This is a genomic window from Massilia oculi, assembly GCF_003143515.1.
In the GTDB taxonomy this organism is placed as follows: Bacteria; Pseudomonadota; Gammaproteobacteria; order Burkholderiales; family Burkholderiaceae_D; genus Telluria; species Telluria oculi.
This window is the reverse complement of sequence record NZ_CP029343.1, coordinates 4,154,920-4,269,067: the sequence shown is the minus strand read 5'-3', so window position 1 is coordinate 4,269,067 and position 114,148 is coordinate 4,154,920. Positions and strand designations below refer to the sequence as shown.

The following is a 114,148-nucleotide window of genomic DNA, read 5'->3' as shown; positions in this document are numbered from 1 at the left end:
TTTTGCGGCGTTATTCTCGGCGTTCTTCAACAGGCTCATTTGCGTGTCGAACGACCTTGCCAGGGAGATCATATCGACCATGCAATCGACCGGATTGACGTTGCTGCCCTCGAGCGCGCCGCCCGCCACCCGCACATTGGGGTCGGGCTGGGCGTTGCCGCCATCCTTCAGGCGGAACAATCCGTCGTCGCCGCGCACCAGGTCGCCTTCAGGAGGATTGACCAGCTTCAGGCGGCCCAGCACGGCCGGCGCGGCCGGCGAATCGACGTTGGAGATGGTCGAGATCGTGCCGTCGCCGCCGACCGTCACGGTGGCGTCGGGCGGGATGGTGATCGGACCGCCCTCGCCGGCGACCGTCTGGCCGGACGCGGTGGTCAGCACGCCGTTCGGGCTCATCTGCAGCGAACCGTTGCGGGTATACGCCTCGGTGCCGTCCGGCATCTGCACTGCCAGCCAGCCCTGCCCCTTCACCGCCACGTCCAGGTCGCGGCCCGTGACCTGCAGCGCGCCCGACGAGAAATCGTTGCCGGCGGTCGAGTCGACCACGAAGGCGCGCGTCGGCAGGCCCGGGCCCTGCACCGGCGCGGCGCGGAACACGTCCATCTGGGCCCGGAAGCCGGTGGTGCTGACGTTGGCCAGGTTGTTCGAGGTCGTGGCCTGCTGCTCGAGGATGTGCTTGGCGCCGGAGGCGGCGGTGTAGATCAGGCGGTCCATGGTGTGGTCCTTAAGTAGTGCGGAAATGCGGCGGCGCGTTCAAGCACCGCCAGCATGATCATCAACGCAGGTTCACCAGCGTCTGCAGCACCGAGTCCTGCGTCTTGATGGTCTGCGCATTCGCCTGGTAGACGCGCTGCGCGGTGATCATGTTGACCAGCTCGGCGGTCAGGTCGACGCTCGACGCTTCGACCGAGCCCGCCTGCAGCACGCCCATGCCGCCGGTGCCGGCGGTGCCGATCAGCGGGGTGCCCGACTGGGCCGATTCGGCCCAGGCGTTGTTACCCAGCGGCTCGAGCCCGTTCGGGTTGGTGAAATTGGCCAGGATCACCTGGCCCAGCGGCTTGGTCTGGCCATTGCTGTACTGGCCCAGGATGATGCCGTCGGCGCCGGTGGTGAAGCGCTGCAGGGCGCCCGGCTTGTAGCCGTCCTGGTCCAGTCGCTTCTCGCTGGTGGCGTTGCCATACTGGGTGCTCTTGGCGAAGTCGAAGGTCACCGGGATCTGCAGCTCGGCGCCGGTGGACGGCACGACCGGCAGCGAGGCCGAGAACTTGCCGTTGAAGCCGGGGCCGGTGCCGCTGGTGGCCATGTTCAGCGCGCCATTGGTGTCGAAATGCAGGGTGCCGAGCGGTTTCGGCGCCACGGCCAGCACTTTCATGATCGCGGCGTTGACCTGCTCCGGCGTGGCGCCGGGAATGGCGGCGGCGGCGGTGGCGGTGGCGGCGATCTTGGCCTGGTCGTCCGCGCTCATGGCCGGATCGGCGGCGACGGCGGCGGTGCGCACGGCATTCGCAGCCGAGGTGGCGTAGGCGGTGATGGCGCCCGCCTTGCCCGCCGCGTCGGCGTTGTCCCAGGTGGTGCGGGCGCCCAGCACGCCGGCGTCGGTCAGGGTAACGCCGGCGGCTTTCGCCGACTCCATCTCGGTGCCGTCCATGCTGGTGTAGACATCCCACTCGCCGGCTTCGGTCTTCACGTAGTACAGCGACAGGGTGTGCGGGTTGCCCAGCGTGTCGTAGGTGCTCAGCGGGCTCTGCTTGTTATAGGTGGTCGGATCGTTCGGGTTGAACGGCTTGTTGGCCGGCGGCTGCGAGCGCGAATCGAGCTGGATCTCGGCGAAGATGTTCGAGGTGACCTTCGGCGGCTGGTCCGAGGTGTCGATCTGGATCGGCACCGGGGCGCCGGCGGCCAGCTGGCCGTTCGCGCCGAGGCCGTAGCCGGTCAGCTTGGCGCCCTGGGCGTTGACGATGTAGCCGTTCTTGTCGAGCGAGAACTGGCCATTGCGCGAATACTGGACCACGCCGGCCTGCTCGATGCGGAAGAAGCCGGCGCCGTTGATGGCGATGTCGAGCGGATTGCCCGAGGTTTCGATATTGCCCTGGTTGAATTGCTGGGCGATGGCCGCGACCTTCACGCCGATGCCGGCCTGGGTGCCGCCGGCGCCGTTGAGCGCGTTCGCGTAGACGTCGGCGAACTGGGTGGTCGAGCCCTTGAAACCGACCGTGCTGGCGTTGGCGATATTGTTGCCGATGACGTCAAGCGATTTGGCGGCGCCGTTCAAGCCGCTCAAGCCTTGTTGGAAAGACATGGTAATGCTCCTGAATGAGGTAAAAGGTAAGCGGCTTGCTTACATGACTTGCTTGATGTCGGCCAGGGTCACGGAACCCTTGCCCGGCAGATTGAGCTTGACGCCATCCTTGCCGCCGGTGGTGACGCTGGCGACGCTGTCGAAGGCCAGCGCCTTGGCGTCCTTGAGCGTTTCGCCGCCGCGGCTGGCCACCACGCGGAAGGAATACGCGCCGTCCGCCAGCACCACCGGCTTGCCGTCGGCGTCGAGCTTGTTCGGGTCTGGCACGCCGTCCCAGGCGATCGGGATGATGCCCGCTTCCTGTGCGCCCATTTCCAGCGAGGCGACGTCCTTGCCGCTGGAATCGCTGATGACGACCTGCACCTTGTCGGCCGGGGTTTCCAGCTCCACGCCCAGGATCGCCTGGCTCTTGTGCAGCAGGATGCCGTCGCCCTCGACCAGCACACCGGAGCCGATCAGCTGGGTCGCCTGCAGCGATTCGGTCGACTGGTAGCTCGACTTGAGCGATTCCAGGGTCGTGTTCAGCTTGTTCACGCCGGTCACGGTCTGCAGCTGGGCCAGCTGGCTGGTCATCTGCGCGTTGTCCATCGGGTTCAAGGGATCCTGGTTCTGCAGCTGGGTGACGAGCAGGGTCATGAACTTGTCGGTATCGGCCTGGACGCTGTCGGTCTCGGCCTTCGGCTTGGCGTTCATCGCCGACTGCAGGTCGGAAATATTCGAGGTGGCGCTCTGGGTGCTGATCGGGCTGGTCATGATGAGTAGAAGGTTATTGTCCGATGGTCAGGGTCTTGAGCAGCATGGTCTTGGCTGCGTTCATGGTTTCGACGTTGGTCTGGTAGGAGCGCGAGGCCGACAGCATGTTCACCATCTCGTCGACCACGTTCACGTTGGGCATCGACACATAGCCCTTGTCGTCGGCCATCGGATGCTTGGGGTCGTAGACCTGCTTGAGCGGCGACGGGTCTTCGACCACTTCGCGCACGCGCACGCCGGTGGCGCCCGAGGCGGTCGGCACCGACTCGAACACGACCGCCTTGGCGCGGTAGGCTTCGCCGGTGGGCGAAGTGGCGCTGTCGGCATTGGCCAGGTTGCTGGCGGTGGTGTTCAGGCGCTGGGCCTGGGCGCTCATCGCCGAGCCCGACACATTGAAGATATTAAATAGCGACATGGTCAACCCGCTCCTTATTGGCTCTGCAGCGCCGTCATCAGGCCCTTGAGCTGGCTGTTGATCATCATGATCCCGGCCTCGTAGCGCAGCGCGTTGTCGGCGAACTGGTTGCGCTCGACGTCCATGTCGACGGTATTGCCGTCGACGCTGCCCTGCACCACGCCGCGGTACAGCACCGGCGTGCCATTGGCCAGGGTGTCGCCGGTGGCGGCGCCGCGCGGCATATGGCTGTTATTGGTGGTGTTCATCGCGCCGGCGTTCTTGCCGCCCGTCATCGCGTTCTGCAGGGCGCTGGCGAAGTCGATGTCGCGCGCCTTGTAGTTGGGCGTGTCGGCGTTGGCGATGTTCGACGCCAGCAGTTCCTGGCGCTGGGAGCGCAGGGACAGTGCGGTTTCATTGAAACGCAGGTAGTTGTCGAGATTGCCGATCATGCTGCCTCCGGTGGTGGCTTGTTGGGACAGAAGCGATGATACGGACCCGGCTTGCCGGGCAATCGACGGATAAGGAGGTGGAAATCCCCCGCTATTCAATGTTTCGCTACGGAATCATTAGACCTAAGATTGCAGCATTCCCGATCTCCCTTCAACTGGAATCACTATGAAACAGCAATTTGTCGCTTTTTCGCTGCTGGCTCTGCTGGTCGGCGGCGCCCAGGCGCAACAGACGCCCGCCGCCGCCCGCCAGAAACCGGAAGCGGTGCGCGCGGTCGCCGAGCAATTCCTGAAGACCCAGAGCGCCGGCCTGCCGGGCCAGGTGACGGTGAAGTTGGGCGACGTCGATCCACGCCTCTCGCTGCCGGCCTGCCCAGCGCCCGAAGCCTTCCTGCAACCGGGCGCCCGCCCCTGGGGCAAGACCACGGTGGGCGTGCGCTGCAGCGCCCCGGCCTGGTCGCTGTACCTGCAGGCGCAGGTGAGCGTGGTGGCCGACTACGTCGCCGCCGCCGTGCCGCTGGCCCAGGGCCAGCCGCTCGACGGGAGCCAGCTGGTGCTGGTGAAGGCCGACATCGCCGCCATGCCGAACGGCATCATCACCGACATGGCGCAGGCGATCGGCCGCACCCCGACCATCTCGCTGCCGGCCGGCACCGCGCTACGCACGGACACCTTGCGCGCGCAACAGGTGATCAAGCAGGGCCAGGCGGTACGACTGGTTTCGCGCGGTTCGAACTTCTCGGTTTCGAGCGAAGCGAAGGCGATCAACAACGCCAGCGACGGCCAGGTGGTGCAGGTGCGCACCCAGTCCGGCACCGTCGTCAGCGGCCTGGCGCGCAACGGCGGGATGGTGGAAATAGTTCTCTAAAGTAATTGTAGATTTTGACGCATCGATTTCGTGATTGATCGCTAAAGTTTGTAAAGGCGCAGCCGTTACATCAAGCAGATCCCGGAGCTTGTAGCTTCGAACCGAGAAGGATGATGCTGTGAAAATCAACGATACGCTCAAGGGCAACCCCGGCCTCCAGCCGGCGGCCACGCAGACGAATACCGCGCGTGGCGCCGACAAGGCCGCAACGACGGCGCCGACGCCCCAGGCGCAGACCGACAGCGTCCGGCTGTCCTCGCAAGGCCAGGCCATGGCCAATGCGGTGGGCGGCGGCGCGCAGGTGTTCGACGCGAAAAAGGTCGAACGCATCAAGATGGCCATCGCCGATGGCCAGTTCCAAGTCAACTCCGAGAAAGTGGCGGACGGCTTGCTAGAAACCGTACGCGACTTGCTCCATTCAAGACAACGCTAAACCATGACGCCGAGCCCGATCCAGACTATTGCCGCAGAACACCAGCACCTCGATGCCCTCGTGGCATTGATGAAACAGGAACAGCAATCCCTGGTCGCGCTCGACGCCGACGAGCTGTCCAGCCTGACCACGCAAAAGAACGCGCTGCTGGCGAGCCTGTCGGGCCTGTCGCAACAGCGCCACGCGGCGCTGCGGGCAGCCGGCTGCGAAGGATCGGAAGCGGGCATGGAGCCCTGGCTGGCCGCCATCGACGATGGCGCAGGGCGGGAACAATGGCAGCGCATGCTGCACGTGGCCCGCGAAGCAAAAGAACTCAACCGCGTCAACGGCATGCTGATCAGCAAGCAGCTGGCGCACAACCAGGGCGTGCTCAACGCCCTGCGCACCCCGACCAATGCGCCGACCGGCGCGATCTATGGCGCCAGCGGCCAGACCGTCGGGCTGGGAGTGTCGAAGCGGTATGTAGTCGGGTAATCCGCCCGCTGTCGCAGGGTCGGCGACTACCCCGCCAACCCCAACATTCCGGATGGCAAGATTACGGGGCAGATTACGGGGCATAATACCGCCGATCGCCCCTTTCACCGCGCCACGGCGCACAGGCCTGTCCACATGCTCGCCACCCAGCAGATCTTCCTGATCGCCGCCCTGCTCTGCTTTCTCGTCTTCCTGGCCCTGCTGGCGGCCGGATCGGAGAACGTGCGGGGCATGCGCGCGATGCTGGCGTCCACCGTCCTGGGACTGGTGGGCAATCTGCTGTACGCCTTCGGCCGTGAACTGCCGCCGCTGCTGGCCTATGAGGTGGCCAATATGGCCTATGCCGGCGCCGGCGCCGCGCTGGCGGCCGGCTACCGCCAGCTGGCCGGCCTGCCGGCCAGCATCAAGCCGCTGTCCCTGCTGGTCGGCGCCGTCGGCCTGCTGATCGCGCTCTTCCATTACCACGTCGATTCCTTTGCCGCGCGCAGCGCCGTGGCCTCGCTGTTTCAGGCTGCCGTCTGCGCCGACATCGCGCGCAGCGTGCTGGTGCGCCGCGGCGCCGGCCCGGCCCGGCCCATGACCGGACTACCCCCGCAGCAGGCGCCAGCCACCCTGAACAAGGTGCAGCGCTTCGTGCTGCTCATGTGCGCCCTGGTCGTGGTGGGCCACGCGGTGCGCATGGCCTGGCTGCTGCTGGCGGCAGAACCACCCGGCTCGCTGCTGCAGCCGGGCACCGCCAGCCTGGCGATCCTGACCGCCGCCGCGCTGGCGCTGCCCGCACTGACCCTGGGCGGCCTGCTGACCATGCACCGCCACATCCTGCACCAGGCCGAGTACATCGCCAACCACGACCACCTGACCGGCGCCTGGTCGCGCAAGGCCTTCTTCGACATCGCCGAGCGCGAGCTGGCGCGCAGCCGGCGCAACGGCCAGCCGCTGGCCCTGATGCTGATCGACCTCGACCATTTCAAGGCCATCAACGACAGCGGCGGCCACGAAGCCGGCGACGTCGCCCTGCAACTGGTGGCCGAACGCGCCCGCGCCTCGCTGCGCGCGGCCGACTGCATGGCACGCCTGGGCGGCGACGAGTTCGCGGTGCTGCTGCCGGAAACCACGCTGGCTGCGGCCTGCACGGTCGGCGAAAAGCTGCAGGACGAGCTGCGCCAGCTGGCCGCCACGCTGCAGCGCCATGCCGGACAATTCCCGCTGACGCTGAGCATCGGCGTGACGGCGACCCAGACCGACGAGCCGTTCAAGGCAACCCTGGCGCGCGCCGACGCCGCCCTGTACGCAGCCAAGTCGGCCGGCCGCGACAAGGTGATCGCGCTGGCGCCGCAGCTGCAGCCGGTGCGGTCACGCCAGGCACGCTAGGCGCGCCCGTCGGGCGCGATCAGGCAGCGTGAACGGAAAATCCTACGCGCAGGCGCTCTCCCCTCCTATTGGGAACGACGGCAGGCAGACCCAGATGGTCATTTTGTCAGCTGTGCCAAGGAGAGCATCATGGAAGATAAACAACCGAAGGACCTCCAGCAGGACAATCCAGGCCAGGGCCTGCGCCAGGGCCGCGCCGATTCCTATGCGGGCTTCGTGACCGACGACATGAGCGGTACGTCGAGCATCGGCGCGGGCAGCCAGCAGTCCGGCATCCATAGCAACTTCGCCAAGGCTTCGCCTGAAAGCAACGTCGGCCCGGCCGGCGCGGCGCAGAGCAGCCATGGCAATGCCTCCGGGCCGATCGCCGGCGGCGTGCTGGGCAAGTCGGAAGAAGGACAAAGCAGCCAGTCGGAGATCGGCGGCGCGGCGACCGGCGGCTCGGCAGGCACCCACCTCGACCGTGCGGCGCAGGATGATGTGGGGCGCGCCAGCGATGACAAGATCAGCGAGCGGCTGGCCGAGGGCGCCGAGAGCTCGGGGACGCCGGGAGATGGGCCGCGCTAGCTCCCCTGATGCCACCCTGGCAGGGTGGATGGCTCTGCCATCCACGCGTTCCACATCGCCCGCTCTGCCGCCAGGCATGCGTGATCCGGACGCGTGGGGTAATTCGTGCCAGTGGCACGAATTACGAACGTGCCGGTGGCACGAATTACGCGCCGCCCACCTTGCCGGCTGTTTTACGCCGCGTGGCATCGCTGATTCTGGTATAAACAACACAATCGACGAGTTCTGCTGCACACCAGCAGCAATACATTCGTACAAATGTTTATAATGATGGCTTCCACTATTTATCGGCCATCATGCCGCCCGAACCCTCTTCGCACGATGTGCGCTCCGCCTTCCGGCGTGAATTCGTTTCTCCTCATCTCTGGCGCACCCGGATCGTCGTGGTCAGCATGGCCGCCATCGCCGGTCTGGTCGTGGTCGCCTTCACCTGGCTCGCCGAATCCGCCTTTGGCCGATTCCAGCAACTGAGTGACCACGCATGGTGGGCGCCGCTGATCTGGACGCCGCTGTGCTGCGCCGCCATCGTCTGGGTGACGCGCCGTTATGTGCGCGGCGCCGGCGGCTCGGGCATCCCGCAGGTGATGGCGGCGCTCGATCCCGTGCTGTCGGGCGGGCGCCGTCCCCTCCTCGTGTCGCTCAAGCTGAGCCTTGCCAAGATCGGCCTGACCTCGGCCGGCCTGCTGGGCGGCTTGTCGCTGGGGCGCGAAGGCCCGTCGGTGCAGATCGCGGCCGGCGTGATGCTGTCGGCCCGGCGCTGGCTGCCGCGGCGCAGCGGCATCAGCGCGCACTCCCTGCTGGTGGCGGGCGGCGCGGCCGGCATCGCCGCCGCCTTCAATACCCCGCTGGCGGGCATCATGTTCGCGATCGAAGAGTTGTCGCGCACACCCGAGCAACGCAATAGCGGCCTGATCGTGGCGGGCATCGTGCTGGCCGGCCTGATCGCCGTCTCCGTTCACGGCAACGGCCCCCACTTCGGCGTGATCCATCCCGGCCCGATCGGCCTGTCGCTGTTGTGGCCGGGGCTGCTGGCGGCCATCGTGTGCGGCGCGGCCGGCGGCCTGTTCGCGCGGTTGCTGCTGGCCAGCCTGCGCGGCACCTCGCCCGACCTGCCCAGCCGCTGGCGCGCCCGTTACCCGGTGCGTTTCGCCTTCGGCTGCGGTCTCGTGGTCGCCATCATCGGCATCGTCAGCGGCGGCGCTACCTATGGCAGCGGCAACGAGGCGACCCGCGGCCTGCTCGAGAACGAGGCCGGCTTGCCGGTGGCATTTGCCTTGTTCAAGTTCGCTGCCACCTGGCTGACCGCCTGGTCGGGCGTCCCGGCCGGGATTTTCGCGCCATCGCTGTCGATCGGCGCCGCCCTGGGTCATGACATTGCCGTGCTGACCGGGTATCCGCATGCGCCGGCGCTGATCGCGCTGGGGATGGTCGGCTTTCTGGCTGCGGCGACCCAGGCGCCGCTGACGGCCTTCATCATCGTCATGGAGATGGTGGATGGACACGGGATGGTGCTGAGCCTGATGGCTTGTGCGGTCGTGGCGAGTACGGTGTCGCGGGTGCTCAGTCCGCCGTTGTATGGGGCGTTGGCGGCGATTCAGTTGCCGCCGCGGTCGGTGCGTGAAGGGAATGACGAACGCGGCTGACAGGTCCGGACACAAGGTTCCGGAGCGGTGCGTCAGTCGAACAGTTCGGCCGCTGCAAATGGCAGGCCCTGGCGATCCTTGGCCGACACGACCGGCGCGGACGTGCGCGGCCACCCGATTGCCAGGTGGCGATCGTCCCAGGCGATGCAGCGCTCGTGCTCCGGCGCATAATAGTCGGTCGCCTTGTAGACCGTCTCGGCGCTGGCGGACAGCACGATGAAACCGTGAGCGAAACCTTCGGGCACCCACATCTGCGCCCGGTTTTCGGCGCTGAGCACCTCGCCCACCCAATGGCCGAAGGTTGGCGACGAGCGGCGCAGATCGACCGCCACGTCGAACACGCTTCCGCTCACGACGCGCACCAGCTTGCCTTGCGCCTGCCGGACCTGGTAATGCAGGCCGCGCAGCACATTGCAGGCCGAACCGGAATGGTTATCCTGGACAAACGCTACTCTGCGGCCCACCGCCGCATCGAAGAGATCCTGGCGAAAGCTCTCGTAGAAGAAGCCGCGCTCGTCGCCGAATGAACGGGGAACGATGCGCAAGACGTCGGGGATCGCCAGCCGCGTAATCTCCATCAGAGTCCTTCTTTTGCCGTGCGCAACAGATACTGTCCATAGCTGTTGCCCTTCATCGACGACGCCAGTGTCTCGAGCTGCCGCGCATCGATCCACCCTTTGCGAAAGGCAATCTCTTCGGGGCACGACACTTTCAGGCCCTGGCGCCGCTCGATCGTGGCGATGAACTGGCTGGCGTCGAGGAGCGATTCGTGCGTACCGGTATCGAGCCAGGCATAGCCACGCCCCATGACTTCCACGTTCAGCTTGCCCATCTTTAGATACGCGCGATTCAGGTCGGTGATCTCGAGTTCGCCCCTGGAAGACGGCTTCAGGTCGCGCGCCATCGCCACGACGTCGCGGTCGTAGAAGTACAAGCCCGTGACGGCATAGTTCGAACGCGGCACGGCCGGCTTTTCCTCGAGGGTGACCGCCTTGCCTTCGCTGTCGAACTCGACCACGCCATAGCGCTCGGGATCCTGGACATGGTAGGCGAATATGCTCGCGAGGTCGTGACGCGCGTTGGCCCGCTCGAGCATCGGATGAAGATTGTGACCGTAAAACAGGTTGTCGCCCAATACCAGCGCCGAAGGCGCGTCGCCGAGGAAGTGTTCGCCGATGAGGAAAGCCTGCGCCAGGCCATCGGGCGATGCCTGCACCGCGTACGAGAGATTCAGTCCCCAGCGCGCACCGTCACCCAGCAATTGCTGGAAACGCGGCGTATCCTGCGGCGTTGAGATGATCAGGATGTCGCGAATCCCGCCCAGCATCAGCGTGCTCAGCGGGTAATAAATCATCGGCTTGTCGAACACCGGCAATAACTGCTTGGAGATCGCCAGCGTGGCCGGATGCAGGCGGGTGCCGCTGCCGCCAGCCAGGATGATGCCCTTGCGTTTCTTGGGTTCGCTCATAGGTTTCCTTGCGCCGCCAGCTCGGCGATCATGCGGTTCACGTGATAGCGCCAGTCGGGCAGCACCAGGCCGAAACCCGCGCAGAACTTGCTGCAATCCAGGCGTGAATTCGCCGGTCGCACGGCCGGCGCCGGAAAGGCGCTGGCAGCGATCGGCTGCACGCGATCCGGCCCGGCCTTCAACACCGCGCCGTGCGCCTGCGCCTGCGCCAGCACATGCCTGGCATACGCGTGCCAGGTGGCGCTGCCGCTTGCGGCGAGGTGGTAGGTACCGGACAGCCGCAACGCCGCATCCCCCAGGGCCGCGATACGATGCAGCGCCAGCGCCGTGGCATCGGCCAGCAGCTCGGCGCCGGTCGGGGCGCCGTGCTGGTCGGCCACCACGCTCAGGGTCTCGCGCTCCTTCGCCAGGCGCAGTATGGTCCTGGCAAAATTGCCGCCGCGCGCAGCGAATACCCAGCTGGTGCGCAGGATCAGGTGCCTGGCGCCGCTGGCGCGGATCCGCTCCTCGCCCTCGGCCTTGGTGCGGCCATACACCGACAACGGATTGGCAACGTCGGTCTCGACCCACGCGCCCACCTTCGAGCCGTCGAACACGTAGTCGGTCGAATAATGCACCAGCCAGGCGCCTTGCGCGGCCGCCTCTTCGGCCAGGACGCCGGGCGCGACCGCATTGCAAGCGTGCGCGGCGTGCCGGTCGCTCTCGGCCTCGTCCACCGCCGTGTAGCCCGCGGCATTGACGATGACGTCGGGAGCGACAGCGCGCACCAGCGCGCGCAGCGCCCCGGGGTCGGCAAAATCGCCTTCGCCACGGCCACACGCACGCAGTTCGCCCAGCGGCGCCAGTGCACGCTGCAGTTCCCAGCCAACCTGGCCGTCCTTGCCGAGCAACAAGATCTTCATGCGGCCGGCCGCCCATCGGCATATTGCCGGTCGATCCACTCGCGGTAGCCGCCGCTGGTGACGTTGCGCACCCATTCGCCATTGGCCAGATACCACCCGACCGTCTTGCGGATGCCGGTCTCGAAGGTTTCGGCCGGTCGCCAGCCCAGCTCGCGTTCCAGCTTGCCGGCGTCGATCGCGTAGCGGCGGTCGTGTCCGGGACGGTCCTTCACGAAGGTCATCTGGGTCGCGTAAGACGCGCCATCGGCGCGCGGACGCAGCTCGTCCAGGATCGCGCACAAGGTGCGCACCACGTCGATATTCGCCTTCTCGTTGCAGCCGCCAACGTTGTAGGTCTCGCCCAGCCGGCCTGCGGCCAGCACGCGGCGGATGGCGCTGCAGTGGTCGAGCACGTACAGCCAGTCGCGGATCTGCCGGCCGTCGCCATAGATCGGCAGCGGCTTGCCGGCCAGCGCATTGTGGATCACCAACGGGATCAGTTTTTCCGGGAAGTGGAACGGGCCGTAATTGTTCGAGCAATTGGTGGTCAGCACCGGCAAGCCATAGGTATGGTGGTAGGCGCGCACCAGGTGGTCCGACGCCGCCTTGCTGGCCGAGTATGGGCTGTTCGGTTCGTAGCGGTTCTGCTCGTTGAACGCCGGCGCATCGCCCGACAGCGAGCCGTACACTTCATCGGTGGAGACGTGCAGGAAGCGAAATGCCGACTGCGCGGCCGGCTCCAGGCCGTTCCAGTAGGCGCGCACCGCTTCGAGCAGCTGGAAGGTGCCGACGATATTGGTCTGGATAAAGGCGCCCGGGCCCTCGATCGAGCGGTCGACATGGCTTTCGGCCGCGAAATTGAGCACCGCGCGAACCCGGTGTTCGGCCAGCAGGCGGCCTACCATGGCGCCATCGCCGATGTCGCCGCGCACGAAGTGGTGGCGCGGGTCGCCTTCGAGGCTGGCGAGGTTCTGGAGATTGCCTGCGTAGGTCAGCTTGTCGAGGTTGACGACTGGCTCGTCATGCCGCGCCAGCCAGTCGATGACGAAGTTCGAGCCGATGAAGCCCGCTCCGCCCGTCACGAGGATGGTCATTCCTGCGGTTCCTGGTAAAGGTGTACATGGTCAGATGGCGCCAGGGCGCCTGCCTGACCCCTGAATCATCGCACCATTTTCGGGGCGATATAGCTCAATTGTCAATCCAGCTGCCGCTTGGCCGCGGGCGACGCCCACTTTGCGTGGCGGGCGGACCTTCCGGTCTACGCCGCCTCCGCCGCCTTCAACAACGCCTCGATCCCCTGCGGCTCCACCGGCCTGCTGAAACAATACCCCTGCATCTGATCGCACCCATGCGCGTGCAGGAAGGCGAGCTGCTCCGACGTTTCCACCCCTTCCGCGATCACGTTCAGCTTCATCGAATGCGCCAGCGCGATCACCGCATTGACGATCGCGGCGTCGTCCGCGTCCTGGGTCAGGTCGCTGACAAAACTGCGGTCGATCTTCAGGCTGTGGATCGGAAAGCGCTTCAGACTCGCCAGGCTCGAATACCCGGTCCCGAAATCGTCGATCGCCAGCTGCACGCCCATGTTCGCCAGCCTGGCCATGGTCTCGGCGGCGGCGGCCGGGTTCTGCATCAAGACGCTTTCAGTGATCTCCAGCGTCAGCCAGCGCGGATCGCAGCCGGTTTTCGCCAGCAGCGCGGCCACGCGCTGGGCCACGTCCTGGCCCAGGAACTGGCGCGCCGACAGGTTCACGCTCACGCGCACCGGCGGCAGGCCGCGGCGCAGCCAGGCCACCTGCTGCGCCATCGCGGTCTCCAGCACCCATTCGCCGATCGGGACGATCAGGCCGGTCTCTTCGGCCAGCGGAATGAAGTCCGACGGCGCCACCATCGGCTGGCCGTGCGGTTTCCAGCGCAGCAGCGCTTCCACCCCGCTCACGTTGCCGGTCACGATGTCCACCACCGGCTGGTAGTGCAGCAGGAATTCCTGGCGCTGCAGCGCGCGTTGCAGCGCGCCTTCCATGCGCAGGTGCTCCACCGACTGCGCGCCCATGTCGGCCATGTAGAAGCTGTAGTGGTTGCCGCCCGTGCCTTTTGACTGGTACATGGCGCTGTCGGCGCACTTGAGCAGGGTCGCGGCGTCCAGGCCGTCGCGCGGGTACATCGCGATGCCGATCGAACCGGTCGGGAAGACTTCCTGGCCGCACAGCAGCAGCGGCTGGAACAGGTTATCCAGCAGCTTCTGCGCCACCGTGGCGGCATCGGTTTCGCCCGCCAGTTCGGGCAGCACCACCACGAATTCGTCGCCGCCCTGGCGCGCCACCGTGTCGCTCTCGCGCAGGCTGCTCGCCAGGCGGCGCGCGATCTCGACGATCATCTTGTCGCCGGCGTCATGGCCCAGGCTGTCGTTGACGTGCTTGAAGCGGTCCAGGTCGATGAACATCACCGCCACCTGCGTGCCGGCGCGGTGCGCGTGGACGATCGCTTGCCCCAGGCGGTCCTGCAGCAGCACCCGGTTCGGCAAGCCGGTCAGCGCGTCGTGGTTGGCCATGCGCAGCAGCGCTTCCTCGGCGCTCTTGCGGCGCGAGATGTCCTCGACCACCGAGATGAAGCGCTGGTTGCCGTTGGCGTCGCGCATCGTCGAGACGCTGATGTTCACCCAGATCGGCGTGCCGTCGCGCCGCAGCAGGCGCCGCTCGCGCTGGTAGTCGCCGATCTCTCCGGCGCGCAGGCGCTTGATCAGCGCCAGCTCGTCGGGCAGGTCGTCTTCGTAAGTCAGTTGCTGGAAGAAGCGCTGCAGCAGCTCCACCTCGCTGAAGCCAAGGATCTGCGCCATCTTGCGGTTCACGCGCAGCAGGCGTCCGTCCGGGCCCAGCAGCACGATGCCCACCGCGGCCTGGCTGAAGGTGAGCCGGAAGAATTCCTCGCTCTCCTGCAGGCGCAGGCGCGCCTTGCGGCGGAAGGTGATGTCCTGGCCGATCAGCAGCAGCATGTGGCCGCCGGCCTGCCGGGTGCGCCGGATGGTGAACTCGACGTAGCGCACGCCGTCGGCACGGCCGTCCAGCGTCACCAGCACATTGTCTTGCGGCGCGCCGGTATGCAGCGCCTCGTCGACGCGCGCCGCCAGCCCGGCGTCGGGCAGCCATTCCTCGAGCGGGCGCCCGGCCGCGGCCGCCTCTTCGGGCGCGCCGATCAGGTCGGCCATCGTGCGGTTCATCGAGCGTACCTTGCGGTCGGCGTCCACCACCACCAGGCCGGCCGGCATGCCGTCGATGACTTGCTCCAGGTAGTCGCGGTTCTGGCGCACGTTGCGCTGGTCGGCGTGGGCATAGGTATCGAGCGCCAGCCCCATGTCGAAGCAGACCACCTTCAGCACCGCATCCCAGGCCTCGATGAAACGCACCGGGTCATGGTGCAGCTTCTGCCACAGCATGCTGGATAGCTCGGACAGGTATTTGCGGTAGGCGCCGATATACCATTTCGGGTCGAGCCCGATGCGCTGGTGGGCCGCGCCCACGCGCAGGCGCTCGTGGATGTAGGCCGCGCCGTAGTCGCCGGACGTCAGGCTGCTGAAATAGCCGGCCTGCGCGCGCCGCAGGCGCGCCGTGGTCTCGCCATCGGCCAGCAGCTCGCGCATGCGCGGGAAGGCCAGCAGGTGCGCGTAAAAACTGTCGGAGAAGGTGTCGCGCTCGTGGTCCAGCAGCTCGTGCACCTCGCGCAGGATGGCGGCGTCGCGCTCGTCGAATTGCAGGAAACTCCGGCGCGCCGCGATTTCCTCGTCGTCCAGGCCGATTTCTCGCGCCAGGGCGTCGATCATTTCCCGGGTTTCCCTCATGCCGTCCTCCGCGCCTGCAAGAACCGCACCGACCTGGTCGTACCACTGCTCGTCTGGGTAATCATGGGAAACGCCTCTGGCCAATCATCTTGACCAAGAATTAATAACCTGCTGGATATCTTAGTTGCATGATAGCAAATAGCTTCCTGGCGGTCCGTCATTGATTCATGATCTGTTGTTTATTTGTCTTAGTATCCGCCAGCCCATTGACCTCGTTTAAGAAGAGAAGCGATGGACGTTGCACCAGAACAAGATGCGGCGCATGGATGGGGTGACAGTGGGGAATCGCCATCATTTCTGGAGCCTGCCATGTCCCCCCACCCTATCCTTCCGTCGGCCGCCGTCGCGGCCCTGGTGCTGTCGCTTACCTGCGGCGGCGCAACCGCCGTCGAGGTCACCGTCACCCCGGTGAAGCCCACCGTCGAGCGTGGCGACGACGTGATGGTGCGCGTCACCCTCACCAACACGACCGGCGCCACAGCGCACCTGCTGCGCTGGCGCACGCCGCTGGATGGGGTGGAAGCGCCCTTGTTCGAGGTGCGGCGCGACGGCCAGCCCGTGCGCTACCTCGGCCGGCGCATCAAGCGCGCGGCGCCCGGCCCGTCGGACTACGTGCGCCTGGATCCCGGCGCCTCGCTCAGCAAGACGGTGGAGCTGTCGCGGCTGTACGAGATGAGCGTGACCGGCAACTACACGATCCGCTACCACAGCGCGGCCATGCCGGCGCCGGGCGCCGGTGTCCAGCCGGTGGTCGGCGAACTGGTGTCGAAGCCGGTCAGCATCTGGGTCGACGGCCGCCTGCCGCGCGGCGCCAAGCCGGCCGGCATGGCGCCGGAACCGGGCGGCGCCGGCCTGAGCTACGCCAACTGCTCGAACGCCCAGCAGGAGCAATTGGTGACAGCGATGGATGCGGGACGCGCGATGACGGTCGACAGCCATGCCTATCTCACCTCGGGCAAGCAGTATGGCGAGCGCTACTCGACCTGGTTCGGCGCACTGGACGCCGCGCGCGGCGCCAAGGTCACGAGCAATTTCACGGCCATCAAGGACGCGTTCGAGAACAAGCCGGTCAGGATCGATTGCGATTGCGACGAGCCGTATTTTGCGTACGTGTATCCGGCGCGGCCGTACACCGTGTGGGTGTGCAGGGCATTCTGGGCCGCGGCCGTGACCGGCACCGATTCGCGCGGCGGCACCCTGCTGCATGAGCTCAGCCATTTCGACGTGGTGGCGGCGACCGACGACCACGTGTACGGCCAGGCCGGCGCCGCCGAACTGGCGAGATCGGCGCCGGAGCGGGCGATCAACAACGCCGATTCACATGAGTATTTTGGGGAGAATACGCCGGTGCAGCAATGATGGCGGACACCGGATGTTCGATACCCGTAGGGTGGACGGCTGCGCCATCCACCCTACGTTTCAGAAAACGATGATCTAGCGCTGCGTAAACGAAAACTTCACCGGAATCGCCGGACTGCTCTTGATGCTGGCCGCATCGAGCTTGCCCAGGCTGGACAGCCACGGCCCCGCATAGCGGATTTCGTAGCTATGCTGCCCCGGCTTGAACGCATAGGCCTGGGTGATGTCGATCGTGTTCAGGTGGGTGGTCTGCGGCTTGACCTCGAGGTAGTCGGCCGGGCCCGGCGCGGCGCGCTTGACCATGCGGCCGGTATAGGCCAGTTCTTCCCCGGGTGTGCGCAGGTTGAAGCGCGGGGCGGTGAGGTCGTCGCCCAGGGCGATCTCGCGCGGGATCCATACCGACTGGTCGCCGCGGTTCTCGATCAGCACCCGCACCTTGACCGACTTGGCGCCGGTCTCCACCTCGAGCCGGTGATGCACGTTCACCTTGGCCTCCACGGCCTTGACCGCGCCGACCAGGCCGCCCAGCGCCAGCAACGTCGCCAGCACAGCTGCCGGCATGCTTCGTTTGACATGCATTTCGCCTCCTCCCGACACGGGGCCATCACGGTTTGACAAGCCGCCGCCGCGAATGCGGCAACGGCCTTCCGATTATGACATGAGATCTCGTTCTGGTTCAGGGCAGTATGTTACCGCCTGTTTCAGGCAGGGCCGCCAGGATGGTCACCGCCACCCGCCGGTTGCGGGTCTGCCCGGCGATGTCGGTATTCGGCGCGACCGGCCGCGTGTCGGCAAAGCCGATCGCCGACAGCCGCGCCGGCGGCAGGCCGTTGTCGATGAACAGCCGCACCACGCTCGATGCGCGCGCGGTCGACAGCTCCCAGTTCGACGGATACACCGGGCTGGCGATCGGCACGTCGTCGGTATGGCCCTCGACCTCGATGCGGTGGGTATCGTCCTTCAAGAGGCCCGCCACGGCGCCCAGCACTTCGCGCGCTTCCGGGTCGAGCAAGGCCTGGCCCTGCTCGAACAGCACGCTGGCATTGATCTCGACGCTGATGCCGCGCGCATTCTGGGTCACCCGCACCTGGCCCGATTTCACCAGCGGCAGCAGGGTCGCCGACAGCTCGCGCGCCATCACGCCCATGCGCTCCTGCTCGCGGCGGGCGGCCTCGTTGCGCTTGCGGTTGATGATGTGCGACAGCGGCAGCACCGGCTCGACGTTGGTATTCACCTGGGTCGCCGCGCCGCGTCCGCCGAAGGCGTCCCCCAGGGCGTCCGACAGCACCTGGTACTTGCCCTCGTTGACGATCGAGATCGCGTACATCACCACGAAGAAGGCGAACAGCAAGGTGATCAGGTCGGCGTAGGAGATCAGCCAGCGCTCGTGGTGTTCCTGCGGGACGTCGTCGTCGTAGCGCTTGCGGGCCATGACCTGGGTCCCCCGTCAGTGGCGCGCCAGCAGGCTGGCGACGCGTTCGTCGACCACGCGGCCGTGGTCGCCGCTGGCCAGGTCGGCGAAGACTTCGGCCAGGATCTCGTACTGCGAGACCCGGTCGTTGACGATCGCCTTGAGCTTGTTGCCGACCGGGTAGAAGAACAGGTTGGCCAGGCCGACGCCGTACACGGTCGACACGAAAGCGACCGCGATGCCGGAACCCAGGCGCGCCGGGTCGGACAGGTTTTCCATCACATGGATCAGGCCCAGCACGGCGCCCAGGATGCCGATCGTCGGCGCGTAGCCGGCCGCCGATTCCCAGATGCGCGCCGCCTGTCGCTGGGCGAATTCATAGCCGTTGATCTCGTGTTCCAGCAAACTGCGCAGCTTGTCCGGCGCGATGCCGTCCACCACCAGGCGCAGGCCCTTGGCCACGAACGGGTCGGCCTTGTTCATGTATTGTTCCAGCGACAGCAGGCCGTCGCGACGCGCCGTCTGGCTCCACAGAGTGATGTCGCGCGACAGCTTCTGGCGCCCGTTCTTGGGCGGCACGAAGACCCAGCGCAGCATGCCGAGGCCGCGCAGGAAGGTGCGCGGCTCGCTCTGCAGCAGCACGGCGCCGAAGGTGCCGACGACGACGATGGCGAAGGCGGCCGGCTGCATCAGCGATGCAAACCTGCCGCCGTCGAGCGTGTAGCCGAGGAAGATGCCGGCGATCGCCAGCACCAGGCCGCCTACGCTGGCCCAGTCCATATATGCTCTCGCAAGGTGGTGCGCAGGCGCGCGACGGCCTGGGTGTGCAGCTGCGACACCCGCGATTCACTGACGCCCATGACGGCGCCGATTTCCTTCAGGTTCAGCTCCTCTTCGTAATACAAGCCCATCAAGAGCTTCTCGCGCGGCGGCAGGTTGTCGATGGCCTCGATCACCGCGTGGCGGAAATCGGTTTCCATCAGGCCGCGCAAGGGGTCGCTGTCGTCCACCGCGTAGCGGTCGAGGAAGTTGCCGTCGCCGTCGTCGTCATGAAAATCTTCGTAATAGAGCAGCTGGTGGCCGCCCGAGTCGGCCAGCATGTCCTGGTAATCCTCGAGCGAGAGCTTGAGCGACTTGGCCACCTCGGATTCGCTCGGCGGCCGGCCCAGGCGCTGCTGCAGCTCGTGCATCGCGCTCTCGACCTTGCGCATGTTCTGGCGCGTACTGCGCGGCATCCAGTCGCTGCTGCGCAGCTCGTCGAGCATGGCGCCGCGGATGCGCAGCACCGCATAGGTCTCGAACTGGGCGCCGTGGTTGTCTTCGTAGCGGTTGATGGCATCCAGCAGGCCGATCATGCCGGCTTGTACCAGGTCATCCACTTCCACCGAAGGCGGCAGCTTGGCCTTCATGTGGTGGGCAAGGCGCTTTACCAACGGCATATGCTCCGTCAGCAAAGAATTCTTGTCCGCTTTCCCTTTGACCGTGTACATGCTGGTGTCAGTCTTCTCTCTACGTGTGTGCTATTGCCGATGTCGATTACGAACCAAAGTGGGCCGCGCTCCCCTGCCTGCCGAACTGCGGCATGGCGTGCAGCGCGAACTTGCCTGCCAGCTGGCGAAACGCCACCGACGCGCCGGCCAGCGGGAAGGCGTCGACCACGGCCCGGCCCAGGCGCGCGGCCCGGTGCAAGTACTCGTCGGCCGGTACCGAGCCCATGAAACTGAGCTTGACGGCAAGGTAACGTGTTGCTGCTGCTGACATATTATCGTATACCACCTTGGCCTCAGCCTCTGTCGCACCGGTAACAAGGATGCCGAACGGGCGCCGGCCCAGTTGCTGCGACAGCCGCTTGACCAGCGAGTAGGCATTCGTGATCGACGCCGCGCTGGTGGACACCTGGACCACGATCTCGGAATCGCTCATCGAAGCCAGCGGGAAATCGCCGTCCGGGCCGAGCTCGGCGTCGACGATCACGATGCCGGATTGCAGCGCCAGCACGTCGAAGGTATTGCCCAGGCGGCGCGCCTCGGCCGCCGTCGCGGGAGCGCCCATCGGCACCACCGAGAAGCCTTGCGGCGCCGGGCGGATCACCTGGTTCAATGCGCTTTCCTGGCGCGCCACCTGCAGCAGCGAGGCGCTGCGGTTCATGCCGAGCCGGCGCGCGACGCCGTATTCCACTTCGCAGGCATCGACGATCAGCACGTCGTTGCCGGTCTGGGCCAGCGAGGCGCCCAGGTTGACCAGCATGGCGCCCTTGTCGTCTTCAGGCGTGGCCGAGAGGAAGGTGACCACGCGCGGACGCGGGCCCTGCAGCATGCGACGCAGGCCTTCGGCCTGGTCGAAATCGAAACTAGCCAAGGTTCACCTCGCGCGCGCCAGCGGTTTGTGCAGCGGCCATCATCAGCGGCATGTCTGCGTCGGCAGTTGCATTGCCGCGGTTGCGGAAGGCGCGGTCGACCAGCAGGGCGCGGTCGGCCACGTGCAGGTCTTCCGGCACGCGCTGGCCGTTCGAGATGTAGTGCAGGTTCAGCTTCTGGCGGATCACGACGTCGAGCACGCCGCCGATCGATGCGGCTTCGTCCATCTTGGTCATGATGGCGCCGTGCAGGCCGCTGCCTTGGTAGGCGCGCACCACTTCGTTCAGCGTCTCGCCCGTCGAGGTCGAGTTCAGGCACAGCAGGCGCTTCACGTCGGCGCCCGAGCCGGACAGCATGGCGACCTGCTCGGCCACCATGTGGTCGCGCTGCGACATGCCGATGGTGTCGATCAGCACGGTGTGCTTGTTGCGCAGTTCCTTCAGGGCGATGCGCAGGTCGGCTTCGTCCTTCACCGAGTGCACCATCACGCCCAGGATCTTGCCGTAGATGCGCAATTGTTCGTGGCCGCCGATACGGTAGGCATCGGTGGTGATCAGGGCCAGCTTGTCCGGGCCGTGGCGCATCACGCAGCGCGCGGCCAGCTTGGCGGTGGTGGTGGTCTTGCCGACGCCGGTCGGGCCGACCAGGGCGTACACGCCGCCCTGCTCCAGCAGCGCGTCTTCGTTGCCGATGGTGGTCAGGTTACGGGCCAGCACGCTCTTGACCCAGCGCATCGCTTCCGCGGCATCCTTGGTTGCCGGCATTTTTTCAATCAGGAAGCGCGCCAGGGTGGCCGAGAAACCGGCGGCCAGCATCTCGCGCAGCACGGTCGCCTTGTGCGGCTCGCGCTGGGCGGTGGCGTTCCACGACAGTTCGGCCAACTGGGTTTCCATCAGGCCGCGCATGGCGCGGATCTCGCTCATCATGCCGTTCATTTCGGCGGCGGCCGATTCCTTGGCCTGGGCGATCGCGGCGCTCATCATCGAGGTCATGGCGCTCATGTCGATGGCCGGCTCCGCGGCCGGGGCGCGGCGTTCGGCGTAGGTCGGGGCTGGCTCGGCGTAGGCTGGCGCCATCGGCGCGCTTGGCGCGGCCGGGGCGCTGTCCTGCAGGCGGCGCGACAGGAAGGCCGGGGCGGCGGCGGGGGCCGGTGCGGGCGCGAGGTCTTCCAGATGCTGCAGCTGCAGGTTGGGCTTCGGCTGGGCCATTTCCGAGTCAACGGCCGGCGCGGCCAGCGAGGCCACGTCGTCGTTGTCCAGCGCGAGGATCTCGACCTGGCCGTCCACCGGACGGTTGGAGAGGATGACGGCATCCGGCCCCAGGGCTTCGCGCACTTTGCGCAATGCATCTCGGGAAGTTGCTGCCGTAAATTTCTTAACCTTCATCTGGTTCTCCGCGCTTCAATCTGGTTCTGCATGACGGGCACGATGCCTGTCGATAGGAAGCATTATTGACGATGCCCTCAGGAAACCATCAGGGGAAAAGGATGGGGAAAATGGTCTATTTCAGTTGAATCGGTAAAAACGATAGACGATGCCGGGGTGGCAGGCCAGGATTCGCGTCACAGTGGCGGCTGCTGAGCGATCTTTTCCCTCGCGGGAAGGTCCAAGCAGTTGGGCGGAGCGCCTGTCGATGGCGGGCGAAACCATCATGGTCAGACCGGTTCGACGGTTGCAATGCCGTCGACAAGGCCATGCGTCACGCCCCGGCGTCCGGGACTGGCGATTCACGCGCGCATGTCGCCGCCGCCGTCACGCCATCGGTTGACGCGCGTGTCCGGTGCTCCGCCCGCCGTTGCGGACCGCCATGCGGACAAGCCTCGCTTCAATGGTTGAATCGACATTGAACCGGCTTCCAATCGGACGATCTTGTCATTTTCCTGATTGGGAATACAGTCTGTGGCGGGTACCGGTAAGGATCAGCGCGGGTCACCATGATGCATCCGCCATTCCATCATGGTTCATTATCGGTTCAATTGACGACACGTATGTTGACCTTAGGAGAAACAAAATGGATGTCAGGAATTTTCTGAAGGCTGGTCTGGTGTGCGTTGCGCTGGCGGGGCTGGCCGGTTGCGGCAGCGACGATGACGACCCGCAACAAGTCATGGGCAATCTGGCTGAAGTGGCGAACGCGCGAGGATTCACCGCACTGTCGGCGGCCGTGGCCAAGGCGGGCATCGGCACCACGCTGACCGATCCGGGCGCGCAGTTGACCGTCTTCGCGCCAACCGACCAGGCATTCGCCGCCCTGGCCACCCGCCTCGGGTTCACGGACGCCACCGCCATGGTCAACGCACTGCCAGCGAGCGCATTGCGCAGCATCCTGACTTACCATGTCCTCGGAAGCAGGAAGACCGCCGCCGACCTCAGCGCCGGAGGCTCCTCCCAAGCGACGGCCTATGCGTACGCCAACGCACCCGCCACCCTGCGCCTGGACTTCACGGGCGGTGTCAAGATCACCGACGCGGTGCTGACGACCGCGAACGTGGTCACGCCGGACGTCCCGGCCAGCAACGGCGTCATCCATGCGGTCGACAAGGTGCTGGTGCCGCCCGGCGTGCTGAACGTGGTCCAGATGGCCCAGGCCAATCCACAGTTCGATTCGCTGGTACGCGCCGTGGTCGCCGCCGACCTGCAGGGCACGCTGGCGGGAGCCGGTCCGTTCACGGTCTTTGCGCCGACCAACGCCGCTTTTGCCGCGGCCCCGCAAAACCTGACGACGCCGCAGCTGCGGACGGTGCTGACCTACCATGTCATCGGCAGCCAGGTGCTCTCGACCCAGATCCCCTTCGGCGCCCCGGTTGCCACCGTCGCCGGCCAGTCCATCACGATCGCGTCGGGCACGCCCCCCACGATCCGCGACACGACGGCCAACCCCGCGAAGATCGTGGCGGTCGATGTCCGCGCCAGCAATGGCGTGATCCACGTGATCGACAAGGTGCTGATCCCGGCGCTGTGACGACCGTGCGACCCGGCGCGGCTGGCGTACGCCGGCCGCGCGCGGGGGCGGCCGGGGGCCTGGCTTACATCGGCACGCCCACCAGGCTGGTCACCCGAATCGTCTTGGTCTCCGGCACTTCCGCATGCGACAGCACCTTCAGTTGCGGCACGGCGCGGCGCAGGAAGCGCGACAGCAGCACGCGCAGCGGGGCCGGCACCAGCAGCACCGGCGTGTGGCCCATCTGCTCCTGCTGGTTGGCCGAGTTGGCCGCCTGCTGGGCAATGGTGTCGGCCAGGCCCGGCTCGATGCCGGTGCCGTCGCCGCCGGCGCCCATCGCCTGCATCAGCAGACGCTCGAGGCGGTTGTCCAGCGTCATCACCGACAACTCGTTTTCGCCGGGGAACAGCTGCTGGACGATGGCGCGGCCCAGGGCCACACGCACCACGGCGGTCAGTTCCGACGGGTCCTGCGTCATGTTCGCGTGCTCCGACAGCGCCTCGATGATCGAGCGCATATCGCGGATGTGCACACCCTCGACCAGCAGGTTCTGCAGCACTTTCTGCAGGGTCGACAGCGAGACGACTTTCGGCACCAGGTCTTCGACCAGCTTCGGCGTTTCCTTGCCCAGGTGGTCCAGCAGCGCCTGCACTTCCATGCGGCCCAGCAGTTCCGAGGCGTGCATCGTGATCAGGTGGTTCAGGTGGGTCGCCACGACGGTGCCGGCGTCGACCACGGTGTAGCCCATGCTCTGCGCTTCGTCGCGCAGGTTGGCTTCGATCCAGGTGGCCGGCAGGCCGAAGGCCGGATCGGTGGTCACCAGGCCCGGCAGGGTGCCGCTGGCCATGCCCGGATTGATCGCCAGGAACTGGCCGTTCAGCGCTTCGCCGCTGCCCACTTCCACGCCCTTCAGGGTGATGCGGTAGGCCGATGGCTTCAGTTCCAGGTTGTCGCGGATGTGCACCGGCGGCGCCAGGAAGCCCACTTCTTGCGCGAACTTCTTGCGGATGCCCTTGATGCGCTTGAGCAGCTCGCCGCCCTGGTTCTTGTCGACCAGCGGGATCAGCCGGTAGCCGACTTCCAGGCCCAGGGTGTCGACCGGCATGACGTCCTGCCAGGTCGCTTCTTCGCTCTCGGCCGGGGCCGACTTGGTGGCGGCGGCGTCGGCGGCGGCCGCGGCGGCCGCTTCTTCCCTGGCCGGCGCCGCCTTCTGCCGCTTCGAGATCAGGTAGCCGGCGCCGGCCAGCGAACCGCCCAGCAGCAGGAAGACCAGGTTCGGCATGCCCGGGATCAGGCCCAGGCCGCCGACGATGGCGGCGGTGATGTACATCGATTCGGGGCGCGCCATCAGCTGGTTGGTCAGCTGCGAGCTGACGTCTTCGTCGTTGGCGACGCGCGACACGACCATGCCGGCCGCGATCGAAATGATCAGCGAGGGAATCTGGGCCACCAGGCCGTCGCCGATGGCCAGCAGGGTGTACACCTTGGCCGCTTCGCCGACGGCCAGGTCGTGCATCACGACGCCGACGATCAGGCCCGCGACCACGTTGATCACGGTGATCATGATGCCGGCGACGGCGTCGCCCTTCACGTATTTCGAGGCGCCGTCCATGGCGCCGTAGAATTCGGCTTCCTGCGCGACTTCCTGGCGGCGCTTGCGGGCGTCCGCTTCGCCGATCAGGCCGGCGTTCAGGTCGGCGTCGATGGCCATCTGCTTGCCCGGCATCGCATCGAGCGCGAAGCGCGCGCCGACTTCGGCGATGCGGCCGGCGCCCTTGGTCACGACCGAGAAGTTGATGATGGTAAGGATGATGAAGACGACGATACCGACGGTGTAATTGCCGCCGATCAGGAAGTGGCCGAAGGCTTCGACCACCTTGCCGGCGGCGTCGCCGCCCGTGTGGCCTTCGGTCAAAACGATACGGGTGGAAGCGACGTTCAGCGCCAGGCGCAACATCGTGGAGACCAGCAGGATGGCCGGGAAGGCCAGGAAGTCGAGCGGCTTGACCGTATACAGTGCGGTCAGCAGCACGATGATCGACAGCGCGATATTGAAGCTGAAGAACACGTCGAGCACGAAGGCCGGCAACGGCAGGATCATCATCGCCAGCAGCATGATGATCAGGATCGGCGCGGCTGCCGCCTTGCCGCCTCGTGCACCGAGGCCGCTCATCCAGGCTGGCAGTTTCATGCTGTTGGTCATTCAGTTCACTCCGTGTTCAGTTCAATTCGGCCCCCCTGGCTTCGGCGGCGCTTGCGACGCCGGGTTCAGCGGGTCCATCTCGTCAGGCACTTTCAACTTCGTCGGGCGATCCGGGTAATCCCCTTCGCCCTTCCTGTACGCGCGCAGCTGGTAGACATAAGCCAGCACTTCCGCCACCGCCGAGTACAGCTTTTCCGGGATCTCGTCGTCGATATCGGTATGCTTATACAGGGCGCGGGCCAGGGCCGGAGCTTCCATCAGCGTGACCTTGTGTTCCTGGCCCAGCTCGCGGATCTTGGCGGCCACGTCGTCGATGCCCTTGGCCACGACCCGCGGCGCGCCCTTGCCGTCCGTATACTTCAGCGCCACTGCATAGTGGGTCGGGTTAGTGACGATCACATCTGCAGTAGGAACATTTTGCATCATCCGGCCGCGGGCCATTTCGCGCTGCAACTGGCGAATCTTCCCCTTAATCTGAGGATTGCCGTCCGACTCCTTGGATTCCTGGATCATTTCCTGGCGCGTCATTTTCAGTTTGTCTTTCCAGTGCCATAACTGGTAAGGACCGTCGATCAGCGCGATGAAGCCCAGCGCGCCGACGATGAACAGGAAGGATTTGCCGATCATGGCGCCCACGTGGGCGCTGCTTTCGTTGAGCGGTTCGACCGCCAGGCCCAGCATCGCTTCCTTCTGGCCGCTGACGACGATATAGGCCACCACGCCCACCACGATGGTCTTGGCGACCGCCTTGAACAGCTCGACCAGGGCGTTTTTCGAGAACATATTGCCAATACCCTTGATTGGGTTCAGCTTCATGAAGTTCGGCATGAACGCCTTGGACGAGAACAGCCAGCCGCCGATCAGCAGCGGCGAGACCAGGGCGATGACCATGATGGCGCCCGCGATCGGCAGGCAGGCCAGCAGCACGCCCACCAGGTCATTGAGGATGCGTTCGATCAGGATGGCGGGATTGAAGACCTGCTCGCGGTCGAGGGACAGGCCGGACTTGAGCGCCAGGCTCAGTTTACCGACGAGCATGCCGCCAAAGGCCCACAGGCACGCCCCGGCGGTCATCAGCACGGTGAAGGTGGCCAGCTCCCGCGACCGGGGAACGTCGCCTTCCTCGCGCGCCTTCTCGATCTTCCGGGGCGATGCGTCTTCTGTCTTTTCTGCGTCGCTATCTTCCGACATCCCTACTCCGCCAAACTATGTCACATACGCCTTTGTACCGCGCAAGTGAAATTATCGCCGGAATCGCCGTGCGGCCAGGAAGAAAACAGAAGGAGAAACCGCCCGCTGTTTGCGGCAGGCAGACATTGCATGCTACATGCGGCGGCGGACGAAGGCCGGGGCCGGCTGCTCGCGGCCGAGGTCGGACATGGGCGCCGCCTGGTTGGCCGCGCTCGGCTTGGCGACGCGGGCCGACACGATGACCGGGGAAATCACCGGAGAAATCACCGGTGCGGACATCGGAACGATCGGGGCGACCGCCGGCTTGACCACCTTGACGGTGGCCGTGCTGGCCGGCGCCCGCGGGACGGCGGCGATATGGGCCGGAACGCGGCGGCGGGCGCGCCAGGCGGCGACCACCAGGCCGTACACGACCAGGTACAGCGCGAAACTGGCGATCACACCCTGCATCAGCACGTCGGGTGTGCTGGCATGATTGACGGCCAGCGCGGCCGGCACCAGGGCGATGCTCCACGACACCGGCGACACGCAGGCATTGCGCAGCGGCGCCGGCAGCATGCGCAGGTAGCGCGCGGTGATCGCCGTCTTGACCAGGCTGTGCAGGTGCCAGCTGTCCGGATGGCCAGGATGGCGGCGGCACCACAGGCGGCGGCAGATGGTGAACAGGGTTTCGAAGACCGGATAGGCGCAGGCCAGCAGCGGGGCCCAGGCCGAGACCGACGGATTGCGGTAGACGAGCATCACCGACAGCCAGGCCAGCAGGAAGCCCAGCAGGTAGGCGCCACCGTCGCCGAGGAACAGTTTACCAAAAGGGAAATTGACGACGAAGAAGCCGGCCGTCACCGCGCAGATCACGAAACACAGCTGGGCCAGGTGGACGTCGCCGGCGCCCAGGGCGATCAGGCCCAGGGTAGCCAGGCCGATCACGACCGTGCCGCTGGCCAGGCCGTTGAAACCGTCGATGATGTTGACCGCATTGGCCACGCCGCCCACCGCGAAGGCGGTGAACAGCACCGAGAACGGCAGCCAGCCCAGCAGGCCGTCGAGCGGCGCCAGGCCGGTGTATTGCAGGGTGACGCCGGTCAGGAACCAGCAGACCGCGCCGCTGGCCATGGTCGCCAGCAGGCGTGCGCGCACCGACACGGTGCGGGTCAGGTCTTCGGCCAGGCCGAACACGAAGGCCGGCAAGGCGGCCATCAGCACCGGCAGCAGCAGTTCCTGCTGCGCCTGCGGCAGGACGCCCAGCGCCATCCACAGGCCGATCATGATGGCGGCGCCGCCGATGCGCGGGGTCGGGGTGATATGGAATTTCTGCACACCGCGCGTCGCGTCGAGCGAATAGCGCCCGTGCCAGCGTGTGGTGAACACGAGCAGGAGGGAGCAGATCAGCGATGTGGCAAAGCCGATTTCGAGGCCGGCCATGGGAAGGTTATTAATACTCATAGAACCACTTTGTTAACTCGTCAATTCTATCGCATTTCCTGTTGATTTTCCGGCAAACGTGCCCGGCTACGGATTCTATCCCAATGTCACAAATGCTCTGTTCCGTCACGCAAGCCCTTGATTGTGAAAGAACAATTCGACGATTCTAGGGAGATTGCGATCTGACAATCAATCACCCTGAAACTTCTCCTAATATTTCTCGACAAATTGTTACACTTTTTCTTCAGTGACATTTGGATAGATTTATTTCTCGTTCACAAATAAGGTGAACCATGGCCATACATAATCGAAAGCCGCAAACTTTCATTTTCTGCATTGTGTTATGCGTGAGCGTCCTCTACCCGGGGACGGCCCAGCCGCAGGGCGCCCCCTCCCCCGAATTGCTGGAAGCCCGGGCCCGCCTGCTGGAAGCGGAAACCCGCCAGGCGCTGGCCGAGGCCGAGCGCGCCGAACTGCTGGCGCGCCTGCCGCCGGCCCAGGCCAAGGCCTTGAGCGGCAACGTCGATGCAGGCAAGTTTGGCGCCGCCGGCCTGGCGCGCGCCTTCGACCTGGCGTTGGAACTCGCGCTGGAAGTCTGCGCCGGCCTGCCCCAGGATCGCCAGGTCACCCTGTACGACCCGGTCGTCAGCCAGGGCGTGGTGGCGGCCCGCACCGTCGACGGCGCCCTTGCACGCACGGCGCAGGAGTTGGCCGAGCGCAATCTCGAACTGCAACACTACCTTAACGCGCAGACTCCTGAATCGGCTGACCGCCGTGCGGCGATACCGCTGATCTGGCTCACGGCGCCCACGGTATTGCTGCGCGCCGGCGCCGACCTGGCCAGCCTGTTCAAGAGCGACGCCACCTTCACCGGGATTGCCTATGGCGACGGCGCGCGCGCCCTGTTCGCCAGCGCGCTCGCGCGCAGCTGCCCCACCCGCCTCGCCGGACTGGGCGGCTATATGGGCGAACTCGACATCGCGCGGCATGACCGCCTGCTCGAGCGGGTCAGGCTGGTGGGGACTGAACGGTCGGTGCTGGCCCGGCACGCGGCGCGGCTGGAAGTGCTGGCCGACGCCGCCAAGGGCGAGCTCAAGAAGGAACTGCAGGCCGTCGAGGCCGCCGCCAGGGCCCAGCTGAAGGCGGTCGACGCCTTCACCGAGGGCTTGAGGGCAGGCGAGGCCAGCGACAAAAGCCCCCTGTTCACTGCCGCGCGCTACCTCGGCCAGGCCGAACGCAGCGCCGGCGCCCTCGTGCTGGACGTCGACCTGCGGCTGGAAGGCCTGACCCAGGTGCGCGGCAACCTGTTCGGCGGCGAACGCCTGTCCCTGTCCGGCGTGGCCTTCCTGTGGTACCGGCTGCACGAGCCGGACGGCCGGCTGCTGCGCGCCGATGCGCTGCGCCGGATCAGCCGGCCGGTCGAAGTGGAATTACGCGGGAAGCAGGCGGACGACGCATTCTGGCACGCGCAACATTGAATCGTTCGCGGGTATCCGAATATTGCCTGTTTTCCAGGGCTGCCGACCTGCATGCAAACTTGCCCCCCGCCAAGGCGCCCGGCGAGGGCGGGGGCGACGTGCAGGTGTCTCAGGCTGGATCCGGGTGCTTGAGCATCTGCTCGATCGCCCCGAACAACGATTTCCCGTTCTCATCGAGCATCTCGATGCGCACCGTGTCGCCGAACCGCAGATACTGGGTGACGGCTTCGCCGCCATCGATGATTTCCTGCCAGCGCTGCATGGCGATGCTGGCGTAACCCGGCGTGTGGCGGCGCGTCGCGCGGTTCGCCACCACGCCGGCGCCGACGATCGTGCCCGCCGCGACCTTGCGGCTGCCGGCCAGCGCCGCCAGCAATTGCGGGAAATTGAAGGCCATGTCCTCGCCCGCCTCCAGCGTCCCGACCGGATTGCCGTTCCACACCACCCGCAGCGGCAGCGCGGCCTTGCCGCCGCGCCAGGCCTCGCCCAGCTCGTCCGGCGTCACCGCCACCGGCGCGAAAGCGGTTGCCGGCTTCGCATGCAGCGGGCCCAGGCCGGCGGCCCGCTCATCCGCCACCAGGTTCTGCAGGGTGACGTCATTGGCCAGCAGCAACAGGCGGATCTGGCCGTTCGCCTCGTCCGGCGTCGCGCCCTGCGCCACGTCGCCGCTCACCACCACCAGTTCGGCGCCGAAATCGATGCCCCACTCCTCGCGCGCCAGCACCAGCTCTTGCCGGGGGCCGAGGAAGCCGTCGCTTGCCGCCCAGGCCAGCTGCGGCATGTCGCGCCAGGCCGCCGGCAGTTCGGCGCCCGCGGCGCGGCGTTCCAGTTCATGGCGATGCAGGTAAGTCGCGGCAGACACGCGCCCGCTCGCGCGCGGCAGCGGGGCCATGCAGCGGGCCGGGTCGAAGTCGAAGGGACGGCGCGCCTTGCCCTCGTTGAGTTGGCGGTAGAGGGCGTCGAGCTGGGGCGCGATGAAGGCCCAGTCGTCGAGGGCGGCGCGCAGGCTGGGCGCGATGCCGTCGGCGACGTGGGCGGTCCTGAGGTCGCGCGACACCACGGCCAGCTGGCCGTCACGGGTGCCGTCGTCGAGCGTGGCGAGTTTCATGGGCGGGCTCCTGGAATCGAGCCAGCCATTCTACAGGTCAATATTTGACGATGACGCCGACGCCGACGCTGCGCTGGAAGTAGTTATAGTCGATCATGCTCTGGCCATAGCCGGCGAAAGCATTGATATAGCCCTTGACCGGACCGGCGAGCGGGAAGGCCCAGCCGACCTGCACCGCGCCTTTGTCGGTGCTGAAGTTGCGGCGCACCAGGGCCGACAGCTCATGCCCGCCGTTCAGGCGGTAGTTGCCTGCCAGTTCGAAACGACCCATGTAATCGATGATGTCCGGATTGTTGTCGTCGTCGGCCGATTCGTTGACCCGCTTCCAGGCCTTGAGGGTCATGTTCAATGGACCGCGCTCCAGGCCAAGCTGCGCATAGAAACGGTTCCAGCTACGCGACAGTGTCGACGACTGGCCATTCGACTGGTGCACGAAGCCCAGGTTCAGGAAGCGGACATTGATGCCCGCCAGCGCGTAGTCGAGCGGCGTGACGGCCATGACCTCGGGCTGGTAATTGGTTTCGCGGAACGGGCTCGACGCCTCATGGTTGGCCGCCTGCCAGAAGCTGTTCTGGGTATAGCCGAACCAGACGTCGACCGGCATCTCGAACAGCGTCTCGACCAGTTTCATCTTGAAGCTGAGCTGGAATTCGAGCTCGGCCTTCGACAAGCCTTCGGCATCCGGGTCAGCCTCCCAGAAATCGCGGTAAGGCTCTTCGTTCGGACGGTGGGTCCGGGTCGCGATCAGATAGCTCGGGTGGTGAGGACGGAACTTGAACACGCCGCGCTTGTCGCGCGGGTCAAGCTCCCAGTGGCTGCTCAGTGTGTACTGGGATGCGGCCTGTACCACCGGATCGACCGAGGCGGTGCGGTCCACCGCGCTGGTGCGCGGCGCATCGAAGGCGCCCTCGGCCACCGGCGGCGTGGTCGGCACCGGCGGCACGGCGGCCGTCGGGGCGGGCGTGGTCACGGCCGCGGTGACCGGACCGGTACTGGCCGCGGCCGCCGCCTGGCTGGCGGCGACGCCGTCGAAGCAGGCCAGGCGCTGGCTGCCGTCGGCGATGGCGGCGCATTCCGCCAGGGTTTGCGGTGCGGTCTGGGCCAATGCCGGCAAGGCCAGCAGGAGCGGAATCAGGGCGATGGACTGGGGAAGAATCGGGCGATAGGCGTGCATATTTATTGTTCTATATCAAAACGTTCGTGCAGCAACTGATGTTCAGTTGCCATCGCGCGTAAGTGTCGCGGATATTTCTTATCGATGTCGCACGTATTGCATCGAAGCATGCGACTACCGCCGTCCCCGCCCACGGATCGATCAGGCTGGCGCCAGCAGATCGAGCTGAGCTTGGTCGAGGAAGCACCATTCGCCTTCTTCGAGGCCGAGCGATTCCAGGGTCAGGCCGCCGATCTGCGAGCGGTGCAGCGCGCTGCAATGGTTGCCGGCGGCGGCCAGCATCCGCTTGACCTGGTGGTATTTGCCCTGTTCCAGGACGATTTCGAGGGTATGTTCGCCGCGCTGGACGCAGGACACCGCCTTGAGCGGCGCAGGCTCGTCGTTCAGCTGCACGCCGGCCAGCATGTGGGCGACCAGCTCGTCGGTCACCGGCTCGGCGGTCGTGGCCTGGTAGACCTTGGGCACGTGGCGTTTGGGCGAGGACTGGGCGTGGATGAAGGGGCCGTCGTCCGACATCAGCAGCATGCCCGTGGTGTCATGGTCGAGGCGGCCGACCGGCTGCACCTCGCGCCAGGTGAACTGTTCCGGCAGCAGCGTCAGCACGCCCGGATGGTGGCTCGGCTTGCGCGAGCATTCGAAGTTGGCCGGCTTGTGGAGCGCGATGTAGACGTGCTCGCGATAAGGCCATTCTTCGTCGAACACGGTCAGGACCAGGCCGTCGGTCTCGAAAGTGGCCTTGTAGCTGTCGACGGTCTCGCCATTGACGGCGACGTCGCCGTCCTCGATCAGCGCGCGGCAATATTTGCGGGTGCCGAATCCCTGCGATTGCAGGATACGGTCTAGGGACAATTTACTCATGGGCCGAGACTTTACCAGATGCGCAGCCCCCTTGGGAAAGCGTTGCCGGGCAAACCTGTTGGCGTCGTCGGGTACGGGTGTCAGCGAGATCGGACAAATTTGGTAGCGCTACCTCCGACCCAATTTGCATGCGTTCGTTCATTTGAGCAGCGTCAAGCCTTTCGAAATTCGCATTGATAGACTTCAACACGTTAGGAATCCGCCTAACGGCACCTAGGCATCCTCGTGATGGGGAGGCCATAGCCAGAAGATAGGAATGAACGTGAACGACGATCTCGACACAGCTAATGTAAAGCTTTCCGCTCAGGAGTCCCATTGTGCGCGGCAACGGCTCGCCAAGGATCACGCGGCGCTTTTCCCCACCCGACTCGCCATGGCGCGCTGGCGGGGCGGTGGCCTCCCCCACCTTCAAGGCGGCCATCCGCCGTTGCGCGCCGCCTGGTATGCGCGCGCCATGCGCGACCATCAGGCTTGGCTCGACCGTGGCGGCTTTGCCCAGCACGATGAGCTGATGCCCTTGCGAAAGCCGGTGATGTGGCATCCACCACAGATGAGCTTGCCCCAAGGTGGATTGCAGGTCTCACAACAAAACAACCAAACCCCTACGCAGCAGAATTCCCAGCCGCCTTGCCGTTCGGATCGCGATGGCGATTCCCGGCAGTGCGGCACGTGTACCTGAACCGGCACGCCTCCCGGCAGGACGCCGGAGGCACGCAGGTGAGACCGGAAAACAGGGTGACAAAAAAACTGGAAGAGAGCAGCCGTACCGATGAGGTACATCCCGCTGAAGTACATGCCGATGAGGTACATGCCGCTGAAGGACATCCCCGATGAAGTACAAATGGAAACGACGGCCGAGGCCGTCGTTTCCGTTCCTGCGGCAGGCAAGCCATGTGGCCAGCCTCACAGGGACTTACTACCGTGAGGAATTGAATTCTCTCGAAACCGCACCGCGTGCGGTGGATAGCGGGTCGCCGTCCGAGCCGATCGAAGCATTTGCCTCTTGACCCTTGCTGCTCGCGCTACCGTTCCACTATAGCCGCTGGCTGTCGGTATTCAAGTACAAAATATTCAACGCAATTTCGGCACGGCGCCGTGATACGCCGCCTTGACCGCGCTTTCGCCGACCGCGGCGCCAAATTTCTTGAGCACCCGTTCTGGCAAGCCTTCGTGCGCCGTGTAGTCGACGATGTCCTCGGCCTTGACGATGTCGCGCGCCACCGTATCGACCGTGCCGAAGGCGTCGGCCAGGCCCATGTCCACCGCCCTGGCGCCGGTCCAGTACAGGCCGGAGAAGGTTTCCGGAGTTTCCTTCAAACGCTTGCCGCGTCCGGCGCGCACCACCGCGATGAATTGCTGGTGGATCTCGTTGAGCATCTCCTGGGCGTGTTCGCGGTGCTTCGGGGACTGCGGGCTGAACGGATCGAGGAAACCTTTGTTCTCGCCGGCCGTCATCAGGCGCCGCTCGATGCCGAGCTTGTCCATGGTGCCGGTGAAACCGAAGCTGTCCATCAGCACGCCGACCGAACCGACGATCGAGGCCTTGTTGACGTAGATGCGGTCGGCCGCCGAGGCGATGTAGTAACCTCCCGAGGCGCAAATCTCGTCCACCACCACGTACAGGGGTTTGTCGGGATAGCCGCGCTTGAGACGCTGGATCTCGTCCACGATGATGCCGGCCTGCACCGGACTGCCGCCGGGGCTGTCGATGCGCAGCACCACCGCCGCCGAACCGGGATCGGAAAACGCCTTGTTCAGCGAGGGGATCACGGTATCGGCCGCGCCGCTGCCTTCGGCCTCGATTTCGCCGTTGATTTCGATCAGAGCCGTGTGGCGGCCCAGGTTTTCGACGTCGCCGCTGCCGAAATTGAAGTCGTAGTATGCCCACAGCGCCAGCAAGGCGACGGTGAGGAAGCTCAGTTTGAAGAAAATGCTCCAGCGCCGGGCACGGCGCCGCTCCTGGACGGTGGCGAACACCAGTTTCTCGAGCGTTTCGCGCTCCCAGTTGCCGATCGTCGGATTCGATGCGAGCCGGCTGTCGCCGGGGTGGTCATGGCTCGTTTGGTCACTCATAAAGTCGGATGGGTCGATGGGCGAGCTATTCCTGCGCAGGCGCGCGGAACCGCTCGTCGGGCAGCCAGTATATCTTGCCCGCGCCTTCATGTACGGCGATCGGATGCAGTCGCCCGCCGCGGCAGGGACCGCCGGTGCACTTACCGCTGCCGGGCTCGTAGAGCGCGCCATGGGTGGCGCACATCAGGTACTGGCCGCCGGACTCGAAAAACTCCCCTTCGCGCCAATCGAGCTCGATCGGAACGTGGGCGCAGCGGTTCAGGTAGCCATGGACCTGGCCGCCGTGGCGGATCACGAAACCGGTGGCCCGCTGCCCCCAGGCCAGCAGCGCGAAGCGCACGCCACGGCCGGCGTCGAGCAAATCATCGGCATCGCACACGAACAGGCGCTCATCTTCCGCCATCCGCGCATTCGCCGGTTCAGGCATGCTCGAGCAGCCAGGCATGCAGCTCGGGGATCGAGCGTGCCGAGAACAACGGCTGGCAGGCTTGCAGCTGGGCCACCGGGTGGGCGCCGAACTCGACGGCGATGCCGGACGCGCCGGCATTGTTCGCCATCATGAGGTCGTGGGTGGTGTCGCCGATCATCACGGTGCGGCGCAGGTCCTGGCCCAGTTCGCGGGTCAGTTCTTGCAGCATGGCGGGATGGGGCTTCGAGAATGTCTCATCCGCGCAACGGGTAGCGTCGAAGATCGACAGCAGGCCGGTCGCGTTCAGGGCCCGGTTGAGGCCTACCCGGCTCTTGCCGGTGGCCACGGCTAGAAAATAGCCCTCGTTGTTAAGATCGGCCAACATCTCCCGAACGCCCTTGAACAGCACCAGTTCGTGGTCCTTGGTGAGGAAGTGATAGCGGTAGCGTTCGACCATGCGCGGGTACATGGCCGGCTGGATGTCGGGCATCACCGCCTGCATCGCCTCGGCCAGGCCAAGGCCGATGACGTGGGCGGCCGAAGTATCGCTCGGGACCGGCAGGGCAAGGTCGCGCGCCGCCGCCTGGATGCACTTGACGATGGCCGCCGTGCTGTCCATCAGCGTGCCATCCCAGTCGAACACGATCAGGTCAAATTGTTTTCTTGCCATTAGTTAGCAGCGGCCCAGGGCGCCTGTCTCCGTAGTTTTTTGATTGTGCGCAAACTTGTATCACGCACTGTGTGCTCCCAAGCTTACCAAGAACCGCTCGCATTCTTCAGGCATCGGCGCGCGCAAGGTCATCCGCTCGCCGCTGTCCGGGTGCGTGAAGGTGATCTGGTGCGCGTGCAGGAACATGCGCTTGAGCGCCCCGCGCCCCTGGCCCGCCTTGTGCAACTGTTTATTGAATGCAAAGTCGCCATACTTCTCGTCGCCCAGGATCGGGAAACCGCTCGACGCCAGGTGGACCCGGATCTGGTGCGTGCGACCCGTCTTGAGCTCGGCTTCGAGCAAGGCGAAATCCTGCCATTTTTTCAAGAGATTGAAAATGGTATGCGCTTCCTGGCCGCCGGCCTGGACCACGACCCGCTTCTCGCCATCCGCCGTCGTGTACTTATGCAGCGGCAGTTTGACGTGCTGGCGCTTGTTGTGCCAGTCGCCCTTCACGGCCGCGAAATAACGCTTGTCGGTGGTCCCGTCGCGCATCTGGTCGTGCAGATTGGTCAGCGCGCTGCGCTTCTTGCCGATCAGGAGCAGGCCCGAGGTTTCGCGGTCGAGCCGGTGCACCAGTTCGAGGAACTTGGCTTGCGGCCGCGCCGCGCGCAATTGCTCGATCACGCCATAGGACACGCCGGAGCCGCCATGGACGGCCACGCCGGCCGGCTTGTTAATGACGAGCAAGTGCGCGTCTTCGAAGACAATGGGGAATTCGGTCCCCGGCACGGTGTCGTTGCGGGCCTTCTCGGCGATGCGGATCGGCGGGATGCGCACGGTATCGCCCTCGGCCAGGCGGTAGAGCTGGTCGATCCGGCCCTTGTTGACACGTACCTCACCTGAACGGAGGATGCGGTAGATATGACTCTTCGGTACGCCTTTGCAGACACGCAACAGGTAGTTATCGATACGCTGTCCGGCGTCTTCTTCGCCGATTGTGACAAATTGCGCCTGCAGAGCCTGTTGTGATGAAGGGGGAACAACATCGTTTTGGGTCGCCATTCGCTCTGTCTTCCCAGAAATTCTCTCTAAGTCCTTCATTTTGAATATATAATCGACAGGCGGCGGTCAAACCTCTGCTGGTGTAAGAATTAAAACGATATTTTACACAGGGGCGCGCTCCATCGGCCCCGCTCATTGCAAATTCGATGGAAAGTAACGTGTACGCACATCCTTGCGCCGATCAGGGTTGCACCTGCAGTTGTAATCGGGTTGCGCGCAAAGATGCAGGATTGGATTGTCAGGATTCTTAAGGATAAGTACCGGCAAGCAAATCTTGCTTGTCGGGTGATGGTGTCGATAACGCTTGTCGTTTTTCGCCGGGCTCGATGCAGAACCATCCTCATGACTTGAGCAAGGCTGTCTTTTCGCCTCCAGGTCCTGGACGGTTGCTGGCATCGATCCGGCTGGCTGTTAGCACGCCCCTTTCGCTCGCCGCTGTGCCAACCCCAACGTGGTGGCAATCGGACAGCTAGGGTCGCGGCGTGCGTAGACAATGACGTTCGGCCCCACAGCGCCCTGTTGCGGCAGCGGTTTTTCTCGCTGTATCGCACGCTACGGGCATTCCCCCTCCTGAGCTCCCATCCCCGCATACATCCCTGTAGCTGCGCCGCCCGCGAGGGCGGCCATCACACGGCCCACGGGTCGCGGAGTTTATAAAAATGAAACGTATGTTGTTTAACGCTACGCAGCAAGAGGAGCTGCGCGTAGCGATTGTCGACGGTCAAAAACTGATCGACATCGATATCGAGACCGCCGGTCGCGAGCAACGCAAGTCAAACATCTACAAGGGTGTCATCACCCGCATCGAACCCTCCCTCGAAGCCTGCTTCGTTTCCTACGGCGAAGACCGCCACGGATTCCTCCCCTTCAAAGAAGTCGCCCGCTCGTATTTCCGCGAGGGCGTCGACGTGCGCAACTGCACCATCAAGGAAGCGCTGAAAGAGGGCCAGGAAATCATGGTCCAGGTCGAGAAGGAAGAACGCGGTAACAAGGGCGCCGCCCTGACCTCGTTCATCTCGCTGGCCGGCCGCTACCTGGTCCTGATGCCGAACAACCCGCGCGGCGGCGGCGTGTCGCGCCGCGTCGAAGGCGAAGAGCGCCAGGAACTGCGCGAGACGATGGACAAGCTCGACCTGCCGCAAGGCATGTCGGTGATCGCCCGCACCGCCGGCATCGGCCGCAACGTCGAAGAGCTGCAGTGGGACCTGAACTACCTGATGCAGCTGTGGCGCGCGATCGAAGGCGCCGGCAAGTCGGCCGCCGGCGCTTTCCTGATCTATCAGGAATCGTCGCTGGTCATCCGCGCCATCCGCGATTACTTCCAGCCCGATATCGGCGAAGTCCTGATCGACACCGACGAGATCTACGAACAGGCCCAGCAGTTCATGAGCCACGTGATGCCCGACATGGCGCATCGTGTAAAACGTTATAGCGACGACGTGCCGCTGTTCTCGCGTTTCCAGATCGAACACCAGATCGAGACCGCCTACGCGCGCACCGTGCCGCTGCCATCGGGCGGCGCGATCGTGATCGACCACACCGAAGCCCTGGTCTCCATCGACGTCAACTCGGCGCGCGCCACCCGCGGCTCGGACATCGAGACCACCGCCTTCAACACCAACTGCGAAGCGGCCGACGAAGTCGCCCGCCAGCTGCGCCTGCGCGACCTGGGCGGCCTGATCGTGATCGACTTCATCGACATGGAAGTGGCCAAGAACCAGCGCGAAGTCGAGCAGCGCCTCAAGGACGCGCTGCACCACGACCGCGCCCGCGTCCAGATGGGCAAGATCTCGCGCTTCGGCCTGATGGAACTGTCGCGCCAGCGCCTGCGTCCTTCGCTGTCGGAAGGCTCGCACGTGACCTGCCCGCGCTGCTCGGGCACCGGCCACATCCGTGATACCGAATCGTCGGCCCTGCAAGTCCTGCGTATCATCCAGGAAGAGGCCATGAAAGAGAATTCGGCCGCGATTCACGTGCAGGTGCCGGTCGACGTCGCGGCGTTCCTGCTGAACGAAAAGCGCGGCGAAGTGCTCAAGATCGAGAACCGCCACCGCATCACCGTGATCCTGATCCCGAACAAGCATCTGGACACCCCGCACTACAAGCTCGAGCGCATCAAGCACGACGATCCACGCCTGGAAGACGCGCACGCCAGCTATGCGATGGCCGAGAGCGCCGACACCGACATGGCCTACGCCAAGCGCCAGAAAGAAGAAGCCAAGCCGCGCCAGGAAGCCGTGGTCAAGACCATCACCCCGGCCCAGCCGGCCCCGGTGGTCGACCGCAGCGAAGCGGCCAAGCCGGCGAAAGCCGCCGCCGCGCCGGCCGCCGCCCCTGTCCATGCCGCCCCTCCTGCCGAAAAAAGCTTCTTCGGCCGCCTGCGCGACTTCTTCTTCGGCAAGCCGGAAGAACCGGCTCCGGCGCCAGTCGTGGCCGAGAAGCCGGCCGCGCCTGCGCCGGCCGAGCGGGGCGAGCGCAACAACCGCAACAAGGGTGGCCGCAATGGCGGCCGCAATGGCGAACGCGGCGCCAAGCCGGGCCGTGAACGCGAAGAGCGCGACGCGGTTGCCAAGGGCACGCCAGGTGAAGAGCTGGCCAAGTCGCCACAGGGCGACGAGGCCCGCGAAGGCCGCCAGCCGCGCCAGCCGCGCGAGCGCAAGCCACGCGAGCCGCGTGAGCCGCGCGAACTGGCCGAAGGCGCAGCGCGCGCCGAGGGCGCCGAGCGTCCCGATCGTGCGGAACGCGGCGAGCGCAAGGAGCGCCAGCCACGCCAGCCGCGCGAGCGTACCGAGCGTACCGAACGCACTACCCAGGCCATCGAAGCCAAGCTCGACGAAGTGAGCGTAAGCCAGCTCGTCGCCACCGAAATCGTCTCGGTGAGCACCACCGGCCCGGACGGCAGCCAGGAAGTCGTGCAGCAGGTCGTGAAGTCGGTGACGACGATCGGCCCGGATGGCGAAGAAATCGAGGGCGAAGGCGACGAGCCACGCCGCCGCCGCCGCCGTGGTGGCCGCAACCGCAATCGCCGCGACCGTGACCAGGTCGAGGGCAGCGAAGCGCTGGAAGGTTCGGACGAAGCGCCGGCATTCACCCCGGTAGCCGATGAAGAGGCCGCCAAGGTCGCCGCTGCCGCCAGGGCCGCGAAGGCCAAGCCGGCGCGCGCCGCCACGCAAGATGCATGGCCGTTCCCGACCGCCGCATCGGTGGCCGCTGCGAAGGCCCAGGCCGACAAGGCTGCCGCACCTGCACCTGCACCTGCCACGCCTGCCGCTCCTGCCCCGGTCGCAGCGGCGCCCGTGGCTGCCGAACAGATCCCGTTCCCGACTGCGGCTTCGGTTGCTGCTCAGCAGAACATGTTCCCGACCGCGGCATCGGTGGCTGCGGCACGCGCCGAGGCCGAACAGGAAGCTGCGCCGGTCCCCGCACCTGCTCCGGCCTCGGTCGAGCAGGCGCCGGTGGCGCAGGCTGCTCCGGTGCCTGCCCCGGTCGTCGACACCGCGTCAGTGGCCGCACCGGTCGCCGCCTCGGCGGTCGAGACGGCTCCGGCAGCCGCACCGGCCATCACCGTCGCGCCGACGCCAGCCGCCGCGCCCGCCGCTAGCGCACCGGCGCCTGGCGCCGCGCTGGCTGCTGCTCCGGCAGCGCCAGTCGAGGCACCGGCCAAGCTGGACGACGTGCTGGCCCAGGCCGGCCTGCAACTGGCGGCGACCGACCCTGAAAAACTGCGCGCCGCCCAGGAAGCTGCCGTGGCGATCCCGGTTCGCCTGGGCCGCGCCCGCAAGCCGGTGGTCGCGCCGGTCGACGAGCCGCTGGTGCAGGTCGATACGCGTCAGTAAGCGCTGGTCGGCAACACCCATACGCCGTTCCCGCACAGACGGGAACGGCGTTTTTTATTGGACTGCTTTATTGGACTGCATTGAGCCGCAGCACCTCCATCCGGATCGGCACGGGCAGCTTCATCAGCACCGTGCTATCGTACTGAAATGGCTGAAAAAATCATTCTGATCAATGACCTGCGCTCTTCCGCGCTGCAGGTCCCGGCCGTGCCCGAAGCGCCGACTGGCCTGCTCAGCGACGCGCTCGGCCGGCCCCTGCACGACCTGCGCATCTCGGTCACCGACCGCTGCAACTTCCGTTGCGTGTACTGCATGCCGAAGGAAGTCTTCGACAAGGATTACGAGTACCTGCCGCACGGCGACCTGCTGTCGTTCGAGGAAATCACGCGCGTGGCGCGGCTGTTCGTCGCGCACGGCGTCGAGAAGCTGCGCCTGACCGGCGGCGAGCCGCTGCTGCGCAAGAACCTCGAGCGCCTGGTCGCGATGCTGCGCGCGCTGCCGACGCCGAGCGGACGTCCGCTCGACCTCACGCTCACCACCAATGGCTCGATCCTGGCGCGCAAGGCCCAGGCCCTGAAAGACGCCGGCCTGGACCGCGTCACGGTCTCGCTCGACGCGATGGACGACAAGGTGTTCCGCAGCATGAACGACGTCGACTTCGCCGTCTCCGACGTGCTGCACGGCATCGACGCCGCCCACGCGGCCGGCCTCGGGCCGGTCAAGGTCAATATGGTGGTCAAGGGCGGCACCAACGACGACCAGATCCTGCCCATGGCGCGCCACTTCAAGGGCTCGCCGACCATCCTGCGCTTCATCGAGTTCATGGACGTCGGCGCCTCGAACGGCTGGAATATGCGCGACGTCGTGCCGTCGCAGGAAGTGGTGCGGCGCATCTCGGCCGAGCTGCCTTTGGCACCGGTCGCGGCCAACTACAGCGGCGAGACCGCCTCGCGCTGGCGCTACGTGGACGGCGGCGGCGAGATCGGCGTGATCTCGAGCGTCACCCAGGCCTTCTGCGGCGACTGTTCGCGCCTGCGCCTGTCGACCGAGGGCAAGCTGTACACCTGCCTGTTCGCCACCCGTGGCCACGACCTGCGCGCGCTGCTGCGCGCCGGTCGCAGCGACCTCGAGCTCTCTGGCGCCATCGCCCAGCTGTGGCGCGGAAGGGCCGACCGCTATTCCGAGACGCGCACCGCGGAGACCGGCATCGGGCAGCGCGATGGGGCGCGCAAGGTTGAAATGTCCTATATAGGCGGATAATGGAACAAGCGATGATCAGCGGACTGGTATTGGCGGGCGGTCGCGGCTCGCGCATGGGCAATGTCGACAAGGGTTTGCAGCCCTTCCGGTCGAGCACCATGGTCGAGCACGTGCTGGCGCGCCTGCGGCCGCAGGTCGGGCCGGTGGCGGTCAGCGCCAACCGCAACCTCGACACCTATCGCGCGCTCGACGTGATGGTGTTGCCAGATGAAATCGCAGACGGGGTGGAACCTTATGCCGGGCCATTGGCCGGCCTGGAAACGGGGCTGCGCCATTGCGCCACGCCCTACCTGCTGGCCGTGCCCTGCGACTCGCCATTCCTGCCGGCCGACCTGGCGTCCCGCCTGTTCGCCGCGCTGGAGGAAGCCGATGCCGACGTCGCCTATGCCGCGACCCGGGAGCCGGGCATGCGCGCGCAGCCGCATCCCGTGTTCTGCCTGGTGCGCGCCGACCGCCTGCCGCAGCTGTCGGCCTACCTGGCCGAGGGTGGCCGCCGCGTCGACGGCTGGTATCGCGACCTGAAGGCGGTCGACGTGGTCTTCGACGACGCCGATGCCTTCCGCAACATCAATACCCTGGACGAGCTGCGCGGCCTCGACGACACCGCGCCGGCCTTCCCCGCCAGCCTGGCCCAGGTGGCGAGCTGCATCAACGGCTACGATCCGGACGCCCTGCGCGTGCAGGACGCGCAGCGCATCATCCGCGACTTCGTGCAGCCCGTGCGTGCGGTCGAGATGGTCGCACTGCGCGCTGCGCTCGGCCGCGTGCTGGCGCGCGACCTGGTCTCGCCGATCAACGTGCCGGCGCACGACAACTCGGCCATGGACGGCTACGCGCTGCGCGGCGGCGACCTGCCGGCCGACGGCACGGTCACGCTGAAGGTGGTCGGCATCGCCTACGCCGGCAAGCCGCTCGACATCGTTCCCGAACCTGGCGAATGCGTGCGCATCATGACCGGCGGCGTGATGCCGGCCGGCTGCGACAGCGTGCTGCCGCAGGAATTCGCCGAAAGCACGACCATTGATACCGTCACCCTGCGCGCGGGCGCGATCCGTCCAGGGGACAACCGCCGCCTGGCCGGCGAAGACCTGAAGACCGGCAGCCCGGCCCTGAAGGCCGGCCGCGTGATCCGTCCGGCCGACCTGGGCCTGTGCGCCTCGCTCGGCTTCGCCGAGATTCCCGTGCAGCGCCGCCTGCGGGTCGCCTTCTTCTCGACCGGCGACGAATTGCGCTCGATCGGCGAAACGCTCGACGAGGGCTGCGTCTACGACAGCAACCGCTACACGATCTACGGCATGCTGCAGCGCCTGGGCTGCGAGATCATCGACATGGGCGTGGTGCGCGACAGCCCGGAGGCTTTGGCGCAAGCGCTGCGCACCGCCTGCGAGAACGCCGACGCCATCATCACCTCGGGCGGCGTCTCGGTCGGCGCGGCGGACTACACCAGACAGGTAATGGCCGAGCTGGGCGACGTGACCTTCTGGAAGATCGGCATGCGTCCGGGCCGGCCACTGGCCTTTGGCCGGATATCGTCCAACGGCCGCAGCGCCTTTCTGTTCGGGCTGCCGGGCAATCCGGTGGCGGTGATGGTGTCGTTCTACTTCTTCGCGCGCGAGGCGCTGCTGCGCATGATGGGCGCCGGGGCGCCGCTACCGCTGCTGCGTGCGCGCTCGACCGAGGCGATCCGCAAGAAGCCGGGTCGGACCGAATACCAGCGCGGCATCGTCGCGCGCGGGGCGGATGGCGAGCCGGAGGTGCGCATCACCGGGTCGCAGGGCTCGGGCATCCTGCGCTCGATGTCGGAGGCGAATTGCATGGTGGTGCTGCATGATGGGCAAGGCAATGTCGCGGCGGGGGAGATGGTGGATATCTTGCCGTTCGAGGGCTTGTTCTAGCAACCTGGATAGGCATTGAGCCGTGGGTTGGACGCCAGCGCCGTCCACCCCACATGTTTCACCTCATTCGATCATCAGTCGTCCCGCTCCAGGCCATCGGGCCCGAGCATCAACTGCGCCGCCTCGCTCGGCAACGCCTCCACCGATTTCAATTTGCGCGCCATCTGACGGCTGCGCACCTCGGCGCTTTCGATGTTCTTGGCGGCCTTTTCCAGCGTCAGCTTGGTGGTCGCCAGCACGTCGCCGAACTTGGTGAACTCGGTCTTGACCGCCCCCAGCACCTGCCACACCTCGGACGAGCGCTTCTCGAGCGCCAAGGTGCGGAAGCCCATCTGCAGGCTGTTGAGCAGCGCGGCCAGCGTCGATGGCCCCGCGATCGTCACCCGCAAGGTGCGCTGCAGGTCGTCGGCCAGGCCGGGACGGCGCATCACCTCGGCGTACAGGCCCTCGGTCGGCAGGAACAGGATGGCGAAGTCGGTCGTCTGCGGCGGCGACACGTATTTGTCGCAAATCGTGCGCGCTTCATTGCGCACCGCCCGTTCCAGTTCGGCGCCGGCGCGCGCCACGCCCTCGGCATCGGCTTCGTCGCTGGCCAGCAGCAGGCGTTCGTACTGCTCCTTGGGGAACTTGGCGTCGATCGGCAGCCACAGCGGCGCGCCGCCGTCGACCACGCCGGGCAGCCTGATCGCGAACTCCACCCGCGCGTTGGAACCGGCCACCGTCTCGACGTTCTTCGCGTACTGGTCGACGGTGAGCACTTGCTCCAGCAGCATTTCCAATTGCACCTCGCCCCAGGTGCCGCGGGTCTTGACGTTGGTGAGCACGCGCTTCAGGTCGCCCACGCCGATCGCCAGCTGCTGCATCTCGCCCAGGCCCTGGTGCACTTTTTCCAGCCGCTCCGACACCTGGCGGAACGATTCGGACAGGCGCGTCTCCAGCGTCGCATGCAGTTTTTCGTCGACCGTCTGGCGCATCTCTTCGAGGCGCTTGGCGTTATCGCCTTGCAGGTCGCGGATCTTGGTTTCGAGCGTGTTGCGCACCTCGAGCATGCGCTGGGCGTTCGATTCGGTGAGATTGCCCAGCGTCTGCTGCAGCGTGTCGGCGAAGCGCTTCAGCGCGCGCGCCTGTTCTTCCCGCCCGCTACTGGAATGCAGCTGCATCTGCTGGCGCATGCTGTCCAGTTGCTGGACGGTGGCATTGTGATACTGCGCCAGATGAGAGGACAGCTCCTGGCGCGTCGCCTGGGCGCTCGACTGCAGCTCCTGGCGCAGCTCGCGCTCGAGGCGTTCGACGTGGGCGCCGTCGCCATTGCCGCGCATGCGCAGCAAAACAGCGACCAGCAGGCCGGCCACCAGAACGAGGCCGAGCAGGATGAGGATTTCGGCAACGGTCATGGATGACAATCAGTCAGGTTTATTGCGCATCCAGTCCGCGGTCTGGAAGAAGGAATTCATCATGCGCACGCGCAGCGTGTCGTCGTAGCCCATGTCTTCCATGGCCCAGGCCATGCAGCGCAGCCACTGGTCGCGTTCCGCGCTGCCGATCGCGAACGGCAGGTGGCGCGCGCGCAGGCGCGGGTGGCCGTAGCGCTCGATATACAGGTCGGGGCCGCCCATCCAGCCGGACAGGAACATGAAGGTCTTCTCGCGCGAGCTGTCGTTGGGCACCGGGTGCATGGCGTGGATGCCGGCGAAATCCGGCTCCAGCTGCATCAGGTCATAGAAGCGGTCGACCAGCGCCCGCAAGCGCTCGCCGCCGCCCATCATCTCGTACAGGGTCTGGGGTTCGGCCTGCACGTCGGTCTGTGTTTCGGTGTGGTGTTCGGACATCCCGCCATGATAGCGCAGGCACCGCGGACCGTGTCCGCAGCGCCTGCATTATCGCGCTTACGCCTCGCGCAGCGTCTGCAGCGGAGGCTGCCGCAACACCCCGCGCAGGCCCAGCCAGCCGCCCACGATCGCGCACAGCGCGCCGACGAACAGGCCCGCGATCCATACGCCCGGCTCGAACACCCACGGGAACTTGAACTGGTAGGTGGCCAGGGCCCAGCCCAGCGCCGCCGCGCCGCTCGCCGCCAGCAAGCCGGCCAGGCCGCCCACCAGCACGAACTCGATGCGCTGCGCCTGCGCCAGTTGCTGGCGCGTGGCGCCCAGCGCGCGCAGCAGGCCGGCCTCGCGCGTGCGCTCGGATTGCGATCCCATCAGCGCCGCATACAGCACCAGCACGCCCGATGCGAGCGTAAACAGGAACAGGAACTCGACCGCCGTCACCACCTGGTCCAGCACGTCCTGCAGCTGGCGGATGATGCCCGAGACGTCGATCACCGTCAGATTCGGATGGTTGCGCGTCAGCGCATTGCCCAGGTTCGCGCCCTCGGGCGGCACATGGAAGGCCGTCATATAGGTGGTCGGCGCGTCCGCCATCGCCGCCGGATTGATGATGACGAAGAAGTTGGCGCGCATCGAGCCCCACTCGAGCTTGCGCACGCTGGTGATCTTCGCCTCGACCAGCAGGCCCGCCATGTCGAAGCGCAGGCTGTCCCCCAGTTTCAAACCCAGGCGCTCCATGATGCTCTGCTCGACCGAGGCCTCGGCCACGCCCGGCGCGTCCCTGAACCACTCGCCCTGCACCACCTCGTTCGCCTGCGGCAGCACATCCGTGGTCGACAGGTTGAATTCGCGGTTGGCCAGGCGCCGCGCCTCGCCGTCCTGGAAGGTGTCGCGCGTGATCGCGTCGCCATTGATGGCCGTCAGGCGGCCACGGATCATCGGGTACAGCACCGGCTCCCTGACGCCGGCCGCCAGCAGCTGGCCTTCGACCGACTGCTTCTGCTCGGGCAGGATGTTGATCACGAAGCGGTTCGGCGCGTCGCTAGGGGTGGCCAGCTGCCAGGCCGCCATCAGGTCGCCGCGCACCACGGTGAGCAGGAGCAGCGCCATCAGGCCCAGCGCCAGCGACACCACCTGCACCACGGTGGCGCCGGGACGGCGCTGCAGCGAGGTGACGGCGAAGCGCCAGCCCTGGTTCTTGAACGCGCCGCGCATCCGGCGCAGCCCTTGCAGGCCGAGCCAGGCCACCAGCGCGAAGAAGGCGAAGCCGCCCAGGAAGCCGCCGGCGGTGATGAGCGCCAGGGTCGGATCGCCCGCCTGCCACAGGAGCAGCAGGAAGAACACGCCGATGCCCAGGCCATAGGTCGCCAGCGCGGCCGGCTGCGGCGCGCCCTGCTCGCGCCGGATCACCCGGTTGTGCGGCACGTTGCGCAACTGGAGAATCGGCGGCAGCGCGAAGCCGACCAGCAGCATCAGCCCCGTCGCCACGCCCTGCAGCGCGGGCAGCATCGACACCGGCGGCAGCTCGGTCTTGATCAGCGAGGCGATCATCTCGAGCAGCACGAAGTGGGCGCCGAAGCCGACCAGCACCCCGATCACGCTCCCGGCCAAGCCGATGAAGCCGAATTCGAGCAGGTACAGCACGGTGACCTGGTTCTGGGTCAGTCCCAGGCAGCGCAGCATGGCGCAGGCGTCCAGGTGGCGGCCCATGAAGCGGCGCGCGGCCATCGCCACGGCGACCGCCGCCAGCATCGCCGACAGCAAGCCCACCAGCGACAGGAACAGGCCGGCGCGATCGAGCGTCGCGCGCATCTCGGGACGGCCGTTCTCCAGCGTCTCGATGCGCACGCCCTTGATGTTGTTGTCGCGGATCTGGGCCCGTATCCACTGTTCGTAGTCGCGCACCGCGGCCATGTCGTTCGCGTCTTTCGATGCGACCATCAGGCGGAAGCTCACGCGCGCGAAGTCGTCGACCAGGCCGGTGGCTTGCAGGTCTTCCAGCGCCAGCATCACGCGCGGCGCGAAGTTGGCGAACGAGGCGCCCTTGTCGGGCTCGGTGGCGATCAGCTGGGCGATGCGGAACTGGCTGTTGCCCAGGGTGAGCGTGGCGCCGACCTCGGTGCGCAGCTGCGGCAGCAGGCCGGGATCGACCCAGACCGTGCCGCGCGCCGGCACCTCGCGCGTGGGCGTGCCTTGCGCGCCGGCGGCGGCGACCGGATCGGTCGTGATGCTCACCTGGCCGCGCAGCGGATAGCCTGTCGATACCGCCTTGATCGACGACAGCTGGGCCAGCGAGTCGTCGCCCTCGCCGGCTTGCGCCATGCTCGGGAAAGTGACGGTGTCGGCCAGCAGCAGGCCTCTTTTCGAGGCTTCGGCGCGCCATTCCTGGCGCACCGGGTCGTCGGTATTGACCAGCAGGTCGGCGCCGAGCAGCTGGTGGGCGTCGCGGTCCATGCCCGCCCGCATGCGGTCGATGAAGAAGCCGACCGAACTCAGGGCCGCGACCGCGACGATCAGCGCCACCAGCAGGAAGCGCAGCTCACCGGCGCGCCAGTCGCGCGCCGTCATGCGAAGAGCCTGGATGAACATGGATCCGCTCCTATCCGAACATCATGCGTTGGCGAAGAAGTCGTCGACTTCGGCCAGGAAGGCGCGCTTGCGCTCCGGGTCGACGAAGGCGGCCTGGAAACTGTTGCGCGCCAGCTGGCGCGCATGGTCTTCATCCAGCGGCAGCGCGTCGAAGGCGGCGAAATAATTCTCGTTGACGTAGCCGCCGAAATAGGCCGGATCGTCCGAGTTGACGGTCACCGCGAGATTCGCGTCGAGCAGGGTGCGCAGATTGTGCGAACCCATCACGTCGAACACGCGCAGCTTGATGTTCGACAGCGGGCACACGGTCAGGGCCATCTGCTCGCGCGCCAGGCGCTCGACCAGGGCCGGGCTTTCCAGGCTGCGCACGCCGTGGTCGATGCGCTCGACCTTGAGCACGTCGAGCGCGCTTTCGATATAGGCCGGCGGGCCCTCCTCGCCGGCATGCGCGACCAGGCGCAGGCCGAGCGCACGGGCGCGCTCGAACACGCGCGCGAATTTCTCGGGCGGGTGGCCGACCTCGGACGAATCGAGGCCGACGCCGATGAACTTGTCGCGATAAGGGATCGACTGCTCGAGCGTGGCGATGGCCTCGTCTTCGGACAGGTGGCGCAGGAAGCACATGATCAGGCTGGCGCTGAGGGGCGCGTCCTGGCAGGCGCGCCAGATGCCGTTGATGACGGTGTCGAACGGCACGCCGCGCGCGGTATGGGTTTGCGGATCGAAGAAGATCTCGGCGTGGCGGACATGGTCGGCGTGGGCGCGCGCCAGATAGGCCGCGGTCATGTCGTAGAAATCTTGTTCCTTCAGCAGCACGCTGGCGCCTGCGTAATAAATGTCGAGGAATGATTGGAGATCGGTGAAAGCGTAGGCCTCGCGCAACGCTTCGACCGAGCTGTAAGCGAGGTCAACGCCGTTTCTTTGCGCGAGCTCAAAAATCAGTTCCGGTTCGAGCGAGCCCTCGATGTGGATGTGCAGTTCTGCCTTGGGCATGTTCTGCAGCAGGTTGCGCAGGCGTTCGTCGAGCATGGTTTTCTCCAACAGGTACATCAGGAAATAGTCAATAGTGCGGGCCATTCCGGCCCGACCGATAAGTGTAACGCATGCAGGCTTTGCGCCCGCACCAGGGCGAAAATGGCTGCGTTCGGCTCTATGACATGCACGATTCGCGTGCGCCGCGTGTTGAGCAGTTCGTGCACTATCGGCGCACGACGGAAGAAAATGGAGGTGCCGCCGGCACGCCGATCTTTCGTTCAAACCGGCCTCGACGCCGTGTTCCGGCCCCACCTTCCCTGGGCCGCCGCGACGCCTGCAAAAACCGATTTTCGATAGCTGAATCAAGTACTTGGCACCGCTCCAACAACTTGCACGACACTGCTTTGACTTCGGAAACTAATAGGCACATAATAAATTTCATAAACGCAAAAAAGACGTTCTCCACTACGCATGGATTCGGCTATCCGCCGATTCGACAAGACGCAATCGCACGTGAATTCCTTTAACGGCGCCGGCCATCCTGGCGCGGCACGTGACGACCGAACAAGGAGACCGTGACAAAGACCGGGGCCCCGGGCAGCTTTGATAGTGGCTGCTGTGACAGTGATTCGTTGTTGGCACATTAAAGGAACTTCAATGAGCATCTTTGAAAACTACGCGGCCCGCTATGAGCGTACCCGGGAAGAGGAATACTCCCTGGCGGAATATCTCCAATTGTGCAAGAAAGACCCGCTGACCTATGCCAGCGCGCCGGAGCGCATGCTGGCGGCGATCGGCGAGCCGACCCTGGTCGATACCCGCCTCGATCCGCGCCTGTCGCGCATCTTCGCCAACAAGGTGATCAAGATCTATCCGGCCTTCCGCGAGTTCTACGGCATGGAAGAAGTGATCGAGCAGGTGGTGTCTTATTTCCGCCATGCGGCGCAAGGACTCGAAGAGCGCAAGCAGATCCTGTATTTGCTCGGCCCGGTCGGCGGCGGCAAATCGTCGATCGCCGAAAAACTCAAAAGCCTGATGGAGCTCGTGCCCTTTTATGCGATCAAGGGCTCGCCGGTGAATGAATCGCCACTGGGCCTGTTCAGCGAGGAAGAAGACGGCACCATCCTCGAAGAAGACTACGGCATTCCGCGCCGCTACCTGCGCGCCATTCCGAGTCCGTGGGCCGTCAAGCGCCTGCACGAATACGGCGGCGACATCAATAAGTTCCGCGTGGTGAAGCGCTATCCGTCGATCCTGAAACAGATCGCGATTTCCAAGACCGAACCGGGCGACGAAAACAACCAGGACATCTCTTCGCTGGTCGGCAAGGTCGATATCCGCAAGCTCGAGGATTTCCCGCAGGACGATCCGGACGCCTACAGCTATTCCGGCGGCTTGTGCCTGGCAAACCAGGGCCTGATGGAATTCGTCGAGATGTTCAAGGCGCCGATCAAGGTGCTGCACCCGCTGCTGACCGCCACGCAGGAGGGCAACTACAAGGGCACCGAAGGCTTCGGCGCGATTCCTTTCGACGGCATCGTGCTGGCGCACTCGAACGAATCCGAATGGAAGACCTTCCGCAACAACCGCAACAACGAGGCTTTCCTCGACCGTATCTATATCGTGAAGGTGCCGTATTGCCTGCGCGTGTCCGACGAAATACAAATCTACGACAAGCTGCTGCGTAATTCCTCGCTCGACAAGGCGCCGTGCGCGCCCGGCACCCTGCGCATGATGTCGCAGTTCGCCGTGCTCTCGCGCCTGAAGGATCCCGAAAATTCGAGCATCTTCTCCAAGATGCTGGTCTACGATGGCGAGAACCTGAAGGACACCGATCCCAAGGCCAAGTCGCTGCACGAATACGTCGACTATGCCGGTGTGGACGAAGGCATGAACGGCCTGTCGACCCGCTTCGCCTTCAAGATCCTGTCCAAGGTCTTCAACTTCGACAATACCGAAGTGGCGGCCAATCCGGTGCACCTGCTGTACGTCCTCGAACAGCAGATCGAGCGCGAGCAGTTCCCGCCCGAGACCGAGCAACGCTACCTCTCCTATATCAAGGAGCACCTGGCGCAGCGCTACGTCGATTTCATTGGCAAGGAGATCCAGACCGCCTACCTGGAAAGCTATTCCGAGTATGGCCAGAACATCTTCGACCGCTACGTGACCTTCGCCGACTTCTGGATCCAGGACCAGGAATTCCGCGATCCGGATACCGGCGAAAGCTTCGACCGCGAATCGCTGAACGCCGAGCTGGAAAAGATCGAAAAGCCGGCCGGGATTTCGAATCCGAAGGATTTCCGCAACGAGATCGTCAACTTCAGCCTCAGGGCGCGCGCCACCAATGCCGGCAAGAATCCGGCCTGGACCAGCTACGAGAAGTTCCGCAGCGTGATCGAGAAGAAGATGTTCTCGAATACCGAGGAACTTTTGCCGGTAATTTCCTTCAATGCAAAAGCGAGCGCAGAGGATGCGAACAAGCATGCCGACTTCGTCGCCCGCATGGTAGAGAAAGGCTATACGCCAAAGCAGGTGCGTTTGTTGTGCGAATGGTATTTGCGCGTGCGGAAGTCCTCGTGACGGGCGAGGAGCCCGTCCCGGAGGGTGGAAGGAATCTCATGGCGATGGATGGTGGGCGTGGGCAAGGCGCGAGGAGGCAGCATGGCGGCGCCATGCAACGACGAGCAACGCAGCACACGCCCGCCAGGCGCGCCAGGAGCGACTTCTACCCGCCGAGATAGGCTCCACAGCGTGTTGCCGGTTCGCTGCAGGCCGCCGCCGGCAAGACCTGACGCTGCGCGTGCGCCGCACGCTCGTTCGCGCAGCGTATTAAGATAGGGGTGCCGTCGCATGCGACGGCGCCAAAGCGCCAGCGACAAGCGCCACATGTCGCCAGTTCCGCGCTTATTAAGAGCAGGAGGCCTGTTTTGACTTACCTCATCGACCGTCGCTTGCAGGGCAAGAACAAGTCAGCGGTCAACCGCGAACGTTTCCTGCGCCGCTACAAGGCGCAGATCAAGGATGCTGTCGGCCGCGCCATCAAGGGCCGCTCGATCACCGACATCGAGAACGGTGAAAAAGTCACCATTCCCGTCAAGGACGTGAACGAACCGCATTTCGGTCACGCCCATGGCGGCGTGTACGAAACCGTCAACCCCGGCAATACCGAGTATCAAAAGGGCGACCAGTTCAACCGCCCCCGCGGCGGCGCTGGCGGCGCCGGGCGCGGGCGCGCCGGCAACAGCGAACAGACCGTCGAAGACGATTTCATCTTCGAGCTGTCGCGCGAAGAATTCATGAATTACTTCTTCGAGGATCTCGAGCTGCCGAACATGGTCAAGACGCAGCTGACCCAGACCGTCGAATACAAGAACCAGCGCGCCGGCTACAACGTGTCCGGCACGCCCTCGAACATCCACGTGCTGCGCTCGCTGCGTGGCGCGCTGGGCCGCCGCATCGCCGTAGGCGGTCCCGCCCGGCGCCAGCTGGCCGAGGCAGAAGAGGCGCTGCAGGCGCTGCTCGACCAGGGCGCGCCGTCCGACGACGAACAGGTGGTCGCGCTGAAGGACCGCATCCACCACCTGCACATCCGTCTGAATGCCATTCCCTTCATCGATCCGTTCGACCTGCGCTACTCCAACCGGATCAAGGTCCCCAAGCCCAGCACCCAGGCCGTGATGTTCTGCATCATGGACGTGTCCGGCTCGATGGACGAGACGCGCAAGGATACGGCCAAGCGCTTCTTCATCCTGCTGTATCTCTTCCTCAAGCGGGTCTACGAGAAGATCGACGTCGTCTTCATCCGCCACCACACGGCGGCGGCCGAGGTCGACGAGAACGAGTTCTTCCATTCGCGCGAGTCGGGCGGCACCGTCGTCTCCTCGGCCCTGCACCTGCTGCAGAAAGTGATCACCGAGCGCTACGGCAGCGCCGACTGGAACGCCTACGTGGCGCAAGCCTCGGACGGCGACAACTGGGATAACGACTCGGTGCTGTGCAAGCAGATCCTTACCAGCGCGATCATGCCGCGCGTGCAGTATTACACCTATGTCGAGATCACCGATGGCCCGCCGCAGAACCTGTGGGAACAATACTGCGACGTCGCCGCCCAGCACCGCAATTTTGCGATGCAAAAGATCGTGACCCCGGCCGACATCTACCCGGTATTCCGGGAACTGTTCAAGAAGCAGGCCAAATAGCCTGAAGAACAGATGCAGTCAACAGCGAGGCGTCCCATGCCAAGAGATCCAAGCAATCCGCGCGCCCTGCCCGAACAGTCGGAGTGGACCTTCGACCTGATCGAGCAGGCGCACGAAGAAATCAAGCGGGTGGCCAAGCGCTACGGCCTGGACACCTATCCGAACCAGCTCGAAATCATCACCGCCGAGCAAATGATGGATGCCTATACCTCGGTAGGCATGCCGGTGTCTTATAACCACTGGTCGTTCGGCAAGCACTTCCTGAGCACCGAAAAGAGCTACCGCCGCGGGCAGATGGGCCTGGCCTACGAGATCGTCATCAACTCGAATCCCTGCATCGCCTACCTGATGGAAGAAAACAGCCTGACGATGCAGGCGCTGGTGATCGCCCACGCCGCCTACGGCCACAATTCTTTCTTCAAAGGTAATTACCTGTTCCGCAGCTGGACCGATGCCGACGCCATCGTCGACTATATGGTGTTTGCCAAGAACTATATCGCCGAATGCGAGCAACGCTATGGCATCGATGCGGTCGAAGAGCTGCTCGATTCCTGCCATGCGCTGCAGAACTACGGCGTCGACCGCTATAAGCGACCGGCCAAGCTGTCGGTGGCGCAAGAGGCGGCGCGCACCAAGGAGCGCGAGGAATACGCCCAGTCCCAGGTCAATTCGATCTGGCGCACCCTGCCCCAGCGCGAGGAACAGGTGGCCGCGGACGCGCCGGCCCACCGCTTCCCGCCCGAGCCCGAGGAGAACCTGCTGTATTTCATCGAGAAATACGCGCCGCTGCTCGAGCCCTGGCAGCGTGAACTGGTGCGGATCACGCGCAAGATCTCGCAGTACTTCTATCCGCAGCGCCAGACCCAGGTGATGAACGAGGGCTGGGCCACCTTCTGGCACTACACGATCCTGCAGGATCTGTACAAAGAGGGAATCGTGGGCGACGGCTTCATGCTCGAGTTCCTGCAAAGCCATACGAACGTGGTCTACCAGCCACCGGCCAACAGCCCCTATTACAGCGGGATCAATCCCTATGCCCTCGGTTTCGCGATGATGACCGACATCCGGCGCATCTGCGAAAACCCGACCGACGAAGACAGGGCCTGGTTCCCCGACATCGCCGGCAGCGACTGGCTCAAGACGCTCGACTTCGCGATGCGCAACTTCAAGGACGAGAGCTTCATCGCCCAGTACCTGTCGCCCAAGCTGATCCGCGACTTCCATTTCTTCGCCGTGCTGGACGACGACCGCAGCGACAAGCTGACCATCTCGGCCATCCACGACGAGGCCGGCTACCGCTACGTGCGCCACAAGCTGGCCGAGCAGTACAACCTGGGCAGCCGCGAGCCGAACATCCAGGTCTGGCAAGTCAATACACGCGACGACCGTGCCCTGACGCTGCGCCACACGCAATACAACCGCCGCCCGCTCAACGCCCAGGCGCAAGAGGTGCTCAAGCACGTGGCCCGTCTGTGGGGTTTCGACGTGCGGCTGGAGACGACCGATCCGGCCGGGCACGTGGTCAGCTTCCTCGAGTGCCGGCGCGAGAAACGCGGGCGCTGAGCGGCCCGCGCCGGCGGCCACGCCGTCGCGAAGGTGATGTTGCCCAGCTCATTCTCACGTAGGGTGGGTGGATTTCCCATCCATGGGTTCACCAGGTGCGTGCGATGCGGTGTCGCCGCCTTGCACCGAACGCATGGGCGGTATAGCCATCCACCCTGCCTTGATCCCCCTTTGCCACGCCCAGGGCGGCGCCCACTCCTTTCTCCGATACAGCCCGGCACCGCCGATGCGAGGCGCGAGCAGCGCGCCCTGCCTATGCATGTTCGATTAAGCTCAACTGCTATCGCCAACATGCAGATTTCATGGTATGTTCCCGACATCACATGTTAGCGCTGTCACAACCAAGACATGGCAATTTGTCGGTGAAGGACCTAGCACTAACTAAGTAATATAGTTTGTCTCGCAGGGTGTGGGAGTGCGCAGCTTTCATTCCTGTCAATCCGAAGTCATCGAGTGACGTACGGTTGAGGCAGCTCAAACGCAATAACAGGTATCGCTTTTATCTATACCGTATGCACGCGCGGGGCGACTTCCACGGCGGTCCAGCGAAACCGGGTACTGATGAGAATAAGGCTATTGTTTGCAGAAATGCCATTATGTAGTCATATGAAATTCGCCATCTGGCTGATTTAGCGTCAGAAATTTGGTGAATAAGGCATCTGCACTGATCTTCCACGCGATGAGGAGAAACGATACATAAAACTACACATTTTCCGGCCTTCCGGACCCCTCAAAACGACCTCGCCGGGCTTGTATAGATGAGCTTGTTTGCCTGCATTTACAGGCAGTTAGCGCACCTTTCAGTGCTGTAAAAATGTATGTGCAAAAAAGAATTCGTAGGTATAATTCTTCGATGTCCCGGATGCGGCTCTAGGCTTTTGTCGTGTTTAGTGGGTTTGGTAGCAACAAAAAAGAGTTGGTATTGGAGAAATATGGCATGAATTTTTCGAATGAGAAGCAACCCGGGAAAAATTTCACAGGATTCATCGTAGTCGTCATCCTTCACATCATCGTGGGATGGGCACTCGTGGCTGGCCTGGGAACCCGGATCGTCAGCACGGTGACCGAAGCTGTGGAAACCAAGCTGATTGAAGAGACTGCGCCGCCGCCGCCGCCGGAAACTCCGCCGCCGCCGCCGCCGCCAGAAATGAAAGCGCCGCCGCCGCCGTTCATCCCGCCGGTCGAGGTGCAGGTGCAGCAGCCGCCGCCACCGCAAAACACGATCGCTACCGCGACCAACACGCCGCCGCCGACCACCCAGCTGGCTCCGCCGGCACCGCCAGCTCCTCCGGCTCCGCCGGCGCCGCCGGCACGTGGCCCGAGCCGCACCGAGGCAGTCGCTGACTTTAATACTTGCGCACGTCCGGAATATCCGCGTTCGTCGCAGCGCAATGAAGAAACCGGTACCACGACCCTGCAGTTCCTGATCGGTGTCGATGGTCGGGTGATGGAAGCCAAGCTGGCGAAGTCGAGTGGCTTCCGTGACTTGGACCGGGCCGCGCAATCGGCTCTGAGCAAATGCCGATTCAAGCCCGCCATGATCGATGGCAAGCCGGAACAGGCGTGGACAGCGGTGCAGTACGTCTGGACGCTGGAATAAAACCGAGGCAGAACACCGTCTCAAACTTTGATTGTCGTTGTCATTAGTTCAGCGAACTGTCTATTTAATATCTTTGGAGGAAGCATGTTTAAGAATACCCGTTTGTCCGCTTTCCTGGCGGCTGTCCTGTTGTCGGTAACCGCAGCATCGGCTCTGGTCTCGGCCCCTGCCTTCGCTCAAGAAACCCCGGCAACCGACGCAGCTGCGCCGGCGGCGACCGACGCTGCTGCACCAGCTGTTGACCCAGCTGCTGCTCCTGCAGACGCTGCTGCCGCTCCTGCAGACGCTGGCGCGCCAGCCGCTGCTCCAGGTGGCGAGCAAACCGAAGAAGTCTACAACCCATACGGCCTGCAAGCGATGTGGGAACACGGCGACTTCGTCAACAAGGGCACCCTGATCATCCTGTCGCTGATGTCGATCGGTTCGTGGTACATCATCATCACCAAGCTGATCGATCAGCAGAAGATCATGAAGCAGTCGAAAGACATGCAAGCCAAGTTCTGGAAAGCACCGTCGATCGCTGCTGGTTCGGCTCAGCTGAAAGAAGGTTCGCCATTCCGCTTCATCGCTGAAACCGGCACCAAGGCAACCCAGCACCACGACGGCGCCCTGCTCGAGCAGATCGACCTGTCGACCTGGGTCACCATGCAGATCCAGCGCGCCGTGGACCGCGTCCAGTCGCGTCTGCAAGACGGCCTGTCGTTCCTGGCAACCGTTGGTTCGACCTCGCCGTTCATCGGTCTGTTCGGTACCGTCTGGGGCATCTACAACGCACTGACCGCCATCGGCATGTCGGGTAACGCATCGATCGACAAGGTCGCAGGTCCAGTCGGTGAAGCACTGATCATGACCGCCTTCGGTCTGTTCGTTGCAGTTCCTGCCGTTCTGGGTTACAACTGGCTGGTCCGTCGTAACAAGACCGTCCTGGAAGACATCCGTTCGTTCTCGGCTGACGTTCACTCGGTCCTGATCTCGGGTGCAATGTCGACCTCGAACGCAGCTGCCGCAGCTAAAAAGATTGGATAAACTATGTCGATGAGTGTCGGTTCCGATTCCGGCGAAGATGCACTGAATTCAGAGATCAACACGACGCCACTCGTTGACATCATGTTGGTTCTTCTGATCATCTTCCTGATCACGAGCCCGGTGGTGCTGAATCTGCAGAAAGTGACCCTGCCTGCAGAAGAGAACCAGGTCACCCTGACCAAGCCGGAAGATGTGAATATCACCGTCAATAAAGACGGCGAGATGTACTACAACCAGACTCACCTCGCGAACACGGACGAGCTGTTCAAGTTCCTCGCGGAGCAGTCGGTGAAGGTGCCGCAACCGGCGGTGAAAGTTCGTGGCGACCAGGAAACCCGCTACGAAGCGATCGGCCGAGTCATTTACACGGCACAACGTGCTGGTGTGCAGAAGGTTGGCTTCGTTATCGAGCCACCGGGCTGATAGCCCAGCATGCGGCGCCTGGCTTTCGAGCCGGGCGCCGTCACCTTCTCCCCAACATTAGATAAGGACACACCCATGAGTATGAACGTAGGTGGAGGCGGCTCCGCAGCAGCAGCCGATCCGGAACCGATGATGGAAATGAACATGACGCCGTTGATCGACGTCTTGCTCGTTCTCATCATCATGCTGATTATCACGATTCCGAAGCAAAACCACTCCGTCAATCTGAACATGCCAGTTGGTAACCCGCCGCAAAGCGATATCAAACCGGTGGTGATCACGATCGACGTGGACTTCGACGGCACCATCCTCTGGGATGGCGAAGTGATCCCGGATCGCTCGACGCTCGAAGCCAAGATGAACGCCGTTGCAGCCATGGCCGACCAGCCTGAAGTGCACCTGCGTCCGAATAAGCTGGTAGAGTACAAGGTAGTTGCCGGTGTCATGGCATCCGCCCAGCGTATCGGCGTCACCAAAATCGGCATGGTCGGTAACGAGCAGTTCCAGTAATCGTTCCATGTTTTGACCAACACGGCAGGGCTATCCCTGCCGTGTCCATTTTGAAATAAGGATTTTTCAGATGATCAAGTTCCGTCTCGCTCACCTCAGCCTTGCAATGGCCGCTCTGGGCTTTACCGCGCTCACCCCGGTAATCGGCCTGTCTTCCGCCGTCGCGCAGGAAGCGATGCGCCCGGAGATTGGCAAACCGCTGCAGCAAGCCCAGACCCAGATGAAACAGGGCAAGCACAAGGAGGCACTGGCAACCCTGCGCGGACTGGACAAGGTGGGCAACAAGACCGCCAATGAAAGCTACCTGATCGAGCGCGTGCGCGCCGGGGCAGCGTCGTCGGCCGGCGATTACGATACCGCCGCCAAATCCTTCGAAGCCCTGCTCGCGTCGGGCAAGCTGAACGCCAACGAGCGCTCGCAATTCGCCGAAGGCCTGGTGGGCATCTATATGCGTGCAGGCGACCTGAACAAGGCCAACGCCACGATCCAGAACCTGCTCAAGCAGAAGGACGATCCGAAGCTGCGCGCCTACCTGCTGCAGAACTATTACAAACAAGGCAACACCGCCGCCCTCGAGCAAGAACTGCGCACCATCGAGAAAAGCGGCCGCCTGAGCGAAGACCAGCTCGGCATGCTGGCCAATATCCAGCTCAAGAAGAACGATACCGCCGGCTACGTCCGCACCATCGAGAAGCTGGCCGCCAGCTATCCGAAGGCCCAGTACTGGACCGATCTGCTGAACCGCGTGCAGCGTCAGCCAGGCTACTCGCAGCGCCTGAACGTCGACGTGTACCGCCTGAAGCTGGCCAACAACCTGCTCAAGAAGCCGAGCGAGTACATGGAAATGGCCCAGCTGGTGCTGCAGGCGAAAGCCCCGGCCGAAGCGATCAAGATCATCGACAAGGGCTACAAGGCCGGCGCCCTGGGCACCGGCACCGACGCCGCGCGTCACCAGCGCCTGAAAGACCTGGCCGAGAAGAACCTGGCAGAGCAGAACAAGAACTTCGCTGCGCTGGAAGCCGAGCACACCTCGGTCAAGGACCAGGATTCGCTGGTGGGCCTGGGTTACGCACTGGTGCAGGCTGGCCAGGCTGACAAGGGCCTCAAGATGATGGAAGCAGCCATCAAGGCGGGCGGCCTGAAGAACCCTGAAGACGCCAAGCTGCGTCTGGGCGAAGCCTACGCCGCTGCCGGCAAGAAGCAACAAGCGATCTCCACGTTCAAGACCGTGGGCGGCAAGGACGGCACCGCCGAACTGGCCCGCTACTGGATCCTGGCGATCAACAACCCGCTGTCCTGACCGGGCCTGTCCCCGCGCAGGCGGGGATCCAAGCCGCGAAAACGCCGCCTTCGGGCGGCGTTTTTTATTGCGCCATTCGATGGCACGAATGGGCAGATCCATATCCATCGCCTCGGTGCAACAATCGCTTTACCGTATAATCAGGGTTTTGGCGCCGCTCCATTGTCGCGCGGCTTGCAACCGGACCCAGATTTGATGAAGGTATTTCGCGGACTTCCCAACGACAGGGCGCGCGCGCCCTGCGCGCTCACGATCGGCAATTTCGACGGCGTCCATCGCGGCCACCAGGCCCTGCTGGCCCACGTGCGCAGCGCCGCCGCGGGACTCGGGCTGGAAGCGGCCGTGATGACGTTCGAACCCCATCCGCGCGAATACTTCGCCCGCAAATCCGGCGACCTGTCACGCGCCCCCGCCCGCATCGCCAACCTGCGCGACAAGCTCGAAGACCTCGACCAGGCCGGCATCGACCGCGTCATCGTCGAGCATTTCAACGAGCAGTTCGCCGCCATGTCGCCGCGCGACTTCATCGAGCGCGTGCTGGTCGACGGCCTGCACGTCAAATGGCTGATGGTCGGCGACGATTTCCGCTTCGGCGCCCGGCGCCTGGGCGATATCGCGATGCTGGTCGAGGCCGGCCGCGAGTTCGGCTTCGACGTCCACACCCTCGACGCCGTCATGCACGGCGACCAGCGCATCTCGTCCTCGGCCGTACGCGCCGCCCTGCTGGAAGGCGACTTCGACCGTACCAGAGAGCTGCTCGGCCATCCGTATGCGATGTCGGGCCACGTGATCCATGGCCAGAAGCTGGGCCGCACGCTCGGCTTTCCGACCTTGAACCTGCGGGTGGCGCACCGCCCCGCTCTCTCTGGCATTTTCGTCGTCCAGGTGCACGGCCTGGCGGACGCGCCGCTGCCGGCCGTGGCCAGCCTGGGCGTGCGTCCGACCGTCGAGGATGCCGGCCGTATGTTGCTTGAAGTCCATGTGTTCGACTATGCCCAGCAATGCTACGGCAAGCTGGTGCGCGTGGAATTCCTGGCCAAGCTGCGGGACGAAGAGAAATACGACGACCTGGCCACGCTCACCGCCGCGATCGACAACGATGCGGCCCGGGCGCGCGCCTTCTTCGCCCACCGCAATAGCGCGCTGACGGCGACCGACCGAATTTGAGCGCGCTTCCCAGGCCGCGACGGCTTGTTGGAAGCGCCTCACCAGACTCGCCGCGGCATCTAGCGCCGTGCACACGAACACTTACCAGAAGAAGCTTATGTCCGATACGAAACAGAACAACGGCCCCAAGGGTCAAAAAAAGCCTGAGAGCAAATACCCGGTCAATATGACCGACACCCCATTCCCGATGCGGGGCGACCTCGCCAAGCGCGAGCCGGGCTGGGTCAAGCAATGGCAAGATAAAAAAATCTACGAGCGCGTGCGCAAGGCCGCGGCCGGTCGTCCAACCTTCATCCTGCACGACGGTCCACCGTACGCCAACGGCGACATCCACCTGGGCCACGCCGTCAACAAGATCCTCAAGGACATGGTGATCAAGTCGCGCACCATCGCCGGCTTCGACGCGCCCTACGTGCCGGGCTGGGATTGCCACGGCATGCCGATCGAGATCCAGATCGAAAAACTGTACGGCAAGAACCTGCCGACCGCCGAAGTGCTGCAAAAGGCACGCGCCTATGCGCTCGAGCAGATCGACCGCCAGCGCGCCGGCTTCATCCGCCTGGGCGTGCTGGGCGAGTGGGACAACCCGTATATGACCATGGCCTACAGCAACGAAGCCGACGAGCTCCGCGCGCTCGGCACGCTGCTGGAAAAAGGCTATGTGTATCGCGGCCTCAAGCCCGTCAACTGGTGCTTCGACTGCGGTTCGGCGCTGGCCGAGGCCGAAGTCGAGTACCAGGACAAGCGCGACCCGGCGATCGACGTCGGTTTCCCCTTCTACGAGCACGACAAGATCGCCGCCGCCTTCGGCCTGGATACACTCCCGGTCGGCAAGGGCTTCATCGTCATTTGGACCACGACCCCGTGGACCATCCCGTCGAACCAGGCCCTGAACGTGGGCCCGGAAGTCGGCTATTCGCTGGTGCAGGTCGAGCGTGACGGCCAACCGCAGTTGCTGATCCTGGGTTCGGAGCTGGTCGAGACGGTGCTGGCCCGCTACAAGCTGGAAGGCAAGGTCATCGCCACCACCGTCGGCGCCAAGCTCGAAGGCATCCGCTTCAAGCACCCGCTGCACGCGCAGGACACCTTCTACGATCGCCTGTCGCCGGTCTACCTGGCCGACTACGTGACCGTCGACAGCGGTACCGGCGTGGTCCACTCGGCCCCGTCCTACGGCCTGGAAGACTTCCAGTCGTGCAAGGCGCACGGCATGAGGGACGACGAGATGCTCAAACCGGTGATGGGCGACGGCCGCTTCGCCTCGACCCTGCCGCTGTTCGGCGGCATGACCATCTGGGAAGCGAGCAAACCGATCTGCGCGGCACTGACCGACGCCGGCGCCCTGTTCGAACTGAAGATGTTCGACCACAGCTACATGCACTGCTGGCGCCATAAAACCCCGATCGTCTACCGCGCCACCAACCAGTGGTTCGCCGGCATGGACGTCGTGCCGAAGGACGGCGGCGCCACCCTGCGCCAGACCGCGCTGGCCGGCATCGAAAAGACGCAGTTCTTCCCGGACTGGGGCCAGGCGCGCCTGCACGGCATGATCGAGAACCGTCCGGACTGGACCCTGTCGCGCCAGCGCCAGTGGGGCGTGCCGATGGCCTTCTTCGTGCACAAGGAAACCGGCGAGCTGCATCCACGCACCCCGGAACTGCTGGAGCAGGTCGCCAAGCTGATCGAAGCGGGCGGCATCGACGCCTGGCACAATCTCGACCCGGCCACCTTGCTGGGCGAGGACGCCGCCATCTTTGAAAAGAACAAGGACACGCTCGACGTCTGGTTCGATTCGGGCAGCACCCACCAGACCGTGCTGCGCGGCTCGCACAAGGCGCAGTCGAGCTTCCCGGCCGACCTGTACCTGGAAGGTTCGGACCAGCACCGCGGCTGGTTCCACTCCTCGCTCCTGACCTCGTCGATGCTCAATGGCGAACCGCCCTACAAGGCGCTGCTGACCCACGGCTTCACCGTCGACGAGAACGGCAAGAAGATGTCCAAGTCGCTCGGCAACACGATGGCGCCGCAAAAGATCTCGGACACCCTCGGCGCCGACATCCTGCGCCTGTGGGTGGCCTCGACCGACTACACCGGCGAATTGTCGATCGGCGAAGAGATCCTCAAGCGCGTGACCGAGTCGTACCGCCGCATCCGCAACACGCTGCGCTTCCTGCTGGCGAACACCTCGGACTTCGACCCGGCGCAACATGCGGTGCCGATGGCCGAGCTGCTCGAGATCGACCGTTATGCGATCGCCTCGATGGCCCAGCTGCAGAACGACGTCGCAGCCCACTTCGAGCGCTACGAATTCCACCCGGTCGTGTCCCGCCTGCAGAACTACTGCTCGGAAGACCTGGGCGGCTTCTACCTCGACATCCTGAAGGACCGCCTGTACACCACCGGCGTCGAATCGCAGGCGCGCCGCTCGGCGCAGACCGCGCTGTGGCACATCGCCCACGCGCTGCTGCGCGTGATGGCGCCGATCCTGTCGTTCACCGCGGAAGAAGCGTGGGAAAAGTTCGCCGGCGCCGAGGCTTTCGCCGCCAGCGACGAGACCATCTTCACCCAGACGCTGTGGACCTTCCCGCAACTGCCTGACGCCGAGGCTCTGCTGGCGAAGTATGCGCTGCTGCGCCAGGTCCGCACCGACGTCACCAAGCAGCTGGAAGAAGTGCGCGCCTCGGGCGCCATCGGTTCCTCGCTGCAGGCCGAGCTGGCGATCAGGGCCGCGGGCGACAAGTACCGCGCGCTGGCCAGCCTGGATGACGACCTGAAGTTCGTCTTCATCACCTCGCAGGCGACCGTCAGCGAAGTGGCAAGCGAGGCCGACGAAGCCGTGGAAGTGGCGCCATCGGACGCAGAGAAGTGCGAGCGCTGCTGGCACTACCGCCGCGACGTCGGCCACGACCACGCGCATCCGACCTTGTGCGGCCGCTGCACCAGCAACCTGTTCGGCGCCGGCGAGAAGCGCCGCTACGCCTAAGCTCCCGCGGGTCGATCGACCCGCGGGTTTTTCCGCCATGCCGCCTCCCGGGCGGCGTGGCGCGTAACGACACCACACACCATGGCAACCAAAAAGAAAACCATCGCAGCAGGCCCGAAACTCGTTACCAGCAGCAAGGCCAGCCTGTTCCCCTGGATCGGCCTGTCCCTGATCATCGTCCTGCTCGACCAGGTCACCAAGATCACCGTCGAACGCACCTTCGCCTATGCCGAGACGCTGCCGATCACGGGCTTCTTCAACCTGATCAAGGTGTACAACCCGGGCGCCGCGTTCAGCTTCCTGGGCGACGCCAGCGGCTGGCAGCGCTGGCTGTTCCTGGGGATCGCGATCGCCGCCGTGGTGTTCTGCGTCTATATGATGTCGAAGAACGCGAGCCAGCGCCTGTTCTGCTTCGCCCTCGCCCTGATCATGGCGGGCGCGATCGGCAACGGCATCGACCGCGTGGTGCACGGCCATGTGATCGACTTCCTCGATTTCTACTGGACCGGCCTGGGCCACTTCCCGGCCTTTAACATCGCCGACATCGGCATCTCGGTGGGTGCGGTGCTGTTCGTCCTCGACGAGCTGCGCCGGGTGAACAAGACTTGATGCAAGGAGCTTGAACATGGAGCTGAAAGGCAAGCGCATCGTCCTCGGCCTGACCGGTGGCGTGGCCTGCTACAAGGCGGCCGAGCTGTGTCGCGCCCTGGTCAAGCAGGGCGCCAGCGTGCAGGTGGTGATGACCGAGGCCGCCACGCACTTCATCGGCGCGGTCACCATGCAGGCCCTCTCCGGCCAGCCGGTCTACCTGGACCAGTGGGACGCGCGCATGGCCAACAATATGGCCCACATCGACCTGACCCGCAACGCCGACGCGATCCTGATCGTGCCCTGCTCGGCCGACTTCATGCGCAAGCTCGCGCACGGCGCGGCCGACGACCTGCTGTCGACGATGTGCGTGGCGCGCCCGCGCCATGTGCCGCTGCACGTGGCGCCGGCGATGAACGTCGAGATGTGGGAAAACCCGGCCACCCAGCGCAACGCTGCCCAGCTGGTGGAAGACGGCATTTGCCTGTTCGGTCCCGGCTGCGGCTCGCAGGCCTGCGGCGAGACGGGCCTGGGCCGCATGCTGGAGGCCGAGGAACTGGTCGAAGAACTGATCGCCTCGTTCCAGCACAAGGTGCTGGCGGGACGGCGCGTCCTGATCACGGCCGGCCCGACGTTCGAGCCGATCGATCCGGTGCGCGGCATCACCAATCTGTCGTCGGGCAAGATGGGCTATGCGCTGGCGCGCGCGGCGCGCGAAGCCGGCGCCGAGGTGACCCTGGTCTCGGGTCCGGTGTCGCTGCCCACGCCGCATGGCGTGCGCCGCATCGACGTGCTGACCGCGCAGCAGATGCACGACGCCGTGATGGCGGGCGTGGAAGGCCAGCACGTGTTCATCGGCGTGGCCGCGGTGGCGGACTGGCGCGTGGCCAACGCCAGCGACCAGAAGATCAAGAAGACGGCGGACGGCGCGCCGCCCCAGCTGGAGTTCGCGCAGAACGCCGACATCCTGGCCGCGGTGGCGAACAAGGTGTCGCTATCCGGCTGGCCCTACTGCGTGGGCTTCGCGGCCGAATCCGAGCAGCTGGAGCAGTACGGCGCCGCCAAGCGCGAAAAGAAGGGCATCCCTCTGTTGGTGGGCAATATCGGCCACCAGACTTTCGGGCAGGATGACAATACCGTGATCCTGTTCGACGAGAGCGGCCACACGGTGCTCGAGCGGGCCGACAAGCTGACCCTCGCGCGCCAGCTGGTGTCCGAGATCGCCAAGCGACTCGAGCAGCGCTCCCTGCTTACCTAAGGAAAAGAAAAAGCACGTGATGAAGAACATCGATCTGAAAATCCTCGACCCGCGCATGAAAGACCTGCTGCCGGCCTACGGCACGCCGGGCAGCGCGGGCCTCGACCTGCGCGCCTGCCTCGATGCGCCGCTCACCATCGAGCCTGGCCAGACGGTGCTGGTGCCGACCGGTCTCGCGATCCACCTCGGCGATCCGGGCTACGCCGCCATGATCCTGCCGCGCAGTGGGCTCGGCCATAAGAGCGGCATCGTTCTGGGCAATCTGGTAGGCTTGATCGACTCCGATTACCAGGGCCAGCTGATGGTCTCCACCTGGAACCGCGGCGCCGCGACCTTCGTGCTGCAGCCGATGGACCGCCTGGCGCAGCTGATCGTCGTGCCGGTGCTGCAGGTCGGCTTCAATGTGGTAGAAGAGTTCGCATCGAGCGACCGTGGCGCCGGAGGATTCGGCAGCACCGGCAAACAATAAGGGGACCTCAAAAAAACCGTCGCGAGCGGCAGCAGTTGCGGTAGAGAAGCGCAGTCGTACGGACGTACGACAAGCATCGCAGACCGCAACTGCAACGCGCAGCAGGTTTTTCGAGGTACACGTAAAAGAGGAGGACCATGATCCCAATACACCGTCTTCAACGCTTCACGTCCGCTGCGCTGGTCGCCGCCACCGCGGCCCTGCTCGCGGCCTGCAGCACGCCGGGCCCCATGCAATCGTCGACCACCCCGGGCGTGATCCCGGAGCAGGTGCCGGGCAAGCCGCCGGTCACGCCGCAGATGGCGGCGGCCGCCGACACGCTCACCCGTATGGCGACCCTGCACGACCGTCTGTACCGGATCGCGGCCCCCCTCCTGATCGACAACGCGCAGCTGTGCACCAAGCACGCGCGCAACCTGCTGGGCTTCACCGCCAAGAACCGCTACACCTATCCCGGCCAGTACAACGAGGCGGCCTGGGTGGTGCTGGGCATGGGCGAGCGCCTGCAGGTCACCAACGTCCTCAATGGCAGCGGCGCGGCGCGCGCCGGCCTGCGCCAGGGCGACCGCCTGCTGGCGGCCGGCGGCACGCCATTGCCCGAGGGCCCGAACGCCCTGTCCCAGGCCGGCGCCGTGTTCGGCCCGATCATGTCGAAGCAGGCCAGCCTGCCGCTGACGATCGAACGCAGCGGCAACCAGCGCGACCTGACCATCCCGGTCACCCGCGCCTGCGCCTTCGCGATCGAGCTGGGCAACGCCGACAACATCAACGCCTACGCCGACGGCTCGCGCGTCATGGTCACCCGCGGCATGCTGGGCTTCGCCCAGAACGACGACGAACTGGCCTACGTCGTGGCGCGCACGATGGCGCACAATATGCTGGGCCACGCGGCCACGCAGCGCAATGCGGCCACCATCGGCAGCATCATCGACAACCTTACCGCGATCACGCCCGACACCTCGATGCTGATCGGCAGCGGCGGCATCAAGGCCATGCCGGTGGCCGACGACGTGGCGGCCGACCGCCTGGCCATCTACCTGGTGGCGCGCGCCGGCTACCGCGTCGAAGGCGCGTCCGCCTTCTGGAAGCGCCTGGCGGCCACCTACCCGGCGCGCATCCTCAACGGCTACACAGCCAACCACCCGTCGACCACGCAGCGGATCGCGGCGATCGACAAGACGGTGGCCGAGGTGAAGGCCAAGCAGAGCGGCAAGAAACCGCTGGTGCCTTGACCCTCCCGGCGTGCGCGGCGCTTCCATGCCGCGCACGCCCGCTCCAGCGCTCTCCGCGCTTTTTTTGTATGATTGTCCATCTTGTATCTACCCCGCCTATGGCGGCGAGCACACCATGGACAGCATCGACCTCGACGTACTGAAAACCTGCGCCGCCTGGCTTGCCGGCGGCCAGCGCTGCCAGCTGGTCACGGTGATCAAGACCTGGGGCTCGAGCCCGCGCCCGGTCGGCGCCACGCTCGCCATCTGCGAGGACGGCCAGGTGGTCGGCTCGGTTTCCGGCGGCTGCATCGAGGACGACCTGATCGCCCGTGTGCGCGACAACGGCATCGAGATCGCCCTCCCCGAAATCATCAGCTACGGCATCAGCGCCGACGAGGCGCACCGCTTCGGCCTCCCCTGCGGCGGCACCATCGAACTGGCGATCGAACCCCTGTCGACCGGGAGCCGCATTCCCGAACTGCTGGCGCGCCTGGATGGCGGCGAGCTGGTCGAGCGCCGCGTGCACCTGGCCAGCGGCGCGGTCACCCTCGAGCAGGCGCAGGCCAGCGCCATCCAGCGCATCGAGGATGGCGTGCTGCATACCCTGCACGGCCCGCGCTGGCGCCTGTACATCATTGGCGCCGGCCCGCTGTCGCGCTTTTTGGCCACGATCGCGGCCGGCATGGATTACCGCGTCACCGTGTGCGACCCGCGCGAGGAATACCGCAGCGGCTTTTCCATTCCCGGCGTGAGCCTGGTGCACGCCATGCCCGACGACCTGGTGATCGAGGCGAAGCTCGACGCGCGCAGCGCCGTGGTGGCCCTGACCCACGATCCCAAGCTGGACGACCTGGCGCTGATGGAAGCGCTCAAGTCCGACGCCTTCTACGTCGGCGCCATCGGCTCGCGCGCCAACAACGCCAAGCGGCGCGAGCGCCTCAAGCTGTTCGACCTCACCGACGCCGAACTGGCGCGCCTGCACGGCCCGATCGGCATCTACATCGGCAGCAAGACGCCGGCCGAGATCGCGATCTCGATCATGGCCGAGATGACGGCCGTGAAGAACGCGGTGCCGCAGCGGATGCTGGTGCCGCACGCCGCGGCGCTGACCCTCGCCAGCGCCGCCTGATGCCCGATGGGTAGCGTGGACGGCTTCGCCGTCCACGCGTTCAACCCCGATGAATTCAACAGCAAGGAACGGCTGGCAGGAAAACGCCGCGCCTGCCACAATGGCCTGTTATCGGACGGGCCATCTTTTTTACCAATGAACACCGCGAACATGCTGCGCCTGGTGGCGCTGGCCGCCATCTGGGGCGGTTCTTTCCTCTTCATGCGCATCGCCGCGCCCGTGCTCGGACCGGCGGTGCTGATCGAGTACCGGGTCGGTTTCGCCGCCCTGTTCCTGGCGCTGGTGGCCTGGGTGTTCCACTTGCGCGGCAAAGGCGCCCCGCTCGACGTGCGCCGCCACTGGAAGCATTACCTGATCCTCGGCCTGTTCAATTCGGCCCTGCCCTTCCTGCTGTTCGCCTTCGCCGCGCGCACCCTCTCGGCCTCGGTGCTGTCGGTGCTCAACGCCACTGCGCCGATGTGGGGCGCGCTGGTCGGCGCCGCGTGGGCGCGCCAGAGGGTGTCAGGGAGCGGCGCGCTCGGCCTGCTGCTCGGCACCTTCGGCGTGGCCCTGCTGGTCGGCTTCGACCACGTGGCCGAACGGCCCGGCGCCGGCATCGCCGTCGGCGCGGCCCTGGTCGCGGCGTTCAGCTACAGCGTCGCCAGCCAGTACGCCAAGTCCGCCCAAGGAGGGGAAAACAAGGTCGCCCCGTTCGCCAACGCCCACGGCTCGATGTGGGCGGCCGCCATCCTGGTGCTGCCGCTGGTCGCCCTGTTTCCGGCGCCGGGCGAGCCGACGATGGGCGTCATGGCCGCGGTGCTGGCGCTGGGCGTGGTCTGCAGCGGCATCGCCTACATCATCTATTTCAAATTGATCGAGGAAGTCGGCACCACCTCGGCGCTCACCGTCACCTTCCTCAATCCCCTGTTCGGCATCCTGTGGGGCGCACTGTTCCTGCACGAAGCGATCGGCTGGCACACGATCGCCGGCTCGGCCATCGTGCTGCTCGGGACCGCGCTGGTGACGGGTGTCAAGCCCCGATTCGGGCGCACCGCCGCGCCGGCGGGCGGCAAGTGATGGAGACGACGCAGGACATTATCCTGCCGCCGGGCTACCGCGTCGCCGACGTCATCGCCTTCCATGGCCGCGACGCCGAAGGCGTGGCCGAGCAGGTGTCGCCGGAAGGGCTGCGCAAGGGCGTGCTGCTGGACGGCGTGCCGACCCTGCTCGACATCCGTTTCGACGGCCGCCAGGCCCGCTGCCGCATCGCCTGCGATGGCCCGGCCACGCCGGCGCTGGAGGCCCTGGTCCAGGACGCGCTGCTGAACGTGCTGGGCCTGCGCATCGACCCGGCTGCTTTCGCCGCCTTCGTCCACGGCGATCCCGTGCTCGGCCCCATGCTGGCGCGCCAGCCCGGCCTGCGCATCGTGCAGTCGGCCACCGTGTTCGAAGCGCTCACCTGGGCCATCATCGGCCAGCAGATCAACCTGACCTTCGCGATCGCGCTGCGCCGCACGCTGATCCAGCTGGCCGGTCGCCCGCATTCGAGCGGGCTGTGGTGCTATCCGGAAGCGCAAGACGTCGCCCGTCTCGCCCTGGAAGACCTGACCAGCCGCAAGTTCTCGCGCGCGAAGGCCGAGACCGTGCTGCGCGTGGCGCGCATGGCGGTCGACGGCAGCCTGGCGCTCGACCGCTGTCGCGACGCCGCCAGGGTGAGCGAGGAGCTGCTGGCGATCAAGGGCATCGGCCCCTGGACCGTCAATTACGTGCTGCTGCGCGGCTATGGCTACCCGGATTGTTCACTGGAAGGCGACGTGGCCGTACGCGCCGCCCTGCATCACCTGACAGGCAGCGCCCAGCGGCCGACCCTGGCCGAAGCCCAGCGCCTGCTGGCGCGCTATGCGCCGCACCGCACCATGGCGGCGGCCTACCTGTGGGCCAGCCTGGCCGAGTAGCGGGCGGGAACACCACCTGGCGGTGTTTTCAATTGGAAATAGGGACGTCGTCCAGGCAAGGACGTGTGATATATTCAGCAACATGAGCACCCCGATTTTCACTTCCTCCAGCAGCGCCGGCACCGCTGTCGCCGCGCCTGCGAGTGCGGCGATCGCCGTCGTGATTCCCTATTTCCAGCGCCAGGAAGGCGTCCTGCAGAAGGCGCTGGCCTCGATCGCCGGCCAGCAGTTGTACCCTGCCGAAGTCATCGTGGTCGACGACAGCTCGCCGGTGCCGGCGCGGGGTGAAGTGGAGGCCGTGCAGCGGCGCTGGCCGCACCTGAACATCCGCGTGATCGAACAGCCGAACGGCGGACCCGCCGCGGCGCGCAACAAGGGGCTCGACAGCGTGTCGCCGCGGTGCGACTACGTGGCTTTCCTGGATTCGGACGACGAGTGGCACGCGACGCACCTGCTGCATGCGAACGCCGCCCTGGCGCCGGGCAACGACTTTTATTTTTCGGATTTCTTCCGCCTTGGCCAGTCGGCAACCGTGTTCGAGCAGAGCACGGTGTTCAGGAAAGACGCGCACGCGGTGTTGCCCGGCAGATACCCGGTGGCCCAGTACCGCGGCGACATGACGGAACAGATCCTCGGCGCCAACGTCATCGGCACGTCGACCGTCGTGTACCGCTTCCGCAAGTTCGCCGACCTGCGTTTTCGCGAGGAATTCGTCTATGCCGGCGAGGACTTCCTGTTCTGGCTGACGCTGAGCACGCTGACGAAAAACTACGTCTTTGGCACCACGCCGGAAGTGACGTACGGCCGCGGCGTCAACATCTATGCCGGCTCGGGCTGGGGCACCGAAAAGTCGATGGACCGCCTGCACTACGAAACCAAACTCGAGCTTGCGCTGCCGCGCCTGTTCAAGCTCAACGCCGAGCAACAGGGACGCAACCGCGCCAAGCTCCGGTTCTTGCGCCAGACCATGCTCAAGGACATCGTCCACCGGCTGGCGCATCGCAAGACCATCAATGGCTCGCTGTTGCGCCGCCACCTGGCGATGGACCCCGTGCTGCCACTGTCCGTGCCGTCGGTCGCGTGGCAGATCGTCGCCGGACGCCTGCGCCCCCAGGCCGCGCCGCGCAAGGAATAGCGCGGCGCGGGCCTTGCCCGGAACGTCAGTTCCAGCGCGGCAAGCCATCGAACTGCTGCGCGCCCTCGCCCGAGAACCGGATGAGCTCGGCCAGCGGCACGGTGGCCAGGTTGTCGCAGCCGTAGTGCCCGCCCAGCGCGCTGGGAATCTTGAGACAGTATTTGCGCCCCTCGGTCAGCGGCCCCAGCGCCGCTTCGGCCAGGCGCACCGCCTCGGGCATGTACCAGTCGTTGAGGAAATCCTGGTTGTAGGCCAGCGCGTCGAGCGCGGCGCGGCTGCGCGCCAGCGGCTCGCACACCAGTTCTTGCGGACGCAGGCACCAGAAATGGTCGTCCTCGTCACGGATGATGAGGTTGCCGAAGGCATTGGCCCCGAGAACTTCAACGGCGCTCATGCCGACCCAGCCCCAGGCCTCGTTGATGTCGTCTACATAGATCATGGTCATCGCCCCTGAATGTCGCCATGGCGCATGCGCGCGGCGGTTCGCAGGGTTGGACAGGACGGGCCCGTGTGCATTGCAGCCGAGGCGAGCGGGTTTGACCTGCGTCGAGGCCGTCAAGGCGGGGAAAGGAATTCGCCTTGCCTGAAACAGCCGGCCTCAAAACGGAAAAGCCGCTGACTCTTGCGAATCAACGGCTTCGGATCTGGTTGCGGGGACAGGATTTGAACCTGTGACCTTCGGGTTATGAGCCCGACGAGCTGCCAGACTGCTCCACCCCGCGTCTGATGAAATGAATTATACGCGCATTCCCCTTATTAGGCAAATGCAATACCGTGGCCATATGCGATTGCAACACGATATATCTGATGGCCTGCACCAACGACCGGCCCTGCCGAGTACCCGAGCGCTGCCCTATCGCCCCCGCATTCGGTGTAAAGTAAGGGCAATGCCAACTCGTCACACGACCATGAAATTCTGCTCCGAGTGCGCCCACCCCGTCCTGCTTTCCATTCCCGAAGGCGACAACCGGCCGCGCTACGTCTGCACCCATTGCAACACGATCCACTATCAGAATCCGAAACTCGTGATCGGCTCGATCCCCGTGTGGGAGGCCGAGGGCCGACTCCAGGTCCTGCTGTGCAAGCGCGCGATCGAGCCGCGCTACGGCTACTGGACCCTGCCGGCCGGCTTCATGGAAAACGAAGAGACCACCGAGCAGGCCGCCGTGCGCGAGACCGAGGAAGAAGCCGGCGCCAACGTCGAGCTCGGGCCCTTGTTCACCCTGCTCAACGTGGCCCACGTGCACCAGGTCCACCTGTTCTACCGGGCGCGCCTGCTCGACCTCGACTTCGCGGCCGGCATCGAGAGCCTGGACGTGCGCTTGTTCAGCGAAGAGGAGATCCCCTGGGACGACCTGGCCTTCCCCACCATCCGCACCACGCTGGAACTGTTCTTCGCCGACCGGATCAAAGTGCGCGAGGGCGGCAGCTTTGACTTTCACAGCCGCGACATCCATCGCCCGATGATCGCCCCACGCGAACCGGACTGAGATGATTCCCTGGCTCGAGACCGATACGCCGTTTCCCGACGTATCCAAGGCATTGACGGTCGAAGCGCCGGGCCTGCTCGCGGCCGGCGCCGACCTGTCGTCGCCGCGCCTGCTGCAGGCTTACCGCAACGGCATCTTTCCCTGGTTTTCCGAAGGCCAGCCCATCCTGTGGTGGAGCACCGACCCGCGCATGGTGCTGTACACAAACGAGTTCAAGATCAGCGACAGCCTGGCCAAGACGCTGCGCAAGGTCGAGCGCAGCCGCCTCGAAGGGGGCCGCGGCGGCGGCCGCCACTGGGACGTGCGCTTCGACTCCGCCTTCAGCGACGTGATGCGCGCCTGCGCCGCGCCGCGCCGCGATGGTCCCGGCACCTGGATTTCGGGCGAGATCATCGACGGCTACAGCGGCCTGCACGCGCTGGGCTATGCCCACTCGTCCGAAGTCTGGCTCGACGGCGAACTGGTCGGCGGCGCCTACGGCGTCTGCATAGGCCGCATGTTCTACGGCGAATCGATGTTCGCACGCGTGTCCGACGCTTCCAAGGTCGCGCTGGCCTACCTGGTGGCCTTCCTGCGCCGGCATGGCGTGCAGATGGTCGACTGCCAGCAGGAGACCGGTCACCTGGCCTCGCTCGGCGCGGCGCCGATCCCGCGCAGCCGTTTCCTGGAGCACCTGCGCGCCGCCATCGCCGAGCCGCCCATCCGTGACTGGACGGTCGCCTCGCCGTTCGCAGCGCCAGAGGGCGCACCGTCGGCGACATCCGCAGCGCCCGCCGGATCCGCGGCAGCGCCCGACAAGACCGGCAATTCGCCCGCGATACCGTTGGATGGCTAACGGTATCACCGGCGGGTTTTCGCTAGAATAGGCTCATCACACGTCGTCTCGAGAGTTTTTTGCATGACGCACCTACACGACCTGCCATTCGCGACGCTGCAGTTCTACACGACGGCGCCCTATCCCTGCAGCTATCTCGACGCGCGCCAGGCGCGCTCGCAGGTCGCCACGCCGTCGCACCTGATCAATGCCGACGTGTATTCCGAACTGGTCAAGAACGGCTTCCGGCGCAGCGGCATCTTCACCTACCGCCCCTATTGCGACGGCTGCCAGGCCTGCATCCCGGTGCGCGTCAAGTGCGCCGACTTCAGGCCCAACCGCACCCAGCGCCGCGCCTGGAAACGCCATGGCGACCTGGTCGCGATGGTGGCCAACCTGGCCTTCTCCGACGAGCACTACGCGCTCTACCTGCGCTACCAGACCACGCGCCACGTGGGCGGCGGCATGGACCAGGACAGCCGCGACCAGTACGCCCAGTTCCTGCTGCAAAGCCGCGTCAACACGCGCCTGGTCGAATTCCGCGAGCCGGACGGCCTGCTGCGCATGGTGTCGATCATCGACGTCCTGTCCGACGGCCTGTCGTCGGTGTACACCTTCTTCGATCCCGACGTCGAGGACGCCTCCTATGGCACCTACAATATCCTGTGGCAGGTGAACCAGGCCCACGAGCTGGGATTGTCCTACGTTTATCTCGGGTACTGGATCGAACAGAGTCCCAAGATGGCCTACAAGATCAATTTCCGGCCGCTGGAAGCCCGCATCGACTGTGAATGGGCCGTGCTGCAGCGCCAGGGGCCCGGCGCGGCCATGTGATACAAGTGCTAACAAAGTCGTTGACACTCGAAGACGTATGCCGCAGCGCGTCAAGTTAAAATGATGGGGAAAACTTAACTGAGTTCCCCATGCCCGATAAATTTCTGTACACCCTCGTTCGCCCCGCACTGTTTTCGCTCGATCCCGAGACGGCCCACAACCTGACCCTGCCCATGCTGCGCCGCGCCGGCGCGCTCGGCCTGACGGGCGCGTTCAGGAAGCCCCTGCCCGACCCACGCACCGTCATGGGCATCACCTTCCCCAATCCGGTCGGCCTGGCCGCCGGCCTGGACAAGGATGGCGCTTACATCGACGGCCTGGCCGCGCTCGGCTTCGGCTCGATCGAGATCGGCACCGTGACCCCGCGTGGCCAGGCCGGCAACCCCAAGCCGCGCATATTCCGCCTGCCGCGCGCGCGCGGCATCATCAACCGCATGGGCTTCAACAACGGCGGCGTCGATGCCTTCGTGGCCAATGTGCAGGCCTCGCGCTTCTACCAGGAGCGCCAGGGCGTGCTGGGCCTGAACATCGGCAAGAACGCCGACACGCCGATCGAACGCGCGGCCGAGGATTACCTGCACTGCCTGCGCAAGGTCTACCCGTATGCGAGCTATGTGACGGTCAACATCTCGTCGCCCAACACCAAGAACCTGCGCCAGTTGCAGGGCGCCTCGGAACTCGACGACCTGCTGGCGCAGCTGAAGGCGGAGCAGACCAAGCTGGCCGACCACCACGGCCACTACGTGCCGATCGCGCTCAAGATCGCTCCCGACGTCGACGGCGACCAGATCCGCGACATCGCCGGCGCCCTGCTGCGCCACAAGATCGACGGCGTGATCGCCACCAACACCACGCTCAACCGGCGCGACGTCGAAGGCATGAAGCACGCGCAGCAGGCCGGCGGCCTCTCGGGCGCCCCGGTGTTCGAGCAGTCGAACATCGTGATCCGCGCGCTCAAGACCGAGCTGCGCGACGACATCCCGATCATCGGCGTGGGCGGCATCATGCGGGGCCAGGACGCGAAGGCCAAGATCGCCGCCGGCGCCAAGCTGGTGCAGCTGTACAGTGGCCTGATCTACGCCGGCCCGGGCCTGGTGCGCGAATGCGCCGACGCGCTGCGCGACACCGGCGCGAAGAAAAAGAAATGAGCATGCAGCGCAAGAAGCTGGGCCGCACCGACCTCGAGGTGAGCACCGTCTGCCTCGGCACGATGACCTTCGGCGAGCAGAATACCGAGCAGGAAGCGCACGCTCAACTCGATTACGCCCTCGGGCGCGGCATCAACTTCATCGATACCGCCGAGTTGTATCCGGTGCCGCCGAACGCGGCGACCCAGGGTTCGACCGAGCGCTTCATCGGCTCCTGGCTCAAGGCGCGCGGCGGTCGCGACAAGCTGGTGCTGGCGACCAAGATCGCCGGCCCGAACGGCAACCAGGCCTGGATCCGCGGCGCGAAGCACAACCACGACGCCGCCAACCTGCGCGCCGCCGTCGACGCCAGCCTGCGGCGCCTGCAGACCGACTACATCGACCTCTACCAGCTGCACTGGCCGAGCCGCAACGTGCCGATCTTCGGCGCCAATCAGTTCGATCCGCGCAAGGAACGCGACGGCGTGGCGATCGAGGATACCCTGCGCGCCCTGGCCGACCTGGTCAAGGAGGGCAAGATCCGCCACATCGGCGTGTCGAACGAAAGCCCGTGGGGCGTGTGCGAATTCATCAAGCAGGCCGAACTCCACGGCCTGCCGCGCATCGCCACCATCCAGAATCTGTACAACCTGACGGCGCGCGCCTTCGAGTCCACCTTGCTGGACGAAGTCTGCTACCGAGAAGACGTGAGCCTGCTGGCCTACAGCCCGCTCGCCTTCGGCCAGCTGAGCGCCAAGTACGTCGACGACCCGCAGGCGCGCGGCCGCCTGACGATCTATCCGCCGACCTGGAGTCCGCGTTATCTGCGGCCGAGCGTGTTCGAGGCCACCCGCGAGTATGCGGCGCTCGCGCGCGAGCACGGCTTGACGCCGGCGCAGATGGCGCTGGCCTGGTGCTATTCGCGCTGGTTCATGGGCTCGACCATCGTCGGGGCGACGACGCTGGCGCAGCTCGGGGAAAACATCGATGCGGCCGAGATCGTGCTCGGTGATGAGGTGGTCAAACGGATCAATGAGATCCACGGACGGATCACCAATCCTGGCCAATAAACCGGGACAATAAACAAGGACAATAAACAAGGCGCTGTCATCGTTATCTGTTGATGACCTTGAATGCGATACGCAGCAATTGCTCGACGGAAGTGACCCTCCCACCATCGATCGCCCAATGCCAGCCAAGGTAGTTGGGTAGCGAGCGCGACGCCACGCCATGGAAGCGCGCCAGCCATTCCTTGAAGCGCCGATGATAAGCGTTCACATGTTGAACATGGATCGCGCCCTCGACGCCGCTGCGCACCCGCTCGCCGGCGCTGAGATTGACGGCCTGATGCGCAATGCCATGGGCTTGGGCGAAGGCGCGGTAGGCGGCGTTGGCGTCGGTGACCAGCAGCGCTTGCGAATCGAGTTTCGGCAGCAGGTGCTTGATCAGTTGGGTCACCTTCAAGGCGCCGCGGCCGGTGACGGCATCGATGGTCTGTCCGCTGCGGTCGCGCGCCACCAGGATGCAGTCGAGGTGACGTGAAATGCCGCGCAGGGCGGCCCTGCCACCGCGTTCGCGCGGAGGGCGATGGAGCTTGCGCGACCCCTTCTGCGATTCGAGCAGGAACATCTCGTCGGCCTCGACGATGCCGGCCAGGCGCTCGGGCCGGTCGTCCTTGACCCGCTCAAGGAAGCGGTGGCGCCAGCGAAACGTCGTGTTCGGGTGCACGCCGACCCGCTTGGCCGCAGAACGGACCGTGCGGGAATCGAGCATCGTGTCCAGGTAGTCGAGCCACTTGTCCTTGTGCCTGAGCCGCGCCAGCGGCGTGCCGGTCAGGTCGTTGAAGGTGCGGCCGCACGCGCGGCAGCGAAAGCGTTGCAGGCCGTTGGCCCGGCCATGGCGGTGACAACGCTCGCAGCCGCAATCCGGGCAGCAGCGCTCCTTTGACCGGATCTCGCCGATGAGGGCGATCACTCGGTCGAGCCCGGCTGCCGGATGCAGGACGGCGAGCACCTGCTGCCGCTGCCGCTGGTTCAGCAGCGGCAACCCGTTGAACAGCTTCGCAAACTCCGGCGCTTTCATTGCGCGCTCCCGATCGATGACAACCGGGGTTGGACCGCGGGTCAGCTCAGCAGTTCAATGCTCATCCATATCTAACGGGTACAGCGCCATCAACAAAACGGGGCGTCGCCCCGTTTCTTCATTCCGCCGTCGCGATCGCCTTCTCGATATCCGCCCGCGTATAACCCTGGGCGAAGCGCTCGATGAAGTGGAAGGCATACGCGCGCAGATAGCTGCCGCGGCGCACCGCCAGGCGCGTCACGTTCTGGGCGAACAGGTGCGAGGCTTCGATCGCGCGCAGGCCCTTGTCGCGGCCATGGTCGAAGGCCATCGAGGCCACGATGCCCACGCCCAGTCCCAGCGACACGTACTGCTTGATGACGTCCGAATCCATCGCGGTGAGCACGATGTCCGGCGCCAGCCCGGCTTCGACGAAGGCCGCGTCGATGTGGCTGCGGCCCGTGAAGCCGACGTCGTAGGTGATCAGGGGGTGCTCGGCCAGGTCTTCCAGGCGCAGCGGCGAGCCGCTCGAGAAGATCGGGTGCCCCTCGGGCGCCACGATCAGGTGGCTCCAGCGGTAGCACGGGAAGGACACCAGGTCGGGGAAGGCCGACAGGCCCTCGGTCGCGATCCCGATGTCGGCCTTGCCCGACGCCACCCATTCGGCGATGTGTTCCGGCGCGCTTTGCTGCAGGGCGATGCGCACATTGGGGAAGGCGGCGCGGAACGACTGCACCACCTGCGGCAGCGCATAGCGCGCCTGGGTGTGGGTGACGGCGACCGTGAGCGTGCCGCTGTCCTGGGCCGCGTATTCGCGGCTGGCCTGCTGCAGGTTCTCGGCTTCGACCAGCAGCTTCTCGACGATGCGCAGGATGCCCTTGCCTGGCGGCGTCAGGCCGGTCAGGCGCTTGCCGTTACGCTCGAAGATGACCACGCCCAGCTCCTCTTCGAGCTCGCGGATCTGGCGCGACACGCCCGGCTGCGAGGTGAACAGGGCGTTGGCCACTTCGGTCAAATTGAAATCGCGGCGGGCCGCTTCACGGACCGAGCGCAGCTGCTGGAAGTTCATATGGCATTTCCTTCGTCGACGAAGACTTCGATACGACGCGGACGCACGACAAGCGTCTCGCCCTCCTTGAGGCCCAGGCTGGCGAAGCGCTCGTTCGGCATCACCGCCTCGATCAGCTGCTGGTTGTCGGCGCGCTCCAGGTCGAGCTGGGCCAGCGGGCCGATCGCATGCGCGCGGCGCAGCTTGGCCACCACGCCTTCGGCGCCCGGCGTATAGCGCTCGACGTCGAGATCGTGCGGACGCACGTAGCCGATGCCGGCGCCGTCGCGCACACCCGCGTGCTGCGGGGCCTGGAAGTTCATCTCGCCGCTGGCCAGCACGCCTTCATGGATGCGGCCGTGGAACAGGTTGACGTTGCCCAGGAAGCCGTAGACGAAGGGCGAGGCCGGGTTGTTGTACACCTGGTCCGGGCTGCCCAGCTGCTCGACGCGGCCCTTGTTCATCAAGACCACCTGGTCGGCCACTTCCAGCGCTTCTTCCTGGTCGTGGGTGACGAAGATCGAGGTCACGTGCAGGTCGTCGTGCAGGCGGCGCAGCCAGCGGCGCAATTCCTTGCGCACCTTGGCGTCGAGCGCGCCAAAGGGTTCATCCAGCAGCAGCACGCGCGGCTCGACCGCGAGCGCGCGCGCCAGGGCGATGCGCTGGCGCTGGCCGCCCGACAGCTGCGGCGGATAGCGGTCGGCGATCCAGTCGAGCTGAACCAGCTCGAGCAGTTTCTTCACCTTCTCGCGGATCTGCGATTCGCTCGGACGATCCTTGCGCGGTTTCACGCGCAGGCCGAAGGCGACGTTCTCGAACACGGTCATGTGCTTGAACAGCGCGTAGTGCTGGAACACGAAACCGACCTGGCGCTCGCGCACGTGGCGGTGCGAGGAATCCTGGCCGTCGAGCAGCACGCTGCCCGAATCCGGATATTCCAGGCCGGCGATGATGCGCAGCAGCGTGGTCTTGCCGCAGCCCGAAGGGCCCAGCAAGGCGGTCAGCTCGCCGTCGGGGAACTGCAGCGACACGTCGTCGAGCGCCGTGAACTGGCCGAACTGCTTGCGGATATGTTGGACTTCGATCGTCATGCGTGGCTCCGGCGTGTTTCAGTGAGGGGCGTCCGACGAAGCCTTGCGGGCTTCGTGGAGGCGCCATTCGATAAAGGACTTGACGGCCAGGGTCACCAGGGCGAGCAGCGCCAGCAGCGATGCGACGGCGAAGGCGGCCGTGAAGTTGTATTCGTTGTAGAGGATCTCGACGTGCAGCGGCATCGTGTTGGTCTCGCCGCGGATGTGACCTGACACCACCGACACCGCGCCGAATTCGCCCATGGCGCGGGCGTTACACAGGATCACGCCGTACAGGAGGCCCCATTTGATGTTCGGCATCGTCACGCGCCAGAAGGTCGACCAGCCAGAGGCGCCCAGCACCAGCGCGGCTTCTTCTTCCTCGGTGCCCTGCTGCTGCATCAGCGGGATCAGCTCGCGCGCCACGAACGGGAAGGTGATGAACACGGTCGCCAGCACGATGCCCGGCACCGCGAACAGGATCTTGATGTCGTGTTCCGCCAGCCATGGGCCGAACCAGCCCGAGGCGCCGAACAGCAGCACGTACATCAGGCCCGCGATCACCGGCGAGATCGAGAACGGCAGGTCGATCAGGGTCAGCAGGATGCTCTTGCCCCTGAATTCGAACTTGGCGATGGCCCACGCCGCCGCCACGCCGAACACCAGGTTCAGCGGCACCGAGATCGCGGCGGCGATCAGGGTCAGCTTGATCGCCGACACCGCGTCCGGATCCAGGATCGATTCGACGTACAGCTCCCATCCCTTGTTGAGCGCCTCGGTGAACACCGCCGCCAGCGGGATGAACAGGAACAGCGTCAGGAAGATCAGCGCGACGGCGATCAGCGCCGCGCGCACCCAGCGCGGCTCGAGCACGCTGGTGTCGAGACGCTTGTCGCTGGCCGGGCGCCCGGCCGGCTGCGCCACCTTGTCGAGGACCGCGCTCATGCCTTGCCCGCCCGTTTGCGCGTCCACGCCTGAAGCAGGTTAATCGCCAGCAGCAGGATGAAGGAGAACACCAGCATCACCACCGCGATCGCGGTCGCGCCGGCGTAGTCGTACTGCTCCAGCTTGGAGATGATCAGGAGCGGCGTGATCTCGGACACCATCGGCAGGTTGCCGGCGATGAAGATGACGGAACCGTACTCTCCGGTGGCGCGGGCGAAAGCCAGCGCAAAGCCGGTCAGCAGCGCCGGCACGATGGTCGGCAGCACCACGCGGATGAAGGTCTGCAGCGGCGGCGCGCCCAGGCTGGCGGCGGCTTCCTCGAGTTCGCGCTCGGCTTCCTCGAGCACCGGCTGCACCGTGCGCACGACGAACGGCAGGCCGATGAAGGTCAGCGCCACCACCACGCCCAGCGGAGAAAACGCGACCTTGATGCCCAGCGGATCCAGGTACTGGCCGATCCAGCCATTATGCGAATACAGCGCGGTGAGCGTGATGCCGGCCACCGCGGTCGGCAGGGCGAACGGCAGGTCGACCAGGGCGTCGATGAAGCGCTTGCCGGGGAACTGGTAGCGCACCAGCGCCCAGGCCACGATGCCGCCGAAGACGACGTTGATGGCGGCGGCGATCAGCGAGGCGCCGAAACTCAGGCGATAGGACGCCATCACGCGTTCGGACGTGACGGTGGCCCAGAAATCGGCCCAGCTCATGGTGGAGGTATTGAGGAACACCGCCGACAGCGGGATGAGGACGATCAGCGCCAGGTAGAACAGCGTGAAGCCGAGCGAAATGCCGAAGCCGGGGATGACCCGGCCCGGCTTTTTGGCTGGCTTGTGCGCTGCCGCGTTGCCCGGCAATGCAAGCGAAGTCATGCGAGTCCTTATTACAAATTCTTCTATCGGACTCGAATATTCTCACGCTATATTCATAAAGCAAACGAAAGAATACTTATTTGCATAGACACTAATCGCTATTTGGCCGAGCACAATCTACAGCACCAGCTTGGCGGCAACCGCCGTCAGGGTGGTGGCCAGCAAGGCGCGCAAGAAGCGCTCCGGCACGGCGCGCGCCGCCATGGCGCCGAGGGTAATGCCGGGCAGCGAACCGACGAGCAGGGTCAGCAGCAGCATCCAGTCGATCGAGCCGAGCCACCAATGGCCGAGCGCGGCGATGGCGGTCAGCGGGACCGCGTAGGCGATGTCGGTGCCGGCCACTTCGGCCGGGCTCAGCTTTGGATACAGGAACACCAGCAAGGTCGCGCCGATGGCGCCGGCGCCGATCGAGGACACCGTCACCAGCACGCCCAGCACGGCGCCCGCGATGATGGTGGCGGCGGCCAGGGCCCGGCCCTGCAGCTGGCGTTCCGGGTGGGCGTGGATCCAGGCCAGCAGGCGGCTGCGCAGCAGCAGCGCCACCACCGTCAGCATCACCGAGACGGCGATCGTGGTGCGGATCACCTGCCCGAGCTGTTCGCTGAGCGCACCGAAATGGTTGAGCGCGATCGCCGCCAGCACGGCCGCCGGCAACGCGCCCAGGCACAGGCGGCCGACGATCTGCCATTGCACGGTGCGGGTGAAGCGGTGGGTGATGGTGCCTGCGCTCTTGGTGATCGCGGCGAAGGCGAGGTCGGTGCCGACCGCGACCGAGGGCGAGACGCCGAACAGCAGGGTCAGCAAGGGCGTCATCAGCGAGCCGCCGCCGACGCCGGTCATGCCGACCAACAAACCTACCGCGAATCCTGCCATCACATATGTCATCGACATGCCGAGCTCTCCTGTGGAGCACAGGGTAAGGCGCGGGCCGCCGTTTTCCAAACGACAGCTTTCTCATTTGCTTATGCAGAGATATTCGTCCCACGACGACGGTCATGGCGTGTTTGTTGCCGGGACACCACGAAAAAACGGCGAACCCAGGTTCGCCGTCTTGTACTGCACACGGGCAAGCGCTGCCCGCGCAATGGGGGATTACTTGTTCGGCTGCGGCGTCAGGCGCAGGTAGGGGCGCGGCGCTTCGAAGCCTTTCGGATACTTCTGCTTGATGACGTCGGGATCGGTGACGGTCAGCGGGATGATGACGTTGTCGCCATCCTTCCAGTTGCCCGGCGTGGCGACGGTATAGCCGTCGGTCAGCTGCAGGGCGTCGATCACGCGCAGCACTTCGTCGAAGTTGCGGCCGGTGCTCATCGGGTAGGTGATGGTCAGGCGGATCTTCTTGTTCGGGTCGATCACGAACAGCGAGCGCACGGTGGCGGTGGCCGACTGCTCCGGATGGATCATGTCGTACAGGGTCGAGACCGAACGGTCGGCATCGGCCACGATCGGGAAACCGACCACGGTTTTCTGCGTCTCTTCGATATCCTTGATCCAGTCGACATGCTTGTCGGCCGGGTCCACTGACAGCGCGATCGCCTTGACGTTGCGCTTGTCGAATTCCGGCTTGAGCTTGGCGGTCAGGCCGAGTTCGGTCGTGCACACCGGCGTGAAGTCGGCCGGGTGCGAGAACAGCACCACCCAGGAATCGCCCGCCCACTCGTGGAAGCGGATCTTGCCGATGCTGGAATCCTGCTCGAAATCGGGAGCGGTGTCGCCGAGGCGTAAGGTCATAGTCTTCTCCATGGTTGAGTCATACATAGCGCCGCCCGCAGGTGTGGGCAGGGACGGCACTCAATAAACGCGCCATCCACACGGATGGCTTCAAACAAATCTGTTGTACAGCACGACGGCCCAGGTGGCCCCCGCCAGCAGCAGGGTGAGCGCAACCGCGGCGCTGCCCAGGTCCTTGGCCGCCTTCGACAGCGGATGGCGCTCCAGCGAGACGCGGTCGACCACCGCCTCGATCGCCGAATTGATCAGCTCGACCACCAGCACCACGACCAGCACGCCGATCAGGGCCAGCTTCTGGAAGCCGGACACCGGCAGCAGCAGCGCCACCACGCTGGCGATGACGATCACCACGACCTCTTGCCGGAACGCCGCTTCGCTGCGCCAGGCCCAGCGCAGGCCGTCCCAGGTATTGCGACAGGCGGCGCCGAGACGCTCCAGGCCGCGCAAGGTCTTGAATTCGCTGATCGGGTTTTCCATCGTTCTTGGCATTCCAACATGCAGGAACGACATTATGCCCCGTCCGCGCACAAGCATGTGGCAAGTTGGCCCGCGATGCAACCCGCCGGTTTGCATGGTCTTTTCACATCATGGTATAAAGTGAACGATACTGCACTGCACCAACCACATCATGAAAATGGAAACCCCTACTCCAGCCAAGACGTCGATCCAGGTCATCGAACGCATGATGGCGCTGCTCGATGCGTTGGCGAGCTATACCGACCCGGTCAGCCTCAAGGAATTGGCGCGCGTGTCAGGCCTGCATCCCTCGACCGCGCACCGGATCCTCAACGACATGGTCGTCACGCGCTTCGTCGACCGAGTCGAGCCGGGCACCTACCGCCTCGGCATGCGCCTGCTGGAACTGGGCAATGTGGTCAAGAGCCGGCTGTCGGTGCGCGAGGCGGCGCTCGACGCCATGCGCGCCCTGCACCGCAAGACCCAGCAGACGGTCAACCTGTCGGTGCGCCAGGGTGACGAGATCGTCTACATCGACCGCGCCTTCTCGGAGCGCTCGGGCATGCAGGTGGTGCGCGCCATCGGCGGACGCGGCCCGCTGCACCTGACCTCGACCGGCAAGCTGTTCTTGTCGGTGGACGACGTCAAGGCGATCCGCGCCTATGCCACCCGCACGGGACTGTCGGGCCACACGCGCAATTCGATCACCGAACTGGCGCGGCTCGAACGCGAACTGAGCCTGGTGCGGGCGCGCGGCTATGCGCGCGACAACGAGGAACTGGAACTGGGCGTGCGCTGCATGGCGGCCGGCATCCATGACGACAGCGGCAAGCTGGTGGCGGGATTGTCGATCTCGGCGCCGGCCGACCGTTTACAGGAAGACTGGCTCGAAGACCTGGTGCAGACGGCGTCACGGATTTCGTCGACGCTGGGGTATCGGGCGGCGCCGAACCTGTAGGGGGGCGGCTTTGCCGCCCACGCGGCGATGGTTTGCAGTCAAGTCATCCCGCACCAGAGCGGCGCCGGGAACTAGTGCGGCAATGCCCGCGCGCTGGCCGTGATGGTCGGCGCACGCACCGCGTCGACGTCCATGCGGTCCGGCAGCGATTCGATCCAGCGGCGGATGCGGCCGGCATCGGCCGTGCGCGACATCTTGCCTTTCGAATCCAGGAACACCATCACCACATTGCGGCCATGGATCATGGCCTGCATCACCAGGCAGCGCCCCGCTTCGTTGATGAAGCCGGTCTTTTGCAGGCCGATGTTCCAGTCGGGCAGCGACACCAGGTAGTTGGTGTTCGCGTAATGCATGGTGCGGCCGCTGGCCGTCACGGTCGATTTCGGCGTGGTCGAAAACTCGCGCAGCAACGGGTCTTCATGGGCCGCCATCACCAGCTTGACGAGGTCGCGTGCGCTCGAGACGTTGCGGCTCGACAGGCCGCTGGAATCGACGTAATGGGTGTCCATCATGCCCAGTTGGCGCGCCTTGGCGTTCATTGCGGCGACGAAGGCCTCGATGCCGCCCGGGTAGTTGCGGCCCAGCGCCGAGGCGGCGCGGTTCTCGGAACTCATGAGGGTGATGTGCAGCAGTTCGCGCCGCGTCATGCGTGCGCCGACCGGCAGCCGCGAGCTGCTGTACTTCAGGCGGTCGACGTCGGCGTCGGTGACGCGCAGCACCTCGTCGAGGTCTTGCTTGGCCTCCATCACGACCATGCCGGTCATGAGCTTGGTGATCGAGGCGATCGGCAGCGCGACATTGGCGTTCTTCTCGAACAGCACTTCGGCGCTGTTCTGGTCGACCACGTAGGCGACACTGGAGCGCAGGGACAACGGATCGTCGGTCTTGTGCAGCCCCGCCTTGTCGCCGGCCGTCGCCGCCGCGGCCACTGCGACGGCGCCTGTCGCCGCGGTACGCGCCGGGTGATAGGTGACGACGCGCTTGCCCTTGACGGTCCGGACCCGGCGCACCATGCGCTGGCCATTGTCGCCGGCGCTGGCGACTTCCTTGCGCTTCCTGGTGGTCCTGGCTTTGGCCTTGCGCTTGGGCTTTTTCTTGGTAGCCTTGGCAGACTTGGACTTCTGGGCCTGTTCGGTCGCGCCCGCACCCGCGCCCGCCCCCGCACCGGATGCCTGCATTGGTGCAATAGCGAACAACGTGGCGACAACTGCAGCCAAAGCAAGTTTAAACATCGAGACGCCCCTGGACCAAACTGATGAGATACAGATGGAAGTGTAGCGGAACGACGCCCGATCGCAAGAGAAAAGAACATTCTGTGCGGCAATAATCCGCAAAAACCAACAGACTCTCGCCTTGCGAAACTTTCGTTTAATATCAACGAGATATCATTACTTGTTACTTTAGTCCATGAAGCGGGCGAACACATGGCTGGGTTCGCGCTCGGTCTCCAGGGTATTCTCGACCCGCGCCGGATCGGCCCAGCCCAGCGCCATGCCGCACACGACCATGTCGCTCGCCGGCAGCCCCAGTTCGGCCGCGATGATCCGATGATACTGCGTAAAAGCGGCTTGCGGGCAGGTATCCAGTCCGCGCGCACGCGCCGCCACCATGATGTTCTGCAAGAACATCCCGTAGTCGAGCCAGGAGCCCTGCTCCATGATGCGGTCGATGGTGAAGATCATCCCGACCGGCGCATCGAAGAAGGCGAAGTTGCGCCCGTGCTGGGCCGCCATGCCCGCCTTGTCATCGCGCGTCAGGCCCAGCAGGCCATATAAATCCCAGCCGACCTTGCGGCGCCGGTCGATGTAGGGCGACACCCATTCGCGCGGATAGTAGGGATATTCCTCGTGGTGCTGGGCGGCCTGCGCGGGATCGGCATACGCAGCCAGGATCGCGCCCGACAGGCGCGCGCGCGCGTCTCCGGTCAGCACGTGGACTTTCCATGGCTGGGTATTGGTGCCGGACGGCGCGCGCGCCGCCACGTCCAGGATGCGGGCGATGTCTTCGCGCGCGACCGGCTTGTCGAGGAAGGCGCGGATCGAACGGCGCGACGTGATGGCGGCATCGACCGCCGCCTGGCCGGGATTCTCGATGGTCATGGTGTCTCCTGTGGTTTGCGCACGACGAAGGCGACGCCGGTGACGGCCACCGCCATGCCCACCAGGCCGAGCGCGTTGAAGGCTTCGCCGAACAGCAGCCAGGCCATGATGGCCGTGGTGGCCGGGGTCAGGTACATCAGGCTCGTCACCTCGGTGGCCTGGCTGCGCCCGATGAGTTTGAACAGCAAAAAGATCGCGCCGATCGACAGCGCGAACACCGACCACAACCAGGCGACGATGAAGTCGGCGCTCCAGGTGATGCTCGAGAATGCCGGATCGAGGTCTTCCAGCCACACCGCGATCGGCGCCAGCACCAGCACCGTGGCTCCGAACTGGATAGCGGTGCCGCTGCGCAGGTCGAAGCGCGGACAGAAGCGGCGCTGGTACATGGTGCCGGCCGTGATGCAGAGCAGCGCGAACACGCACAGGCCGAGGGCGGCGGGCGACAGGCCGGCCAGGCCCAGCTTGGCGTAGACCACCAGGGCCACGCCGGACAGGCCGAGGAGCAGGCCCAGCCACTGGATCGGCCTTACCCGTTCGCCGATCAGCGGCGCGCAGGCGGCGGTGAGGATCGGCTGCATGCCGACGATCAGGGCGGTCAGTCCCGCCGGCATGCCGAGCTTGATGGCACCCCACACGCCGCCCAGGTAGCCCGCCTGCAGCAACAGGCCCGAGACCGCGATGTGCAGGGCCTGGCCACGCGGCCATGGCGCGCGCCAGAGCAGCATCAGGGGCAGCAGCACCGCCAGCACGCCCAGGCAGCGCACGATGAGGAAGGTCAGCGGCGGCGCGTATGGCAGGCCGAGCTTGGCGACGATGAACCCCGTGCTCCACAGGAAGACGAAGAACAGCGGTACGGGCGACAGCCAGGCGCTGCCGGCGATGGAAGGTGCGTGGGTCGACATGGTGCTGGCGTTGCGCCGTGATCGTGCACGGCACTTATTGATCTTCATGCGTAAATCGCAAGCGCCGAGTCTAGCATGCTCTCTACCATGGGGTTCCGGCCGGCGGGAAGATGCACCTGATTTGCGCCAGATCAATTGACATTTCTTGTATTAAATGCATTCAAGAAAATTATGTATCGTGGATGGTGCAACGCATCAAAAACACTTGACCCTTGAAGCGAACTGACAGAAAATCTGCCCTGTTGCGGTGCACAAAAAGAGTTTCGTCGCGTTTTAATGAAGAACCTGTCTCACAGAGCAATAGTCCATTCTTGAAACGACATATTTGGAGAGCCACATGTTTGCAATCCCTGAACAATTTTCGAACGCCACCAAGGCCAGCCTGGAATCCCAATTCGCCCTGTTTTCGGCACTGACCTCGAAGACCTTCGAAGGCGTGGAGAAGCTGGTTGAACTGAACATCAGCACCGCACGTTCGACCCTGGAAGATTCGTCGGCCGCCGCTCGCCAGCTGCTGAGCGCCAAGGACCCGCAAGAATTCTTCTCGCTGACCGCTTCGCAAGCCCAGCCGAACGCCGAGAAAGCCCTGTCGTACAGCCGCCAGCTGGCCTCGATCGCCACCGGCACCGGCGCCGAGTTCTCGAAAGCCGCCGAAAGCCAGATCGTCGAAGCCAACCGCAAGGTCATCTCGTTGGTCGACGAAGTGAGCAAGAACGCCCCGGCCGGTTCGGAAAGCTTCGTCGCCGCCGTCAAGACCGCGATCAGCAACGCCAACGCCGGCTACGAGCAATTCAGCAAGACCTCCAAGCAGGCGGTCGAAGCGCTGGAAAGCAATATGAACGCCGCCGTGTCGCAATTTTCTGCGACTGCTGCGAAGGCTGGCAATGCTGCCAGCGCTGCCACGGCTGCCGCTGCGGCCTAAGCTGCGACTGGTCAAATAAAAGGCCGGGGACGCGATCGCGCCTCCGGCCTTTTCATTTCTGCCCAGCGATCCTACTCGCCGAGATAGGCCGCCTGCACCCGGGGATCGTTCAACATATCGCGCGCATTGCCGGTCATGGTGATCGCGCCCGAATCCATCACGTAGCCGCGGTGCGCGGCCTGCAGCGCCAGCTTGGCGTTCTGTTCCACCAGCAGGATCGTGATGCCCTGCTGCGACACGTCGCGGATCACTTCAAAAATTTTCTCGACCATGATCGGGGCCAGGCCCATCGATGGCTCGTCCAGCAGCAGCAGGGTCGGATGGCTCATCAATGCGCGCGCCATCGCCAGCATCTGCTGCTCTCCGCCCGACAGGGTGCCGGCCAGCTGGGCCGAGCGTTCCTTCAGGCGCGGGAAGACGGTGTACCACTTCTCGATGTCGGCATCGATCGCGGCCTTGTCGTCGCGCGTGTAGGCGCCCATCAACAGGTTTTCGTGGATCGACATGCGGGTGAACACGCCCCGCCCTTCCGGCACCATGGCCAGCTTCTGGCGCACCATCCGGAACGACTGCGTGCCGCGCAGCGGCTGGCCGAGATACTCGATCGACCCCTCGACCTTGCACGGCGGAAGGGTGCCGGTGATGGCCTTCAGGGTCGTGGTCTTGCCGGCGCCGTTGGCGCCGATCAGCGTCACCAGCTCGCCTTTCGCCACCTCGAGGTCGACGCCCTTGACCGCCTTGATGCCGCCGTAGGCGACCTTCAGGCCGGCGATGTTCAGAACGGGATCACGCATCAGTGGGCACCTCCAAGATAGGCGTCGATCACGGCCTGGTTCTTCTGGATCTCGGCCGGCAGGCCTTCGGCGATCTGCTTGCCGTATTCGAGCACCGTGATGCGGTCGCACAGGCCCATCATGAGCTTGACGTCGTGCTCGATCAGCAGCACGGTCCGGCCCTCGGCCTTGATTTTCACGAGCAGCTCGCGCAGCGCCAGCTTTTCGGTGGCGTTCATGCCGGCCGCCGGTTCGTCCAGCGCCAGCAGTTGCGGATCGGTGGCCAGCGCGCGTGCGATTTCCAGGCGGCGCTGGTCGCCGTAGGACAGGAATTTCGCGGTGCGGTTGGCGAATTGGCCGATGCCCACGAAATCGAGCAGCTCCTGGGCGCGCAGGCGGATCGCGGATTCTTCCTCGCGCGCCGCCTTGTGACGCAGGATCGCGCCCAGCACGCCCTGCTTCGTGCGCACATGGCGTCCGACCATCACGTTCTCGAGCGCGCTCATCTCGCCGAACAGGCGGATGTTCTGGAAGGTGCGGGCGATGCCGGCCCTGGCCACGTCATGCGGCGCCGACGGCGAATACGGCTTGCCGGCCAGCTCGAAAGTGCCGCTGTCCGGCTGGTACAGGCCCGTGATCACGTTGAAGAAGGTGGTCTTGCCGGCGCCATTGGGACCGATCAGGCCATAGATCTGGCCCTGCATGATCCGGATGCCGACGTCGGTCAGCGCCTGCAGGCCGCCGAAGCGTTTATTGACGCCCTGGATGTTCAGGAGGACTTGTTGGTTCATGTTCTGCTCACTCATCACGCGGCGGGCGCTTCATCTTCCTCGCGCGCCAGGGCGGCGTTGGGACGCTCTTCCCGGTTGGGCGACGGCCACAGGCCTGCCGGGCGGATCAGCATGATCAGCACCAGGGCCAGGCCGTACAGCAACTGGCGCAGCACCTCGGCCTCGACGATCACCTTGCCGAACACGGCCTGTTGAAGCGGATCGACCACGTGGCGCAGCACCTCGGGCAAGGCGGCCAGCAGCACGCCGCCCAGCACCACGCCCGGGATGTGGCCGATGCCGCCCAGGACCACCATCGCCAGCACCGCGATCGACTCGGTCAGCGAGAACGACTCGGGCGACACGAAACCCTGGAAGGCGCCGAACATCGCGCCGGCCACGCCGCCGAACGACGCGCCCATGGCGAAGGCCAGCAGCTTGACGTTGCGGGTATTGATGCCCATCGCCTTGGCCGCGATCTCGTCCTCGCGGATCGCCACCCAGGCCCGGCCCAGGCGCGAATGCTGCAGGCGGCCGGTGATGAAGATCGTCGCGATCACCATGGCCAGGAACAGGAAGTAATAGGCGTTCACCGACGGCATCGCATAGTCGCCGATCATGACGTTGGCGCCCGAACCCGGCTCGCCCGCCAGCGACACCCCGAACACGCGGATCGGGTCGATCATATTGATGCCCTGCGGCCCGTTGGTGAAGTTGATCGGGTCGTTCAGGTTGTTCATGAAGATGCGGATGATCTCGCCGAAGCCCAGCGTCACGATGGCGAGGTAGTCGCCGCGCAGCTTGAGGGTCGGGGCGCCCAGCAGCGCGCCGCACAGCGCGGCGCACAGCGCCGCCAGCGGCACGATGGCCCACAGCGACAGGTGGATGCCATTCTCTGCGATCCCGGGACCGAAGAAGGCCACCAGCGCTTCGCCGATCGCCGGCGAATAATAGATGAGCGATTCGAGCAGCGCCGCGAACTGCGGCGACGAGAACAGGCCGACCAGGTAGGCGCCGACCGCGAAGAAGGCGATATAGCCCAGGTCGAGCAGGCCGGCGAAGCCGACCACGATGTTCAGGCCCAGCGCCAGCATGATGTACAGCAGCGCGATGTCGATGATGCGCACCCACGAATTGCCATACTCCGAAGCGACGAAGGGGAAGATCAGCATCAGGATCAGCACCGCCGCCATGCTGATGGCGGCCTGGCGCGGCTTGTGCTGGGTGTCGAAGGTCAGGAGTGCCATGGTGTGCTCCCGTCAGGCGCGGTCGGCCACGCGTTCGCCCATGATGCCGGACGGGCGCAGGGTCAGGACCAGGATCAGCACCACGAAGGCGAAGATGTCCTGGTAGTGGCTGCCGAGGAAGCCGCCGGTCAGGTCGCCGATGTAGCCGGCGCCGAGCGCCTCGATGATCCCCAGCAGCAGGCCGCCGAGCATGGCGCCATAGATGTTGCCGATCCCGCCCAGCACCGCGGCGCAGAAGGCCTTCAGGCCCGGCAGCACGCCCATGGTGAAGGTGATCGAGGCGTAGTTGGCGCCCCACATCACGCCGGCGACGGCCGCCAGCGCGGCGCCGATGGCGAAGGTGGCGACGATCACGCGGTTCGCGTCCACGCCCATCAGGCCGGCCACGCGCGGGTTTTCGGCCACGGCGCGCATCGCGCGGCCCATCTTGGTGCGCTCGACCAGCAGCACCAGGGCGCCCATGGCGACGGCCGCCAGCACCAGCAGCAGCACTTGCGTCTGCGAGATCATGGCGCCGCCGACCATGATCGGTTCGGACGACAGCAGTTGCGGGAACGGGAGCGGGCTGCGGCCCCAGATCATCATGGCGAAGGTCTGTAGCAGGATCGAGACGCCGATCGCCGTGATCAGGGGCGCCAGGCGCGGCGCATGGCGCAGGCGGCGGTAGGCGACGCGCTCGATCAGGATGCTGACAAGCATGGTGAGGGGAATCGCGCCGACGATGGCGGCCGCCAGCTGGACATAGCCTGGCAGGCCGGGAATAGTCGCCTCGAGCAATTGCAGGATCGTCAGGCCGATCATGGCGCCGATCATCAGCACGTCGCCGTGGGCGAAGTTGATCAGGTTGAGCACGCCGTACACCATCGTGTAGCCGAGCGCGACCAGCGCATACATGCTGCCCAGCACCAGGCCGTTCAGCAGCTGTTGAATAAAGGTTTCCATCGTTCTGCCTGTATATTTTTGCCTTGCAAAAAAACGGCACCGCGGGATCCCTCCCGAAGTGCCGCTCATGGCCTGCTCCACCATGACTAATTTTCCGAGTTCGCCATCATAACTTGGCTTTTGGAAAACTAATCACGGTAAATCCGTGCAGTAGCAAATTTTGTTTTCTGTCTGTACGAGAAATAAAGTTCAGGCTGCTGGCGAAGCTGGCTCAGGACGTACGCCGTCCAGGCCTTTCGGCAGCGGGAAGGTCACGTGTTCTTCGACGCCGTCGAGCGCGCGCACACTGGCCGCGCCCAGTTCCTTCAGGCGGTCGATCACGGCCTGCACCAGCACCTCGGGCGCCGAGGCGCCGGCGGTCACGCCGATCCGCTTCTTGCCCTCGATCCAGCTGGGATCGATCTTGCCGGCGTTGTCGACCATATAGGCCGGCGTGCCCATTTTTTCGGCCACTTCGCGCAGGCGGTTCGAGTTCGAGCTGTTCGGGCTGCCCACGACGACCACGACCTCGACCTGCGGCGCCATGAACTTCACGGCTTCCTGGCGGTTGGTGGTGGCGTAGCAGATGTCGCCCTTCTTCGGCTCGATGATGTTCGGGAAGCGCGCCTTGAGCGCCGCGATGATGTCCAGGGTGTCGTCGACCGACAGGGTGGTCTGCGACACGTAGGCCAGCAGTTCCGGGTTGCGCACTTGCAGCTTCTGCACGTCCTCGACCGTCTCGACCAGGTGCATGCCTTCTTCGGCCTGACCCATGGTGCCTTCGACCTCGGGGTGGCCGTCGTGGCCGATCATGATGATCTCGGCGCCCTGCTTGCGCATCTTGGCGACTTCGACGTGGACCTTGGTCACCAGCGGGCAGGTGGCGTCAAAAATGGTGAGCCCGCGCGCCTCGGCGTCGGCGCGCACGGCCTTCGAGACGCCGTGGGCCGAGAACACCAGCGTATTGCCGGGCGGGACGTCTTCGAGTTCTTCGATGAAGATCGCGCCCTTGGCGCGCAGGTCGTCGACCACATAGGCGTTGTGCACGATCTCGTGACGCACGTAGATCGGTGCGCCGAATTGGGACAAGGCGCGCTCGACGATCTCGATCGCGCGGTCAACGCCGGCGCAGAAGCCGCGCGGCTGGGCCAGCAGAATTTCGTTTTCCATCATTATTCCTGTCGTCCTTACAGAACCGAAATCAGTTTCACTTCGAATTGCAGGGCGCGGCCGGCCATCGGGTGGTTGAAATCGAACAGGGCCGAGTCGGCGCGCGATTCCAGCAGCACGCCGGCGAAACGGCCGCCCTTCGGCGCGTTGAACTCGACCACCTCGCCCACGTTGTACTCCGTGCCCGGCACCGAGTTTTCTTCCAGCGTGGCCTTTGACACCGACTGGATCAGCTCCGGGTTACGCTCACCGAACGCTTCCGCAGCGCTGAGCTCGAAGGTCTGGTGCGTGCCCTCCGGCAGGCCGATCAGGCGCGCCTCGAGGAATGGCGCCAACTGGCCCTGGCCCAGCAGCAAGGTGGCGGGCGTGCCATTGAAGGTCGTGACCACATCGGAACCGCCGGCGACGGCCAGGCGGTAATGCAGGGTCAGATAAGAGGATTCGTTGACGACGGGAGCAGCGTTGGACATGTTCTTTGTGATAACGGGCATACCTGATCAGGCAAACCGCTATTGTAAGCCACGCGCGCCTCTTGCGCCTTGGCTGCCTCTTTTTTTGGCGAGGAATCGAATATGGGAATTTGCGATTGGCCGGAACAGGACCGTCCCCGCGAGCGCCTGCTGCGCGACGGGCCGCATGCGCTGTCGGATACCGAGTTGCTGGCCATCTTCCTGCGCGTGGGCGTGGCCGGCAAGAGCGCCGTCACGTTGGCCGGCGACACGCTGGCACATTTCGGCTCCCTGCACCGGTTGCTGCATGCCGACTCCGGAGAATTCGGCCGGCTGCACGGCCTGGGGCCGGCCAAGTATGCCCAGTTGCAGGCCGCGCTCGAGCTGGCGCGGCGCGCGGTGGCCGAACAGTTCCGGCGCGAGGCGCTGTGCTCGCCCGAGGCGGTGCGCCACTACCTGCGCAGCCAGTTCGCGCTGCAGACCCATGAATCGTTCATGGTGCTGTTCCTGGACGTGAAGAATAGACTGATCAATTGCGAGGAGATGTTCAGGGGCACGCTCACGCATACCAGCGTCTACCCGAGAGAGGTGGTCAAGGCGGCGCTGCGGCGTAATGCCGCGGCGGTGATCCTGGCGCACAATCACCCGTCCGGCGTGGCCGAGCCGAGCGAAGCCGACCTGCGCCTGACCAGTGCCCTGGTGCAGGCGCTGTCGCTGGTCGACATCCGGGTGCTGGACCACTTCGTCGTGGCGGGCAATCAGGTGCATTCCTTTGCAGAGAGTGGGCAGTTGTGACCGATAAACCTCGGCGGCGCCTCGGCCGCGTCCTTACACGGGCTGTCATGTTTGCTCGAAATTACATAGCGTAAACAGCGAGTTACGACACTCAGCAGGAATTGTTAAATTTTTCCATTAATAAAAGACACATTTGTTTTTCGTAAGTGATTGATTCCGCTTTGCTTTTCACGCTATACTCTCGTTTTTCCAATTCTGGAACATATTTAAGGAGTGCACTATGGCACGTGTTTGCCAAGTAACCGGCAAGGGTGTGATGGTTGGTAACAACGTCTCCCACGCTAACAACAAAACGAAGCGTCGTTTCCTGCCTAACCTGCAGAACCGCCGTATCTACGTCGAATCCGAAAACCGCTGGGTTTCGCTGCGTCTGTCGAACGCCGGCCTGCGCGTGATCGACAAGCTCGGCATCGACGCCGTGCTGGCCGACATGCGCGCCCGTGGCGAAAAAGTTTAATTAGGGAGCTATCATGGCAAAAACTGGCCGCGACAAAATCAAGCTGGAATCGACCGCAGGTACCGGTCACTTCTACACCACCACCAAGAACAAGCGCACGATGCCGGCGAAGATGGAAATCACCAAATTCGACCCGAAAGCACGCAAGCACGTGATCTACAAGGAAACCAAGATCAAGTAATCGATCTTGTCTCCTTGACCAAGCCGCCGGCGCGCAAGCCCGGCGGCTTTTTTGTCGTCCCACCGATCCGCGCTACCATCGGGGGATGACCAGTCCGCCTTCCTCCCCCACCTTCGTTCCCATCCCCAGCCAGGACCGTCTCGATGCCCTCGATGTATTACGCGGCTTTGCGCTGATCGGCATCTGCATCGCCAACGTCGAATTCTTCAACCGTCCCGTGGCCGAAACCGGCAACGGCATCCCGGCTGGATTGCACGGCCTGGACTGGCTGGTGGCCTTCATCGTCGCATATTTTGTCAGCGGCAAGTTCTGGACCATTTTCTCGCTGCTGTTCGGCATGGGTTTCGCCCTGATGCTGGAACGGGCGCGCACGGCCGAACGCCCCTTCCTGCCCGCCTATGGCCGCCGGGTCGCCGTCCTCGGCCTGTTCGGCCTGCTGCACTACCTGCTGCTATGGAGCGGCGACATCCTGATCAGCTATGCGATCGGCGCGCTGGCCCTGATGCTGATGCTGTTCGCCAGGGGGCGCCCGATGATCGGAACCATGGCCGCATGCTTCCTGCTGGCCCAGCTGCCGGCCTTCGGCTTCGCCGGCTGGCTGGTCACGCCGCTCGTGTTCGCCGGCCTGGTGGGCGTGTACCTGCGCAGCGAGGGGCGCGCGCTGTTCCCGCTGGTGGCGATCGTCCCGGGCAGCCTGATGCTGCTGGCCGCCGTGCTCGACTTCGTCCGCGGCGAGGGCGATATGGGGGCGCTGCTGGCGATCGGCGCCGTCCTCGTGCTGCTGGGCCTGCTGGCCTGGAGCTTCCCCCAGCCGCAGGTGGCGCGGCCACTGCGCGCCGGCGTCGCGATCTTCATGCTCACCTATGGGTTGACCGCGCTCGACGGCGGCATCCGCCACTTCGCGCCCCAGCTGGCGCCAGCATCCAGTGTCAGCGCCACCGGCGAAGAGACCGACGCCGCGTCCGCCACCCTCCTGCAATACCGCGAGCGCGCGGCGCGCAGCATCGAGGAGAAGGCGGTGCTTACCAACGGCAGTTATGCGGACGCGGTCGCGATGCGCCTGGGCCACCTGGAGGCGCGGATGCGCGACGAAACCGGCTTCGTGGTGGTCGGCGTGAGTGTGTTCCTGGTGGGGGTCTGGTTCGTGCGCTCCGGCGTGATCGCCAACGCCGGCCGCCATCTGCCCTTGTTCAGGCGCCTGGCCATCGGCGGCATCGGCTTCGGGGTCGGGCTTGGCCTGCTCAGCAGCCTGATCAGCACCGGCCGTCCTCCCGGCGCCGACGACGGAGGCCATGACCTGGCGAACGCCTTGCTGACCCTGGGCAGCCTGCCCGCCTCGCTCGGCTACGTCGCTGCGGTGGTACTCGCGCTGTACAGCAAGGGCATGCTGGCCCGGGTGCGCATCCTGGCGCCGTTCGGGCGTATGGCGCTCAGCAATTACCTGATGCAGTCGCTCGTGTTTTCCCTGCTGTTCCATGCCCACGGGCTGGGATGGTGGGGCATCGGCAGGAGCGGGCAGGTCGGCATTGCCCTGCTGCTGTGTGCGCTGCAGATCGTGTTCAGCCACTGGTGGCTGGCGCGCTTCCAGTACGGCCCGCTCGAATGGGCGTGGCGGGCGCTGACTTACCTGACGTGGCCGCCGATGCGGCGTGGCGCATGAGGCGCAAATAACAACGGCTTCCGAAGAAGCCGTTGTCTTTACCGTCTACCGACCGTCAGGATCAGGCATAGGCGCGCAAGCGGATCGAAAAGTCCTGCAGCGCCTTGATCTTCGACGCTTCGGCGCGGTTGCACCAGTCCTGCAGCTGGTGCAGCAGCTGGTCGCGGGTCGAATGCGAACGTTCCCAGATCGCACCCAGTTCCACGCGCATATTGTGCATGGTTTCCAGCGCCTTGCTGTGCTGGAACAACTCGACCAGTTGCTGCTTCTGCGACGATTCCAGCTTAGCCGGCTCGCGCTGCATCAGCTTGCGTGAGCTTTTCAGGAAGCGCGACTCCAGCTGCGCCTTGTGCTTGAGGTGCTCGAATTCTTCGTGGAAGGCGTGGCGCACCGACTTGGCATACTTGGCCATCACGTCGTAGCGGTTGGCGATCACCGACTGCAGGGTGTCGAAGTCGGCCTGCGCCTTGTCCTTGTCCAGCTTCGGCTTCGGCGCCACCTTCTTCACCTTGGCCAGCTTGAGCATCTCGAGCATGCGGATATAGCCCCAGCCCAGGTCGAACTCGTACCACTTGCTCGACAGCTTGGCCGAGGTGGCATAGGTGTGGTGGTTGTTGTGCAGCTCTTCGCCGCCGATCAGGATGCCCCATGGGAAGATATTGGTCGCGGCATCGCTGCAATCGTAGTTGCGGTAACCCCACCAGTGGCCCAGGCCATTGATGATGCCGGCGGCCGTGATCGGGATCCACATCATCTGGATCGCCCACACGGTGAGGCCCAGCACGCCGAACAGGGCGACGTTGATCACCAGCAGCGAAGCCACGCCCAGCGTGCTGCGGCCGGTGTACACATGGCGCTCGATCCAGTCGTCCGGCGTGCCATGGCCATACTTGTCCATGGTTTCCTGGACCTTGCTTTCGGCGCGGTACAGCTCGGCGCCTTCGAACAGCACCTTGCGGATGCCGCGCGTCTGCGGGCTATGCGGATCTTCTTCGGTGTCGCACTTGGCGTGGTGCTTGCGGTGGATCGACGCCCATTCCTTGGTAACCTGGCCGGTGGTCAGCCACAGCCAGAAGCGGAAGAAGTGGCTCGGAATCGGATGCAGGTCGAGCGCACGGTGCGCCTGGTGGCGGTGCAGGTAGATCGTCACGGCGGCGATCGTGATATGGGTCACCACCAGCGTATAGATCACGACTTGCCATGCCGAGAAATCGAGCAGGCCGGTGGACAGGAACGACAGCACGGCGTGCAGGACGTCGTCAAAGAAATTCATTCAGTCTCCAAAGGGCTTATCCAATGTGCAACCACTGTGACTGCACATCTACAACCCCAGCATTTTACGTGGTTCTACTACCGCACGGCAGTTTTACTTGCTCAATTTTGCGCCAGCCCCAGTGACGTCGGTGAGTGGCGTGCGCGCTACTACCTTGCTGATATGGGCGTCGAGCAACCGCGTATCCATCGACGGATGTCCGAGTTTGATCGCGCCGGAATGCACAAGTGCGTAGATCTTGCGGTTCACTTCGGAAATCGGACCGCCCTGCCCGTTCTCGGGGTCGCCCAGCCAGAAGCCCACTTCGAGCTCGTAGCCGTCGGCCACGAAGGCATTGAGCAGCACGTTCGGCGCCGGCGTCTCGAGCACGCGTGCGACGCCCTTCGGCTGCTCTTCCAGCAGCGGCATGACCACGGACAGGTCGCTGTCGTAGGACACGACCAGCTTGGTGATCGCGCGCACGTTGCGGTTGGTGCCCGACTGGTTCAGCACCACGCCCGTGATCAGCATCTCGTTCGGCAGCAGCGTTTGCGTGCCGTCGGAACCGCGCAACACCGTGTAGCGCGTATTGATGCGCGCCACCTTGCCGGAGTATTTATCCAGCGTGATCGGATCGCCGATCGACAGGCTGCGCTCGAACAGGATGATGAAACCGGACACGTAATTACTGGCAATGCGTTGCATGCCCAGACCGAGGCCGACGCCCAGCGCGCCGCCGAACACCGACAGCACGGTCAGGTCGAGCCCGGCCAGCGACAGGCTGAACAGTACCGCGACCAGGATCAGGGCCGCGCGGCCCACGCGCGCCATCGCCACCCTGAGCGAGCTGTGCATGCGCTCGAAGCCCATCAGGCGCTCTTCGAGCGCGGCGCCGGCCCACAGCGCCAGCATCATGAGCACGACGATCGAGATCGCGCCCTGCAGCAGGTCGGCGATCGAAATCTTGTTCTTGCCGACCGGGAGGACGGTATTCTCGAGCGCCCTCATCACGTCCGGCAGGACGCCGGTCAGGTGCAGGGCGACGACGATCCAGACCACAAAGGCGAATACCTTCTCGAAGGTCTGCAATGCCGCGCCCAGCTGGCCGCGCCGCGCGAAGGCGCGCCGCAGCAGGTAGAAGAAGGTGCGGATCACCGCCAGCGACATGAACAGCGGCAGCGCCACGCGCAGCAGCGACACGCCCTGGTATTGCGCCAGCACGGTCTTGGCCAGCGCCAGCAGCCCCACGGTCAGGAGCGGCCACAGCACGCGGCTGAAGCTGCCCAGGCCAACACTGATCAGGCCGCCCGTCTGGGCCCGGTCTTTCAGCAGCGAACGGTGGATCAGCCGCGCCAGCCCCCAGCCCACCGCCACGCACAGGGCAAGGGCAACGATCTGCCAGGCGATGGCGGGACGGCGGGCGTCGTCCAGCAGGACGCTCAGCAGGTCTGACAGCGGCATCGGAACTCCTTACTCTCCGTCCGCGGCTGCGGCAGCGTCGTCCGCGGCGGCCGCCTCATCGGCGACGACAGCCTTGACCGGCTTGGGCAACGCCTTGCGCTGCAGGACGGCGGCGAAGAAGCCGTCGGTCTGGTGCTTGTGCGGCAGCAGTTTCAGGTAGTTGTCCATCTCGAGCGGAATCTTTTGCTCGGCCAGCACCTGGCTCATCGGCACCAGCTCGAAGTCGGCGTGATTGGCCAGGAAGCCTTCGACGATGACGTCGTTCTCTTCGTTCAGCAGGCTGCAGGTGGCGTACACCAGGCGGCCGCCGTTCTTGACCAGGCGCGACGCCGCGTCCAGGATCGAGGCTTGCTTCTCTTGCATCTCGGCGACGGCGCTCGGCTGCTGGCGCCATTTGACGTCCGGGTTGCGGCGCAGGGTGCCCAGGCCCGAGCACGGCGCGTCGACCAGCACGCGGTCGATCTTGCCGGCCAGGCGTTTGACTTTCGCATCGCGTTCATGCGCGATCACCACCGGATGCACGTTCGACAGGCCGCTGCGCGCCATGCGCGGCTTCAGCTTGGTCAGGCGTTTTTCCGAGACGTCGAAGGCGTACAGGCGGCCGGTATTGCGCATCAGCGCACCCAGGGCCAGCGTCTTGCCGCCGGCGCCGGCGCAGAAGTCGACCACCATCTCGCCGCGGCGCGCGCCGACGATCTGGGCCAGCACCTGGCTGCCTTCGTCCTGCACTTCGATCGCGCCTTCCTTGAACAGCGGCAGGTTCTGCAACGCCGGCTTCTTCTGCACGCGCAGGCCCAGCGGCGCGAACGGCATCGGCTCGGCCACGATCGGCGCTTGCGCCAGCTGGGCGATCACGTCGTCGCGCTCGGCCTTGATGGAATTGACGCGCAGGTCCAGCGGCGCCGGGGTGTTCAGCACGGCCGCCAGTTCCAGCGCCTCCTGCTCGCCGAACTGGGCCACCAGCTTGTCGAACAGCCATTGCGGCAGGTTCGCGCGGATTGGGCCCGGCAGCAGGTTGCGGTCGACTTCCTTGATGCGGGTGAGGAAATCGGTCTCGTCGTCGGTCAAGCCGCCGATGCTGTCGATGCCGACGGTCTCGGCCAGGCCCAGCAGGGCCAGCTTGCGCATCGACGGCGTGTTGCCATGGCCGGCGAAGTCGGTGAAGAACGATTTATTGCGCAGCACGGCGTACACGGCTTCGGCGATGACGCCGCGCTCGCGGCCGCCGAAGCGCGGGTTGTCCTTGAAGAAGCGCGACAGGGTGACGTCGGCAGGCGAAGTAAAACGGAGAATCTCGCGCAAGACTTCTTCGGTCTTGGCGACGATCGCTGGAGGCAATCTCATGTGAATCCTTGATTAAATACTGATGGCGTCGGCCTGGGTGCGATCCATGGACGCGACGATGCGCACCGCGCCGTCTTCGATGACCAGGCGGTCTTCGATGAACAGGCGTACGGCGCGTGGGTAGATCTTGTGTTCCTCGGCCAGCAGGCGTGCAGCCAGCAGGTCCGGCGTATCGCCCGGCAGGACGGGGATCCTGGCCTGCAGCACCGACGGGCCATGATCGAGTTCGGCGGTGACGAAGTGCACGGTCGCGCCGTGCTCAAGCATGCCGGCGTCGAGCGCCTGCTGGTGCGTGTGCAGCCCCGGGAACAGGGGCAGCAGCGACGGGTGGATATTCAACATCCGGCCCGCGTAGTGTTCCACGAAGGGCGCGGTCAGGATGCGCATGAAGCCGGCCAGCACGACCAGGTCGGGCTGGAAGGTATCGATGACTTCCTGCAATCTGGCGTCGAATTCGGCGCGGGTGGCGAACTCCTTGTTCGACACCACGGCGGTCGGGATGCCGCGCGACTGGGCAAATGCCAGGCCGCCGGCATCGGGCTTGTTGCTGATCACCGCTGCAATACGGGCCGGCCAACCTTCAGCCTGGGCCGCGCGCACGACCGCTTCCATATTGCTTCCGCGGCCGGAAATGAGGATCACGATGTTTTTCATAGCCGGCATTGTACCGTAACGCCGGCTGCCAACCGCAGCCCTTCGGGTCCCTCACGGGGCGGATTTCAGCGGATTCAGGCGGTCGGCGGGACGGTCGCGAACGAGTAGAACACGCGGAACGGCACCTTTTTCTCGGCCCAGAATTCGGCCGCGTCGCGGAACACGTCGAGCAGGTTTTCGCGCGCTTCCTTGTCGAACTTCTGAGCGCTCGGCAGCTGCTCGAGCACCACGATGAAGCCCGGCTGCGGGCCGGCTTCGTGGATGGTCTCGGTCAGACAGGTGCGCAGCGCATCGAAATTCTTGCTGCACGGTTTGGGGAAATAAAAATTCTCGCCGATGCGGGCGCAGACCTGCTGCTTGGTGAGCGTATTGGCGCAGTGGGCGTACAGGAAATGATGTCCGAGTCGCCCAGCCTCCTGTTGCAAATCGCCAACGCGAAACGCGCGGATGGCTTGAACAAGATTTGGCGCCACTCTCATCAACAAACTCATTTTTTCCTCAAATCGACCTGTCAATAACGCGCCATGGCGCCACCCCTCGCGGCGCTGGGTAGCGCTGCTGCTTCTTACCTCGCTGTCGTTGCTATACGCCAATAAGTCCATGATTTGTGTAAGGGTAACGTTTTGTGGTATTGGAAGCAACCCAAATGTGAGTTTCAGATGCCTATTTGTAAGAATCGGTAGGTCCATATATGACACGGAAACACCCATTCAGGGGCCGGTTTCATTCTGGCGCGAGTTGTTACGCGCTTTATTCGCTGTTACATTTTGTTGCCATGCGGATTCGATGGTTTTTTGCGATAGGCGTACCATCAAGCCTGTAACGAATCGACGAACCAAGTCGCACCACTCAACGAGGTACTACCATGAACTTGCAAGCCAAACTGATCATCTCGGCACTCGGCATCGCCATCCTGCCACTGGCCCAGGCCGCCGACTTCGAAGACTTCGGCCGCGTGGTGCGCGTCGAGCCGCGTGTCGAGCAGGTCCGTACCCCGCGCCAGGAGTGCCGTACCGAATACGTGCAGGTGCCGGTGCAGCAGGAGCGCGGCGCCGGCGGCACGATCATCGGCGGTATCGCGGGCGCCCTGCTGGGCAGCCAGGTCGGCAGCGGCAACGGTAAAGTGGCCGCATCGGCAGCGGGCGCGATCGCCGGCGCCATGGTCGGCGACCGCGTCCAGAACAATGGCCGTCCGGTCGGCAACTCGGTGCAAGAACAGGCTGTGCAGCAATGCCGCACCGTGGAAGCGATCGAATCGCGCACCGCCGGCTACAACGTGACCTATGAATACCGTGGCCAGACCTACACGTCGCTGATGAGCCGCGACCCGGGCAACCGCGTGCGCCTGCGGGTCTCGGTCGAGCCGCTGGACAGCTACAACGGCCAGCAGGCGTACAGCCAGTACTGATCTTGCACCGTCGGAAATCGAGCAACGCGGCCCACGAGGCCGCGTTGTTGCATTCAGAACTTATCCCCGAGCTTGCGCCGGGCGAACCCGTCCCCCGATAATAGGGCGATTCCACCAGGCTTCTTTATGCTCATCAAACGCAAATCCATCGAACAAGTCGAATCCTCGCGCCGTCCGGCGCGCAAACCGAAATTCGCACCCGTCACGCTGTCCGAACAGGACGGTGTCCGCTACCTCCACTTCGGTACCGAATGGGTGCAAGGCGCGATGCGCATCCGCAAGCCCGACTGGCCCGAGCTCGAATACGCGCAGCAGATGATGGCGTGGATGCTGTTCATCGCGGCGCCGCAAGCCATCGCCCAGCTCGGCCTGGGGACGGCCGCCCTGACCAAGTTCTGCTATCGCCAGTTTCCCGAGGCGAGCGTGACCGCCGTCGAACTCAACGAATCCGTGATCGCGATCTGCAATTCGATGTTCAAGCTGCCGCCCGAGGACGAGCGCCTGCGCGTGCTGGAGATGGATGCGCTCGACTTCGTCGAGGATCCGGCCAACCACGATGCCTTTGACGTCCTGCAGTGCGACCTGTACGACGCCACCGCGCGCGGCCCGGTGCTCGACACGCCGGAGTTCTACCAGGCCTGCGCCGCCTGCCTGACGCAGCACGGCATCATGACCGTCAACCTGTTCGGCGACCACCCGAGCTTCGCCAGGAACCTGAAGGCGATGAAGTTCGCCTTCGGCCACGTGATCTGCCTGCCCGAGGTACACGACGGGAATGTGGTGGCGCTGTGCTTCAAGACCCGCCCCACGCTCGACAAGGACGCGCTCGCGGCGCGCGCCGCGCAGATCGTGGCGCAGACCAAGCTGCCTGCCAAGTCCTGGATCAAGGGATTGCTCGCCACCGATTGACCACTCAGCCAGGGCCACCGTGAACGCCATCCCGCAAAAACCCGCCAGCCTGCGCAAGCTCGACCTGCAATCGATTTTCTCGTGGCTGCTGGCCGACGGGATCGTCACCAAGGATAAAGTCAAAGCCGATTTCGCCCAGGCCCAGGCGATATTGAAGAACGCGCCGGGCATCATGCATCCGCTGACGGCGGTGGCGCAGTGCAAACTGGTCTCCGCCCTGCCGCCGCACCGGCTGCTGACGCTGGATGTGCTGACCGAATGGTGCGCGGCCAAGGTCGGCCTGCCCTTCATTCGCATCGACCCGCTGAAGATCGATTTCACCAAGGTGGCGGACGTGATGTCGGCCAGCTATGCGGCCCGCTTCAATATCCTGCCGGTGGAAATGACGCCGACCACGCTCGTGGTGGCGACGGCCGATCCGGCGCTGACCGAATGGGAAGCCGAGATCGCCAAGGTCTCGCGCCGCCGCATCGAACTGGTGCTGGCCAATCCGCTCGACATCGCCCAGTACATTGCGCAGTTCTTCGCGCTGGCCAAGTCGATCCGCGACGCCAGCCGCAGCAGCGGGCAGGACGTCGCGATGCGCAACAACTTCGAGCAGCTGGTCGAACTGGGAAAATCGAACAAGCAGTTCGACGCCAACGACCAGCACATCGTCAATATCGTCGACTGGCTGTGGGGTTACGCCTTCGAGCAGCGCGCCTCGGATATCCACCTCGAACCCAAGCGCGAATTCGCGACCGTGCGTTTTCGTATCGATGGCGTGCTGCACCAGGTCTATCAGGTGCCGGCGGCGGTGATGATCGCGATGACCGCGCGCATCAAGCTGCTGGGGCGGATGGACGTGATCGAAAAACGCCGGCCGCAGGACGGCCGCATCAAGACGCTTACCGCCGGCGGCAGGGAGGTCGAATTGCGGCTGTCGACGATGCCGACCGCGTTCGGCGAAAAACTGGTGATGCGCATCTTCGATCCCGACGTCGTCGTCAAGACACTGCCGGAACTGGGTTTCCCGCCCGACGATGCAGAGCGCTGGGATGGGCTGACGCGCCGTCCGCACGGGATCATTCTCGTGACCGGGCCGACGGGATCGGGCAAGACCACGACGCTGTACACGACGCTCAAGGCGCTGGCGACCAGCGAAGTGAACGTGTGCACGGTCGAGGATCCGATCGAGATGGTGGAACCGGCATTCAACCAGATGCAGGTGCAGCCGGGGATCGACCTGTCGTTTGCCGACGGCGTGCGTTCGCTGATGCGGCAGGATCCCGACATCATCATGGTGGGCGAGATCCGCGACCTGGAGACGGCCGAGATGGCGATCCAGGCGGCGCTGACGGGGCACCTGGTGTTTTCGACCCTGCATACCAACGATGCGCCATCGGCCGTGGTGCGCCTGCTGGAATTGGGCGTGCCGGATTATCTGCTGGAGGCAACCCTGATCGGGGTGATGGCGCAGCGGCTGGTGCGTACGCTCTGCCCCGTGTGCAAGGCGCCTGGCGGGGAATTGCGCGATGAGGTGTGGGATGGCATTGGTGGCGCGTGGAAGATCGCAAAGCCTGCGACCGTGTATCGGGCGGTGGGGTGTCCGGAATGCCGGCAGACCGGGTATCGCGGGCGGACCGGGATTTATGAATTGCTGACGGTAAGCGAAGGCTTCGGGCGCTTGATCCGCGAATCGGGCGAGATGCGGTCCTTGCGCGAGCAGAGCGTGAAGGATGGCATGAAGCCGCTGCGCATTGCCGGCGCGATGAAGGTGGTCGACGGCGTGACGACGGCGGATGAGGTGCTGAAGGTGACGTCGGCGCTGTCGTGAGCGGCGTTTGTGCCGAGAATGCTGGACGGCCCCTGAATCGCCCGCTATAATGCTGCCTCTTCGGGTCGTTAGCTCAGTTGGTAGAGCAGCGGACTTTTAATCCGTTGGTCGCGTGTTCGAGCCACGCACGGCCTACCACGAATTACCAGGAAGCCCACGCATTTCGGTGCGTGGGCTTTTTTGTTTCTGGTCCATTTCTGGTCCCTCCCCCGGCCTGTAGGCGGTGCAAATTGGTCTCCGGGGGATATAGGTCACGAAATTGAAACCTCGTCGGTGTTGAGGCCCTCGTATGGGATGTCTTAGGTGTTTAGTTTCGTGTGATCATGTTCCCCGTCGCAGCATGGCCTTGTTCCGTGCAAAGGCCGTGCTCGATGAGATAATTGCTGGCTTCCCGCATCGTTCGTCAGCCCCTCGCAGAACATCACCATATCGAGCATGAGTTCACGCATTCACCCGCAAGCCCGCACCACGCCAAAAATCCGTCAGGAGATCAAGGATTCCGGCCTGTCCGACCGTCAAGCGGCCAAGGTGTTCAATATCACTCGGGCCACCGCTGCCAAATGGCTCAAGCGGGACGACGTGCAAGACCGCTCGCATCGTGCTCATACCCTGCATACGACCCTGAGCGCAGCCCAGGAACTGGTCGTGCTGTCCCTGCGCCAGACGCTTTACTTACCGCTCGACGACCTGCTCTACATCACCCGGCAATACATCAATCCCGAGGTCTCTCGTTCAGGCATTGCGCGACTGCTCAAACGCGAAGGCATGGCACGACTGGAGGACGTGATCCCTCAAGCTGAAGTCGAAACGATCAAGGCCAAGAAGACCTTCAAGGACTATGAGCCAGGCTTCCTGCACGTCGATATCGAGTACCTGCCACAGATGCCTGACGAAAACTCACGCCGCTACCTGTTTGTTGCCATTGACCGCGCGACGCGCTGGGTTTTTCTGCATATTTACAACGATATGACTGAACGTAGTAGCGTCGATTTCCTGCGCCGTTTGAAGCTCGCATCGCCGATCAAGATCACCAAGATACTGACCGACAACGGCTCGCAATTTACCGACCGCTTCGCCACCAAAGACAAGAAGCCCAGCGGCAATCACGCCTTCGACAAGGCATGTGGCAGCATGGAAGTCGAGCATCGCCTGGCGCCTCCGCGCCACCCGCAAACTAACGGCATGGTGGAACGCTTCAATGGCAGGATCAGTGAGCTGATCGCGCAGACCCGCTTCGATAGCAGGGCCGATCTGGAGACCACCTTGCACAATTACCTCAAGCTTTACGACCACCATATCCCGCAGCGAGCTATCGGCTCAACGACACCGATTCAGGCGCTCAAGGATTGGCAGAAACGCAAACCTGATCTATTCGTCAAACGCGTCTACGATCAGACGGACTCGACACTTACGTACCCTTAGCCCATTTGGCGAGTGTCTTGTCGAAGGGGCCGGTTATGGTTTGACGACCAATAAAGAATTTCTTTTCGTCTTTTGCGAGACCAGATACAGCGAAAAGCATTGCTCGCTGTTGCCAAGGGTCCATTGAGGTGAAGTCTTCCTTAAGTTCACGTACCCAATCTAAAGCATTATTCATTCGCGCTGCCAAAATGACTTCACGCCGGATGAACGGATCAGCCGACTGGAACATTTTGTGAAGCTTAGCAAAGTGATTGATATGCTCATTTCGAGAGAACAAACTCAGCACCAGAAGGCGGAAATATTCGCTAGACTTTACTTCTGGCGTACGGAGGAGTTGCAGTAGTCTTGTTCCAATACGCCTCCAGTCTTTGGTCGGAATTGCCTGAACGGACGCAAGATAGAAACAAATATTTGCGAAACAGGGCCCCAAAGAATCAAGATGCTCCAGTGAAACATCAATAGCGCCGGGATGACCAATTTGCGCAAGGCGTCGATAAAACCACCTAAGCCGAATGTAGTCAATCGGTTGAGATGAGACGTACTGATTAATTACAATTCGAATTGATTCGGTGGAAATAGAGGACCAATCCGCTGCGGAAATTCGAGAGAAAGAAATGGTTTTATATGGATCTCCACCGGAATACTTCTTAATCAACGCCAAAAGAGACTTCTCATCGAAATTGATCGGACGATCCTTAATCATTTGTGAGCAGACGTCTTGAAAATCTGTTGGGTCGTAAATTTTAGTCTTATGCCGCTGTAACGTAAGCCGTTGCTGCTTGTCTAGCACAGTAGCAATCAAGGCAAGAGCAGTTCTTGATTCGCGCTTGGATTTGCAAAATACAACTATGTCATCGGCATATCGTATAAATTTCAATCCCGCAGCAACCAAGCTGTTATCGACAGGAATTAGCGTGGCTTCCGCCAGTAAATGAATTGGGTGAGGTCCCACCGGTACTCCCCTTGAGACACCCGCTGTGGTTGATTCCAATAATCCGATAATCCATTTAATAGCTTGGTTAGGCAGCCCAGCGGATATAAGTTGATTCTCGACGGTATGGTGATAGACTTGATTGTAAAAATCGGCTATATCACAGTACAGAATGTGACTACAGCGCACCGCGTGTTTCGCTGCCGTTGTCCAAAAACCATTCCATGCAGTTTTCCCGCTATAGAGGCCGTCCGGCAATGTTGGGCTGAATCGATAGCTGAATACACGGCTCTTAGGTTGTCGTTGCTCCTCAATCTGTTGCCCGTACTGATAGATTAATGCTGACAGTATGATCGAATCTTGAGGATCAAGCTGCGTGGCTTGCCTATACGAAAACTCGTCTTTGGGAACAATAAATCTCCGACAACTCCCAGGTGACAAGCCCCCAAGATCGGCACTGGCAAGCTGTGCTACCAAATAAGCCTTCTCCGCGACAATTGCTTCAACTTCCAGCGCCTTAGGGAAGAGATCTCCATCAGAATGCAGTTGGACAAAATCAATAGCCCACTCAATGGCGTCTGCTTTTAGTTGTCGAGTCCCGTCTGATCGTAGACGCGTTTGACGAATAGATCAGGTTTGCGTTTCTGCCAATCCTTGAGCGCCTGAATCGGTGTCGTTGAGCCGATAGCTCGCTGCGGGATATGGTGGTTGTAAAGCTTGAGGTAATTGTGCAATGTGGTCTCCAGATCGGCCCTGCTATCGAAGCGGGTCTGCGCGATCAGCTCACTGATCCTGCCATTGAAGCGTTCCACCATGCCGTTAGTTTGCGGGTGGCGCGGAGGCGCCAGGCGATGCTCGACTTCCATGCTGCCACATGCCTTGTCGAAGGCGTGATTGCCGCTGGGCTTCTTGTCTTTGGTGGCGAAGCGGTCGGTAAATTGCGAGCCGTTGTCGGTCAGTATCTTGGTGATCTTGATCGGCGATGCGAGCTTCAAACGGCGCAGGAAATCGACGCTACTACGTTCAGTCATATCGTTGTAAATATGCAGAAAAACCCAGCGCGTCGCGCGGTCAATGGCAACAAACAGGTAGCGGCGTGAGGTTTCGTCAGGCATCTGTGGCAGGTACTTGATATCGACGTGCAGGAAGCCTGGCTCATAGTCCTTGAAGGTCTTCTTGGCCTTGATCGTTTCGCCTTCAGCTTGAGGGATCACGTCCTCCAGTCGTGCCATGCCTTCGCGTTTGAGCAGTCGCGCAATGCCTGAACGAGAGACCTCGGGATTGATGTATTGCCGGGTGATGTAGAGCAGGTCGTCGAGCGGTAAGTAAAGCGTCTGGCGCAGGGACAGCACGACCAGTTCCTGGGCTGCGCTCAGGGTCGTATGCAGGGTGTGAGCACGATGCGAGCGGTCTTGCACATCGTCCCGCTTGAGCCATTTGGCAGCGGTGGCCCGAGTGATATTGAACACCTTGGCCGCTTGACGGTCGGACAGGCCGGAATCCTTGATCTCCTGACGGATTTTTGGCGTGGTGCGGGCTTGCGGGTGAATGCGTGAACTCATGCTCGATATGGTGATGTTCTGCGAGGGGCTGACGAACGATGCGGGAAGCCAGCAATTATCTCATCGAGCACGTCCTTTGCACGGAACAAGGCCATGCTGCGTCGGGGAACATGATCACACGAAACTAAACATTTAGTGTCATGATCGTATTTCTTTGCAAATAGTATTCGCCATAAAATCCATCCTTGGTGACTATTGGCCGAATTAAAATTCAATCTTTAAAATTACAACGCGTCGTAATATTGAACTAGGCCAAGCGATCTCGCCTTTCCATGAGGACTTAGCGTCATCTCATTAAAATGGACACTAAACGCCTTCGCCAACAACTTTGGTCGCCCAGTTAAATGAGTCTGACTTGGAAACCAATGATGATACAACTTAACGGCTTCATAAGATCCTACAAAGTGGTGGAATAAATGCTTATCAATTGATTCAGCCACAGATTCAGCGACCCCAAGGTATTCTTGGATTTTTATATCTTTAATATTAGGCAATTCTTGAACCATCGAACTTGGCGCATACTTCATCGACTTGATATCTCGCCCGAATGAATGCCCTGTGTCATTTCGCAGTTTACGAAGATGCTCAAGATCGGAAAGATGCGACTCAAAAGGGCACGAACCAAAAATCTTCTTGTAAGATGAAATTCGTTTTTGCCACTCCCCACGAACGAGCTGCTCTATATGGCTATATAAATCATACGAGGGATTGTGTTTTAAGAAGATTGCACCATCTATTACTGCACCACCGCCTAAAACTTGAGCTGGTGACGACTCTACTGCCGCTGTAGCTATCTGTGCGATGTATGTTTCAAGATAACCGCAAATCGCCATTATTGATGCCATCTGAGTCCATTGATCGAATCCATTATAGCTATCGCTCCATCCACCTAATGTAGGTGGCGTCCTTGTTTTTCCTGGAATGGAAAACAATTTAGAGCTAGGATCGCTTTTCTTAAAAGGACGTGTTTGTGAATATACGTATTTTCTTGCTATTTTATGAGACCAGAAAATATTATTAAAATTAGTGTGATGCCTCTTAAACAATCTAAAGGCCAAGCTTTTATCGTAAACCGGCTTCATTCTTTGAAATGTCATTCTTTAATTCCCGACAATTATTCTAGGTGACGAGGTATCGATCTCGCCCAGACCGCCCGCGTACGGGCCTTCGTCCTGTGTGCAGGTATCCCTTGCGTAATTCGATCACGCAACTCGTTCGGGCTCCCCAATACTCTTTAGCAATGCATTGTACTGAACCGAGTCAGCTTCGTAGATTTTGTCCAAGACATAATTTGCGACCTTAGCAATCTCAGGAATCTCTACTGGCTTAAACCCTCTGTCTGGTACGGCCTCCAAATGAGAAAACTCGTTATTGAGACGGTTTACTAACGCAATCGCTGTACCCTCTTCCTCCCCGAAGAATTTCTTTATACGCTCAAAGGCGTCGTTTTTATCATCATGGTAAGGGAATTTAAAGAACAAGAAAGCCTCAAGAAACTTGCGCAGATTGTTCCCAAACCCGAAGAATGGTTCGTGGCTAACTTGTGCAGCAGCTTGGTCCTTGCATTTATAAATCTGATGAAATAGATAGTGAAACTCAGTAATGTAATCTTTCAGATAAGAAGGCATAGGTAAAATATTGCTCGATGCCCCGTCTCGCTCAATCATGAAGTGTTCATGATCATCAACGCTTTTGGTCTTACCCTCCCCCGCAGGAATTTTCTTCTTTGGAATAGAGAGGCGCTTAAGATACTTCAGGAAGTCCAGGTTGTGTGTCGATATAAAAAGCTGCTTGTATCGATAACTGTTGGAGCCGTCCGCATTCTTAATAGGCTTTGTGATCAAGCTCTCAATCAGGCTGAACATGAAGAAAATGTGATTACCATCCAAACTGGAAATTGGATCATCAATATAAATGATAAGATCCTTCCCCTTGCTTTCAGGCTCATCTAGTCTGGCAATGAAATAACAAAAGGCAATTAAACTGCACTCGCCTTCGCTGAGGTTGTACGCTGGCTTGCCGCTTCGAGTGATCTCAAACTTAACTGTGGCTGTGGCCGCATCATCTCTGGCTTCAAGTTTTATACCATCATGGCCAAAGAAATTATTGAGTAGGGAGTTGACCCGCTCTGCGCCCTTTCGTTCGTCCTTCTGCTTGGCTCTAAGTGTATTGACCTGCGATTCAGCAGCACTGATTTCCTTCTCCGCGTCGGCGTAAACAGTGTTTGCCGTCTCCGCTTGCGATTTGAGCGTAGCTACTCGGTCAAGCTCGGTGTCGTAGGTTATCGTCCCAATAAACTCGAACACGTCATTCAATCGAAGCGCGTCCCTAGCAGCAGACTTGTCTTTCTCCAGCGTCTTCGTCTTGCCGTTGTTCGCAACAATCAACGCATTTATGTCTCTAACATGCTCTTGGATTTCCACCGCGTCGTGCGAAAAATCTTTCAGCACAACTGACTGGAAGAGGCTATTCTTGCGTGCCTCTAGCAACTTTTTAAGGGATTCCAGGTCTTTCTTGTAGAGGTTCAAAGCGCGGGAAAGAGCCTTGCTACTTTCGTCAAAAGCGGCTCGTTCCTCAGCATAAAACTGAGCGCTTTCAAAGGTAATGAAGCCAGCTACGGCTGTAACTTCCTCAGTGACTGAAGAAATGGCCGTGTCCAAAGCAGATTCAAGATCACTCGATTCCTTGCTGAAGTGTTCGTCCATCACTTGCCATAAGTCGTGCGGCAAGCTTTGGCGGCAAAAAGCGCAAGTATCGCGTTTATCCCGATGGTGCCCGATACCTTGCTTGACCCAGAGTTGTAATACGCTATCGTTAAGAAGCTCCTGGATAGGCGTTGTAGGCGTTATAGTTCGCGACAGGAGGGGCTCAGCGGTTGCTCTTAATGACTCTAGTTTAAGGGTAATTGCCAGAGTATCCGTGATATCAGGTAGTGCCTCTTGCTTCAGTAGTGCAAGCTTACTTGCTTGCTCTTCCGCCGTTAGCCTTGCAAAGCCTGGCTTTTTCGTTGATGCAATATCCCGTTTAATACCTTCAATGTTATAAGTAGCAGTACCGTACTGACGATTTTTTTTAATTTTTTCGTTAGCATGGGTGCGTAGTTTTTCCTCAAGCCCGCTAGATGCGGTAATGTAATTGCTCTTATGGCGATCGCGCTCCTTCTTTTTTGCTTCAAGGTCAAAGCGAAGACCAACCTTGCCATCCACACTTCCGAGCTTGGCCTCGATGGCGGCAATAGCATCGTCAATTTCCTTATTCTGTTCACCGACAATGGCAAACGTCCTGATCTCGCCGCCGATTTGCTGGTTCACCAGAAAGCTGAGGTTGTCAGTTACGAAGTCACGGTTGTAGACCCTCACATCGTAGTTATGAGCTGCTAGGCCGGTGTGCGCAATATTACCCTTGTCCCCGTAAACGGTGAAGGATGAATTGGCGTAGTTCAGCGGGATCTTGCGCGTCTCTAGCGCGCGGAAGACACGGGAGAGCGTGGTCTTGCCTGAATAGTTGCGCCCGTAAAGGATGTTCAGGCGTTGGAAAGGCTTTACATTCTTGCCACTGTCCCGAACGGCACTCTTCCACTGCAAGTCTTGGTAGCTCCCGAACTTAGCTATGTCGATCTG

103 protein-coding genes and 2 tRNA genes (2 of these 105 running past the window's edge) are annotated in these 114,148 nt (G+C 64.0%); 47 read left to right on the top strand and 58 right to left on the bottom strand.

Annotation, left to right across the window (positions count from 1 at the left end; genetic code table 11):
* From flgF to flgB, 5 genes are all read right to left on the bottom strand, one after another.
* Positions 1 to 714, bottom strand: partial view of a flagellar basal-body rod protein FlgF gene (gene flgF / locus DIR46_RS19275; protein WP_109346679.1) — the 5' portion only. It extends 27 nt beyond the left edge of the window; 714 of the gene's 741 nt are visible here — the first part of the coding sequence; it begins with the start codon at positions 712 to 714; the stop codon falls past the left edge of the window.
* 61 nt (positions 715 to 775) lie between these two features.
* Positions 776 to 2,299, bottom strand: a complete 1,524-nt coding sequence (locus DIR46_RS19270) for a flagellar hook protein FlgE (protein WP_109346678.1) — start codon at positions 2,297 to 2,299, stop codon at positions 776 to 778.
* Between the two features lie 39 nt (positions 2,300 to 2,338).
* The gene (locus DIR46_RS19265) at positions 2,339 to 3,052 is read right to left on the bottom strand and encodes a flagellar hook assembly protein FlgD (RefSeq protein ID WP_109346677.1); all 714 of its coding nucleotides are present in this window, start codon (positions 3,050 to 3,052) and stop codon (positions 2,339 to 2,341) included.
* Between the two features lie 13 nt (positions 3,053 to 3,065).
* Entirely contained in the window at positions 3,066 to 3,467 is a 402-nt protein-coding gene (gene flgC, locus DIR46_RS19260) for a flagellar basal body rod protein FlgC (protein ID WP_071361650.1), read from the bottom strand.
* A gap of 14 nt (positions 3,468 to 3,481) precedes the next feature.
* Positions 3,482 to 3,898 carry a flagellar basal body rod protein FlgB gene (flgB, locus tag DIR46_RS19255; RefSeq protein ID WP_109346676.1) on the bottom strand — a complete coding sequence of 139 codons (417 nt, stop codon included), beginning with the start codon at positions 3,896 to 3,898 and terminating at the stop codon, positions 3,482 to 3,484.
* A 166-nt stretch (positions 3,899 to 4,064) separates the two neighbouring features.
* Here flgB and flgA point away from each other — a divergent pair, with 166 nt between their 5' ends.
* The 6 genes from flgA (at position 4,065) to DIR46_RS19225 (ending at position 9,254) form a co-directional block, all read left to right on the top strand.
* The gene (gene flgA / locus DIR46_RS19250) at positions 4,065 to 4,766 is read left to right on the top strand and encodes a flagellar basal body P-ring formation chaperone FlgA (protein ID WP_109346675.1); all 702 of its coding nucleotides are present in this window, start codon (positions 4,065 to 4,067) and stop codon (positions 4,764 to 4,766) included.
* A gap of 118 nt (positions 4,767 to 4,884) precedes the next feature.
* The gene (gene flgM, locus DIR46_RS19245; protein ID WP_109346674.1) at positions 4,885 to 5,199 is read left to right on the top strand and encodes a flagellar biosynthesis anti-sigma factor FlgM; all 315 of its coding nucleotides are present in this window, start codon (positions 4,885 to 4,887) and stop codon (positions 5,197 to 5,199) included.
* Between the two features lie 3 nt (positions 5,200 to 5,202).
* Positions 5,203 to 5,673: a flagella synthesis protein FlgN gene (locus DIR46_RS19240; protein ID WP_109346673.1), complete on the top strand. Its 471-nt coding sequence runs from the start codon at positions 5,203 to 5,205 to the stop codon at positions 5,671 to 5,673.
* A gap of 135 nt (positions 5,674 to 5,808) precedes the next feature.
* On the top strand, positions 5,809 to 7,044 hold the full coding sequence (locus tag DIR46_RS19235; RefSeq protein ID WP_109346672.1) for a GGDEF domain-containing protein: 1,236 nt from the start codon (positions 5,809 to 5,811) through the stop codon (positions 7,042 to 7,044).
* Between the two features lie 129 nt (positions 7,045 to 7,173).
* Positions 7,174 to 7,611: a hypothetical protein gene (locus DIR46_RS19230; RefSeq protein ID WP_109346671.1), complete on the top strand. Its 438-nt coding sequence runs from the start codon at positions 7,174 to 7,176 to the stop codon at positions 7,609 to 7,611.
* 296 nt (positions 7,612 to 7,907) lie between these two features.
* Positions 7,908 to 9,254 carry a chloride channel protein gene (locus DIR46_RS19225; RefSeq protein WP_109346670.1) on the top strand — a complete coding sequence of 449 codons (1,347 nt, stop codon included), beginning with the start codon at positions 7,908 to 7,910 and terminating at the stop codon, positions 9,252 to 9,254.
* 32 nt (positions 9,255 to 9,286) lie between these two features.
* Here the strand turns inward: DIR46_RS19225 and rfbC are convergent, their stop codons facing one another.
* The 5 genes from rfbC to DIR46_RS19200 form a co-directional block, all read right to left on the bottom strand.
* Positions 9,287 to 9,832, bottom strand: a complete 546-nt coding sequence (rfbC, locus tag DIR46_RS19220; protein WP_162819575.1) for a dTDP-4-dehydrorhamnose 3,5-epimerase — start codon at positions 9,830 to 9,832, stop codon at positions 9,287 to 9,289.
* Positions 9,832 to 10,722, bottom strand: coding sequence for a glucose-1-phosphate thymidylyltransferase RfbA (gene rfbA, locus DIR46_RS19215; RefSeq protein WP_109346669.1), 891 nt, complete (start codon positions 10,720 to 10,722; stop codon positions 9,832 to 9,834). Before rfbA ends, rfbC begins: the two co-directional genes overlap by 1 nt.
* Entirely contained in the window at positions 10,719 to 11,624 is a 906-nt protein-coding gene (gene rfbD, locus DIR46_RS19210) for a dTDP-4-dehydrorhamnose reductase (protein WP_109346668.1), read from the bottom strand. The genes rfbA and rfbD overlap by 4 nt, the downstream gene beginning before the upstream one ends.
* Entirely contained in the window at positions 11,621 to 12,697 is a 1,077-nt protein-coding gene (gene rfbB, locus DIR46_RS19205) for a dTDP-glucose 4,6-dehydratase (protein ID WP_109346667.1), read from the bottom strand. Before rfbB ends, rfbD begins: the two co-directional genes overlap by 4 nt.
* A gap of 164 nt (positions 12,698 to 12,861) precedes the next feature.
* On the bottom strand, positions 12,862 to 15,438 hold the full coding sequence (locus DIR46_RS19200) for an EAL domain-containing protein (RefSeq protein ID WP_109346666.1): 2,577 nt from the start codon (positions 15,436 to 15,438) through the stop codon (positions 12,862 to 12,864).
* Positions 15,439 to 15,747: 309 nt separating this feature from the next.
* Between DIR46_RS19200 and DIR46_RS19195 the strand changes: the two genes are divergently transcribed.
* Entirely contained in the window at positions 15,748 to 16,797 is a 1,050-nt protein-coding gene (locus tag DIR46_RS19195) for a M35 family metalloendopeptidase (RefSeq protein ID WP_109346665.1), read from the top strand.
* A gap of 75 nt (positions 16,798 to 16,872) precedes the next feature.
* Here the strand turns inward: DIR46_RS19195 and DIR46_RS19190 are convergent, their stop codons facing one another.
* The 6 genes from DIR46_RS19190 to flhF form a co-directional block, all read right to left on the bottom strand.
* Positions 16,873 to 17,376: a hypothetical protein gene (locus DIR46_RS19190; RefSeq protein WP_109346664.1), complete on the bottom strand. Its 504-nt coding sequence runs from the start codon at positions 17,374 to 17,376 to the stop codon at positions 16,873 to 16,875.
* Between the two features lie 97 nt (positions 17,377 to 17,473).
* The gene (motD, locus tag DIR46_RS19185; protein WP_109346663.1) at positions 17,474 to 18,229 is read right to left on the bottom strand and encodes a flagellar motor protein MotD; all 756 of its coding nucleotides are present in this window, start codon (positions 18,227 to 18,229) and stop codon (positions 17,474 to 17,476) included.
* 15 nt (positions 18,230 to 18,244) lie between these two features.
* A complete protein-coding gene (locus DIR46_RS19180) occupies positions 18,245 to 18,988 on the bottom strand; it encodes a flagellar motor protein (protein ID WP_109346662.1) in 744 nt (247 codons plus the stop codon).
* A complete protein-coding gene (locus DIR46_RS19175; protein WP_109346661.1) occupies positions 18,970 to 19,698 on the bottom strand; it encodes an RNA polymerase sigma factor FliA in 729 nt (242 codons plus the stop codon). The genes DIR46_RS19180 and DIR46_RS19175 overlap by 19 nt, the downstream gene beginning before the upstream one ends.
* Positions 19,699 to 19,744: 46 nt before the next feature.
* Positions 19,745 to 20,566, bottom strand: coding sequence for a MinD/ParA family ATP-binding protein (locus tag DIR46_RS19170; protein WP_109346660.1), 822 nt, complete (start codon positions 20,564 to 20,566; stop codon positions 19,745 to 19,747).
* Positions 20,559 to 21,950 carry a flagellar biosynthesis GTPase FlhF gene (gene flhF / locus DIR46_RS19165; protein WP_109346659.1) on the bottom strand — a complete coding sequence of 464 codons (1,392 nt, stop codon included), beginning with the start codon at positions 21,948 to 21,950 and terminating at the stop codon, positions 20,559 to 20,561. Before flhF ends, DIR46_RS19170 begins: the two co-directional genes overlap by 8 nt.
* A gap of 625 nt (positions 21,951 to 22,575) precedes the next feature.
* On the opposite strand from flhF, the gene DIR46_RS19160 reads away from it, so the two are divergent.
* The gene (locus DIR46_RS19160; protein ID WP_229446314.1) at positions 22,576 to 23,526 is read left to right on the top strand and encodes a fasciclin domain-containing protein; all 951 of its coding nucleotides are present in this window, start codon (positions 22,576 to 22,578) and stop codon (positions 23,524 to 23,526) included.
* A gap of 64 nt (positions 23,527 to 23,590) precedes the next feature.
* Here DIR46_RS19160 and flhA read toward each other — a convergent pair whose 3' ends face one another.
* From flhA to DIR46_RS19145, 3 genes are all read right to left on the bottom strand, one after another.
* Positions 23,591 to 25,708, bottom strand: a complete 2,118-nt coding sequence (flhA, locus tag DIR46_RS19155) for a flagellar biosynthesis protein FlhA (RefSeq protein ID WP_109346658.1) — start codon at positions 25,706 to 25,708, stop codon at positions 23,591 to 23,593.
* A gap of 21 nt (positions 25,709 to 25,729) precedes the next feature.
* Positions 25,730 to 26,899 (bottom strand): flagellar biosynthesis protein FlhB, encoded by a 1,170-nt coding sequence (gene flhB / locus DIR46_RS19150; protein ID WP_109346657.1) that lies wholly within the window; start codon positions 26,897 to 26,899, stop codon positions 25,730 to 25,732.
* 132 nt (positions 26,900 to 27,031) lie between these two features.
* Positions 27,032 to 28,321, bottom strand: a complete 1,290-nt coding sequence (locus tag DIR46_RS19145) for an MraY family glycosyltransferase (protein WP_229446313.1) — start codon at positions 28,319 to 28,321, stop codon at positions 27,032 to 27,034.
* Between the two features lie 347 nt (positions 28,322 to 28,668).
* On the opposite strand from DIR46_RS19145, the gene DIR46_RS19140 reads away from it, so the two are divergent.
* Positions 28,669 to 29,799, top strand: a complete 1,131-nt coding sequence (locus tag DIR46_RS19140; RefSeq protein ID WP_229446312.1) for a hypothetical protein — start codon at positions 28,669 to 28,671, stop codon at positions 29,797 to 29,799.
* 109 nt (positions 29,800 to 29,908) lie between these two features.
* On the opposite strand, the gene DIR46_RS19135 is transcribed toward DIR46_RS19140, so the two are convergent.
* The 3 genes from DIR46_RS19135 to DIR46_RS19125 all read right to left on the bottom strand — a co-directional run bounded on the left by DIR46_RS19135 (position 29,909) and on the right by DIR46_RS19125 (position 32,939).
* Positions 29,909 to 30,907: a fumarylacetoacetate hydrolase family protein gene (locus tag DIR46_RS19135; protein ID WP_109346654.1), complete on the bottom strand. Its 999-nt coding sequence runs from the start codon at positions 30,905 to 30,907 to the stop codon at positions 29,909 to 29,911.
* 37 nt (positions 30,908 to 30,944) lie between these two features.
* A complete protein-coding gene (locus DIR46_RS19130) occupies positions 30,945 to 32,081 on the bottom strand; it encodes a phospholipase A (protein WP_109346653.1) in 1,137 nt (378 codons plus the stop codon).
* Between the two features lie 141 nt (positions 32,082 to 32,222).
* Entirely contained in the window at positions 32,223 to 32,939 is a 717-nt protein-coding gene (locus DIR46_RS19125; RefSeq protein ID WP_109346652.1) for a pseudouridine synthase, read from the bottom strand.
* Between the two features lie 256 nt (positions 32,940 to 33,195).
* Between DIR46_RS19125 and DIR46_RS26735 the strand changes: the two genes are divergently transcribed.
* A complete protein-coding gene (locus DIR46_RS26735) occupies positions 33,196 to 33,618 on the top strand; it encodes a hypothetical protein (RefSeq protein WP_162819574.1) in 423 nt (140 codons plus the stop codon).
* A gap of 392 nt (positions 33,619 to 34,010) precedes the next feature.
* On the opposite strand, the gene DIR46_RS19120 is transcribed toward DIR46_RS26735, so the two are convergent.
* Genes DIR46_RS19120 through DIR46_RS19105 form a run of 4 tightly spaced genes read right to left on the bottom strand, consistent with a single transcriptional unit; the run spans position 34,011 to position 37,135 of the window.
* Positions 34,011 to 35,012: a S49 family peptidase gene (locus DIR46_RS19120; protein WP_109346651.1), complete on the bottom strand. Its 1,002-nt coding sequence runs from the start codon at positions 35,010 to 35,012 to the stop codon at positions 34,011 to 34,013.
* Between the two features lie 25 nt (positions 35,013 to 35,037).
* On the bottom strand, positions 35,038 to 35,415 hold the full coding sequence (locus DIR46_RS19115) for a Rieske (2Fe-2S) protein (RefSeq protein WP_109346650.1): 378 nt from the start codon (positions 35,413 to 35,415) through the stop codon (positions 35,038 to 35,040).
* Between the two features lie 16 nt (positions 35,416 to 35,431).
* Complete coding sequence (locus DIR46_RS19110) at positions 35,432 to 36,091, bottom strand: HAD-IIIA family hydrolase (RefSeq protein ID WP_109346649.1); 660 nt, start codon at positions 36,089 to 36,091, stop codon at positions 35,432 to 35,434.
* A gap of 60 nt (positions 36,092 to 36,151) precedes the next feature.
* On the bottom strand, positions 36,152 to 37,135 hold the full coding sequence (locus DIR46_RS19105) for an RluA family pseudouridine synthase (RefSeq protein ID WP_205289007.1): 984 nt from the start codon (positions 37,133 to 37,135) through the stop codon (positions 36,152 to 36,154).
* 659 nt (positions 37,136 to 37,794) lie between these two features.
* Here DIR46_RS19105 and DIR46_RS19100 point away from each other — a divergent pair.
* From DIR46_RS19100 to moeA, 3 genes are all read left to right on the top strand, one after another.
* Positions 37,795 to 40,971: an Rne/Rng family ribonuclease gene (locus DIR46_RS19100; RefSeq protein ID WP_109346647.1), complete on the top strand. Its 3,177-nt coding sequence runs from the start codon at positions 37,795 to 37,797 to the stop codon at positions 40,969 to 40,971.
* Positions 40,972 to 41,118: 147 nt separating this feature from the next.
* Positions 41,119 to 42,231: a GTP 3',8-cyclase MoaA gene (gene moaA / locus DIR46_RS19095; RefSeq protein ID WP_109346646.1), complete on the top strand. Its 1,113-nt coding sequence runs from the start codon at positions 41,119 to 41,121 to the stop codon at positions 42,229 to 42,231.
* Between the two features lie 11 nt (positions 42,232 to 42,242).
* Positions 42,243 to 44,126 (top strand): molybdopterin molybdotransferase MoeA, encoded by a 1,884-nt coding sequence (moeA, locus tag DIR46_RS19090; RefSeq protein ID WP_109346645.1) that lies wholly within the window; start codon positions 42,243 to 42,245, stop codon positions 44,124 to 44,126.
* 74 nt (positions 44,127 to 44,200) lie between these two features.
* On the opposite strand, the gene DIR46_RS19085 is transcribed toward moeA, so the two are convergent.
* Genes DIR46_RS19085 through DIR46_RS19070 form a run of 4 tightly spaced genes read right to left on the bottom strand, consistent with a single transcriptional unit; the run spans position 44,201 to position 49,573 of the window.
* Entirely contained in the window at positions 44,201 to 45,520 is a 1,320-nt protein-coding gene (locus DIR46_RS19085; protein WP_109346644.1) for a DNA recombination protein RmuC, read from the bottom strand.
* A 9-nt stretch (positions 45,521 to 45,529) separates the two neighbouring features.
* On the bottom strand, positions 45,530 to 45,955 hold the full coding sequence (locus DIR46_RS19080) for a group II truncated hemoglobin (protein WP_109346643.1): 426 nt from the start codon (positions 45,953 to 45,955) through the stop codon (positions 45,530 to 45,532).
* Between the two features lie 57 nt (positions 45,956 to 46,012).
* On the bottom strand, positions 46,013 to 48,544 hold the full coding sequence (locus DIR46_RS19075; RefSeq protein WP_109346642.1) for an ABC transporter permease: 2,532 nt from the start codon (positions 48,542 to 48,544) through the stop codon (positions 46,013 to 46,015).
* Between the two features lie 21 nt (positions 48,545 to 48,565).
* On the bottom strand, positions 48,566 to 49,573 hold the full coding sequence (locus DIR46_RS19070) for an adenosine deaminase (RefSeq protein ID WP_109348074.1): 1,008 nt from the start codon (positions 49,571 to 49,573) through the stop codon (positions 48,566 to 48,568).
* Between the two features lie 603 nt (positions 49,574 to 50,176).
* Here DIR46_RS19070 and DIR46_RS19065 point away from each other — a divergent pair.
* From DIR46_RS19065 to DIR46_RS18980, 18 genes are all read left to right on the top strand, one after another.
* Positions 50,177 to 52,099: a PrkA family serine protein kinase gene (locus DIR46_RS19065; protein WP_005665796.1), complete on the top strand. Its 1,923-nt coding sequence runs from the start codon at positions 50,177 to 50,179 to the stop codon at positions 52,097 to 52,099.
* A gap of 347 nt (positions 52,100 to 52,446) precedes the next feature.
* Positions 52,447 to 53,718 carry a YeaH/YhbH family protein gene (locus DIR46_RS19060; RefSeq protein ID WP_109346641.1) on the top strand — a complete coding sequence of 424 codons (1,272 nt, stop codon included), beginning with the start codon at positions 52,447 to 52,449 and terminating at the stop codon, positions 53,716 to 53,718.
* Positions 53,719 to 53,754: 36 nt separating this feature from the next.
* Entirely contained in the window at positions 53,755 to 55,281 is a 1,527-nt protein-coding gene (locus DIR46_RS19055) for a SpoVR family protein (protein ID WP_109346640.1), read from the top strand.
* Positions 55,282 to 56,218: 937 nt separating this feature from the next.
* Positions 56,219 to 56,881, top strand: a complete 663-nt coding sequence (locus tag DIR46_RS19050; protein ID WP_005665793.1) for an energy transducer TonB — start codon at positions 56,219 to 56,221, stop codon at positions 56,879 to 56,881.
* Positions 56,882 to 56,965: 84 nt separating this feature from the next.
* Positions 56,966 to 57,907, top strand: a complete 942-nt coding sequence (locus tag DIR46_RS19045) for a MotA/TolQ/ExbB proton channel family protein (protein ID WP_205289006.1) — start codon at positions 56,966 to 56,968, stop codon at positions 57,905 to 57,907.
* Positions 57,908 to 57,910: 3 nt separating this feature from the next.
* Complete coding sequence (locus DIR46_RS19040; protein ID WP_109346639.1) at positions 57,911 to 58,330, top strand: ExbD/TolR family protein; 420 nt, start codon at positions 57,911 to 57,913, stop codon at positions 58,328 to 58,330.
* 75 nt (positions 58,331 to 58,405) lie between these two features.
* Positions 58,406 to 58,840: an ExbD/TolR family protein gene (locus DIR46_RS19035; protein ID WP_205289005.1), complete on the top strand. Its 435-nt coding sequence runs from the start codon at positions 58,406 to 58,408 to the stop codon at positions 58,838 to 58,840.
* 70 nt (positions 58,841 to 58,910) lie between these two features.
* Positions 58,911 to 60,140: a tetratricopeptide repeat protein gene (locus tag DIR46_RS19030; protein ID WP_109346637.1), complete on the top strand. Its 1,230-nt coding sequence runs from the start codon at positions 58,911 to 58,913 to the stop codon at positions 60,138 to 60,140.
* Positions 60,141 to 60,335: 195 nt separating this feature from the next.
* Positions 60,336 to 61,307, top strand: a complete 972-nt coding sequence (locus DIR46_RS19025; protein ID WP_109346636.1) for a bifunctional riboflavin kinase/FAD synthetase — start codon at positions 60,336 to 60,338, stop codon at positions 61,305 to 61,307.
* Positions 61,308 to 61,404: 97 nt separating this feature from the next.
* Positions 61,405 to 64,290, top strand: coding sequence for an isoleucine--tRNA ligase (gene ileS, locus DIR46_RS19020; protein WP_109346635.1), 2,886 nt, complete (start codon positions 61,405 to 61,407; stop codon positions 64,288 to 64,290).
* An 81-nt stretch (positions 64,291 to 64,371) separates the two neighbouring features.
* Positions 64,372 to 64,899: a signal peptidase II gene (lspA, locus tag DIR46_RS19015; protein WP_109346634.1), complete on the top strand. Its 528-nt coding sequence runs from the start codon at positions 64,372 to 64,374 to the stop codon at positions 64,897 to 64,899.
* Between the two features lie 16 nt (positions 64,900 to 64,915).
* On the top strand, positions 64,916 to 66,136 hold the full coding sequence (coaBC, locus tag DIR46_RS19010; RefSeq protein ID WP_109346633.1) for a bifunctional phosphopantothenoylcysteine decarboxylase/phosphopantothenate--cysteine ligase CoaBC: 1,221 nt from the start codon (positions 64,916 to 64,918) through the stop codon (positions 66,134 to 66,136).
* 19 nt (positions 66,137 to 66,155) lie between these two features.
* The gene (gene dut / locus DIR46_RS19005; RefSeq protein WP_109346632.1) at positions 66,156 to 66,605 is read left to right on the top strand and encodes a dUTP diphosphatase; all 450 of its coding nucleotides are present in this window, start codon (positions 66,156 to 66,158) and stop codon (positions 66,603 to 66,605) included.
* A 137-nt stretch (positions 66,606 to 66,742) separates the two neighbouring features.
* Positions 66,743 to 67,837 carry a M48 family metallopeptidase gene (locus tag DIR46_RS19000; RefSeq protein ID WP_109346631.1) on the top strand — a complete coding sequence of 365 codons (1,095 nt, stop codon included), beginning with the start codon at positions 66,743 to 66,745 and terminating at the stop codon, positions 67,835 to 67,837.
* A 115-nt stretch (positions 67,838 to 67,952) separates the two neighbouring features.
* Positions 67,953 to 68,948 (top strand): XdhC family protein, encoded by a 996-nt coding sequence (locus tag DIR46_RS18995; protein ID WP_109346630.1) that lies wholly within the window; start codon positions 67,953 to 67,955, stop codon positions 68,946 to 68,948.
* Positions 68,949 to 69,083: 135 nt separating this feature from the next.
* Positions 69,084 to 70,004, top strand: coding sequence for a DMT family transporter (locus tag DIR46_RS18990; protein WP_229446311.1), 921 nt, complete (start codon positions 69,084 to 69,086; stop codon positions 70,002 to 70,004).
* The gene (locus tag DIR46_RS18985; RefSeq protein ID WP_109346629.1) at positions 70,004 to 70,882 is read left to right on the top strand and encodes a DNA-3-methyladenine glycosylase family protein; all 879 of its coding nucleotides are present in this window, start codon (positions 70,004 to 70,006) and stop codon (positions 70,880 to 70,882) included. Before DIR46_RS18990 ends, DIR46_RS18985 begins: the two co-directional genes overlap by 1 nt.
* An 82-nt stretch (positions 70,883 to 70,964) precedes the next feature.
* Positions 70,965 to 72,017 carry a glycosyltransferase family A protein gene (locus tag DIR46_RS18980; protein WP_162819573.1) on the top strand — a complete coding sequence of 351 codons (1,053 nt, stop codon included), beginning with the start codon at positions 70,965 to 70,967 and terminating at the stop codon, positions 72,015 to 72,017.
* A gap of 25 nt (positions 72,018 to 72,042) precedes the next feature.
* On the opposite strand, the gene DIR46_RS18975 is transcribed toward DIR46_RS18980, so the two are convergent.
* Positions 72,043 to 72,456 (bottom strand): T6SS immunity protein Tdi1 domain-containing protein, encoded by a 414-nt coding sequence (locus DIR46_RS18975; protein ID WP_109348072.1) that lies wholly within the window; start codon positions 72,454 to 72,456, stop codon positions 72,043 to 72,045.
* Positions 72,457 to 72,662: 206 nt separating this feature from the next.
* Positions 72,663 to 72,739, bottom strand: a tRNA-Met gene (locus DIR46_RS18970).
* A gap of 186 nt (positions 72,740 to 72,925) precedes the next feature.
* Between DIR46_RS18970 and DIR46_RS18965 the strand changes: the two genes are divergently transcribed.
* The 5 genes from DIR46_RS18965 (at position 72,926) to DIR46_RS18945 (ending at position 77,352) form a co-directional block, all read left to right on the top strand.
* Entirely contained in the window at positions 72,926 to 73,507 is a 582-nt protein-coding gene (locus DIR46_RS18965; RefSeq protein ID WP_109346627.1) for an NUDIX hydrolase, read from the top strand.
* A 1-nt stretch (position 73,508) separates the two neighbouring features.
* Entirely contained in the window at positions 73,509 to 74,342 is an 834-nt protein-coding gene (gene aat / locus DIR46_RS18960; RefSeq protein ID WP_109346626.1) for a leucyl/phenylalanyl-tRNA--protein transferase, read from the top strand.
* A 63-nt stretch (positions 74,343 to 74,405) separates the two neighbouring features.
* Positions 74,406 to 75,155: an arginyltransferase gene (locus DIR46_RS18955; RefSeq protein WP_109346625.1), complete on the top strand. Its 750-nt coding sequence runs from the start codon at positions 74,406 to 74,408 to the stop codon at positions 75,153 to 75,155.
* Between the two features lie 89 nt (positions 75,156 to 75,244).
* Entirely contained in the window at positions 75,245 to 76,303 is a 1,059-nt protein-coding gene (locus DIR46_RS18950; RefSeq protein ID WP_109346624.1) for a quinone-dependent dihydroorotate dehydrogenase, read from the top strand.
* A 2-nt stretch (positions 76,304 to 76,305) separates the two neighbouring features.
* Positions 76,306 to 77,352, top strand: coding sequence for an aldo/keto reductase (locus tag DIR46_RS18945; protein ID WP_109346623.1), 1,047 nt, complete (start codon positions 76,306 to 76,308; stop codon positions 77,350 to 77,352).
* Positions 77,353 to 77,395: 43 nt separating this feature from the next.
* On the opposite strand, the gene DIR46_RS18940 is transcribed toward DIR46_RS18945, so the two are convergent.
* The 8 genes from DIR46_RS18940 to DIR46_RS18905 all read right to left on the bottom strand — a co-directional run bounded on the left by DIR46_RS18940 (position 77,396) and on the right by DIR46_RS18905 (position 84,483).
* Positions 77,396 to 78,364, bottom strand: a complete 969-nt coding sequence (locus DIR46_RS18940) for an IS1595 family transposase (RefSeq protein ID WP_109346622.1) — start codon at positions 78,362 to 78,364, stop codon at positions 77,396 to 77,398.
* Positions 78,365 to 78,482: 118 nt separating this feature from the next.
* Entirely contained in the window at positions 78,483 to 79,412 is a 930-nt protein-coding gene (locus DIR46_RS18935) for a CysB family HTH-type transcriptional regulator (RefSeq protein WP_109346621.1), read from the bottom strand.
* Entirely contained in the window at positions 79,409 to 80,482 is a 1,074-nt protein-coding gene (locus DIR46_RS18930; protein WP_109346620.1) for a sulfate/molybdate ABC transporter ATP-binding protein, read from the bottom strand. The genes DIR46_RS18935 and DIR46_RS18930 overlap by 4 nt, the downstream gene beginning before the upstream one ends.
* An 18-nt stretch (positions 80,483 to 80,500) precedes the next feature.
* Entirely contained in the window at positions 80,501 to 81,406 is a 906-nt protein-coding gene (gene cysW / locus DIR46_RS18925; RefSeq protein ID WP_109346619.1) for a sulfate ABC transporter permease subunit CysW, read from the bottom strand.
* The gene (cysT, locus tag DIR46_RS18920; protein WP_109346618.1) at positions 81,403 to 82,275 is read right to left on the bottom strand and encodes a sulfate ABC transporter permease subunit CysT; all 873 of its coding nucleotides are present in this window, start codon (positions 82,273 to 82,275) and stop codon (positions 81,403 to 81,405) included. The genes cysW and cysT overlap by 4 nt, the downstream gene beginning before the upstream one ends.
* A 117-nt stretch (positions 82,276 to 82,392) precedes the next feature.
* Positions 82,393 to 83,166: a sulfite exporter TauE/SafE family protein gene (locus DIR46_RS18915; RefSeq protein ID WP_109346617.1), complete on the bottom strand. Its 774-nt coding sequence runs from the start codon at positions 83,164 to 83,166 to the stop codon at positions 82,393 to 82,395.
* 201 nt (positions 83,167 to 83,367) lie between these two features.
* The gene (locus tag DIR46_RS18910) at positions 83,368 to 84,006 is read right to left on the bottom strand and encodes a peroxiredoxin (RefSeq protein WP_109346616.1); all 639 of its coding nucleotides are present in this window, start codon (positions 84,004 to 84,006) and stop codon (positions 83,368 to 83,370) included.
* Positions 84,007 to 84,096: 90 nt separating this feature from the next.
* A complete protein-coding gene (locus DIR46_RS18905) occupies positions 84,097 to 84,483 on the bottom strand; it encodes a diacylglycerol kinase (RefSeq protein WP_205289004.1) in 387 nt (128 codons plus the stop codon).
* 151 nt (positions 84,484 to 84,634) lie between these two features.
* Here DIR46_RS18905 and DIR46_RS18900 point away from each other — a divergent pair, with 151 nt between their 5' ends.
* Complete coding sequence (locus DIR46_RS18900; protein ID WP_109346614.1) at positions 84,635 to 85,420, top strand: IclR family transcriptional regulator; 786 nt, start codon at positions 84,635 to 84,637, stop codon at positions 85,418 to 85,420.
* Between the two features lie 71 nt (positions 85,421 to 85,491).
* On the opposite strand, the gene pbpG is transcribed toward DIR46_RS18900, so the two are convergent.
* The 3 genes from pbpG to DIR46_RS18885 form a co-directional block, all read right to left on the bottom strand.
* Positions 85,492 to 86,598 carry a D-alanyl-D-alanine endopeptidase gene (pbpG, locus tag DIR46_RS18895; RefSeq protein ID WP_109346613.1) on the bottom strand — a complete coding sequence of 369 codons (1,107 nt, stop codon included), beginning with the start codon at positions 86,596 to 86,598 and terminating at the stop codon, positions 85,492 to 85,494.
* Between the two features lie 222 nt (positions 86,599 to 86,820).
* Positions 86,821 to 87,519: a nitroreductase gene (locus DIR46_RS18890; protein ID WP_109346612.1), complete on the bottom strand. Its 699-nt coding sequence runs from the start codon at positions 87,517 to 87,519 to the stop codon at positions 86,821 to 86,823.
* Positions 87,516 to 88,424, bottom strand: a complete 909-nt coding sequence (locus DIR46_RS18885) for a DMT family transporter (RefSeq protein WP_109346611.1) — start codon at positions 88,422 to 88,424, stop codon at positions 87,516 to 87,518. The genes DIR46_RS18890 and DIR46_RS18885 overlap by 4 nt, the downstream gene beginning before the upstream one ends.
* Positions 88,425 to 88,761: 337 nt before the next feature.
* Between DIR46_RS18885 and DIR46_RS18880 the strand changes: the two genes are divergently transcribed.
* Positions 88,762 to 89,346, top strand: a complete 585-nt coding sequence (locus DIR46_RS18880) for a phasin family protein (protein WP_109346610.1) — start codon at positions 88,762 to 88,764, stop codon at positions 89,344 to 89,346.
* A 71-nt stretch (positions 89,347 to 89,417) separates the two neighbouring features.
* Here the strand turns inward: DIR46_RS18880 and DIR46_RS18875 are convergent, their stop codons facing one another.
* The 6 genes from DIR46_RS18875 to DIR46_RS18850 all read right to left on the bottom strand — a co-directional run bounded on the left by DIR46_RS18875 (position 89,418) and on the right by DIR46_RS18850 (position 94,697).
* On the bottom strand, positions 89,418 to 90,140 hold the full coding sequence (locus DIR46_RS18875; RefSeq protein ID WP_109346609.1) for an ABC transporter ATP-binding protein: 723 nt from the start codon (positions 90,138 to 90,140) through the stop codon (positions 89,418 to 89,420).
* Positions 90,140 to 90,910: an ABC transporter ATP-binding protein gene (locus DIR46_RS18870; RefSeq protein WP_109348071.1), complete on the bottom strand. Its 771-nt coding sequence runs from the start codon at positions 90,908 to 90,910 to the stop codon at positions 90,140 to 90,142. Before DIR46_RS18870 ends, DIR46_RS18875 begins: the two co-directional genes overlap by 1 nt.
* A gap of 14 nt (positions 90,911 to 90,924) precedes the next feature.
* On the bottom strand, positions 90,925 to 92,136 hold the full coding sequence (locus DIR46_RS18865) for an ABC transporter permease subunit (RefSeq protein WP_109346608.1): 1,212 nt from the start codon (positions 92,134 to 92,136) through the stop codon (positions 90,925 to 90,927).
* Between the two features lie 12 nt (positions 92,137 to 92,148).
* Positions 92,149 to 93,078, bottom strand: coding sequence for a branched-chain amino acid ABC transporter permease (locus DIR46_RS18860; protein WP_109346607.1), 930 nt, complete (start codon positions 93,076 to 93,078; stop codon positions 92,149 to 92,151).
* A gap of 189 nt (positions 93,079 to 93,267) precedes the next feature.
* Positions 93,268 to 94,227 (bottom strand): 4-hydroxy-3-methylbut-2-enyl diphosphate reductase, encoded by a 960-nt coding sequence (gene ispH / locus DIR46_RS18855; protein WP_205289180.1) that lies wholly within the window; start codon positions 94,225 to 94,227, stop codon positions 93,268 to 93,270.
* Between the two features lie 17 nt (positions 94,228 to 94,244).
* Entirely contained in the window at positions 94,245 to 94,697 is a 453-nt protein-coding gene (locus DIR46_RS18850; protein ID WP_109348070.1) for an FKBP-type peptidyl-prolyl cis-trans isomerase, read from the bottom strand.
* 102 nt (positions 94,698 to 94,799) lie between these two features.
* Here DIR46_RS18850 and radC point away from each other — a divergent pair, with 102 nt between their 5' ends.
* The 4 genes from radC to DIR46_RS18830 all read left to right on the top strand — a co-directional run bounded on the left by radC (position 94,800) and on the right by DIR46_RS18830 (position 97,769).
* Positions 94,800 to 95,471 carry a RadC family protein gene (gene radC / locus DIR46_RS18845; protein ID WP_109346605.1) on the top strand — a complete coding sequence of 224 codons (672 nt, stop codon included), beginning with the start codon at positions 94,800 to 94,802 and terminating at the stop codon, positions 95,469 to 95,471.
* A 220-nt stretch (positions 95,472 to 95,691) separates the two neighbouring features.
* Entirely contained in the window at positions 95,692 to 95,928 is a 237-nt protein-coding gene (gene rpmB, locus DIR46_RS18840; RefSeq protein ID WP_005665737.1) for a 50S ribosomal protein L28, read from the top strand.
* A gap of 13 nt (positions 95,929 to 95,941) precedes the next feature.
* Positions 95,942 to 96,109, top strand: a complete 168-nt coding sequence (gene rpmG / locus DIR46_RS18835) for a 50S ribosomal protein L33 (protein ID WP_005665735.1) — start codon at positions 95,942 to 95,944, stop codon at positions 96,107 to 96,109.
* An 85-nt stretch (positions 96,110 to 96,194) separates the two neighbouring features.
* Positions 96,195 to 97,769, top strand: coding sequence for a DUF418 domain-containing protein (locus DIR46_RS18830; protein WP_109346604.1), 1,575 nt, complete (start codon positions 96,195 to 96,197; stop codon positions 97,767 to 97,769).
* A 61-nt stretch (positions 97,770 to 97,830) separates the two neighbouring features.
* Here DIR46_RS18830 and DIR46_RS18825 read toward each other — a convergent pair whose 3' ends face one another.
* From DIR46_RS18825 to DIR46_RS18805, 5 genes are all read right to left on the bottom strand, one after another.
* On the bottom strand, positions 97,831 to 99,042 hold the full coding sequence (locus tag DIR46_RS18825) for a DesA family fatty acid desaturase (RefSeq protein ID WP_109346603.1): 1,212 nt from the start codon (positions 99,040 to 99,042) through the stop codon (positions 97,831 to 97,833).
* Between the two features lie 93 nt (positions 99,043 to 99,135).
* Complete coding sequence (locus DIR46_RS18820) at positions 99,136 to 100,482, bottom strand: mechanosensitive ion channel family protein (protein ID WP_109346602.1); 1,347 nt, start codon at positions 100,480 to 100,482, stop codon at positions 99,136 to 99,138.
* Between the two features lie 9 nt (positions 100,483 to 100,491).
* Positions 100,492 to 101,826 carry an RsmB/NOP family class I SAM-dependent RNA methyltransferase gene (locus tag DIR46_RS18815; RefSeq protein ID WP_109346601.1) on the bottom strand — a complete coding sequence of 445 codons (1,335 nt, stop codon included), beginning with the start codon at positions 101,824 to 101,826 and terminating at the stop codon, positions 100,492 to 100,494.
* A 12-nt stretch (positions 101,827 to 101,838) separates the two neighbouring features.
* A complete protein-coding gene (gene purN / locus DIR46_RS18810; RefSeq protein ID WP_109346600.1) occupies positions 101,839 to 102,480 on the bottom strand; it encodes a phosphoribosylglycinamide formyltransferase in 642 nt (213 codons plus the stop codon).
* Positions 102,481 to 102,554: 74 nt separating this feature from the next.
* Positions 102,555 to 103,082, bottom strand: a complete 528-nt coding sequence (locus DIR46_RS18805; protein ID WP_229446310.1) for a barstar family protein — start codon at positions 103,080 to 103,082, stop codon at positions 102,555 to 102,557.
* Positions 103,083 to 103,345: 263 nt separating this feature from the next.
* Between DIR46_RS18805 and DIR46_RS18800 the strand changes: the two genes are divergently transcribed.
* From DIR46_RS18800 to DIR46_RS18780, 5 genes are all read left to right on the top strand, one after another.
* Positions 103,346 to 103,888 carry a glycine zipper 2TM domain-containing protein gene (locus tag DIR46_RS18800; protein ID WP_109346599.1) on the top strand — a complete coding sequence of 181 codons (543 nt, stop codon included), beginning with the start codon at positions 103,346 to 103,348 and terminating at the stop codon, positions 103,886 to 103,888.
* A gap of 126 nt (positions 103,889 to 104,014) precedes the next feature.
* Positions 104,015 to 104,797, top strand: a complete 783-nt coding sequence (locus tag DIR46_RS18795; protein ID WP_109346598.1) for a spermine/spermidine synthase domain-containing protein — start codon at positions 104,015 to 104,017, stop codon at positions 104,795 to 104,797.
* Between the two features lie 19 nt (positions 104,798 to 104,816).
* Positions 104,817 to 106,613 carry a type IV pilus assembly ATPase TfpB gene (gene tfpB / locus DIR46_RS18790; protein ID WP_109346597.1) on the top strand — a complete coding sequence of 599 codons (1,797 nt, stop codon included), beginning with the start codon at positions 104,817 to 104,819 and terminating at the stop codon, positions 106,611 to 106,613.
* Between the two features lie 62 nt (positions 106,614 to 106,675).
* A tRNA-Lys gene (locus DIR46_RS18785) sits at positions 106,676 to 106,751 on the top strand.
* 297 nt (positions 106,752 to 107,048) lie between these two features.
* Complete coding sequence (locus DIR46_RS18780; protein ID WP_109346596.1) at positions 107,049 to 108,035, top strand: IS481 family transposase; 987 nt, start codon at positions 107,049 to 107,051, stop codon at positions 108,033 to 108,035.
* On the opposite strand, the gene DIR46_RS18775 is transcribed toward DIR46_RS18780, so the two are convergent.
* The 4 genes from DIR46_RS18775 to DIR46_RS18765 form a co-directional block, all read right to left on the bottom strand.
* Complete coding sequence (locus tag DIR46_RS18775; protein WP_205289003.1) at positions 108,022 to 109,443, bottom strand: RNA-directed DNA polymerase; 1,422 nt, start codon at positions 109,441 to 109,443, stop codon at positions 108,022 to 108,024. The genes DIR46_RS18780 and DIR46_RS18775 overlap by 14 nt on opposite strands.
* A 107-nt stretch (positions 109,444 to 109,550) precedes the next feature.
* Complete coding sequence (locus tag DIR46_RS18770) at positions 109,551 to 110,528, bottom strand: IS481 family transposase (protein WP_109346594.1); 978 nt, start codon at positions 110,526 to 110,528, stop codon at positions 109,551 to 109,553.
* A 224-nt stretch (positions 110,529 to 110,752) separates the two neighbouring features.
* The gene (locus DIR46_RS26730; RefSeq protein ID WP_162819572.1) at positions 110,753 to 111,625 is read right to left on the bottom strand and encodes a hypothetical protein; all 873 of its coding nucleotides are present in this window, start codon (positions 111,623 to 111,625) and stop codon (positions 110,753 to 110,755) included.
* Positions 111,626 to 111,730: 105 nt separating this feature from the next.
* Positions 111,731 to 114,148, bottom strand: partial view of an AAA family ATPase gene (locus DIR46_RS18765; RefSeq protein WP_109346593.1) — the 3' portion only. Its footprint extends 9 nt past the window's final position; 2,418 of the gene's 2,427 nt are visible here — the last part of the coding sequence; the start codon falls outside the window, past its right edge; the stop codon is at positions 111,731 to 111,733.

Bases quoted from the DNA above. Each gene is read 5' to 3' on its own strand.
- DIR46_RS19270 (WP_109346678.1), bottom strand. From the start codon at position 2,299: ATGTCTTTCCAACAAGGCTTGAGCGGCTTGAACGGCGCCGCCAAATCG.
- DIR46_RS19265 (WP_109346677.1), bottom strand. From the start codon at position 3,052: ATGACCAGCCCGATCAGCACCCAGAGCGCCACCTCGAATATTTCCGAC.
- flgC (WP_071361650.1), bottom strand. From the start codon at position 3,467: ATGTCGCTATTTAATATCTTCAATGTGTCGGGCTCGGCGATGAGCGCC.
- flgB (WP_109346676.1), bottom strand. From the start codon at position 3,898: ATGATCGGCAATCTCGACAACTACCTGCGTTTCAATGAAACCGCACTG.
- flgA (WP_109346675.1), top strand. From the start codon at position 4,065: ATGAAACAGCAATTTGTCGCTTTTTCGCTGCTGGCTCTGCTGGTCGGC.
- DIR46_RS19240 (WP_109346673.1), top strand. From the start codon at position 5,203: ATGACGCCGAGCCCGATCCAGACTATTGCCGCAGAACACCAGCACCTC.
- DIR46_RS19235 (WP_109346672.1), top strand. From the start codon at position 5,809: ATGCTCGCCACCCAGCAGATCTTCCTGATCGCCGCCCTGCTCTGCTTT.
- DIR46_RS19230 (WP_109346671.1), top strand. From the start codon at position 7,174: ATGGAAGATAAACAACCGAAGGACCTCCAGCAGGACAATCCAGGCCAG.
- DIR46_RS19225 (WP_109346670.1), top strand. From the start codon at position 7,908: ATGCCGCCCGAACCCTCTTCGCACGATGTGCGCTCCGCCTTCCGGCGT.
- rfbC (WP_162819575.1), bottom strand. From the start codon at position 9,832: ATGGAGATTACGCGGCTGGCGATCCCCGACGTCTTGCGCATCGTTCCC.
- rfbA (WP_109346669.1), bottom strand. From the start codon at position 10,722: ATGAGCGAACCCAAGAAACGCAAGGGCATCATCCTGGCTGGCGGCAGC.
- rfbD (WP_109346668.1), bottom strand. From the start codon at position 11,624: ATGAAGATCTTGTTGCTCGGCAAGGACGGCCAGGTTGGCTGGGAACTG.
- rfbB (WP_109346667.1), bottom strand. From the start codon at position 12,697: ATGACCATCCTCGTGACGGGCGGAGCGGGCTTCATCGGCTCGAACTTC.
- DIR46_RS19200 (WP_109346666.1), bottom strand. From the start codon at position 15,438: ATGAGGGAAACCCGGGAAATGATCGACGCCCTGGCGCGAGAAATCGGC.
- DIR46_RS19195 (WP_109346665.1), top strand. From the start codon at position 15,748: ATGTCCCCCCACCCTATCCTTCCGTCGGCCGCCGTCGCGGCCCTGGTG.
- DIR46_RS19190 (WP_109346664.1), bottom strand. From the start codon at position 17,376: ATGCATGTCAAACGAAGCATGCCGGCAGCTGTGCTGGCGACGTTGCTG.
- motD (WP_109346663.1), bottom strand. From the start codon at position 18,229: ATGGCCCGCAAGCGCTACGACGACGACGTCCCGCAGGAACACCACGAG.
- DIR46_RS19180 (WP_109346662.1), bottom strand. From the start codon at position 18,988: ATGGACTGGGCCAGCGTAGGCGGCCTGGTGCTGGCGATCGCCGGCATC.
- DIR46_RS19175 (WP_109346661.1), bottom strand. From the start codon at position 19,698: ATGTACACGGTCAAAGGGAAAGCGGACAAGAATTCTTTGCTGACGGAG.
- flhF (WP_109346659.1), bottom strand. From the start codon at position 21,950: ATGAAGGTTAAGAAATTTACGGCAGCAACTTCCCGAGATGCATTGCGC.
- DIR46_RS19160 (WP_229446314.1), top strand. From the start codon at position 22,576: ATGGATGTCAGGAATTTTCTGAAGGCTGGTCTGGTGTGCGTTGCGCTG.
- flhA (WP_109346658.1), bottom strand. From the start codon at position 25,708: ATGACCAACAGCATGAAACTGCCAGCCTGGATGAGCGGCCTCGGTGCA.
- flhB (WP_109346657.1), bottom strand. From the start codon at position 26,899: ATGTCGGAAGATAGCGACGCAGAAAAGACAGAAGACGCATCGCCCCGG.
- DIR46_RS19145 (WP_229446313.1), bottom strand. From the start codon at position 28,321: ATGGCCGGCCTCGAAATCGGCTTTGCCACATCGCTGATCTGCTCCCTC.
- DIR46_RS19135 (WP_109346654.1), bottom strand. From the start codon at position 30,907: ATGAAACTCGCCACGCTCGACGACGGCACCCGTGACGGCCAGCTGGCC.
- DIR46_RS19130 (WP_109346653.1), bottom strand. From the start codon at position 32,081: ATGCACGCCTATCGCCCGATTCTTCCCCAGTCCATCGCCCTGATTCCG.
- DIR46_RS19125 (WP_109346652.1), bottom strand. From the start codon at position 32,939: ATGAGTAAATTGTCCCTAGACCGTATCCTGCAATCGCAGGGATTCGGC.
- DIR46_RS26735 (WP_162819574.1), top strand. From the start codon at position 33,196: ATGAACGTGAACGACGATCTCGACACAGCTAATGTAAAGCTTTCCGCT.
- DIR46_RS19120 (WP_109346651.1), bottom strand. From the start codon at position 35,012: ATGAGTGACCAAACGAGCCATGACCACCCCGGCGACAGCCGGCTCGCA.
- DIR46_RS19115 (WP_109346650.1), bottom strand. From the start codon at position 35,415: ATGGCGGAAGATGAGCGCCTGTTCGTGTGCGATGCCGATGATTTGCTC.
- DIR46_RS19110 (WP_109346649.1), bottom strand. From the start codon at position 36,091: ATGGCAAGAAAACAATTTGACCTGATCGTGTTCGACTGGGATGGCACG.
- DIR46_RS19105 (WP_205289007.1), bottom strand. From the start codon at position 37,135: ATGGCGACCCAAAACGATGTTGTTCCCCCTTCATCACAACAGGCTCTG.
- DIR46_RS19100 (WP_109346647.1), top strand. From the start codon at position 37,795: ATGAAACGTATGTTGTTTAACGCTACGCAGCAAGAGGAGCTGCGCGTA.
- moaA (WP_109346646.1), top strand. From the start codon at position 41,119: ATGGCTGAAAAAATCATTCTGATCAATGACCTGCGCTCTTCCGCGCTG.
- moeA (WP_109346645.1), top strand. From the start codon at position 42,243: ATGATCAGCGGACTGGTATTGGCGGGCGGTCGCGGCTCGCGCATGGGC.
- DIR46_RS19085 (WP_109346644.1), bottom strand. From the start codon at position 45,520: ATGACCGTTGCCGAAATCCTCATCCTGCTCGGCCTCGTTCTGGTGGCC.
- DIR46_RS19080 (WP_109346643.1), bottom strand. From the start codon at position 45,955: ATGTCCGAACACCACACCGAAACACAGACCGACGTGCAGGCCGAACCC.
- DIR46_RS19075 (WP_109346642.1), bottom strand. From the start codon at position 48,544: ATGTTCATCCAGGCTCTTCGCATGACGGCGCGCGACTGGCGCGCCGGT.
- DIR46_RS19070 (WP_109348074.1), bottom strand. From the start codon at position 49,573: ATGCTCGACGAACGCCTGCGCAACCTGCTGCAGAACATGCCCAAGGCA.
- DIR46_RS19065 (WP_005665796.1), top strand. From the start codon at position 50,177: ATGAGCATCTTTGAAAACTACGCGGCCCGCTATGAGCGTACCCGGGAA.
- DIR46_RS19055 (WP_109346640.1), top strand. From the start codon at position 53,755: ATGCCAAGAGATCCAAGCAATCCGCGCGCCCTGCCCGAACAGTCGGAG.
- DIR46_RS19050 (WP_005665793.1), top strand. From the start codon at position 56,219: ATGAATTTTTCGAATGAGAAGCAACCCGGGAAAAATTTCACAGGATTC.
- DIR46_RS19045 (WP_205289006.1), top strand. From the start codon at position 56,966: ATGTTTAAGAATACCCGTTTGTCCGCTTTCCTGGCGGCTGTCCTGTTG.
- DIR46_RS19040 (WP_109346639.1), top strand. From the start codon at position 57,911: ATGTCGATGAGTGTCGGTTCCGATTCCGGCGAAGATGCACTGAATTCA.
- DIR46_RS19035 (WP_205289005.1), top strand. From the start codon at position 58,406: ATGAGTATGAACGTAGGTGGAGGCGGCTCCGCAGCAGCAGCCGATCCG.
- DIR46_RS19030 (WP_109346637.1), top strand. From the start codon at position 58,911: ATGATCAAGTTCCGTCTCGCTCACCTCAGCCTTGCAATGGCCGCTCTG.
- DIR46_RS19025 (WP_109346636.1), top strand. From the start codon at position 60,336: ATGAAGGTATTTCGCGGACTTCCCAACGACAGGGCGCGCGCGCCCTGC.
- ileS (WP_109346635.1), top strand. From the start codon at position 61,405: ATGTCCGATACGAAACAGAACAACGGCCCCAAGGGTCAAAAAAAGCCT.
- lspA (WP_109346634.1), top strand. From the start codon at position 64,372: ATGGCAACCAAAAAGAAAACCATCGCAGCAGGCCCGAAACTCGTTACC.
- coaBC (WP_109346633.1), top strand. From the start codon at position 64,916: ATGGAGCTGAAAGGCAAGCGCATCGTCCTCGGCCTGACCGGTGGCGTG.
- dut (WP_109346632.1), top strand. From the start codon at position 66,156: ATGAAGAACATCGATCTGAAAATCCTCGACCCGCGCATGAAAGACCTG.
- DIR46_RS19000 (WP_109346631.1), top strand. From the start codon at position 66,743: ATGATCCCAATACACCGTCTTCAACGCTTCACGTCCGCTGCGCTGGTC.
- DIR46_RS18995 (WP_109346630.1), top strand. From the start codon at position 67,953: ATGGACAGCATCGACCTCGACGTACTGAAAACCTGCGCCGCCTGGCTT.
- DIR46_RS18990 (WP_229446311.1), top strand. From the start codon at position 69,084: ATGAACACCGCGAACATGCTGCGCCTGGTGGCGCTGGCCGCCATCTGG.
- DIR46_RS18985 (WP_109346629.1), top strand. From the start codon at position 70,004: ATGGAGACGACGCAGGACATTATCCTGCCGCCGGGCTACCGCGTCGCC.
- DIR46_RS18980 (WP_162819573.1), top strand. From the start codon at position 70,965: ATGAGCACCCCGATTTTCACTTCCTCCAGCAGCGCCGGCACCGCTGTC.
- DIR46_RS18975 (WP_109348072.1), bottom strand. From the start codon at position 72,456: ATGATCTATGTAGACGACATCAACGAGGCCTGGGGCTGGGTCGGCATG.
- DIR46_RS18965 (WP_109346627.1), top strand. From the start codon at position 72,926: ATGAAATTCTGCTCCGAGTGCGCCCACCCCGTCCTGCTTTCCATTCCC.
- aat (WP_109346626.1), top strand. From the start codon at position 73,509: ATGATTCCCTGGCTCGAGACCGATACGCCGTTTCCCGACGTATCCAAG.
- DIR46_RS18955 (WP_109346625.1), top strand. From the start codon at position 74,406: ATGACGCACCTACACGACCTGCCATTCGCGACGCTGCAGTTCTACACG.
- DIR46_RS18950 (WP_109346624.1), top strand. From the start codon at position 75,245: ATGCCCGATAAATTTCTGTACACCCTCGTTCGCCCCGCACTGTTTTCG.
- DIR46_RS18945 (WP_109346623.1), top strand. From the start codon at position 76,306: ATGCAGCGCAAGAAGCTGGGCCGCACCGACCTCGAGGTGAGCACCGTC.
- DIR46_RS18940 (WP_109346622.1), bottom strand. From the start codon at position 78,364: ATGAAAGCGCCGGAGTTTGCGAAGCTGTTCAACGGGTTGCCGCTGCTG.
- DIR46_RS18935 (WP_109346621.1), bottom strand. From the start codon at position 79,412: ATGAACTTCCAGCAGCTGCGCTCGGTCCGTGAAGCGGCCCGCCGCGAT.
- DIR46_RS18930 (WP_109346620.1), bottom strand. From the start codon at position 80,482: ATGACGATCGAAGTCCAACATATCCGCAAGCAGTTCGGCCAGTTCACG.
- cysW (WP_109346619.1), bottom strand. From the start codon at position 81,406: ATGAGCGCGGTCCTCGACAAGGTGGCGCAGCCGGCCGGGCGCCCGGCC.
- cysT (WP_109346618.1), bottom strand. From the start codon at position 82,275: ATGACTTCGCTTGCATTGCCGGGCAACGCGGCAGCGCACAAGCCAGCC.
- DIR46_RS18915 (WP_109346617.1), bottom strand. From the start codon at position 83,166: ATGTCGATGACATATGTGATGGCAGGATTCGCGGTAGGTTTGTTGGTC.
- DIR46_RS18910 (WP_109346616.1), bottom strand. From the start codon at position 84,006: ATGACCTTACGCCTCGGCGACACCGCTCCCGATTTCGAGCAGGATTCC.
- DIR46_RS18905 (WP_205289004.1), bottom strand. From the start codon at position 84,483: ATGGAAAACCCGATCAGCGAATTCAAGACCTTGCGCGGCCTGGAGCGT.
- DIR46_RS18900 (WP_109346614.1), top strand. From the start codon at position 84,635: ATGAAAATGGAAACCCCTACTCCAGCCAAGACGTCGATCCAGGTCATC.
- pbpG (WP_109346613.1), bottom strand. From the start codon at position 86,598: ATGCAGGCATCCGGTGCGGGGGCGGGCGCGGGTGCGGGCGCGACCGAA.
- DIR46_RS18890 (WP_109346612.1), bottom strand. From the start codon at position 87,519: ATGACCATCGAGAATCCCGGCCAGGCGGCGGTCGATGCCGCCATCACG.
- DIR46_RS18885 (WP_109346611.1), bottom strand. From the start codon at position 88,424: ATGTCGACCCACGCACCTTCCATCGCCGGCAGCGCCTGGCTGTCGCCC.
- DIR46_RS18880 (WP_109346610.1), top strand. From the start codon at position 88,762: ATGTTTGCAATCCCTGAACAATTTTCGAACGCCACCAAGGCCAGCCTG.
- DIR46_RS18875 (WP_109346609.1), bottom strand. From the start codon at position 90,140: ATGCGTGATCCCGTTCTGAACATCGCCGGCCTGAAGGTCGCCTACGGC.
- DIR46_RS18870 (WP_109348071.1), bottom strand. From the start codon at position 90,910: ATGAACCAACAAGTCCTCCTGAACATCCAGGGCGTCAATAAACGCTTC.
- DIR46_RS18865 (WP_109346608.1), bottom strand. From the start codon at position 92,136: ATGGCACTCCTGACCTTCGACACCCAGCACAAGCCGCGCCAGGCCGCC.
- DIR46_RS18860 (WP_109346607.1), bottom strand. From the start codon at position 93,078: ATGGAAACCTTTATTCAACAGCTGCTGAACGGCCTGGTGCTGGGCAGC.
- ispH (WP_205289180.1), bottom strand. From the start codon at position 94,227: ATGGAAAACGAAATTCTGCTGGCCCAGCCGCGCGGCTTCTGCGCCGGC.
- DIR46_RS18850 (WP_109348070.1), bottom strand. From the start codon at position 94,697: ATGTCCAACGCTGCTCCCGTCGTCAACGAATCCTCTTATCTGACCCTG.
- radC (WP_109346605.1), top strand. From the start codon at position 94,800: ATGGGAATTTGCGATTGGCCGGAACAGGACCGTCCCCGCGAGCGCCTG.
- rpmB (WP_005665737.1), top strand. From the start codon at position 95,692: ATGGCACGTGTTTGCCAAGTAACCGGCAAGGGTGTGATGGTTGGTAAC.
- rpmG (WP_005665735.1), top strand. From the start codon at position 95,942: ATGGCAAAAACTGGCCGCGACAAAATCAAGCTGGAATCGACCGCAGGT.
- DIR46_RS18830 (WP_109346604.1), top strand. From the start codon at position 96,195: ATGACCAGTCCGCCTTCCTCCCCCACCTTCGTTCCCATCCCCAGCCAG.
- DIR46_RS18825 (WP_109346603.1), bottom strand. From the start codon at position 99,042: ATGAATTTCTTTGACGACGTCCTGCACGCCGTGCTGTCGTTCCTGTCC.
- DIR46_RS18820 (WP_109346602.1), bottom strand. From the start codon at position 100,482: ATGCCGCTGTCAGACCTGCTGAGCGTCCTGCTGGACGACGCCCGCCGT.
- DIR46_RS18815 (WP_109346601.1), bottom strand. From the start codon at position 101,826: ATGAGATTGCCTCCAGCGATCGTCGCCAAGACCGAAGAAGTCTTGCGC.
- purN (WP_109346600.1), bottom strand. From the start codon at position 102,480: ATGAAAAACATCGTGATCCTCATTTCCGGCCGCGGAAGCAATATGGAA.
- DIR46_RS18805 (WP_229446310.1), bottom strand. From the start codon at position 103,082: ATGGACTTATTGGCGTATAGCAACGACAGCGAGGTAAGAAGCAGCAGC.
- DIR46_RS18800 (WP_109346599.1), top strand. From the start codon at position 103,346: ATGAACTTGCAAGCCAAACTGATCATCTCGGCACTCGGCATCGCCATC.
- DIR46_RS18795 (WP_109346598.1), top strand. From the start codon at position 104,015: ATGCTCATCAAACGCAAATCCATCGAACAAGTCGAATCCTCGCGCCGT.
- DIR46_RS18780 (WP_109346596.1), top strand. From the start codon at position 107,049: ATGAGTTCACGCATTCACCCGCAAGCCCGCACCACGCCAAAAATCCGT.
- DIR46_RS18770 (WP_109346594.1), bottom strand. From the start codon at position 110,528: ATGAGTTCACGCATTCACCCGCAAGCCCGCACCACGCCAAAAATCCGT.
- DIR46_RS26730 (WP_162819572.1), bottom strand. From the start codon at position 111,625: ATGACATTTCAAAGAATGAAGCCGGTTTACGATAAAAGCTTGGCCTTT.